Source organism: Saccharopolyspora gloriosae (genome assembly GCF_014203325.1).
GTDB lineage: Bacteria > Actinomycetota > Actinomycetes > Mycobacteriales > Pseudonocardiaceae > Saccharopolyspora_C > Saccharopolyspora_C gloriosae.
The window spans coordinates 228250-343247 of sequence record NZ_JACHIV010000001.1; the positions used below are offsets into that span (position 1 = coordinate 228250).

Here is a 114998-nt window from a genome sequence, read left to right on the forward strand (position 1 = left end):
GGTACCGCCTGCACCTGCTGAGCCGGATCGCCCCGGCCCGGGAGGCCGAGCTGCGCGCGCTGGTGCCGTCCGGATCGGACGTGGTGTTCTGGAACGGCATCGAGGAGGAGGCGTACCGGACGCTGCTGCGCCGGGCGACCGCCCTGGTCACCGCCTCGCGGGACGAGGGTTTCGGATTGCCGATCATCGAGGCGATGCATGCCGGAACTCCTGTCGTGTGCAGCGATCTGGACATCTTCCGCGAGGTGACCGGTGGCCACGCCCGGTTCTTCCCCGCCGGTGACGCCACGGCTTTCGCGGCGGCCGTCCGCGAGGTGGACGACGACCCCGAGCGGCGAGCGGAATCGGTGCGCCGCGGCCGCGAGCAGGCGGCCGGGTTCACCTGGGACCGATCGGCCCGGCAGTTGTTGCGCGTGCTGGTGCCGGGCCGACCCGTGCCGCCCGAGGAGTCGGCGTCCTGAGGAGTTCCCGTGGGTGATCCGCGCGGCGCTGCGGGTGGCGGAACCGCGGTGGTTCCGCCACCGGCAGGGCGAGGATCGAGCAGCGACGCTCCCGGCGGGACGGCCGACGGTGATCAGCGTGGCCAGACCTTGATGGCGCGCGCCACGTACTCGGACCGGGGAACGAAGGAACCCGGCGGATAGGTCGAGAATTCGGCGTGCGTGTCGCACATCGGATCCTGGTACACCGTCACGGGTTTTCCGGTCTGGTTGACGAACGATTTCGCCTCCGGCTGCGGTGGCAGCGCGACGCATTCTTCGAGCGCCGTCGTGCGCAGCTCCGCCCGGTGCGGTTCACCCCGGTACTCGATGTGCGGATAAGTGCAGAAAGACCCGTCCTGGCACGGAATCGGCTCGGCCGGGCCCGCTTGCGCGACGGCTCCGCCGAGGGCGCTGAGCGCGATCCCGAACGCGAGCGCCGGGGCCAGCGCGGATCGTCGTGAAATCCACAGTGGACGATTTCGCGAACGCGCGGACCTGATCTCAGAAGTGGCGGCGTGCATGAGCGATCACCTTTCACGGCAAGGGAAATCAACGAGGGAATCGTCTTCCGGGCCGTCTTCGCGGCCCTGACGAAATCCAGATTCCCGAAACCGGGATCAGAGCGCCAGCACTTCAACTGGATACACCCCGACCGAGTGGATTTCCGGTTCGCCGCCGGTGATCTGGCGGCGAACCGGAAATCCCTGCTCAGCCCGCGGAACTGGTGACCAGCGAGCGCGTGACCCGGACCGCGCCCTGCCGCACGGCGCGCTCCACCGCCCACCGCCGGGCGCGGAACTCCGCGATCGGCAACGAGATGGCCACCGACGCGGTCACGCAGCCCGCCGGATCGAACACCGGTGAGGCCATGCACGCCAGCCCCGGCTGGAACTCCGCGATCTCCAGCGCGATCTGCGACTGCCGCACGTGCGAGAGGTGTTCCTCCAGCGCGGCGGGGGTGCGGATCGTCGACGGAGTGCACGGGACCATCCCCGCCTGCTCCAGGTAGCGCGCCCGCTGCTGCGGCTCCATCGCCGCGAGCATGATCTTGCCGAACGCCGTCGCGTGCGAGGCCTGGTGGAAGCCCACGTCCAACGGCTGCACCCGGGGCCGCCGATCGGAATCCTCCACGTGCGCGATGACGACCTCGGTGTCCCGGTAGATCGCGTAGTACGCGGCCGCGTCGGCGTGCTGGTGCAACCGCCGGATCGCCCCGGCGATCTCCGGCTGCACCGCGAGCTGCCGCGACAGCGCCTGCCCGAGGAACCGGGCCTTGTACCCGAGCGCGAACACGTGCTGGTCGGTCAGGTGCACCACGTGCCCGGCCTCCACCAACGTCGTGAGCAGGTGGTAGGTCGTCGGCAAGGTCAGGTCGAGCTCCGCGGCGAGCCGCTTCGCGGTGACCCCGCACGGCGAGGCCGCGATGGTCTCCAGCACCCGCAGCGCGCGGCCCACCGACTGCAGGGTTCCCGACGGCGCCTTGGCGCCGTTGTGCTGCGGGTCCCGTCCGCCGGTGGGCAGCGCGCTCATGGTTCTCAATGTAGGCCAGACCGGGCGGCCGTCCCGCCCGATCCGTACCGGGTGTCGAGCAGGCCACGACACCAACCGGCATTGCCCTCGATGCTGACGCGTGTCGTGCGCGCGAACCGCAGCCGGGCCGAGAGTCCCTCGACGGGGACGGCGTCGCCGTGCTCGTCGACCAGCAGCAGCGCGTCCGGCCCGGACGGCAGTCCGAGCTGGTCCCGCCGCCTGCGCAGCCGGTCCAGCGCGGTGCTCGGCTGGAGGCCGCCGAGCCGCACCTCGACCAGGTCGGCCAGCTCGGTGCCCTCGCGGAGCAGCTGCTGGGCGACCTGTTCCTGGTAGGCCAGGTGCGCCTTGCGCAGGAACGTGCGGCGCAGCTCATCGAGCTCGCCGGCGGCCAGGCCGGGGAACGCCGCGTCGAAGCCGTCCCCGGCCGCGACCCCCGCGTTGATCTCCTCGGAGGCGAAGTGGTCCAGCAACCGCACCCGCACCCGCCGCACGCCGGGCAGCTCGGCCACCGCGTCGTGCGCGTCGGCGACCATCAAATAGGCGAAGTTCGGCGCGCAGAAGTACGTCGGCAGCCGCAGGTCGACGTGCACCTCGTCGCCGTCGACCTCCGTCCCGGCCACGAAGTCCAGCTCGGTGACGGGCTGGTCGAGCTCCGGGTCGAGCACGGTGCCCAGCGCCCGCCACACCTCCGTTTCCAGGCTCACGGCGGTGGTCATGACGACATCGCCTCCTTGTTCAGCTCCGAGGCGACCGGCTCGCGCCCGGTGGGGATCTCCGGCTCGGCGGCGCGCATCTCGGCGGGCACCTCGATGTCGTAGAGCCGCGCGGCGTTCAAGCCGAGGATCTTGCGCTTGACGTCGGTGGTGAGCACTCCGTACTCGGACTGCATGTCCTCCGGGATCTGGAAGTCGACGAACTGCTCCACCAGCCACTTCGGCGTCCAGATCGCGTAGTCGCTGGAGAAGGTGATCCGGTTCTCGTCCAGCCAGAACAGCAGCTCGCCGATGATCTGGGCGAAGTAGCGCGGCCGGTGGTTCATGAAGGCCATCGCCACCGCCAGTCCGCCGTAGACGTTGGGCTCCTGGGTCGCGATCCAGCAGAAGTCCTCCAGCCGCGGCAGGCCCACGTGCTCCACGATGAAGTTCAGCTCGGGGAACGCCGAGGCCACGTCGTCGACGTCGGCCACGTCGAAAGCGTCCCGGTTGAGCGGGTAGATCGTCGGTCCCTTGTGGATGTGGATGTTGCGGATGCCCAGTTCCTGGCACTTCTCCAGGTAGCGGTAGGACCACGGGTCGGTCAGCTTCCAGCCCTTCGACTCGCCCTTCCACTCGGCGGTGTAGAGCTTCGTCCCCTTGAGCTGCCACCGTTCGGCGAGCCGTTCCAGGGCGCCCAGCCCGGCTTCGCCGTCGCGCGGGTCCCAGCCGCCGTTGACGATGAACTTGTCCGGGTGCTTCTCCGCGAGCACGCCGTCCTGCTCGGTGGTGTTGAAGCCGTTGACGAAGAAGTCGGTGAGGTAGGTCGGCTGGAAGATGGCCTTGTCGACGTAGCCCACTTCGAACAGGTCGTGGAGGATCTTCTCCTCGCTCTGCTTCTGGAACTGCTCGTGGGTCCACAGCTCGGATTCGGGGCTGAGGTTGCGGTGGTAGTCGTAGAAGCAGTTCAGGAAGCCCTCGCCGTAGCGGTTGGCCTGGTTGGCCGGGGTCCCGTCCCACGCGTGGATGTGGCTGTCGACGATGAAGTACTTGGTGCCGTCTTTTTCGTACATGGCGAACCTCCGTGGCGGGACGGATCAGGGAACGAGAATGGCGCGGCCACCGGGAATGCGTCCGGCGTCGAGGTCGTCGAGGGCGTCCAGCGCGGCGTCGAGCGGGTAGGTGCGGGTGCGCAGCGAGACCTTCCCCTGCGCGGTCAGCGTCATCAGCTCGTCGAGGTCGTTGTAGGAGCCGACGAGGTTGCCGATCACGTTGATCTCGCGGGAGATGATGTCGATGGTGGGCACGTCGACCCGCCCGCCGTAGCCGATGACGAAGTACGACCCGGCGTCCCTGGTCATGGCGACGCCGTCGGCTTCGGTGCCGTTCTCGCCGACGAAGTCGAGGACCACGTGGGCGCCCTTGCCGCCGGTGATGTCCCGGACGGCGTCGACGTGGTTCCCGTCGGCGGCCACGGTGTGGTGCGCGCCGAGTTCCGCGGCGAGCGCGAGCGCCTCGGGCGACCGGTCCACGACGGTGATCTCGGCGGGGCTCAGCGCCACGAGCGACTGCAACCCGATGTGGCCGAGGCCGCCCGCGCCGATCATCACCACGTGCGTGCCCGGGTAGAGCAGCGGGACCGCTTTGCGCACCGCGTGGTAGGCGGTGAGCCCGGCGTCGGCCAGCGCGGCCACGTCGGCCGGTTCCAGACCGTCGTCGAGCTTGACCACCGAGCGGGCGTTGGTGCGCAGCAGCTCCGCCATCCCGCCGTCGGTGTCGATGCCGGGGAACAGCGAGTTCTCGCAGTGCACGTCGTCCCCGCTGCGGCACGCCCGGCACAGCCCGCAGGTGACCAGCGGGTGCAGGATGACCTTGTCGCCGGGGCGCACGTTGCTGACGGCGGCGCCGACCTCGCGGACGGTGCCGGCGTTCTCGTGACCGATGACGTAGGGCAGCGCGACGCCGCTCTTGCCGGCCCACTGGCCTTCGATGATGTGCAGGTCGGTGCGGCACACGCCTGCCGCGCCGACTTCGACCAGCACGTCCAGCGGTTCCCGCACGACCGGATCGGGCACCGATTCGACCGCGGGTCTCTCGCCGTATGCGTGCACTCTGACGGCTCGCACGAGGGACTCCTCTCCGTTGAGCTGTGTCCTGCTTCACAGCGTGGCCGGAGCGTCCCGACGGCGGAAAGAGCCGTTGTCAGATGCTGATAACGGCAGGTCCGCAACCTGGCGGACCAAGGGCCTTGAGCGGTTCAGCGGAGTCGGCGGCGGCCGAACGCCACGCGCCGGCGGGTGCCGGAGGAGCGCGCGCCGGGCTGTGCCGGGAGTGGGCCACGGGGACACTCCCGCCATGGGCGAGATCGGCTGGAAGGTGCGGATCGGGAACGACGAGCTGGTGGTGCGGCGCCGCTACGAGCTGCTCGGCATCGGCAACGACATGCTCATCGCGCTCTGGTTCATCGCGGGCAGCGTGCTGTTCTTCCACGACTACACCGCTACGGCGGGCACCTGGATGTTCCTGCTGGGCAGCGTCGAGCCGGCGATCCGCCCGGCGCTGCGGCTGTCCCGGCACCTGCACCTGCGCCGCTTCGGGCCCGCGACGCCCCACGAGTCGTCCCAGGAGTTCTGACGGCGGGCGGCCCGCTCACAGGTAGCAGGCGCTGACGTAGCCGGTGACCCGGGTGCGGCGGTCGAGCAGCTGCCACCAGGTGTCGTCCCGCGCCCCGCCGGGGCAGGTGACGTGCTCGCCGACGACCTGCCTGCGCAGCCGCACCTGGTCGCCGGGATTGCCGACGCCGAGCACGACCGACGAGGTGCCCGGACCGGCCCGCAGGTTGACGCCGGGCGTCCGGAAGTCCCCGTAGCGGTCCACCCCGGCCTCCCGGCTCAGTTCGGCGAGCCGATGGCCGAATTCGAACACGAAGTGCGCCACACCGGTCGCCAGGCCGTTCATCGGCAGCACGAGTGCGGCCACCCCGGCGATCACGGCATTCCGGATCGTGTGCATGAGTTCCCCCTGACTCCCGCAGCCAGGTCGAACGCCCCCGGCCGGGAGTTCGCGAATAGATCGTTCCGACGTTTCCCCGTAGCCGAATCAATCGAACGCACTTCCCATTTTATCGGCCGGAGCCGCTTCGCAGGGAGTGTCCGATCGAGTGCTTCGATGAAAGCTCCGGATCGTGCGGAACTCTGAAAAGAATTCGCGGCCGGATTACGGTGCGCGATGCGGATACCCACTTCAGTGCCCACGATGTGCCGATGTGGTGGACGGGGTCCAGCGGTGCGTGACCGGCTTCGCGGGGGAGTCCGGTGGATAGGATCCGCGGCGCGCGGAACTCCGCCCGTCGCGGGGCGAGCCACCGAACGGGAGGAATCGATGACCGATGTGGACCTGTGGGACGGACTCGCGGTGCGGCCGGGCTTGTGCCGGGAGTGCCGCCACCCGTCGTTGAACCGCACGCGACACGGCGTCACGTACATGCGGTGCACCCGCGCCGGATGGGATGAGCGGATTCCACGCTATCCGGGACTACCGGTCGCGGAGTGCGTCGGATTCGAGCGCCGCGCTCGTCCATGAGGACTACGCCACCGCGAACCGGCGATTCTGGCGGGAATTCGCGGCGATTCGACCGCATTTCGCGGTGCTGACCTGGCGGAACATTCGGACGGGGTATCGGCGGGCGGGTGCCGGGGCGCTCGCGTGCACGCCCCGGCACCCGCGTGGACGCTGGTCAGCCCTTCTCGGCGCCGATCCCGGTCAGCGAGCGGACCTCCATCTCGGCCCGCCGCTCGTGGTCGGCGGTCTCCTCGCTGAACAGCGTGCCGATCGCGGCGAACAGGAAGGAGATCGGGATCGACACGATGCCCGGATTGCGCAGCGGGAACAGCGCGAAGTCCACACCGGGGAAGATCGAGTCGGGCGAACCGGACACGACCGGTGAGAGCAGCACCAGCACCAGGCAGGACACCAGTCCGCTGTAGATCCCCCACAACGTGCCCGCGGTGTTGAACCGCCGCCAGAACAGCGAGTACAGCAGGGTGGACAGGTTCGCGGAGGCCGCGAACGCGAACGCGAGTCCCACCAGGAAGGCGATGTTCTGGCCGTTGACGGCGATGCCGCCCGCGATGGAGAGGCCGCCGATCGCCAGCGCGGTGTACCGCGCGACCCGCACCACCTGGCCGGAGTCGGCGTCGCCGTCGCGGATCATGTTGGCGTAGATGTCGTGGGCGAACGAGGCCGAAGCGGTCAGGGTGAGCCCGGCGACGACGGCCAGGATCGTCGCGAACGCGACGGCGGCCACGATGCCCAGCAGCAGCGTGCCGCCCACCTGGTAGGCCAGCAGCGGTGCCGCGGAGTTCTCCCCGCCGGGGGCGTCGAGGATGGCCGGCGTGCCGACCAGCGCCGCCGCGCCGTAGCCGATGATCAGGGTGCACAGGTAGAACAGCGACATCGTCCACACCGCCCACACGACCGAGCGACGTGCCTCCTTGGCGTTCGGGACGGTGTAGAAGCGCATCAGGACGTGCGGCAGGCCCCCCACGCCGAGCACCAGCGCCAGCGACAGCGAGACGAAGTCCAGCCTGGTCATCGAGGACAGTCCGTACTGCACGCCCGGCGCGAAGATCTCCCGGCCGTTCGGGTTGTTCTCGGCGGCGTAGGTCAGCAGCTTGGAGATGTCGTAGCTGAACTTGCCGATCAGGAAGATCGTCAGCAGGCCGACGCACGCGAACAGCAGGGCGGCCTTGACGATCTGCACCCAGGTGGTGCCCTTCATGCCGCCGACCAGCACGTACAGCACCATGATCACGCCGACGACGGCGATCACGATGGCCTGGCCGCCGGCGTCGTGCACGTTGAGCAGCAGCGCGACGAGTCCGCCCGCGCCGGCCATCTGGGCGATCATGTAGACGAAGGTGATGGCGAGCGTGGAGATAGCCGCCGCGGCGCGCACCGGGCGTCGGCGCATCCGGAAGCTGAGGACGTCGCCCATCGTGAACCGGCCGGTGTTGCGCATCCGCTCGGCGATGAGCAGCAGGTTGATCAGCCAGGCGACCAGGAATCCGATGGAGTACAGGAAGCCGTCGTAGCCGTGCACGGCGATGGCTCCGGCGATGCCGAGGAACGAGGCGGCGGAGAGGAAGTCGCCGGACAGCGCGATGCCGTTCTGCGCGCCGGTGAACGAGCCGCCCGCGGCGAAGTAGTCGGTGGTGGTGCTGCGGCTGCTGCCGCGGTAGACGACGAACAGGGTGATCAGCACGAACCCGGCGAAGATCGCGGTGTTGACCGCGGGGCCGGCGGTGGGCAGCAGCGACCCGCCGGGGGCGTCCCGCGCGAGGGCGGTGATCGAGTGGTTCACGTGCGCTCACCACCCACGTCCGGGGCGGCGTCCACTTCGGCGCGGAGTGCGTCGATCCGGGGATCGACGAAGCGTTCGGAGAACCGGACGTAAGCGGTGGTGATGAGCACTGTGGACGCGAATTGCCCGAGCCCGAGCAGCAAGCCGATGTTGATCTCGCCGAACACGGGGGTCGCCATGAACTCGGTCCGGTAGGCGGCCAGGAGCACGTATCCGAGATACCAGAGCAGGAATAACGCGGTCATCGGAAATACGAAGCTGATCACCTTGCGGCGGAGCGCGTGGAATTCGGAGCTCGCCGCGATGGCCTGGTAATCCGGCCCGCTCCGCAGTGCGGGGTCGGTGCTGCGTTCGATTCCCGCGAAGGGTTTCGGAGTTTTCCTCCTGGCGCGGTGCTGCGGATACGCGCGTATCGCTGTTTGAGTAGCGTCGCTCATGCTTCCTTCCCGGAAGTTCTACGTTCGGGTCGGTTGAACTCGGGGGACCCGGTGGATGCGATGTCGAAGCTTTGCGGCGGCGAAGTTAACCACTTCTCCACTGCCAATGAAAAGAGATGTCACCACACAGGATGACGGCTCGATCACTTAGTGTGACTTTTTGCCGTCCGTGCCCGGCCCCCGTGACACGACAGGTTGGACTTCGACCACTCGGCGGCAAGGGCTGGTGAAGGTTTTCGGCCTGCCTCGTCAGGCATCGCGGGAGCCCGATCCTGCTTCCGTGCAGTGAAAAATTCCTCGTTCCGGGACTGCCGGAGCAACCCCGGGCGCACTTGACGTGCGGTGTTCGCCGGAGTGGATTGAGCCCAAAACGCCCTCCGTAGTTTCCAGGGGGCGGGGTTTATAGTGCAGGCACCGAAAGCAGACCGTCTCTCCTTCCTTCGCCCCGGTTAGGTGTCCGTGTCCGGAATGCCGCCAGTCCCGGCACAGCTAGTAACGATCGGTTCGGTAACGCTCGGTCTCGCTGGAGCCGCCGTACCGATACGGTCCTGTGCTGGAAGTAAGCCCCGCCGACTGCGAGCCTGCCCGCCGCCGGACCGTTTTCCACCCGACAACCCAGACGACGATTGCGGGATCACACGCATGCGCCGTTCCCCGACGCCAAGATCGCTCGAGAGAGCTCGCACGCTGAGTCCGGCCGCCCGGCCGATGCCGGGGTGGTGCTCGTGACGGCGCCCACTCCTGCGCGCAGGCGAGTCGCGTTACGCCAATGGCGGAACTGGAGCCTGCCGGTCAAGTTCGCCGCGGTCGTGCTGGTGCCCGTGATCTTCGCGGTGGGTCTCGGCATCTCCCAGATCCGCTGGCAGGTCGAGCAGGCCAACGAGTACGAGCGCGTCTCCCACGTCCTCGACAGCGCGCAACGGGTCGAGCCGCTCGTGGCCGCGCTGCAGGACGAGCGCAACGCCGCCGTCCTGACCAACAACGCCGCCGAGCTCGACCGCCAGATCGCCGAGGTCGACAAGGCCTTCGCCGCCGTGGACGAGGAACTCGGCCACGGGTCCGGGCACGCCGCCGCCGAGTTCGGCCAGGTCGTCGAAGACCGCCACGACGAGGTGCACGCCGCCCTCGACAAGCTCAACGAAGCGCGCGAAGCGGTCCGGCGCGAATCGCTGTCGACTCCGGACACCATCAACGCCTACAGCACGGCGATCACCACGGTGCTGTCCCTGGACCGCGCGCTGACGAGCACCGTGTCCGAACCGACGCTGGCCAGCACCGCCTCGGCGCTGCAGGACATGCTCTCCATGATGGAGGAGGTCCGGCTCCAGCAGGCCTGGGTGCTCAGCGGACTCTCCCAGGGGCAGCTCGCGCCGCAGTCCGTCGACGCGCTGCAGGGATCCCGCGCGCGGCTGATCTCCAAGATCGCGGACGCGCGCGCCACGGTCGCCCGGCACTGGCAGGAGCGGCTGGACCAGACGACGCAGGGTCCCGAGATCGTGCAGCGCAACACGATGCTCACGCAGATCTTGATGGCCGGCATGAGCGGTGGCCCGTTCCCCGCCACTCCGGAGCAGTGGAACGGCATCTCCGACCAGGTCGTCATGCTCATCGACGACGGTCACAACGACCTCGCCGCCGAGGTCCGCACCGGAGCCTCCACGCTGCGCGAGGACGCGGGCAACGCGGCGGGCTGGGACTCGGCGATGCTGCTGGCGTCGCTGCTGGTCGCGGCCGCGGTCATCACCGCGATCACCCGGCAGCTGCTCGGTTCGCTGCGCACGCTGCGCCACGGCGCGCTCGACGCCGCCCAGCACGAACTGCCGGAAGCGGTCGCCGGCATCCGGGCCGGTGAAGAGGTCGCCGACCTCCCGCCGCTGCCGGTGCGGACCACCGAGGAGGTCGGGCAGGTCGCCCGCGCCTTCGACGAGGTGCAGCGGCAGGCGCTGCGGCTCGCCGCCGAGCAGGCCTCGCTGCGGCACGGCTACAGCGAGTCGTTCGTCGGCGTCTCCCGCCGGAGCCAGGGCCTGCTGGAGCGCCAGCTGCGCCTGTTCGAGCAGCTGGAGCAGGACGAAGAGGACCCGGACCAGCTGTCCAGGCTGTTCCAGCTGGACCACTTGGCGACCCGGATGCGCCGCAACAACGAGAACCTCATGGTGCTCTCCGGCAGCGACCTGGCGCGGCGGTTCGTGCGGCCCACCGAGCTGGGCGACATGCTCCGCGCCGCCGTCTCCGAGATCGAGCAGTACCCGCGGGTGGTCGTGCAGCCGCCGCCGCAGGTGCGGCTGCTGGGCCACGCGGCCAGCGACCTGGTGCGGCTGATGGCCGAGCTGATGGACAACGCCGCGAACTTCTCCGCGCCGGACACCTCGGTCACCGTCTCCAGCTACCAGGCGGGCGACGGGTCGATCACCGTGGACGTGCTCGACGAGGGCATCGGCATGGGCGACCAGGAGCTCGCCGCGGCGAACGAGCGGTTGTCCAGGGTCGACGAGAACGACCTGGCCACCTCGCGCCGGATGGGCCTGTTCGTCGTGGCCCGGCTCGCGTTGCGCCACGGCGTCGGCGTGCGGCTGCACGGCGGGCCCGATGTGGACGGCGTGCGGGCCACTGTGGTCGTGCCCGCCGAGCACGTCGTCGCCGGTGCCCCCGCGGCACCGCCCGCCCCGGCGATGGGCGGGCAGCGCAACGGGGTGGCGCACCACGACCTGCCCACTTCCGGTTCGTTCGGGGCCGGCCCGCACTCGGCCGGGGCGTTCGGCGACGCCGCGCCGCAGCAGTCCGACGACACCGGTTTCGTGTGGAGCACCAGTGGCGGGGACTCCGGTTCCAGCGCCGGTGAGACCGGATTCAGCACGGCTGAAAACGGTTTCAGCACCGGCGAGACCGGCTTCAGCACTGCTGAGACGGGCTTCGGCACGGCGGCCGAAACCGGTTTCAGCACCGCGGAATCCGGCGAGACCGGGCCGAACACGTTCAACACCGGATTCCTCACCGCGGCCGGTGACGGCCTGACGAGTTCCCCGCTGCCCAAGCGGGAACCCGCCGCCGGGCTGGTGGGGCCCTCGCAGCGCGAGGACGCCGCGTCGAGCGAGCCCGCGGGAAGCCTGTTCACGCCGGTGGAGATCCCGGAGCAGGACCAGGGCGAGTCCTACGACTTCTCCTCGGACTGGACCTCGTCGGACCTGGCGTGGCCGCCGGCGATCGAGGACCGGCCCGCGTCGGACGACGGACCGTCGCCGATCTTCGAAGAGGTCTCCACCCAGTGGTTCCAGCCCATCGAGGGCGAGGAGGAATCCGCGGGCGGTGCGCAGGGATGGCCCGGTGACGACGAGCAGGCGACGTCCATCATGGACAGCGGTTCCTGGTCGTTCACCGCGGATTCCGCGGAGGAGGCCGAGGCGGAGGCCGCGGCGGCCGAGGGCGGTTCCGGGTTCACCGAGTCCGGCCTGCCGCGCCGCGAGACCCGCGACCGGTCGGCCGTGCACGTGGACGAGAACGATCCTCTTGGCATCGGAGATCTGGACGAACCGGGCCCCGATCAGGTGGACTCGACCGGCGGGACGGCGACGATCGACGCCGCCGCGGCGGGTGCGCCCGCCGAGCGCAGCCCGCAGGAGTTGAGCCGCAGACTGGCCGACCTGCAAGGCGGCCTGCGATTCGGGAGGAAGGGCCCCATGACGTCGTCGCAGGACAACGCCGCGTCCGGACCCTCCACCGGCGAGCAGGAGGCGACGGGCGGCGGGAGTTCCAGCTGGATCACGGACTCCGCGAGCAACGGCGACCCGGCACCGGCGAACGGCAACGGCAACGGCAACGGCAACGGCGGCTGGAGCTTCGCGACCGACGAGTCGTGGAAGCAGGTCGAGGCGGCGACGACCTCGAACCCCACCTCGTTCACCGAGTCCGGGCTGCCCCGGCGCACGCCGAAGGCCCAGTTGGCCCCGGGCAGCGCGGGCACGGGCCCGGCCAGGCCGGAAGGCCAGCGGTTCGAGCGGGACGCGAGCGCGTTGCGCGGCAGGTTGTCCAGTTTCCAGTCGGGTGTCGAGCGCGGCAGGCATCGGCTGCCGGACGAATCGTAGGAGGACACATGCGTTGCTCGGCTGCGGATGAGCCTCGATGTCAGAAGGAGTTCTAGCCAGGCCACTGAGGGCGCGGGAAGACCGCGTCCGGTTCCACCGATTCGGCAACATGGAGTCGTCCGGACCGACATCGGCGATTCCACGACCACAAGCCAGGAGGTTGCATGACTCCCCAGGAGACGATGTCCCGGCGGTTCGGGTGGCTGGTCACGGACTTCACCCAGCGAGTCGCCGGTGTGGCGCACGCGATCGTGGTGTCCGCCGATGGACTGCTGCTGACCGCTTCGGCCAACCTGCCCCAGGACCGGGCGGATCAGCTCGCCGCGGTCTCGTCCGGTCTGCTCAGCCTCACCAACGGAGCCGCGAAGTGCTTCGAGGCCGGTGAGGTCACCGAGACCATCGTGGAGATGCAGTACGGCACGCTGATCCAGATGGGCATCAGCGACGGGTCCTGCATCACGGCGTTGGCCGCGCCGCAGTGCGACATGGGCCTGATCGCGTACGAAATGGCCATGCTGGTGGAGCGCGTCGGGCAGATCCTCACCCCGGAGTTGCGGCACCAGTTGCAGGGCGCGAGAAATCCGTTCTCCCGGCCGGCCGCGGTGAGGTGACGCGATGAGCGAATCGGGGTTCGGCGAGCAGGACCGAAGACGGGACGAGCCGGACGCGAGCAGCTTCGCCGACGTGATGAACGGTTTCACCTTCGACAGCGGCCGGGGAAGGCGCGGCCGCCGCAAGAAGGGGGATCCGGTGGACGAACCGGCCGCCGAGCAGGACGCGGGTCAGCAGGGGGACGCGGGCGCGTCGCAGCCCCCGCCGGCCCCTCCGCAGGCTCGGCGTCCGACGGCTCGCCCGCCCGCGGACGTGTTCGACGGGCGGGATCCGTTCGATGCACCGGATCTGGAGTGGGAGACGCAGGCGCCGTCGTACCGGGACCCGGACGAGGGCTGGGGGGAGCGTGCGGATTTCGATTCGCGGGCCGGAAGTTCGGCCTCGTGGAACGTCGGGGCACCGGCCCAGGGAAGGCCCGATCGGCCGGCCCCGGGAAGGCCCGATCGGGGGGGAGGGAATCCGGTGAGCGGACAGTCCAGGGGGGCGTTCGACGCTCCGGTCCCGGAACCGGAACCGTCGGCGGACGCCCCCGCGGCCATTCGCTCGTACACCTGGACCGGCGGTCGGACCAGGTCGAACTACGAGCTGCAGATGGAGACGCTCGTGTCCACGAGCGAGGCCTTCCGGCCTGGCTCGACGGGGCGGATGGAACACGAGTCGATCGCCGAACTGTGCCGGCATCCCAGGTCGGTAGCCGAAGTCGGAGCGCTGCTTTCCGTTCCGATCGGGGTGGCTAGGGTGTTGCTGGCCGACATGGCGGAACTGGGGATGGTGACCGTGCACCAGACGGTCACCGAAAGCGGTAGCGCACCACACCTGTTGTTGATGGAAAGGGTATTGAGTGGACTCCGTCGGCTTTAGAGCTCCCCAAGGAGGCGCTCGGGGGCCGGTTGCCCCCCAGCGCGGTGCCACCACCTCGGCGAAGATCGTCGTCGCGGGCGGCTTCGGTGTCGGGAAGACGACGTTCGTCGGTTCCGTTTCCGAGATCGTCCCGCTGACCACCGAGGCGGTGATGACGGAGGCCAGCGCGGGCGTGGACGACCTCGCGGCCACACCGGACAAGAGAAGTACGACGGTCGCGATGGACTTCGGCCGCATCTCGCTGGATTCGGATCTGATCCTGTACCTGTTCGGCACCCCCGGGCAGCAGCGCTTCTGGTTCATGTGGGATGACCTTGTCAAGGGCGCGATCGGCGCGGTCGTGCTGGTCGACACCCGCAGGCTGGCGGATTCGTTCTCCGCTGTGGACTTCTTCGAGGATCGCGGTTTGCCGTACCTGATCGCGGTGAACGCTTTCAACGGCGACCTGCAGCACCGCATGGAGGAGATCCGGGAGGCCATGGCGATCGGGCCGCACGTGCCGATCGGGCCGTGCGACGCCCGGGACCAGCAGTCCACGAAGCAGGCGCTGATCGCCTTGGTGCAGCACGCGATGCGGCACTGGCAGCAGCAGGGCGGCCAGCAGCCGCCGAGGTGAGCCCGCCCCCGGCCGATCGGTTTTCCCGCCGTCGGCCGGGATTCCCGGTGGACGGGTCCACCGGTGGTCGTGGCACAACTGAAGATTTTCCTGGCGAGCGCGCCGTTGGAGCGGTTTTCCCGCTCAGCGGCGCGCTCGCCGTTGCGCGGGGCGTTCCGGCAGTGCAGCGGGGCGCCGTGGGTTCTGGGGCCGCACGGGAGGGACCAGGCGGCACCACGGGTGTTTTCCGGCGCTCGTCGCAGCCGCGTCCGGTGCCTCGGCGGTCTCGTCCGCGCGGGACGGAATGCCGTGGCGGCGCGGGGATTTCCGCCCCTCGCCGAGGTGGAGACGCGAGCGTCGCCGGTGGGACTGTCCACCATGGCTAGTGGATCTTCGATCCGGACGCGTCGAGGATCGATCCGGACGGTCCCGGCGGGCGGTGCGCGCGGGACGGTGCCGCCGAACGCCGTGATCGCGTTTTCGCTGCCACAGCCGGGCTTTTCAAGCGATCCGTTCCGGATTGGGGCTGGTTAACGCACTTGTGGAATACCGTCCGTTGTGGACGAAAGAGCGGAACTCGGCGGTGGTTTCGCGCTCGGATATTCACCCAATTGAAAGAGTGCGCGGATCGTTATCGGGCGGCTAGCATTCTTTAATAGCGGCCCGTGGTCGTTACTTCCACTTCTTAAGATCATCTGAACCAGCAGGATCGGCTGTCCGCCCAAGATCTTCTTCGGGGGGTGTGCCGCGTTGTGCCAGATGGCTTTCCGCTTCATGCAAGGAGATTCGGCGAAAGGTGGCCACTGTGGACTTCGACGCGCTCTTTCATTCGCACTTGGCGGCGATTCGAGCCAGCGTCCGTGCGGGGTTTCGCTTCCGGCACCTGCCCACCGGGCAGGAAGACGAGTTCGTGCTGCAAGGATTCCGCGTGGAGAACGGGGTGATGGACACGTACCTCACCTATGCGGCCGACGACGCGGTCGCGGCTCGATATCGGGTCTCGGACCTGGAACTCCCCGATCCGCCGGCGCTGTGGCGCCGCGACGGGCCGGTGGACGAGGTGGTGCTGGCCTTGCTGGCACTGCCCGCGCACGGGGCTCGAGGATCCCCGATGGCGGCCGGTTTTCCGGTGCACTTCGGCATTCCGCCGCACGCCCACCGGGCTCGGCGGCATCCGGAATCCGAGCCTGACCCGCCGCCGGAAGCGGCGGAACCGTCCGCGTCGTCGCACGATTCGGCGCCGCCCGACGTGCTGTCCCGCATTCCGCGGCCCCGCGCCGGCGGCTGCGTCCCGAATTCGCCGACGCCGCGCGGCTCCCGCTTCCCGGGAGGTGCGCGATGAACGGCAAGAAGCACCTGCCGATGGCCTGGCACTTCGAACGGGTCTCCTCGCGGGAGGCGTACACGTTCCGCTGGGGGCGCGGTTCCGGAATGATCACCGTGCACCGCGGTGACGCGCGCGGTTCGCACAGCGACGACAACCTGGTCGACTGCCTGCCGGTCGGCATCGACTGGATCGACGACCAGGACGTTCGGGTGCAGGCCCGCAAATGGATCAGAGCGAATGCGGGACGTGGCGTGCGCTGAGTGCGCCACCCGCAGGAATCCGCATTCCGGCGTCCGCGTCGAATTCGCCGAACGCCAATTCGCCCCCGGATTCGGGGAGTCGGTTTCGAAGCTCATTCATCCGGCCCCGCCCCTGCCCGGCCGCGGTTCCGAGCGTCGAGCCGGCGGGGGCGGTGGCGGACAGCGCGATTCGTTCCAGGACTCGCCGATGCGGTGCGGCGGGGGCTGGCGGTGCGTTCCACGGGCCGGTCGGCGCGGAGCCGCCCGGCCCGAGCGCCCCGCGGCGAACGCGGTGGCGTCCGGTCGGAACCGGCCTTCCCGCTGGTGCGGCGACGCGGGAATTTCGGCGAACGTTACGCGGACGACCCCGGTCGGCAAAGCGCCGTGCGTAGACCTGACCGGGAGGCGTTCGTTCCCCACGCGCGGGTCGAGCAAGCGGGCCCGGCAGAACAGGAGGTGCGCGGTGAAAGTGCTGCTGCACGCGCCCGCCGCGGAACTGCCCGCGGAATGGTCCTGGTGCGCGGATTGCGCGGGCACCGGGATCGTCCAAGCCGACCCGGCCGCGCCACCACCCGTCGAAGAGGACTGCTGGACATGCCGAGGCCTCGGCCTCGGCGCCTCGCATGTTCTCTGATGGGACCTCCTGCGTAGTGGGTCGCTCAGCGGAACCTCAGTCGTCTTCTCGCTGCGGGATCTTTTTCCCGAGTGGCTCCGCCACGAGGGAAAAAGCTGTCCTCGCGAGAAGACGACTGAGAACCCGCCGGTGGTCGGCTTGCTCTGGTGGTCACTGCTCAGCGGCTTCGCCGCTGACAAGACGGTGGTCGGAAGGGCATGTCGTGCTGATGCCTTTGCGGGCTCCCTGCGTCCCCCGGTGGTGGGGCGGGGTCACTCGGATTTTCCGTCGAGTCCGTTCTCGTTCGGCGGGACGAACTGCGTGTAGCCGTCGGATACCCGTTCGCCTGACAGCGTTGGTCCTCTACCGTGGGATGGTGGTTCCCGGACGGGGAGGAGGCCGTGGGTGGCGACGCAGCGGGTCCCGCCGGACATGTTCCGCTTCGCGGTCGGCGCTCAGGCCGAGGCGCACTCCGCGATCCTCCACGCGTTCGGCGAGGCCAACGAAGACCTGTGCACGGCGCTCGGCATCGACGACGTCCGGAGCCGGTTGCGCGCCGCGGACTGGTTCGACGCGCTCACCGACGAAGACCTGGCGGAACGGCTGAAGAAGCTCGCCGAATGGGGACTGCTCGACGTCGTCCAGAACCACGCGGAGAACTACCGCACCGCCACCGAGTACGAGCGGCGGAACCTGCACTACTCGCTGACGAAGGCGGGTGAGGCCGCCTGCGCGGGAGTGCGCCACGCGCTCGCGGTGCTCAACGAGGCGGGGGCGTTGCAGACCGCGGTGCTCGACGCGCTCGCCGACCGGCTCACCGAGCTCGCCGGGCTGCTCGACGACCCCGCCACGGCGGACCGGCGGCTGTTCAGCGCGGTGCAGGAAGTGGAAGGGCGCCTGGAGGCCCTGCGCACCGGCGCCACCGGCTTCAACGGGGAACTGCAACGCCTGCTGCGCGCCGACGGCGCCGACCTGGACACCTTCCACGAGGTGAAGGCCGCGACCGTGGCCTACCTGCAGGAGTTCGTGACGAACCTGGACCAGCGGACCCACGCGGTCGTCGCCGCGTTGGGCAGGGTCGAGGAGCACGGCATCGACGAGCTGCACCGCCGCGCGCTGAGCGGCGCCGACCTGCCGCCCACCGCGGGCGAGCACGCGACGCAGGAGTGGCTGCGGCACCGGCGGTCGCGTTGGGACGGCCTGCGCTCGTGGTTCCGCCCCGCCGACGGCAGCACGCCGCGCATCGACCAGCTGCACGCCGTGGCCCGGCGGGCGATCGTGGCGCTGCTGCAGGTGCTGGACCGGATCACCGAGGCGCGCCGCCACTCCTCCGGTGCCGCCGCCGACTTCCGGGAGCTCGCGCGGTGGTTCGCCACCGCCGACCGGGACGAGGACCTGCACCGGTTGTGGTCGGCGGCGTTCGGGCTCGGTTCCGCGCGCCACGCCCACCTCGCGCACGAGGACCCGGAACTCGTCGCGCCGTCCACGCCGTGGGCGCAGGCGCCGCGGGTGCGGGTGTCGGCCCTGCTGCGCAGCAACGGCCGCACCGAGAAGTTCGCCCGCACCGGGAAGGTGCGGGACACCTCGGCGGTCGCCGCGCTGCGCGCGAGCCGGGCCAGGCAGGAACGCGCGGAGCTGGAAGCGGCCTGGCGGCGCCTCGCCACCGGCGGCGAGGTCCGGTTGTCCTCGTTCGGCGAGCTGGAACCGGGGGTGTTCGACCGGCTGCTGGACCTGCTGGGGCGAGCGCTGGCCACCCGCGAGGACAGCACCGGGCTGCGCCGGGCCTGCACGGGCGACGGGCAGGTGGAGATCGTGCTGCGCGACCCCGGCGACGCGCGGTCCGCGCGGCTGCGCACGTCGCGGGGGACGCTGCGCGGCGCGGACTACCTGGTGGACGTGCGGCTGCTCACCGACTCCCCGGACGCGGAGGCGGCGGGATGAGCAACCTGGCGAACCAGCTGGTCATCGCGGAACGCACCGACCTCGCGCGCGGCATCAAGCTGCTGCTGGCGCACCCGCTGATCAGGGCGGACACCGATCCGGACGGCTTCGACCTGGTGCGCCGCCGCAAGGACACGCTCACCGACTGGTTCGACTACCACTGCGGCTGGGCGCTGGCCGTGGAGCCGCGGCTCGGCTACGCGCGGCTGGCGAAGGTGCGTTCCGATCCCGATGCGTCCCGCCCCGCCCGGCGCGACCGCAGCAGCAGGGCACCGTTCGACCGGCGCCGCTACACGCTGTTCTGCGTGGCTGCGGCGGAACTGCTGGGCGGGCCCGCGACGACGATCGGGCTGCTGGCGGACCGGATCGTGCAGGCCACCGCGGCCGACCCGGTGCTGACCGCGTTCGACGCGGCGATGCGCTCGGAGCGGATGGCCTTTGTGGACGTGCTGCGCGCGTTGGAGTCCTTCGGGGTGCTCGAATCGATCGACGGCAGCACGGAGAGCTTCGTGGACTCAGCCGAGGCGAAGGTGCTCTACCGGGTCGATGCCACGCTGCTGATGCGGTTGCTGTCCGCGCCGAACGGGCCGTCGCAGCCGGCCGAGCGGGACCAGGGCGCGGACCCGGACGAGGCGATCAGCGCGCTGGTCGCCGAATCCCGCTACGGCAACGCCGAGCAGGGCGCCACCGAGGTGCAATGCAACCTGTGGCTGCGGCATTCGGTGCTGCGCAAGCTGTTCGACGATCCGGTGGTGTATTGGGCGGATCTGACCGAGGCCCAGCGCGCCTACGCGACCTCGCAGGCGGGCCGCCAGATCATGCGGAAAGCCGCGGAGCAGGGCGGATTCGTGCTGGAGGAGCGCGCCGAGGGCGTGCTGCTGGTCGACCCGGAAGCGATGGCCACGGACGCGAAGTTCCCGGACGACGCGAACAACGCGAAGGTGGCGGCGCTGCACCTGCTGGACGCGCTGGGGACCTCGCGCTCCGGGCGCACCGCCGAACAGCTGCGCGGGGACGCCGAATCGGTGCTGGACCGCTCGCCCGGCGCCGCGCGCACCTACCGCTACTCGGACGGGCCGTCGCGGCTGGTCAACGACGCCGTCGCCGTGCTCGTCGATTTCGGCCTGGCCCGGCGGGACGGGGAGCGGATCGTCGCGCTGCCCGCCGCCGCCCGCTACGCGGTCGTGTCCGGTTTTCCCGACTCCGCTGGAGGAAACCCGTCGTGACGGTCTCCGAACCCGCCGCGCCCGCGTCGTCCGACGGGGCGCGCGCGACCTCCCGGTGGCGGCCGTCGCGGGCGGGCATCCTCAACGTCTGGCGCTACTACGACGAGGTCTTCGAGTTCCACAGAGGACGGTTGCTGCTGCGCGGGCCGAACGGCACCGGCAAGTCCAAGGCCCTCGAACTGCTGCTGCCGTTCCTGTTCGACGCGAACCTGCGCGCGAACCGCCTGTCCACCTTCGGCAGCGCCGAACGCACCATGCACTGGAACCTGATGGGCGAGGGCGCGAACGGCGTGACCCGCGTCGGCTACGTGTGGCTGGAATTCCAGGCGGGGGCCGACGAGTGGTTCAGCTGCGGGGCCCGGTTGCAGGCCAGCAGGCACACCACGACGGTGCACGCCGACTACTTCACCACCCGCCGCCGGATCGGCGTCGACGGCGGCGTCGCGCTGGTCAACGACAGCGGGCAGCCGCTGACGAAGACGGCGCTCACCGAGGCGCTGGGCGCCGACGGCACGGTGCACCCGACGGCCGCGGACCACCGCGAAGCCGTGCGCGCCGCGTTGTTCCCGGACCTCAGCGAGCAGCGCTTCGAAGCGCTGATCACCGCGTTGTTGCAGCTGCGCACGCCGAAGCTCTCCGAACGGCTCGACCCGAACCTGCTGTCCACCTTGCTGTCGCGGGCGTTGCCGCCGCTGGGCCGCACCGAGATCGCCGAACTCGCCGAAGGCTTCGAACGGCTCGACCAGCAGCGCGAACACCTCACCAGGCTGGACGCGGAGGTGCGGGCCGCGGAGGCCGTCGCCGACCGGCAGCGCACCTACGCGCAGCGGGTGCTGCGCGCGACGGCGGCCGAGGTCCTGTCCGCGACCGCCGAACTGGAACGGCTCTCCGCCGCGGCGAAGGACAGCGCGGACCTGCACGAACAGGCCGTGGCCGAGCGGGAGGCGGCCGAGGCGGGGAAAGCCGGGCTCGCGCAGGACGTCGAACGCACCCAGGCCCGCATCGACGGGCTGGCCGACGGCGAGCGGTACCGGCAGGGCGGGGAAACGGATCGGCTGCACACCGACGCGACGACCGCGGGCCGGTTCGCGGCGGGACTGCGCGAGCAGGCCGAGCGGCGCGCCGAGCAGGCCGCGCGGGACGCGGAGCGCGCCGAGCAGGCCGAGCAGCGCGCCACCTCGGCGTCCGCGGCGGCGCAGCGCGCCGAGCACGACGCCCGCCGGCACGCCGAGCGGGTCGGCCTGGCCGGGGCGTTCCAGGAGGTCGCGGGCACCGAGGACCGGCAGCGCACCCGGCGGCTGCTGCGCGCCGCCGTGCGCAGCAGGCACGACCTGATCGCCGAGGTCCGCGCCGAACTCGACCGGCACGACGCGGCGCTCGCCGCCCGCACCGGCGCGGAGCACGAACTGGAGCAGGCAAGGGCCGACCTCGCCGCCGCCACCGACCGGCGCACCGCCGCCGCCGAAGCGCACGACACCGCCGTGCGGCACCAGGACGAGCTGGTCCGGGCGTGGGCGGCGCGGCTGGCGGAGCTCCCCGTCCCCGACGTCGACGAGGTCGCCGCGCACGCCGACTCCCGCGCCGCGCTGCTCGACCAACTCCGCCCCGGCCACCTCGCCGCCGCCGACGGGCTTGCGCAGCGGCACGCCGCCGAGGTCGCGCGGCGCCAGGAACGCCGGGACCGGCACGCTGAACTCACGGCGCAGCGCGAGAAGCTGCGGGAGCACTCCGACCTGCCGCGCCCCGAGCCCGCGGCGCGCACCGCCGACCGGACCGGGCGGCCCGGTGCGCCGCTGTGGCGGCTCGTGGCGTTCCGCAACGGCGTCGCGCCCGGCGTGCAGGCGAAGGTGGAGGCCGCGTTGGAGGCAGCCGGGCTGCTCGACGCTTGGGTGAGCCCGGAGGGCGTGCTCGACGTGGACGGGCACGACACGTTCCTCGACCCCGCGCGGCTGCACCCGGTGGACGGGACGTCGCTCGTGGAGGTGCTGCGGCCCGAATCCGCCGGACCGGTGGACCGCGACCGGATCTGGTCGGTGCTGCACGGGATCGGCTACGGCGCGGAGCGGTTCGATACCGGGCCCGACGCCGGCGGCAGGCATCGCGGGCCGGAAGCGGACCCGGTCGTGGCCGTCGCGCCGGACGGCCGGTGGCGGATCGCCGGTCTCGCGGGCAGCGCGGACAAGGCCGAAGCCGCCCACCTCGGCGCCGCCGCGCGGGATCGCGCCCGGCGCCGCCGCATCGCGGAGCTCGACCGGTCCATCGGCGAGCTCGACGGCGAACTCGCCGAGCTCGACACCGGCGTCGACGCCCTCACCCGGCGCCGGGACGCCCTGCACGCCGAGTGGAACGCCGTGCCCGACGACGCGGCGGTGCAGGAGACCCGGCGGGCCGCGGACGTCGCCGAAGCCGAGGTAGCCGCCCGCGACGACGCCGTGAGCAGCAGGGTCGCGCGGGTCTCCGAGACGGCGGAAACCGCGCGGCTGAGCGGGAACCGGCTCGCGGGTCTCGCCGCCGAACGCGGACTGCCCGCCGACCGGCCCGCGCTGGAGGAACTGGACACCCGCGTGGAGGGGTTCACCGACTCCGCCGCGGCGTGGCTCGACGCCCGCTTCGAAGCCGACAACGATCGCCGGGCCGCCGACACCGCAGCTGACGTGGCGAAACGGGCCGAGGACGGCGCGGCGCAACGCCGGTCCGAAGCCGCCGAGGCCGAACTCACCGCGCTGCGGCTCACCGAACGCGCCGACGCGGTGCGCGGCGCGCTCGACACCGGCCACCAGCAGGCCCTCGACGAGGTGGCCCTGCTGCGCGCGCACCTGCTGGAGCTCCACAGGCAGCACGAGCAGGTGTCCGAGCGGCTCGTCGAGATCGCCGGGCGCATCGGCTCGCTCAGCACCCGCAGCGCCGCCGTCGCCGACCGCCGGGACGCCGCGCTCGCCGCCCGCGACGCCGCCGCCGAACGACTCCGGAGCCGGGCCACCGCCGGTTTCGCCGACGACGCGGGCATCGACCTGGAACTGTCCACAACGGACGGCCGCACCGCCGCCCTGGCGGCGGCCAGCGAGATCGCCGACACCTGGGCGAAGACGCCGCACGGCACCAAGAACCTCGCCGACGCGCTCGGCAGGCTCAACGAGGCCGTCTACGACAGCCGTCAGGTCCTCGCCGAACGCGCCGACCTGGAACTGGAACCCGACGACGACGTGCAGGTCTTCGCCGCGACCCTCGACGGCGTCCGGCTCGGCGCGACCGGGCTGCGAGACGCGCTGCGCGCCGAACGGGACCGGGCCCGCGACGACATCACCGGCGCCGAACACGACCTGTTCGACCAGACCCTCACCGGCGACACCCGCAGGCACCTCGCCGCCCGCATCCGCCAAGCCGGGGAACTCGTCGACACCATGAACACCCGGCTCAAGCGGGTGCGCACCGCCTCGAAGGTCGCCGTGCAGCTGGTGTGGGAGGTCGACCCGAACCTGCCCGCGGGCACCCAGAACGCGCGGGAACTGCTGCTCACCGACCCGGCCCGGCTCACCGACGCGGACAAGGACGCGCTGCACGACTTCTTCCGGGACCGCATCGCCGAAGCCAAGCAGGACAACGCCGCAGCCAGCTGGGAAGGCCAGCTCGCGCAGGTCTTCGACTACACCGCCTGGCACCGGTTCGGCGTGAAGATCGACCGGGCGAACGGGGAGGGCTGGCAGCTGCTGACGAAGCGGCTGCACGGCGCGCTCTCCGGCGGGGAGAAGGCCATCGCGCTGCACCTGCCGCTGTTCGCCGCCGTCGCCGCGCACTACCAGGCGGTGCCTGCCGCGCCCCGGTTCATCCTGCTCGACGAGGTGTTCGTGGGGGTGGACGCGACCAACCGCGGGCAGGTGTTCGACCTGCTCACCGCGCTCGACCTGGATCTGGTGCTGACCAGCGACCACGAGTGGTGCACCTACCGGGAACTCGACGGCATCGCGATCCACCAGCTCATCACCGGCGACGGTGACGACGCGGTCACCACCGCCCGCTTCGTCTGGGACGGCCGGGCGCTCGCGGAGCAACGCGGTGCTTCCTGACGGTCTGCGCCGAGCCGAGTTCGCACCGCTGTGGGAGGCGGTGCACGACCGGCTCAGCTCCGGCCGCCCGGTGAACCGGGTGCGGGTCGGGCCGCTGGACCGCGCCCAGCGGGAAGCGCTGGCGAGCCTGCTGGGCCTGGACCGGCTGCCGCCGGACCACGTCGCGGTGTCGCTGCCGCGCCTGGACGTGGCGCTCGGGCAGATCTGCGGGATGGACGCCCGCGGCATCGTCGAAGAACTGATCGGGCCGCTGGAGAACCGGGCGCGGCAACGGCAACGACTCCAGCAGCAGCGCGCGGCGCTGTGGGAATGGCTCGCCGAGCACCCGGTCGTGGCCGCGCAGCCCGCGCTGCGGGACTGGGCCGAGCAGGTGCGCCGGGGCGGGGTGTTCGGCGGATCGCCCGCCGCCACCGGAGAACTGCTCGACGCGGCGCTGCACGTGCTGTCCCGCTTGCCCGCGGCGGGGACACCGCTGCCCGCGTTCGCCGGGGACGTGCTGGGCGACCCGCGCGCCCTGGACCCCGGCAGGCGGGTGTCCGGGCTGGTGCTGCGCGCGCTGGCCGAGGTCTACGGCGTCGCGCTGCCCGCCAGCGCCGAGCAGCGCCGCGACCTGTGGCGGCGAGCCGGGATCGGTGAGCACGCACTGTCCACTGTGGTGCTCACCGCCGGGGTGCAGCCCGTCGGCGGGCGGCTGTGCGGCGAGATCATGCGCTCCTGCACCGATTCCGGGCACGCCGCGGTCCTGACCCTGGCCCAGCTGCGGGACGCGGGGCGGATCGTGCTCGGCGTGCCCGAGGTGTGGGTGGTGGAGAACCCGAACGTGCTGTCGCTCGCGCTGCGCCGGTACGGCCGCACCTGCCCGCCGATGGTGTGCACCTCGGGATGGCCGAACAGCGCCGGAATCCTGCTGCTGCGGCTGCTGTCCGCCGCGGGCGCGACGTTGCGCTACCACGGCGATTTCGACGGCGAAGGCGTGCGCATCGCGGCTTACGTGCTGGCGAAAGCGGGGGCGGTGCCGTGGCGGATGAGCGCGCACGACTACCTGGCCGCGCTGGACCGGTACCCCTCCGGGCCCGGAGTCGGACGCGTCACCGAGGCGCCGTGGGACGCGGCGCTGGGCGCGGCGTTGCGGGAGAACCGGATCGCGGTCCCGCAAGAACGCCTGGCCGACGAACTACTAGACGAAGCAGCTTGGCGCTGTTGAGGTTGTCGGCTCGTTTTGCTTGGGTGGTCGGGTGGCGGAACCTCAGGCGGTCTGTCGCTGCGGGATCTTTTTCCCAAGTGGCTCCGCCACGAGGGAAAAAGCTGTCCTCGCGACAGACCGCCTGAGAACCCGCGGGTGAGGACTTCTCGACGTGGGCTATGTGCTTCGCACATACAGGCACGGCCTTCGGCCGCAAAGCAGGCTTGCTTCGCAGCCCCAGGCGCGTGCAGGTGTGTGTGGGTTCGGCTGCTTGGTGCGTGGCTTCGTTGTTGGGTGTGCGTGCTCGGGCTTGGTTCGCGGGGTGGTGTTGTTCCGGGGTGTGGCGGGTCCTCCCTGGTGGGGAGCCGGGGTTCTACCTTCGGGAGTGCGTCGGGTTGCCCGGTTCGGTCCGGTTGCTGCGGGTCGTGTCGGCTCCGTCGCTGTTCGCGGGTGGTCGTGCTGCTCGGATCGTTGCGGGGGCGGATCGGCAGCCGCGCCTCTTTCGTCCACATCGGACTACTCGGATCGAGGAATCGTCATGTCGGTTTGGTTCATCACCGGGATTTCCCGTGGTCTCGGCCGGGCGTTGGCCGAGGCCGCGTTGCGCCGGGGGCACATCGTCGTCGGCACCACTCGCAGCGGGGAGAGCGACCTCGCCGCCGCGGACGGTGCGCTGCGCACCGTGGCGCTCGACGTCGGCGTCCCCGAGCACGCCGCCGCTGCCGTCGCCGCGGCGCACGAGTTCGCGGGGCGCATCGACGTCGTCGTGAACAACGCGGGCTACGGCCTGCTCGGCGCCATCGAGGAGACCTCACCCGCCGAGGCGGAGCACGTGTTCGACGTGAACTTCTTCGGCGCGCTGGGCGTCGTACGGGCGGCGCTGCCGGTGCTGCGCGCACAGCGCTCCGGGCACATCGTCAACATCTCCTCCATCGCCGCGCTCGCGCCCGGCGCCGGATCGGGGTTGTACGCGGCGGCGAAAGCCGCGCTCGGCGGCATGTCCGAAGCGCTGGAGCAGGAGGTCGCACCGCTGGGCATCAAGGTCACCGCCGTCGAACCCGGCCAGTTCCGCACCGACTTCCTCTCCGGGCACTCGCGGCGCAACACCGCCACCGCCATCGACGACTACGCGGCGACCAGCGGGTCCGTCACGGCTCTGGAGGGCAAGGACGGCAAGCAGTTCGGCGACCCGGCCCGCGCCGCCGAAGTGATCCTCGACGCCGTCGCCGACCCGGAGCCGCCGATGCACCTGGTGCTCGGGGCGGACGCGCTCGACCGCACCCGCGCCAACGCGGATCGGCTGCTCGGCGACCTGCGGCGGTGGGAAGCGGCCTCCGCCGCTACGGCCTTCCCGGCCTGACGCCGGGGCGCGGAGGTCGCCGCGCACCGGCCCGGCTCAGAGCATCGCGAAGAGCATGGCGCCCATGCCGATGCTCATCGCGCCGTGGCAGGCCGAGTCGAGTGCGCGGCGGGTCGCGTCCGGGTCGGCGGGGGTGCCGGTGGTGTCCGCGGCGTTGAGGGCGTGGCGGGCCGTGTCCACCGCGGTGGAGATCCAGGCCATCGAGGACAGCACCAGGAACGCCGCGAGCACCGCGGAGATCGCGACGACCGCGCCCGGAGTGGTGTCGGCGGCGGCCGGGGCCGCGAGCACGCCGGCACCTCCGCCAGTGCCCATCGAGTGGTGGTGGTGACCGCCGCCGGAATCGGAGGCGCCGAGCATCAGCAGCGGCATCGTCGCGACCATCCACACCATCGCCGCCGACATCACCGCGTGGTGCGTGTGCGCCAACCGGGGCGAGCCGTAGCCGTGCGCGCACGGCGTGCGCAGCGCCGTCAGCGCCACGAACCACAGCGTGGTCGCCGCGAACAGCACGATCTGCGGGGCGGCGGGCACGCTCATGCCCCACGGCCACACCATCGCGATCATCAGCAGGCTCATCACCAGGTGGCTCACCGAGCTCAACCGATCGCTCGGCAGCAGCGCCGGGCGAGTGGCGCTGTACGCGCACCACGCCGCCGCCACCGCGAACAGCACCGTCAGGACCCAGCTCAGCAGCAGCGATTCGACCACGATCAGACTCCGGTGCTCCGCCGGGCACGCTGTCCCAGCACGATGTCGACGACGAGGAACAGCAGCAGCGACGCCCCCAGCAGGGGCAGGAAGTAGGCGACGAACGCGGCTCCGACGATGATCGGCGCCATGATCCGGCCGGGGACGCGCCGCCACGCGCCGCGCTCCGGTGGCCTGCCGGTCCGGGCCTCGCCGCGGGTGGGCCTGCGCAGCCACCACATCCGGTAGCCCCAGAAGATCATCGACAGCAGCCCGAGCATCAGCGCCGCCAGCAGCAGCTGGTTCACCAACCCGAACAGCAGGCCCATGTGCGCGTCGATGCCCCACCGGGACAGCTTCGCCATCAGCGGGTAGTCCGCCCACCGGACGGTCTCGGTGATGACGCCGGTGGCCGGGTCGACGGCCACCTGGTCCTGCTTCGTCGGCCAGCTCCGCTGTTGCTGCTGCACGGTGTAGGCGGAACCGGCCTCGGGCGGCTTGATCTCCACCGGACCGTCCAGGCCCGCCGCGAGCGCCGCCTGGTGCACCCGGTCGATGCCGACGTCGGACGCGGGAGCGGACGGCAGCTCGGCCGTCACTGCCGGGGTCTCCCAGGCCAGCTGCTCGCGCACCGCCGTGACGTTCTCCCCGGCGTGCACCGACCAGGTCAGGCCCGTCGCGGACAGGAACAGCAGCCCGAGCGCCGCCCACAGGCCCACCGCGCCGTGCCACGACAGCACCCGCCTGCGACCGGCCGGGCGGAACTCCGGAGCCAGCAGCAGGCGGGCTCGCCGGTTCCGGCGCCTGCGCCCGATCCACAGCACGACCCCGCCGAGCACGACCACCCACAGCCAGCTGGCGGCGAGCTCGCTGTAGAGCCGCCCGGTGTCGCCGAGGTGCAGCCCGCGGTGCAGGTTGTCGATCCAGGCGCGCAGCGGCAGCGCCTGCCCCGAGCCGTAGGTGACCAGGTCACCGCGCACCTGCGCGGTGTGCGGGTCGATGAACACGGTGCGCTGGTAGCTCTCCGGCAGGTCCGGCGCCGCGAAGATCACTTGCGTGGTGTCGGTGGGCGTCGCGCCCGGCCGCACGGCCTGCAACCGCTCGCCGGGCCGGACGTCCTGCGCGACGGCGACCTGCTCGGCCAGCGGTGCCGTGGTCGCCGCCGCCGGGACGTGCAGCTCGTGCGCGTAGACGGCCTGCTCCAGCTGCGGCGTGAAGACGTAGACGAGGCCCGTCAGCGCGGCGATCACCAGGAACGGGGCGATGAACACCCCGGCGTAGAAGTGCAGCCGCAGCACCAGCGGCCGCAGCACGGCCCAGGTGGAGGGCGTCCGTTCCGGCGTGGCCTGCTCGGACGCTTCCGGCGGAGAGGACTGCGCCGCGAGTCCTGGATCCGTCACCATCGTCACTCCTGCTGGTTCGCCGCTGCGGTCGTCTCACTGGTCGTCTGATCATCGGTGCTGGTTCCCGCTGTGACATCCCCCTCCACGATGTGGGATCGAATGGCCCAACCGCGCTCGTCCCCTCGGCCGCGGCGCGGCGTCCGGTGCGGGTGAGGTCACACGGGACGGCTGGAACTCCCGGCCGAACCGGCACGACCAGTCCGGGTGCGGGCAGCGGCCCGCCACCGGCGCGGGCCGCCGGTGCGGTGACAGTCGTGTGAGGACCAGCAGTGCCGGAACCGAGTTCGCAGCGCCCCCAGCCAGGACCGTGGGTCGCGGGCCTGAGCATCGCGGTGCTGGTCACCGCGGCCGTCGTCGCGATCGTCGGAGACGGCGCCCACACCCCGCTCGGACTGTCCGACCCCGGAACCGCGGTGCGCTTCGGCACCGGTCTGGTGCGGTTGGTGGCCGACGGCGCCGCGGCGATCTGCTTGGGAGCGCTGGTGTTCGCGGCCCTGTTCACCTCGCCGCGCGAGTCCGGTGGCATCGCCCCGGACGGTTTCGCCGCGGTCCGCGCGGGCGGTTCGGCCGCGTGGGTGTGGGCCGCGGCCGCTGCGGCGATGGTCCCGTTCGAGATGGCCGACGCCACCGGCCAGCCGCTGAGCCGGGTGCTGGCCCCGGAGGCGTTCACCGGTCTGCTCGGCGCCTTGTACGAGCCGAAGGCCTGGCTGATCACGCTGCTCGTCGCGGTGTTCGTGGCGACCAGCGCGCGGATGACGCTGCGGTGGCGCCCGACGCTCGGCTTGGCCGTGCTCGCCGCATTCGGCCTGCTGCCGCCCGCAGTGGTGGGGCATTCGGCGTCCAACGGTGGCCACGACTTCGCCACCAACGCGATCGTGCTGCACGTGGTGGCGGCAGCGCTGTGGCTCGGCGTGCTCGTCGCCGTCACCGCGCACCTGCGCAGGGGAGGCGCGCACCAGGAGCGGGTGCTGGCGCGGTATCGCGCGCTGGCCGGGGTGTGCTGGGTGGTGCTGGCCGCCTCGGGCCTGGTGGACGCGCTGGTGCTGATGCCCCTCGGCGACCTCGGGCGCACCGTGTTCGGGACGTTGGTGCTGGCGAAGGTCGTGCTGCTGCTGGTCCTCGGCGGCTCCGGGGCGTGGCTGCGGCGGCGAGCGACGGCGCCGGCGGCGCTGCTCGGCGCCGAACTGGTGATCATGCTGGTGTCCGTCGGGGTGTCGATGGGCATGGCGCACACCCCGCCGCCGAACCTGCTGGACCGCACGGCGAGCACCTCGGAAGTGGTCCTCGGCTACGACCTGCCCGGCCCGCCGAGCCTGCTCGGATTCCTGACCACGTGGCGCTTCGACCTCATCCTGGGGACCGCGGTCGTCGTGCTCGCGGCGCTGTACCTGGCGGGCGTGCGCCGGCTGCGGCGCCGTGGCGACGCGTGGCCCGCCGGGCGCACCGCCGCGTGGCTGTGCGGCTGCGCCACGGTGCTGGTCGCGACGTCGTCCGGGCTCGGCGTCTACTCGTCCGGCGTGTTCAGCGTGCACATGCTCGTGCACATGGTGCTGAACATGCTCGCTCCGGTGCTGCTGGTGCTCGGCGGGCCGATCACGTTGGCGCTGCGCGCCCTGCCGCCCGCCGGGAAGGGAAATCCTTACGGGGCCAGGGAAGTGCTGCTCACCGCGGTGCACTCCCCGCCGGCGCGGTTCCTCGCGCACCCGGCGATCGCGACGGTGCTGTTCGTGAGCTCGTTCTACGCGCTCTACTTCACCCCGCTGTTCGAGAGCGCGATGTCCGAGCACTGGGCGCACGAGCTGATGAACGTCCACTTCGTCCTCATCGGCTACCTGTACTACTGGACGGTCATCGGGGTCGATCCGGCGCCGAAACCGCTGCCGCACCTGGCCCGGCTCGGCATGGTGTTCGCGGTGATGCCGTTCCACGCGTTCTTCGGCGTGATCGTGATGAGCATGGACGCCGTGATCGCCGAGAACTTCTACCGCACCCTCGACCTGCCGTGGGCCCAGGACCTGCTCGCCGACCAGTTCCTCGGCGGCGGCATCGCCTGGGCGGCGGGGGAGGCGCCGCTGGTCGTGGTGCTGATCGCGCTGCTCACCCAGTGGTACCGCCACGACATGCGCGCCGCCCGCCGCGCCGACCGCTCCGGCGACGAGGAACTCGCCGCCTACAACACGATGCTCGCGAAGCTCGCCGACCGCCGCTGAAGCATCGCGATCCGAGTGAACGGACCGTTCGTCCAAGGGGATTGGGCGAACGGTCCGTTCACTTCAACCGGGCCCGCGCTCGCGGGTCGAGTCGCGCCGATGCGGAGTGAGTGAACGGACCGTTGGTCCAACGGGATTGGGCAGACGGTCCGTTCGCTCCGGTCAGGTGTGCGGGTGGTCGAGGTGGCCGGTGCGGAGGTGGGTGAGGAAGCCGGTCCAGGCGGTGCGGGTGAAGGTTAATGTTCCGGCGTCGCGGTCCTTCGTGTCGCGGACTGCTGCGATGCCGGGCGCTCCACCGACTTCGACGCAGGCTCCTCGGGGTGCCGATCTCGTGCTCGTACGCCATCCACTGATCTCGGGTGCCATCGCTCAACCTCCCAGCTCGGTTCGAATCGCTGCAATGAAGTTCAGCGAATCACCCTCGCTCAGTGCAATGGCTTGCAACTGTTCAACGGCGTCGGCATGGGCCGAGATGTCGCGAGGACCATTGAGGAAGACCAAGCTGTTGTAGTGATCGATCTGGACGATCGGATCTGCTTTCGGGAAGTGCAGCAGGATGAACTGCCCCGCGTGTGCGGCGTGGAAGGACTGCGAGCCGGACGGAATGACTTGAACGGCGACGTTCGGGTGCGTGGCCGCTTCCGCCTCGATGTGCTTCAACTGCGCGGCCATCGCTGCCGGGCCTCCGAGCGGCTCGCGCAATGCCGCTTCGCCGATCAGTGCGGTGAACTCGGGTGCTCCGTCCTTGGTCAGAACCGTCCGTCGTTCCATTCGGGTCAGGATGCGCGCTCGGATCTGGTCGTCGGGCAACTGCGCCATCGACGCGTGCATGTAGTCCGGTGTTTGGAGCAGCCCGGGAATCAACAGGGGAGCGACCTCGGTGATCCGGGTAGCGGTGCTCTCGAACTCGACGAGTGACGCGAGTTCCTTCTGCACTCCGGGAATGCCCGAACTGACCCAGCTTCGCGAGTCCGTGTTGCGCGCCTGCTCGAGGATTCGTTCGTACTCGTCGCCGGTGACGCCCAGCGCGGTGAGGAAGCTGGCGACGTGCTCGGAGGCCGGGACGCTGGTGCCCGTTTCCCAGCGGCTGAGCTGCGTCTTGGCCGCAGCAAGCCGCTCAGCGAGCGCGCGGAGGCTCAGCCCGGCTCGTTTTCGCGCATCACGAAGCTCCGCGCCCAACGCACGAGCTGCGGGTGTGTTCGCTGCTCCAGTTGCCATGTGCGCCGATCTTAGGGCGCCGCTTGCCTCCGCCTTGCTGATCACCCGAACGAGGAATGGAAGTGTCCCTGTGTCCAACGATATGTTCACAGGGACATCGAAGATCCAATCGTGAAGTCGCTGCTGGACTGTGTGCAGCCTTCGCGCGGCGATTTCCGCTAGGAGGTGTGCGTTGCCGTATCCGTTTCGTTGGTTTCCGGCGCGGGGTGAGCGTCATGCGAGCGTGGATTCCGCTCCGCGGCTGGGGTTTCGCGCCGGCACGGAGGTGACGGCCTTGTGCGGGGCGGAGGTCTCCGCCGCCGAAGGCGATGAGGCCTGGTTGTGGCCGACCTGTCCCGCGTGCTCCGAGGGGGTGCGGCCGATCGCGCGGCGGCACAACGCCGTCCTCCCGTTGCCGGAGGTGTGGCCGCATGGACGGTGAACGCGGCGGTTGGGTCTGCGGCGTCGCCGAGTCCGCTTGGCACCGGCTGGTCGGTTATCGAGGCTGGTGCAGGTTTCGCGCACCCGTCGCGGGGTGCGGGCACGTCGTGCTCGGGCCGGTCCACCGCAGCGTGCGGGTTCCGGTGTCGTGCGGCGGGCGGTGGATCTGTCCGGCGTGTTCGCCGCTGGGGATGGTGGCCGCGGCCGACCCGCCGTCGAGTCCGGTGACCATCACCGGTCGCCACGCGATCTTCGTCCCGGAGCGGGTGGATCGCGCTCCGCTCGCGGAGCCGCTGCCGTGCATCGCGGCGGCGTGAGTCCACGACGCTCCACGTGACCTCCTCTCGGGAAGGCCGACCGGCTACGCGGCCTTCCCTCCTCGGTCCGGCGCTGCGACCTCCCTCCCCCTCGCGGCATCGGGCCGGGCGGGCCGGGCGGTGCGCATCACGACCCCGACCAGCGCACTGCCCGGCCGCGCCCATCCGAAGCGGTCGAGCCGGGGCGGACTCGATCGCTCAAGGTCATTGACCGTTCAGGTCAGTGTCCTGAGCGGACAGTCCGGTGAAGCGGCGGAGGCGGAGGCTGTTGGAGACGACGAAGAACGAGGACAGGGCCATCGTGGCTCCGGCGATCAGCGGGTTGAGCAGGCCGAGGGCGGCGAGCGGGAGCGCGGCGAGGTTGTAGCCGAAGGCCCACAGGAGATTGCCGCGGATCGTGCGCAGCGTCGCGCGGGCGAGCCGGATCGCGTCGGGGGCGACGGTGAGGTCGTCCCGAACCAAGATCAAGTCGGCGCTGTCGATCGCGATGTCCGTGCCGGTCGCCACCGCCAGGCCGAGATCGGCCGTGGCCAGCGCGGGCGCGTCGTTCACGCCGTCGCCGATCATCGCCACCGCGCGGCCCTCCGCTCGCAGGGTGCGCACCACCTCGGCCTTCTCGTCCGGCAGCACCTCGGAGATCACCCGCTCGATGCCCACTTCGGCCGCCACGGCCCGGCCGGTGGTGGCGTTGTCGCCGGTCAGCAGCACCGTGCGGAGGCCGAGCCGGTGCAGCTCGGCGATCGCCCGCGCCGCCGACGGCTTCACCGCGTCGGCCAGCGCGAACACCGCCAGCGCCCGGCCGTCCTCGCCGGCGAGCACCGCCGTGCGGCCCTGCGCCTCCCACTGCTCGCGCAGCCGATCCAACTCGTCCGGGACCGTCCAGCCCTCGTCGTCGAACAGCGCGCGACGACCGATGAGGACCTGCCTGCCCTCCACCGAGCCGGATGCCCCGAGACCTGGTCGGGCGGCGAACGAGCGGACCTCGGGGCCGGGGGACGAGTCCTCCGGCGTCTGCGGGTCGTCTTCGGCGGCCCGCGGTTCGGAAGGCTCGGTGAGCGCGGCCCGGTCGTCGGCGGCGAGAGCGGCGATGGCTGCGGCCACCGCGTGCTCCGAAGCCTCCTCGACCGCACCCGCCCGGCGCAGCACCGCCGAGCGGTCCGCCTCGGCCGCGACGTGCAGGTCCACCACCGACATGCGGCCATCGGTGACCGTGCCCGTCTTGTCCAGCACCACCGTGTCGACCGCGCGGGTCGATTCCAGCGCCTGGTAGCCCTTGATGAAGATGCCGAGCGTGGCGCCGCGTCCGGAGGCGACCATCAGCGCGGTCGGCGTGGCCAGGCCGAGCGCGCACGGGCAGGCGATCACCAGCACGGCCAGCGCCGCGGTGAACGCGCGGTCCGGGGAGCCGGTCAGCAGCAACCAGGCCAGCAGCGTCAGCGCGGAACCCGCCAGCACGGCGGGGACGAAGTACGCGGAGATCCGGTCGGCCAGCCGCTGCACGGCCGCTTTGCCGGACTGCGCCTCGGAAACCAGCCGCAGCATCGCCCCGAGCCGGGTGTCCGCCCCGACCGCGGTCGCCCGCACGACGAGCCTGCCGTTGAGCGCGACCGTGCCGCCGATGACCGCGTCGCCTCCGGTCACTTCGACCGGGGTCGACTCGCCCGTCATCGAGCTGCGATCGAGCGCGCCGCCGCCCTCCTCGACGACGCCGTCCGTGGCGATGGTGCCGCCGGGGCGCACCAGGAACCGTTGTCCCGCCCGGAGATCCGCCGCCGGGATCTCGTGCCGGGAGCCGTCGTCGTGCAGCACCGTCACGGACTTGGCGCGCAGCGCCGCCAGCGCGTTCAGGGCGTCCCCGGCCTGCCGCTGGGCGCGCGCCTCGAAGTAGCGGCCGGCGAGCACGAAGGCGGTGACGCCCGCCGCGACCTCCAGGTACAGCGCGCCCTGCGGGTTCAGCAGCAGCGACCAGCCCGATTCACCGACCGGGTCGGGCTGGAAGAACATCGCGTACAGCGACCAGCCCACCGCCGCCGTGATGCCCAACGAGACCAGGGTGTCCATCGAGGACGCGCCACGGCGGGCGCCGCGCAGCGCGGCCCGGTGGAACGGCCACGCGGCCCAGCCCGCGACGGGCACCGTCAGCGCGATCAGCAGCCACTGCCAGCCGGGGAAGCGCGCTTGCGGCAGCACGATGAACAGCAGCGACAAGTCGCACAGCGGCACGAACAAGCCCACCGCCACCAGCATCCGGCGCCACAGGTCGCGCACCCGGTCCGTCGGAGCGCCTGCCGGCTCCTCCTCGGCGGGTGGCGATTCCGGCCGGACCGGTTCCGCGTCGTAGCCCGCGCCGCGCACCGTGCGCACCAGCAGACCCACGTCCTGCTCGGCGGAGAACTCCACGTCGGCGACGCCGGTCGCGTAGTTCACCCCGGCCCGCACGCCGTCGAGCCTGTTGAGCTTGCGTTCCACCCGCACCGCGCAGGCGGCGCAGGTCATACCGCTCACGGACAGCTCGACGCGGCGAGCTTCGGCAACCGTCGGGGACATCGGACACCCTCTCGCGAATTCGGCGACCCGCGTTCAGGTCACCCGTGCACACAGTCGGTCGAGCCCGCGGAGCGGTTCCCGCGCCTCGGTGTGAGGTGGGGAACGTGCGGGCCGAGCGCGCCGGAGCCTCGGCAGGACGGGCCGGGCGCTGCTTCCATGATTACGGGGTCGAACTGGCGTTCGCCATCACACGATCGATCGGGGGACCTGGTGTATCAGGAGGCGGCCTTGGTCACCTTGGCGACGAAGAAGCCCTCGAACACGTCGGACGGCATCACCCGCACCGCGTGCTTGAGGCGCTTGTCGAACTTCGCGCCGCGCCAGGAGTTCAGCCCCGGCAGGAACTCCTCCTCGCTGAACCCCAGCGGTTCCACCGCGAGGTCGGAGTGTCGCTGCAGGACCTTGTTCACCGGGAACTCGTCCTCCTCCGGGCTGAGCGTGCAGGTCGAGTAGACCAGCGTCCCGCCCGGCTTGAGCAGCTTGTACGCGGCGTCGCACATCTTCGCCTGGAGGAACTTGTACTTCTCGATCCGCTCCTCCGACCAGTACCGCAGCGCGTCGGACTTGCGCAGGTTCACCCGGCCCTCGCCGGAGCACTGCACGTCCAGCAGGATGCGGTCGAAGCGCTCCGCGGGCACCGACTTGTCGATGTACTGCGCGTTGTGCGTGGTCAGCTCCGCGTACCGCACGCCGTAGAGCTCGGCGAGCTCGGCGAGCTTGCGGGCGCGCGGCGGCGCCGAGTCGTTGAGCCACAACTCGCAGTCGTTGCCCACGCGCGCCGCGATGTGGAAGGCCTTGCCGCCCGGCGCGGAGGCGATGTCGAGCACCGCGTCACCGGGCTGCGCGTCCAGCGCCACCGGCGGGATCAGGCTCGCCGCGTTCTGCAGGTACACCCGGCCCTCGTGCGCCAGCGGCAGGATGTCGTCGAAACCGTCGTTGTCCGGCCAGAGGAACGCGTGCTCGCACCAGTCCACCGGGATGAGGCCGGGGGCCTTGTCCCGCACGAACTCGACGGTCTCGCGGTAGCGCTCGTCGTCGAGCAGCCGGTTGACCCGGATCGAGGTGGGCCGGGCGCCGCGGAAGACGGATTCGACCTCGTCCGGGCGGATTCCGAGCACCTCGGACATCCGCTTCTCGAACGTGCGGGTCTTGCGCTGGCTGCTCACGGCCACTGCTCCTGTCGGGTCGAACTCCTCCGGCACCCCGCAGCCTGGCACGGCGGTCTCGCGCGCGGCGCCCTCGGCCCAACCTACCGGTGCCGGAACAGCGCTGACCTGCCACTCCTCGCCCGTGACACGGTCTCGACGCGCGAGTCGTTCACCCCCGAGCGGGAGCCGGCTCCCTCCCGGGAGGGAGGTCGCGGCGCCGCGCGAACCGCGATTCTTCCCGCATGACGGTGGAAACGAGGACGCGGACGTGGGGAGCCGTCGCCGCGCGCGGTGCGGCGGCGTGGTCGGTGGCCTTCGGGCTCGTGCACGTGTACTGGCTGGTGGGCGGTGAGGTGGGGCTGCCGCCGGGCACGTCGCTGGCGTCGAACCTGCCGCTGCTGATCATCGACGTGGTGGCGATCCCGCTGTGCGCGCTGGCGGCGCTGGTGGCGCTGGCGCCGACCCGGCCGTGGGGGAGCCGGGTGCCGAGGTGGTTGCTGAACACCGCGATCTGCGGGGTCGCGGTGCTGCTGCTGGTGCACGCGATGCCGTCGGTCGTCGACTGGGTGCTGCTCGCGTCCGGGCGGCTGGCGGTGGCGGACCTGGACCCGATGGAGCGGTTCGTGACGTTGCTCTACGAACCGGTTTTCCTGGCCGGTGGGTTGCTGTTCGGACTCACCGGGCTCGGATGCCTCCGCGGCCGGTGAGGATCGGCTGATGATGCGGCGAACGCTCGGGCCGGTGCTGCGCTCGACCTACCGGAGGTGGGCGTACCTGGTGTTCGGCGGGGCGATGCTGGTGCCGCCGCTGGTGTTCGCCGCCGTGGTCGTCCCGGCGGTGGTGCCGATCGCGACCGGTCTCGGTGCGGCGATCGTCATCGGAACGGTGCTGACGGTGGTGGGGGCGGTGGGCTGCTCGTTCGTGCCCGCCGTGCGGGTGCTGGAGGCCGCGGCGGTGCGCGCGCTGCTCGACGATCCCGCACCGGACGCGGAGGTCGACGGCCCGGCGGTGCGGGGGCGGGCGAGCGCGCTGTTCGTCGCGCACGCGCTCATCGGAGGGGTGATGAGCGCGCTGAGCGTGGTGCTGCCGGTGCTGTTCGTGCTGTCGGTGCCGGCACCGTTCACCGGGTTGCTCGGGCTGGGGCCGGGCGCGGAGGTGGCGGTGCCGACGGGGTGGGCCGGTGCCTGGGTGCCTGCAGCGGCACTGCTGGGGGTAGTGCTGCTGCTCGGCGCGATCGCAGGCACCGGCGGGTTGTTCCGCCGCGCCGCCGCCGCGCTGCTCGGAGTGCCCGCGGGGCAGCGCATCGCGCAGCTGGAGCAGCGGGCCGAGCAGCACGCGGAACGCACGCGGCTGGCCCGCGAGCTGCACGATTCCGTCGGTCACGCGCTGAGCGTGGTGTCGGTGCAGGCCGGGGCCGCTCGCCGCGTGCTGGCGCGCGATCGGGAGGCCGCTGAAGCGGCGCTGCTGGCGATCGAGGAATCGGCCCGCGCCGCGCAGGACGACCTCGACCACGTCCTCGGGTTGCTGCGGGACGAGGCGCCGCGGGAGCCGGTGGGCCTGGCCCGGTTGCCCGCGTTGCTGGCCGCGACCGAGGACGCCGGGCTCCCGGTGGACGCCGAGCTGCGCGGCGACCTGCTCGCCGTGGGCCCGGAGGTGTCCGGCGCCGCGTTCCGGATCGTGCAGGAAAGCCTGACCAACGTGCTGCGCCACGCCGGTAAGGTCCCGGTCGAGCTGCGGGTGGACGTCGAAGGCGGGCAGCTGGCGGTGGTCGTGCGCAATCCGCGCGGCGGCGCCCGGCTCCGCGCCGCAGGGGGCGGTCGCGGCTTGGCGGGCATCGCCGAACGCGTGGAGCTGCTGCGCGGGGAGTTCCACGCGGGACCGCGTGGCCAGGACTGGGAGGTCGCGGTGCGGATTCCGCTGGGGCGCTCGTGAACCGCATCGGCGTGCTGCTGGTCGACGACGAACCGCTGATCCGGTCGGGGCTGCGCGCGATCCTGGACTCCGAACCGGACATCGTCGTGGTCGGTGAAGCGGCCGACGGGGCGGAGGTGCCCGGCCAGGTGCGCCGGGCGCGGCCCGACGTGGTGCTGATGGACGTGCGGATGCCCGCCGTGGACGGCATCCGCGCCACCGAGCACTTGCTGTCCGCTGTGGATGGTTCGCTGAAGGTGCTGGTGGTGACGACCTTCGAGAACGACGATCACGTCTACGACGCGCTGCGGGCGGGCGCCAGCGGTTTCCTGCTGAAGCGGGCCGGGCCGGAGCAGATCGTCGCCGCGGTGCGCACCGTCGCCGCCGGCGAATCGCTGCTGTTCCCCGCCGCGATCCGGCGCCTCGCCGCCCGCCACGCCCACACGGCGAGCGGACTCGACGACGCCGGGCTCAGCGGTCGCGAAGCGGAGGTGCTGCGCCTGATGGCGACCGGCCTGTCCAACGGCGAGATCGCCCAGCACCTGTTCCTGGGCGTGCAGACGGTCAAGACCCACGTCGGAAACGTCTTGGCCAAACTAGGCGCCCGAGACCGAACCCAAGCAGTAATCAGAGCCTTCGAATCAGGCTTCATCCCACCCCCCGAACCCTGACAACACCGACGCAGGACGGGCGAAGCCCCGTCTGCCTCGCGGCCGAAGGCCGTGCCTGTATGTGCGAAGCACATAGCCCACGTCGAAAAGCCCTCACCGGCGGGTTCTCAGTTGCTTCCTCGCGAGGACAGCTTTTTCCCTCGTGGCGGAGCCACTCGGGAAAAAGATCCCGCAGCGAGAGACCGGCTGAGGTTCCGCCACCCGACCACCCAAGCCACACGAGCCGTGCAAACACCCCAGGTAGAATCGGCCTAGCGGCGGTGGGACTCGCCGTATCGGGCTCCGGAGAACCGCGGCAACGGCGCCGCCGATGGTCCCTGCTGGCCCCGGCGAACGTCGCCGGGTGCACGTAGGAGGCTGCGCATGGCGAACGAGACCGCGGACGTCCGGACCCCCGCACATCGACGGCGATTCACGCGCTCCCAGGGTGCGGTGTTGCTGGTCATCGCCTTGGGCGGTGGTCTCGGAGCCGTCGCCCGCTACGGAATCCTGCGGTGGCTGCCGACCGCTCCCGGGCAGTTCCCGTGGGGGACGTTCGCGATCAACGTGCTCGGTTGCCTGCTCATCGGCGTGCTGATGGTGCTGATCACCGAGGTGTGGACGGCGCATCCGCTGGTGCGGCCGTTCCTCGGTGTCGGCGTGCTCGGTGGCTTCACCACTTTCTCCACCTACGCGGTGGAATTCAGCGAGCTGCTGCGGCCGGGCGACGTCGTGGTCGCCGCCGCTTACCTGGCGGGGACGCTGGTGTGCGCGCTGCTCGCGGTGCTCCTCGGAGTCGCGGTCACCCGGTGGGCGATCTCCCGGAAGGAGAGCTGAGATGGCACTGCGCATGTCGATCTTCCTCGGGGCCGACGACCGCTGGCACCACAAGCCGCTCTACCACGAGATCGTCAAGCGGGCGCGCGACGCGGGCCTGGCCGGGGCGACGGTGCTGCGCGGCGTCGAGGGCTACGGGACGTCGTCGCGGGTGCACACCACGCGGCTGCTCGACCTCGCCGAAGACCTGCCGATCCTGGTGGTCGTCGTCGACTCGGAGCAGCGGATCCGGGCGTTCCTGCCGGAACTGGACGAGCTGATCACCGATGGCGCGGTGATCCTCGACGAAGTCGAGGCCATCACCTACCGAGGGGGCAGGCGATCGTGACCGCCGCACTGGTGTTCCTCGGGGCGATGGTCGGCGCCCCGCTGCGCTACCTCGCGGACCGGGCGGTGCAGTCCCGCCACGACACGCTGTTCCCGTGGGGGACGTTGACCGTCAACGTGCTGGGTTCGCTGGTGCTGGGCGGGCTCACCGCGGCGGGAACGGTGCTGCCGCCCGCGGTGTCCGCGGTCGTCGGGGTCGGGTTCTGCGGTGCGCTGACGACCTACAGCACGTTCGGCTACGAGACGCTGCGGCTGGCGCAGGACGAGGCGTACTTCTACGCCGCGCTCAACGTGGTCGTGAGCGTGCTCGCGTCGGTGGGCGCGGCGCTGCTCGGCCGGGTCGCCGTGCTGGCCGTGCTCGGGTGAGCCGTCCGGCTCGAACCTCGTCGTGAACGGGCCGGATTCGCGATCGGGCGATTCGCGGGCGGTGGAATCGCGTGCCGGTTCTCGGCGATTCGGCGGGGTCTGGTGCGCGATGCCGAACACCGCGATGGTGGTACCGCACGAATCCGGGAACAGGAAGGACCGCCATGCCCGCTCCGCTCACCTCGCGCGCACTGCTGTTCGACATGGACGGCACGCTCGTCGACTCCACCGCAGTGATCGAGCGGACGTGGCGCTGCTTCGCCGATCGGCACGGCCTGGACGTGGCGGACATCCTCGCGGATTCGCACGGCCGCCGTGGTGAGGAGACCATCGCGCGCCACCTGCCCGACGGCGCCGACCTCGCCGCGGAGATCGCCCTCGTCGATGAGCAGGAGATGCGAGACCTCGACGGCGTGGTCGCCGTTGCGGGGGCCGCCGAACTGCTCGGCGAACTGCCCGCGGGCCGGTGGGCGCTGGTCACCTCCGCGAATGCGGCTCTGGCGCAGCGGCGGATGTCCGCGGTCGGGTTGCCGATGCCGGACGTGGTGGTCACCGCCGACGACGTGAGCCTGGGCAAACCCGACCCTGAGGGGTACCGCAAGGCCGCCGCCGCGATCGGCGTGCTGCCCGAGCAGACCGTGATCTTCGAGGACGCCGAGGCCGGGGTCGCCGCCGCGCTCGCCGCGGGCGGGCGCACGGTGGTCGTCGGGTCGCACGCGGGCCCGGCGACGTCCGGCCTGGCCCGCATCCAGGACTTCCGCGGCGTCCGCGTGCGCCACGAACAGACGGGACTAGTCGTCGAGCTGTCCACGGACCAGCCGGCACGACGTTGAGCCTGCGTTCGGTCTCAGCCTGGTTAGGGGGCGGGTGGCGGAACCTCAGTGGCTTCCTCGCTGCGGGATCATTTTTCCAAGTGGCTCCGCCACGAGGAAAAATGCTGTCCTCGCGAGGAAGCCACTGAGAACCCGCTGCGGTGCCGGTTGCTCAAGCTGGTCACTGCTCAGCGGCTTCGCCGCTGACAAGACGGGGTGAGGACTTCGCTCGCTCGGGACGCGGCGGTGATTCTCGGCCCAATGGCCGGGGTGGGCGTGCCTAACGGCCGAAGCGCGGTGGGGCGTCCGGGCGGGACGCTGCTGCGGTGGCCGACGCGTACCTGCTCCCGATCCGCACCGCCGCGGTGCTGTTCCCGCTGCTCGCCTTCCTGCTGCTGGTCCCGGTGGCGGTGGTGCTCTACCGCAGGCACGGGGTGATGCGCTGGTGGGCGCTGTCGTTCTACGCGTTCCTCTACTACCTGATCACCGCGTACTGCCTGGTGCTGATGCCGCTGCCCAGCCCTTCGCTGGACGTGTGCGCCGAATATCCGCGGATGCGCGCGTGGCAGCTGATGCCGGGCAACACGTTCCGGGATGTGTGGAAGGAAGCCGAGCACCGCGTCACCTTCGGTGATCTCGTGCTGCACAACTCGGCGGTGATCGAGACCGGGTTCAACCTGCTCCTGCTGCTGCCGCTGGGCGTGTTCCTGCGCTACCACTTCCGCCGCGGTCCGCTGGTGTCGCTCGCGATCGCGGCCGGGGTGGCGCTGTCGTTCGAGGTGACGCAGGGGACCGGCGTGTTCGGGCTCTACGAGTGCCCGTACCGGCTGTTCGACGTGGACGACCTGGTGGTGAACGTCGCCGGTGCGATGCTCGGCTGGGTGATCGGCGGCCCGGTGTCCCGCGCGCTGCCGCAACTGACCACATTGGACGGACGAGTGCTGGCGCGGCATCCCGTTCCGTTCGGCCGCCGCGTGGTGGCGCTGCTGGTCGACTTCGGGGCGACGGTCGTGCTGAGCGGGTTCGGCCTGCTGGCCGCGCTCGTCCTGGACCTGCCGCTGTGGCTGCCGCCGTTCGCGGTGCTCGGCGCGTGGTTCGTGGTGCTGCCCGCGCTGACGGGCGCGACACCGGGCAAGCGCCTGCTGCTGCTGGAACTCGTCGACGCCGAGGGACGCCGACCGGCGGTGTGGCGCCTGCTGGTGCGGGCGGTGGTGCTGGCGGTGCCGTTCCTGCCGCCGCTGGTTCCCGTGCTGCTGGTGGCCGAGCGGGGAGCGCTCGCCGACCTCGTCCGGTTCGCGCGGGCCGGGGAGATCGACACGGATGTGCTGCTCGTGGTGGCGCTGGGGGTGGCGATCGAGTTCGTTTCGCTGTTCCTCGTGCTCACCTATGCGCTCGTGGTGCGGTTCCACCCGAGGGACCGCAGCGTCCACGACCTCGTCTCGGGCGTCAGCAACCGCGCGTTGCCGCACCACAACGCGGATCGGCGGACCGCCGAGGACCGCGAATCCGTCCTGACCGGATAGCCGGTCGGCACGCCATCGAGACCGGCCTCAGGAGTCGAGCGCCACCACGAGTCCGCGGAGCTCGTAGCCGCTGATGGCGTCGTTGAACGAGACCCGAGGCGGCGACTCCATCCGCACCGGCAGGCTCAGCAGCCGGTGCAGGAACACGTCGGTCTCCAAGATCGCGAGGTGCGCGCCGGGGCACTTGTGCGGCCCGTCCCCGAACGACAATCCCGCCGCCCCGCTGGGAATCGCCCGGCCGGGCCGCAGCTCCAGTGGTTCGTCGCCGACCTCCGCCGCGTCCGCGTTGGCGTCGTCGAGCACGAGTTCCACCGTCGATCCGGCCGGGATCACGTCGTTCCCGGGGAGTTCCACGGCGGCGGTGGTGCGCCGCCGCAGCCGGCCGATCACCGGCTCCAGGCGCAGGATCTCGTGCAGCAGCCCCAGCCGATCCGCCTCCGGCGCCGCCAGGTAGCGCCCGCGCAGCTCCGCGTCGGAGAGCAGGTGCCACGCGGCGAGGTTGATGAACTCCCGCGTCGTCACCATGCCCGCGGCGGCGAACGTGATGCACTCGCCGAGGACTTCCGCGTCGGAGCAGCCCTCGTCGAGCAGGTGCGAGATCAGGTCGTCGCGCCGCTGCCGCCGCTCCCGCACCGCGGGCCGCACGTCGCGGAAGTAGATCGCGCTCCAGTTCCGCGCCTGCCGCCACACCCACGTGAGGCCGGTCCAGCTGGTGAAACCGGGTGCGTCGAACTCCTCCGGGAAGAACCGCTCCAACCGGCCGCGGATGCCGGGGCGGCTCTCGGTCAACCCGATCACGGCGGAGGTGACGCCGATCGCGAGCTCGAACCCCAGGTCCGCCAAGTGCGCCCGCCCGTCCCGGCGCAGCACCGCGAGCTGCGCTTCGGTGACGTCGCCCATGAGCTCGCGGTACTGCTCGTCGACGCGCCGCGGGGTGAAGAACCGCGCCGTCTGCCGCCGGTGCTCCCGGTGTTCGGGCCCGTCCCGGTAGAGCACCGGACGCCGGATGCCCGAGGGCATGTGCCGCATCGTCTCCACGCCCAGCCCGGCCTGCTCGGCGTCCGCGCGGCGCAGCACGGTCCGCGCCGCCGCCTGCCCGCGGATCCGCCACACGCCGTCGGAATCCAGCTGCACCGGGCAGCCCCCGGTGTCCGGTCGGTCCACTTTGCGCACCATGCGAACGCCTCCCCGCGGCTCGTGCGGTTCTTGCGTAGCAGCCGACGCGGCGCCCCGACCACACCTCACCCCCGACCGGCCTAGCGCTGCACCGGACGCGCGAAGCCCCGGCGGGGGTTGTGCCGCCGGGGCTTCGGGTGGTGCTCAGATGTCGAAGCGGCCGTTCTTGGTGGCGGCCAGGAACGCGGCCCATTGCGCGGTGTCGGCGGTGAAGTGCCCGGCGTCCCGGTCCTTGCTGTCCCGAACCGCCGCACCGCCGAGAACCCTGCCGACCTCGACGCACGCTGTCTGCTGGCCGGAGCGGGTGGATTTCCGCCAGCCCGTCACCTGGATGTCCATGAGTCCTACCCCTCTAAGCGCTCGATCTGGGAGGAGATGAAGTCGGCCGTCTGCTCCTCGTCCATCGCTTCCTGGCGGAGGGTACCGACCGCGTCGCGGTATGCCTTGATCGTCGCCGGGCGGGAGATGAACACGCCGGTCGCGAACATCTCCACGTGCACGATCGGCGCTGCCTGCGGGAATTCGAAGAACATGAAGTGGCCGCCGCGCATCGGTGTCCACCGGTGCAGGCCAGCGGCGAGCACGTGAAGTGAGACGTTCGGCTTCTGCGCTGCATTCAAGAGGTGGCGGAGCTGATCGGCCTGTTCCTCCGGGCCGCATACTTGGTCGGTGAGGGCCTGCTCGGCGATCAGGGCCTCGAACTTCGGCCCCTTGCGCTTGTCCAGCAGGTCACGCCGACCCGCGCGCATTCCGATCTTCGCTTCGCGTTCGCCTACCGGGAGATCTTTCATGACCGCGCGGGCGTAGTCCGACGTCTGCAGGAGACCTGGGATCAGCAGCGGAGCGACTTCGGTGATCTGGGTGGCGGTCCGCTCGTACTCGATCAGCGTCACCAGCTCGTCGCGCACGCCGGGGATGCCGGGCCTGATCCAGTCCGGATCGTCGGCTTCCCGCGCCATTTCGACCAGGCGCTCGCGTTCACCGCTGGAGATCTCCAGCGCGGACAGGATCGAGCTGACGTCTTCCGCGGTGATCGGACGCGAACCGGCCTCGGTACGAGTGATCCAACCGTGCGAAACGCCGATCCGGCGAGCCAGTTCGCGCACGCCGACACCGGTGTCGATGCGTAGTTTTCGCAGTTCTGCGGCGAGAGTTCGCGCTTTCGGGCTGCCAGCTGTGGATCGTGCCATGAATCAGATCCAAGCAGGTCATCGGCATATTCGCTGTCACCTGGTCGGGGAATTGCCGTGGAGCGCCCGGTCGCTCAAAGTGGATTGCGATACACCGAGCGGATCGAGATACGGTCTCGCGGAATCGAGCGACTGCTCTGGACATCTCAGGAGGCCTTCATGGGCGTCGGTGACGTCGTGCGCGTGCGGTTTCGGCCGGGAGTGGTCGGGGAGGCGGCACGCGTCGTCCACCAGGCGGTCGTCCTGCCGACCGGGGCCTGCTTCTCCTTGTGCGAGGCCGTGATCGGGGAGTCGGAGGCCGAATTCCTCGACGGGGTCGGCGGAATGCCGTGCATGGTGTGCGTCCGCGTGATGGCCCTGCGGTCGTCCGCCGGAGGACGCGAACTCGACGCACCGGGCGCGGCCTCGTGATCGGGCGGGCGTGGCTCACCTCGGAATGGTGCTCGACCTGGCACGTCGTGGATCGGGCGGCGCGCGGGACGCTGATCGTCGCCACGTGCGGGCATCCGCTCACCGGCCGCATGTCCCGAGTCCTCGACGGCCCGCCGCCGCCGGACGGGCGCGAGGTGTGCCAGTCCTGCGTCGCGGTGACCGGGAACGAGCACGTGCCGGGACGGGCCTCCGCGTTCGACGTCGCCTTGGTGGTGCTGGCGGAGCGCCGTTCCTTCCGCGCCGCGCTCCCGCCCGAACCGCGGATCGACTGGCCGGAGCGGGATCCGGACGCGCCGGGGCTCGTGCCGCGTCCGCAGTGGCTGCCACCGATTCCAGGCTTCGGCCGCCGCGCGCTCGCAGCGGTGGCCTGACCCCGACCGCGATCCACCGCTTCCCCCGGCGGTGGACCGCGCCTCGCCGGAAGCGGCTCGCGACCCCGACCGCGAACGCTCCGGCGAGGCATCCGGCGCCCGGCCTCCTCCCCGGCGGGCGCTGGAAGGCCGGACCGGTGAGCGGCCCACACCTCACCGGTCCGGCCACCCCGCGGGGGTCACCTGTCCGGTGTGGACTCCGCCGGGAACTCCTCGGTGCCGAGGACGCGGAGCAGATCCAGGCGTTCGCGGGACTCGGCGTCGGCGGCGGTGAGCACCAGGAGTTCCTGGCGCTGGTCCGGGGTGACGAGGGTTTCGCAGTCCACCAGCACCGGGCCGACCCTCGGGTGCACCACCGTCTTGCGGTCGGCGCGACGCACGCCCACCTCGTGCTCGTCCCAGCGGCGGCGGAAGTCCTCGCTGACCGCCCGCAGCCGCTCCACGAACGCCGCGACCTCCGGATCACCGGAACGCCTGCCTGCCGTCGCGCGCAGGTCGGCGACGAGCTCGCGGGAATGCCGCTCGCGCTCCTCCGGCAGCTGGGCGTGGTCGTCGGGCTCGGTGAACCAGCGGTAGGCGAGATGGCGGCGATCGCCGGTGAAACCCATCTGATCGCCCATCAGCAGGACGCCCATCCGGTTCTGCGCCAGCACCTCCCCGAGGTCGGAGAGCACCGCGGCCGGAACGTCGCCGAGCAGGTCGAGCATGCGCAGCAAACCCGCTCGGGCCAACCGGGCAGCGCTCTCCGCGACCGGCGGATGGTGCCCGGCCAGGTGGAACAGGTGGTCGCGCTCGTCATCGGTGAGCCGCAGCGCGCGAGCCAGCGCGCCGATCAGCTGCTCCGACGGCTGGCTGCTGCGGCCCTGTTCGAGCCGCACCACGTAATCCACGGACATCCCCGCCAGCATCGCCACCTCCTCGCGGCGCAGACCGGCGGTGCGGCGACGCGGGCCCTCGATGATGCCGACGTCGGCCGGACGCACCGATTCCCGGCGCCGGCGCAGGAAGTTGGCCAACTGCTCGCGCTGCATGCCCCCATGCTCCTCGGCCACCTCGGCGCGAGCCAGGGAGCGGCTCTCCCACGATGAACGCTCGCTGCCACCACGCCCCTTCGCGGCCCAAGGTGGACGGCAGGACGACGACAGAGGAGCACACCATGCAGACACGCCACCTGGGCAGCACCGGACCGACGACCTCCGCACTCGGGCTGGGGGCGATGGGCATGTCCGGCGCCTACGGCGACACCGACCGGGCGGAGAGCATCGCCACCGTGCACGCCGCGCTCGACGCGGGCGTCACCCTGATCGACACCGGCGACTTCTACGGCGTCGGCCACAACGAACTGCTGCTCGCCGAAGCCCTGCGCGACCGCGACCGCGACGACTACCAGCTGAGCGTCAAGTTCGGCGCCCTCAGCGGACCCGACGGCATCCCCCGCGGCTACGACGGGCGGCCCGAAGCGGTGCGCAACTCGCTGGCCCACAGCCTCACCCGGCTCGGCACCGACCACATCGACCTCTACCGCCCCGCCCGCCTCGACCCGGCCGTGCCCATCGAGGACACCGTCGGCGCCATCAAGGACATGGTCGAAGCCGGGTACGTGCGCCACATCGGACTCTCCGAGGTCGACGCCGACACGATCCGCCGGGCGCACGCCGTGCACCCGATCGCCGACCTGCAGATCGAGTACTCGCTGCTGTCCCGCGCGGTGGAGGCGGAGGTGCTGCCGGTGCTCCGTGAACTCGGCATCGGCCTGACCGCCTACGGCGTGCTCGGGCGAGGGCTCATCTCCGGGCACTGGAGCGCGGACCGCAACGCCCCCGGCGACCACCGCGTGCTGTCGCCCCGGTTCAGCAGCGGCAACGTCGAGCACAACCTCGCCCTGGTGGAGGCTCTGCGGCGAGTCGCGGAAGCCAAGGACTGCACCGTCGCCCAGCTCGCCATCGCCTGGGTCGCAGCGCAGGGCGAGGACATCGTGCCTCTGGTCGGCGCCCGCACCCGCGAGCGCCTGAACGAGGCGCTGCCCGCCGAGCGGGTGCTGCTCACCGCGGAGGACCTGGCGGAGATCGAGCGGGCGGTGCCGCGCGGATCGGCCCGCGGCGACCGGTACCCGACGGCGTTCATGGCCGACCTCGGCGTCGGCAACTGAGCGCCGACCCGGTCGAGCGTTGCTCTGAACGAGTGAACATCGACTTCGCGGGCTTGGGGAATGTGCGCCTGTGGCAGGGTCTTGCGCTTGCAACGACACCGTCAACAGGAGCAACCGATGGGGGTTTCCATGAGAACAGGTCACAGGCGGCTCGCCCTGGTCGCAGCCTTATGCGCGCTCGGCTTCACCGCGATGGCACCGGCGGCGCTGTCCGCCTCGCCGCGCGGTGGCGAGGGGGACTACCTGGTGGACGGCGCGGCGATCCGGCCCGAGCCGAACAGGAGCAAGGGGCCGATCGGGTCCGGTTACGTCGCGCACCAGGTCGACATGCACTGCGGGGCGTACGGCGAGGAGATCGACGGACGCTCCGATTGGTACTTCCACACCGATGTCACCACCGGCGTGACCGGATGGACGCACGGCTCGGCCGTCGACCCGTACTCCGACTACTTGCCGGAGTGCTGACCTAGGACGGTCACCGGGAACGACGCCCCGCTACTCGACCACGCTGATCATGAACTGCTCCCAGATCTTCTCCGCGGTGGATTCGCCGGGGAGCGGGCGGCCGTCGGCGTCGACGAGCGAGCGGGGCTTGTTCTCCGCGTCGGCGGCGCTGAGCACGATCGACGTCGCGTACCGCGAGGTGAACCCGTTCGCCCACGCCGTCATCGAGTAGTAGCGCCCCGATTCGAGCGCCGCCGGCCGCGGACGGACCTCCGGCCAGATCGTGCGGGTGATGCCGCTCGCCACGCGGCCGGTGTCGCCGTCGAAAGCGGGCCGGGAATCCGGGGTGGTGGAGAAGATCTCGCGGCCGTCCCGGTCGACGATCGCCGCGAGGAAGTGCGGCCGGGCCCGGTGGCCGTCGACGAGCGCGGCGTAGGCGGTCGCGAAATCGGTCGCGCTCAGCGGGTGCTCGCCCGCGAGCAGGTCGACGACGTCGGCCCGGCCCGCCTCGTCGCCGAGCAGCCCCAGCCGGATCGCGGTGTCCCGGACGGAATCCGGGTCGGTCGGGCTCGCCTGCGCCGACTCGCCGCAGTCCAGCCCGTCGCACGCCACGACCGCGGTGGGACCTTCGCGCACCTGGGCCACGCGGACCACGGGATCCACCGCCGTGCCGGGTTGCTGCGGGGCGGCTGCCCAGTCGTAGCCGCCGACGGTGTCGGTGCCGCTGTGGTACGCGCGCACCGCGCCGGTGCCCGGTTCGACGGCGACCAGCGCGGCGTGCAGCTCGGGGCCGCCGACGCCCGCGACGGCCCCCTCGGCGGCCCGCTGCGCGTCGGCGTCGATGGTGGTGACGAGCGAGGCGCCGTTGCGCTGGAGCAGGTCCTCGGTGAAACCGGCGCGTTCGGCTTCCGCCAGCGCGAGCTGCCGGACGTGGTAAGCGGTGCCGGTGGTGTTCTCCTGCTTCCACTCGGTGCGACCGCGGGTCTCGGGCAGCCGCATGTCCGCCGGGGCGTCGACGAGGCCGTGGCGCTGCATCTGCCCGGCGACGTACTCCCAGCGCGCCCGCCCCTGCTCCGGGTCGTACGCCGGATCGTTCTCGGTGGGGCGCTGCACCATTCCCGCCAGCAGCGCGGATTCGCTCGGATCGAGGTCGCGGGGCAGCTTCCCGAAGTACGCCTCGGCGGCGGCGTGGATCCCGTAGGCGCCGCGCCCGTAGTAGGCGGTGTTCATGTAGGCCTTGAGGATGTCGTCCTTGGACAGCTCGTTGGTCACCTTGAACGCGAGCACCACCTCCTTGAACTTCCGGAAGTAGCTGTGCTCGTCGGCGCCGGTGGCGAGCTTGATGTACTGCTGGGTGATCGTGGAGCCGCCCCCGGCGCTGCCCGTCGCCTGCGCCCACATCGCCCGGAGGATGCCGGCGACGTCGAAACCCGGGTTGCGGTAGAAGGAGATGTCCTCGGCGGCGAGGGTGGCGTCGCGCATCGGCCGCGACACCTCCCCGTGCAGGTCCGCCACCATCGTCCGGTCGCCGGAGGGCGGCACGATCCGCGTCATCTCGGTTCGATCGGAGTGCAGCACCGCCACGGACTGGTTCGTCTCCGCCGCGATCAGCCGAGGATCGGGGGTGGGCCAGATCCAGTAGCCGATCCCGAAGGCGACGGCGCCGACGAGCAGCACCGCACCCGCGGCGCCGAGCACGACCCTGCGCACCGTCCGCCACGGCCGTCGCACCCGCCCGGCACCCCGCTCGTCCGCCGCACCGCGCACGCGTCCCCCGATCCCTCGCTCCACCGACCAGCCCCTGGAAGGGCCGCGACACGACTGATCATGGTCGGGTTCGCGGAGCCGTGCCTCGGCCGTTCGGCCGCGGAAGGCGGTTGCGGCCTCGGCTGAGCGGCCGGATCCGCACCCCCGCCGGAGGAAGTGGACGAGCCGCCCGTGCACGGGGCCCGGTTCTGGTTTGCTGATGGCGCAAGCGAAACGCGCCGGGACGTTCCCGGGGGGAGAGGGGCGAGTCGTGGGATCGACGGAGGAACCGCGCGAGACCGGACGCGACGAGGACGCCCCGCCCGCGCCGGCCCGCGGCGACATGCCCTACGGCGGAGCACCCGGGGCGCTCGTCGACTACGTCGAGTACGTCGTCCAGGTCGCGTCCTACGTGGGGGCCGCCGGTCTAGGTGGCGTGATCGGCAACCGCGCGGACGCCTCCACCGTGGCCGCCGCCAAAGCGCTGTTCCGGTCGGCGACCTCGCGCTGGCATCGGCGGCGCGAGGACGCGGCCGACGCGGCGCTCACCGAACAGGAGGCCCGCGACATCGCCCGCGGTGCCGCCCTGACGATGCACTGGGTAGGCGAGGATTCCCTGCTGGAGGTCGTGGAATCCGAGCGCCACGGGCAATCCTGGACGGTGCGCCTGCGGCACCGGCGCAGCGGCGGCGCGGCCGAGATCCTCCACGTCACCGTCGGTTCCGGTGATCCCGGACAGGCGCGGATCATCGTCGTCGCGGGTTAGCGGAACGGCTCCCCGACGTGCCAGGACGTCGGGGAGCCGAACGGTCACTCGCCTGCCGGGTTCGCGGGGACGGCGGGGGTGCCCGGCTCCAGCTCGACCGGCAGCGACTGGATCGGCTGCGCGGGAACGGCGGGCGTGCCCGGCTCCAGCGGGACCGACGGCGCGCACTCGACCGGCGTGCCCGGCTGGTCCTGCGCCGCACCGATCTGCTTCGCGGGCTCGGTCTTCAAGCCGGGGGCGCCGCGCTCCAACGGGACGGACGGCGAGCACTCCAGCGGCGGGGTCGGTGCGGAGTCCGACCCGGCGAACGCGACGGCGCCGCCCGCGCCACCGAGCACGATGGCGAGACCGGCAGCGGCGACGACGACCTTCTTGCGCAGAGCGAGCATGGGAATGTCCTTTCCTGGTGCGGAAATCCGCCCGGCGGCCGATCCGCCGGAGGTGAACCTCGGCGGTGCGCCGCGTTCGGAACCCATGAAGCCAGACCGGGGTTATCGCGGGTGTCTGGCGATCTCCATATGTCCGCCATATGCCCGCGGGTGGACGATGTGCACGCTCCCGCCAGGTGGAGCGCGGGCGCGGAAAGGGCGGCACAGTGCGGGTGTTGGTCGTGGAGGACGAGGACTTCCTCGCCGAGGCGTTGCGGTCCGGCCTGCACAAGGAGGGCATGGCCGTGGACATCGCCGGGGACGGGATCACCGCGCTGGAGAGCGTCGCCGTCAACGAGTACGACGTGATGGTGCTGGACCGGGACATCCCCGGTGTGCACGGCGACGACGTCTGCCGGCAGGTGGTCGCCGAACACCCCGAATGCCGCATCCTGATGCTCACCGCCGCCGGGCGCCTCGCCGACAAGGTCGACGGGCTCTCCCTCGGCTCGGACGACTACCTGGTCAAACCGTTCGACTTCCCCGAACTCGTCGCCCGGCTGCACGCCCTGCGCCGCCGCGCCGCGCCCGCGGCACCACCCGTGCTGCACCACGGCGACCTGCGGCTCGACCCCGCGCGCCGCGACGCGCACCGCGGCGACCGGCCGCTGCGGCTGACCCGCAAGGAATTCGCCGTGCTGGAACTGCTGATGCGCGCCGACGGCGCGGTGCTCAGCGCCGAGCAGCTGCTGGAGAAGGCGTGGGACGAGCACGCCGACCCGTTCACCAACGCGGTGCGCATCACCGTCTCCACGCTGCGCCGCAAGCTCGGCGACCCGCCGATCCTGCGCACCGCCACCGGAGTCGGCTACTACCTGGGAGCCACCGCGTGAGCATCTCGGCGACCCTGCGGCGCAGCCGGATGTCCATCCGCGTCCGGCTCACCCTGCTGCTGGGCGGGGCCGTGCTGGCCTGCGGATTGCTGCTGCTGGCCACCGTCTACGCCCTGATGCGCTACGTCCCGCGCTACGCCCCGGCGCCGAGCACGCTGCTGCAACGACCGGGCACGCCGTCCGACGGCGCGATCGCGATCCGCCCCGCCTTCGAGGCGACCATCGCCACCAGGGACGACTTCCTGGACGTGCTGCTGCAGGTCTCCAGCGTCGCGCTCATCGGATTGGCGCTGGTCGCGTTCCTGCTCGGCTGGATCATCGCCGGGCGCATCCTCGCCCCCGTCCACCGCATCGCCTCCACCGCGCGCACCGTCGCGGGCGACAACCTGCACGAACGCATCCAGCTCGACGGCCGCCGCGACGAGTTCACCGAACTCGCCGACACCATCGACACGATGCTCGACCGCCTGCACACCAGCTTCGAAGCCCAGCAGCGCTTCGCCGCCAACGCCTCGCACGAACTGCGCACCCCGCTGGCCACCACCCGCACCATGCTGCAAGTGGCCCTCGCCCACCCCGCGGACCACGAACTCGCCGCGCTCGCCCCGAAACTGCTCGCCACCAACGACCGCAGCATCACGACAGTGGAGTCCCTGCTCGCCCTGTCCCGCGCCGACCACGGCATCGCGGACCCGCACCCCGTCGACCTCACCGCCGTCGCCGAGCACGCCCTGGACCAGGTGCGCGACGAAGCGGCCGCGAGCGGTATCGACCTCCGCGCCGACCTGCGCCCCGCCCGCGTGGACGGCGACCAGGACCTGCTGCACCACCTGGTGATCAACCTGCTGCAGAACGCCGTCCGCCACAACCACCCCGGCGGCAGCGCGCACCTGACCACCGCGACGTCGGAGGGCGCGGTGACCATCCGCGTCACCAACACCGGCGAGCCGATCCCCGCCGAAGCCGCCGACCGGCTCTTCGAGGCGTTCCACCGCCACCGCACCCGCACCCGATCCCGCGGCCACGGCCTCGGCCTCACCCTCGTCCGCGCCATCGCGGGCAGCCACCACGGCACCGCCACCGCCACCGCGCGCCCCGACGGCGGCCTCACCATCGAGGTCGACCTGCCCGGACCGATCGGCTGATGCCGGTGCGGTCGGCGCACTGGCACCGTCGATACCCATGGGAATGTTCGAGATGAAACCGAAGCTCGCCACCGTGAAGGGGCGGGCCGTCCGATGCGTGGTGTGCGGGCACGACGCGTTCTGGTCCCGCGAGGTCAAGCTGAACTCCTCGGGAGCCGAGCTGATCAGCATGGCGTGGGCGAACCAGTCCGCCGTGGGCCTGATCTGCGCCGACTGCGGCTACGTGCACGAATTCGCCGGCAAGCGCCCGAAGCTGTGGAGCCAGAAGCGCGGTTACCCGGAGGGCGCGAAGTGATCGGCCGGCGCCGCTCCGCGAGGTGAAGGCCGTTCGGCGGCGGACGCCGGGTGCCGCCCGGGCATCGTGCCGACGCTGGCCGATCCGCCCGCCCCGGGGAGCCGCACCGGGCCAGGCGAACCGGCGCGCGCTCAGCCGTTGGCGGCGCTCGTGTTGATCTCGCCGTTGACCCCGCGCGGGAAGAACCCGCCCGAGGTCGCCTCCTTGTTGGTCAGGTACACGATGTTGAGCACCTGACCGGCGCTGCGGCTGTAGGTGACGCCGAACTGATCGGTGGGCACGATGTTGGCCCGCCCGTTCTCGTCCACGACGCCCTGATCGAGATCGTCGGCGCCGTCCAAGGAGTCCCGGGCATCGGAGAGCTTGACCGAAGCTTCCTTGAGGTCGCGGCCGAGCAGCCCCGTCCCCAGCAGACCGGTGTCCTTCGAGTACAGCGCACTGCGGATGTTCGCCGCGTGATAGGCCTCGGCCGCGAGAATCCCCGCCGCCGCCTCCAGATAAGTCTTGTTCGACACCAGCGGCGCGGCACCCTTGTACGCGCTCACCCCGACGTCTTCGAACAAGTAGGCCGCCAGCAGGAAGTTGTCCTCGTTGGCGAACGGGTCGAACGCCTCCCCGGACCGGACCAGACCGGCGGCCTGCGCCGCGGCGGTGAAGCTGTTCTGCAGATCGATCTCCGGCTGCGCCACCGCGGCCGAGCCCAGCGCGCTGCGCAGGAACTCCACGTGCGCCCGCTCGTCCGCCGCGATCTCCTCGGCGTACTGGCGGACCATCTTGCTCTCGAACCGCACGGAGTGGCCGCCGGTCACCCCGCCGCGAGCCCCCGCACCACCGGTCAGCTTGTCCGGGATGCCCGCTCCGGTCACGGCGTAGGAGTAGAACTGCGCTTCCAGGTACTCCAGGTTGAGCGCGAAGTTGAGGACCGCCCCATCGCTGGGTGCCTCCGCCGCGGCGGCAGTCGGCGCGAACACCGCGGACGACATCGTGGTGGCACCGACCACCCCCAGACCGCCCAACCCGGCACTGCGCAGGAAGCGGCGCCGATCAGTCTGGTTCTCCGAGCTCCGGTTGATCATCTTGACGACTTGGTTCCGACCGAACACGTGGTTCCTTCCCCCACCCCGGCGGCTTCGACCGCGTCACCCGGCCACCGCCCGAATGGTCATCTCGACGGACACCGGAGATTCGTCACCGATCACCCCGGCGCTTGGTCGACGGCGACGGCCGTTGCGCCAGGCGGCGGGAAAGGCGCCAGGCGGCACCGACGGGTGGCACCTGATCGGGGCGGTGCCCCGGACCAGTCCCCGGTGAGCGTGCGGGATGCACGATCGACGTCATCCGCCGCGCCGGATACGCCGTCGACGCTGAGCTGTGGATCGTGGACGCCTACAAGTGCGGTAGCTGCCACGAGGAAGGCAATTGCGCTGCGTCGGGCACGGACGGCAACGAGAACACCGACACCCGCAAGTGATCGAAGGGGCCGACGTGACCACCTGGCAGGAACTTCCCGGCGAGGTGCGGGATTTCGTGCGGGGGCACGTCGGCCCCGTCTCGTCCGCGGTTGAGATCACCAACGGGCGCAGCAGCGACCTCGCCGCGGTGCTCGACACCGCCGCCGGGCGCGTGTTCGTCAAGGGCGTCGAAGGCGTCAGTCGGCGAATGCGGCACCTGCGAAACGAGATCACCACCAGCACGCTCGCCGGAGACTTGGCGCCCGCTGTGCTGTTTGCCGAGGACATCGGGGAATGGCTCGTGGTCGGGTTCGAGTACCTGACCGGTCGCCCCGCGGGTCTGAGCCCCGGATCGGTCGATCTGCCGGTCGTAGCTGACGTGGTCAATCGGATCGGGGCTCGCCCCGGTGACGACACGCGGCCCCTGCGGAAGCGGTTCGGCGCTAACGATTGGTGGGGACGCCTCGACGCCGATGCGCCTGAGCTCATCGAAGGGTGGGACCTAGCCGATGCGGCTCGATGGTCGGCTGCGTTCCCGACGCTGATCGACGGTGATCGGCTCGTGCACACCGACCTGCACGGGGATCAGATCATCATCGGCGACGGCCCCGCCCGCGTGATCGACTGGGCGTTCCCCGGCGCGGGAGCGGCCTGGGTCGATCCGGCGTTCATCGTTCTCCGGCTGATCGAAGCCGGACACGAGCCAGCCGACGCCGAGCAGTGGGCGCGCACCCACTTGAAGGGGTTGCAGGGCACCGACGACGCGCACCTGACCGCGTTCGCCGTCTACCTCGCGGGCATGTGGACGCACTGGACGATCACTCGCACCGGCCCCGGCCTGCACCACCGGGCCGGTCTCGCCCGCGACTACGCCGCATGGCGACTCGCACAGGAATCCGAGGCGTCGGAGAACTGATCTCGATTGCAGGGTTCAGCGGAGGTCGATCTTGAACCGACCGAATCCTCGCGTCCTTCACCAGCGAAAATGCGCCCCCGGCAGGATTCGAACCTGCGACACCGGCTTTAGGAGAGCCGTGCTCTATCCCCTGAGCTACGGGGGCGTGCGTCGACGTGTCGACCCTCGGAGGGTACCGGCCGGGGATCGCCGGGCGACAGCAGGGAGTGGTGAAGCGGCCGTTGGTGATCGAGTGGTCGCGTATGGTGAGGTGATCGTCACTGGAGAGCCGAGCCGGCCGTGCCGATGCGGTCTGGGGGAGTGGGCATGGGCAACGAGAACCGCGGCGACGTCGAGCAGCTCATCCAGGCAGGGTCGATCGGGCAGGTGCACGTCCACCAGCGGGTTCCGGTGGCGTTGCGCGCGGAGGAGATGCCGCCGGGGCAGGCCGGGTTCGTGGACCGCGAGTCCGAGCGCGCCGAGCTGGACGCGGCGGTGGCGCGCAGCGGGGACTACCCGACGTGCGTGCTGGTCACCGGGCCGCGGGGGTCGGGGAAGACGGCACTGGTGCGGCAGTGGATGCACGAGTCTTCGCAGGTCTTCCGGCACGTGGTCCGCATCGATCTGCAGGATCGGCCCGCGTCGAAGCAGCGGGTGATCGAGCACTGCCTGCGCGCCTTCGGGCTGGAGGTGCCCGTCGACGCGGACTCGGCCGAGGGGCGGTTCCGCAGCTTCACCCGCGAGCACGACGTGGCGCTGGTGCTCGACAACGTGGCGGCACCAGCGAGTTTGCTGCCGTTGGTGCCGACCTCGGCCAACGGCTTGCTGGTGCTCATCGGGTGGCGGCAGTGGCCGGAGCTCGTCGTCCGGGGCGTGGTTCCGTTGGGGTTGCGGCGGCTCGACGCGGACTCCGGTGTGGAGTTGCTGCGCGTCGGGGCCGGGCAGCGGGTGGACGAGGAGCCGGAACAGGCGCGGCGGCTCGTGGAGTTGTGCGGCGGGCTGCCGATCGCGCTCCGGATCACCGCGGGCCTGCTGGCGAAGCGGCCGGGGCGCGCGTTGGCGCGGGTCGTGGCCGACCTGGAAGTCGACGGGCGGCTGGAGAAGTTCGTCGAGGACGGCGTGCCGGTCGTGCTGGAGCACTTCGAGCAGGTACTCGCCGCGCTCACCGAGCGGCAGCGCGAGCTGTACCGGTCGCTGGGGCACGTGCCGGGGCCGACCTTCTCCGCCGAGGTCGTCGCCGCGCTCGCCGAGATCTCCTCCGACAATGCCGAAGACCTGCTCTACGACCTGCACGACGCGAACTTGCTGGAGTGCACCGACCGGGGCGAATACCGGTTCCACGACCTCGTCCGCCTCCACGCCGCACGGTTGCGCGGTGAGGACGGCGGCGCGCTGCGACGGCTCGTGGACTGGTACCGGGCACGGGGCGCCTACGCGGACCGTGCCGCCATGGAGCCGGACCGGCTGCGGATCGGGCAGGACGACCCGCTGGTCGCGGGGCCGCAACCGTTCACGCGGGACGCCGCGGTGGCGTGGCTGGAGCGGGAGCGGGTGAACCTCGTCCACGTCCTCGCCGCCGCCTTCGAACACGGGTGGGACCGCGCGGTGATCTCGCTCTGCGACAGTCCGCTGTGGACTCTGCACCACAAGCACAAGTACTACGCGGACGTGGTGCCCGCGCTGGAGCTCGGAGTCGCCGCGGCCGAGCGGTGCGGTGACGCCGTCGCCGAGTCGCGGCTGCGCACGCTGCAGACCCAGCTCCTGCTGGAACTGCGGGACTTCGCGGCGGCGCGGCGATCCGGTGAACGGGCGCGGACGCTCGCGGAGCAGGCCGGGCACCGGCGGGTGCTCGCCTCGGCGCTGGAATTCCTCGGCAAGGAGCGGGCCGCGGTGCAGGACTGGGACGGGGCGCTGGCGCTGTTCGCGCAGTCCCGGGAGATCAACCTCGAACTCGGCAAACCCCGTGCCGTCGCGCTGCAGGAATACCTCATCGGGCGGTCGCTGGTCGGGCGGGGAGATCCGCGCGCTGCGCTGGAGGCGTTGGACTCCGCGCGGAACCGGCTCCGGGAATTCCCGAACGATCGGCGCACGCCCGGCCGCATCCGGGTCGTCGCCGCACGCGCGCACCAGGCGTTGGGACGGCACGCGGAAGCGATCGAGGAGCTGCGCGCCGCCGAAGCCGGAATCCGGGAGCTCGGCGGAGGCCACGACCTGGCCGAACCGCTCGAACTGCTCGCGAAATCCCTGCGCCACAACGGGAACGAGGCCGCGGCCCGGGACGCGTTGGCGGAGGCGGTCGACATCCTGGAGACCGAGCACGACCCGGACGCCCCGCGCCTGCGCGCGCTGCTCGACTAGTCGAGCCAGGGCCGCGGGGTGAACGGGGTGACCGGTTCCGGGGCGGCCGGGAACGCGGGTTCCGGCAGGCCCAGCCGGTCGTAGAGGACCGCGCGGAGCCGGGACACCGCGTTCAGCGGCGGCAGGAAGGCCCGCGCCTCCAGGTCCTCGTGTCCGGGGACCGGTGTCGCGCCGTCCACCTGGCGCACGAGATCTCCCGAGCGCACCCGCCGCGCTCGCGCACCGAGCTCCGCGATCGGCGTGCCCGGCGCGACCTCGGTGTCGCCGAAACCCGCCGACAGCAGCGGTTTCCCGAGCGCCGCCGCGTACAGCGCCAGCGACCCGTGGTCGGCCACGACCACGTCCGCGGCCACCAGCGCAGCGCGCCAACCCCGCTGCGGCGGGACCACGACCAGCCCCGCCCGCCGCGCCCGGCGGGTCCACTGGCCCAGCTGCCACGTGCCGTGCCGGGACCAGACGTTCGGGTGCAGCACCAGCACGACCTGCGAATCCGGGAACATCGCGGCGAATTCTGCGGGCAGCTGCGGGTGGCGGGCGAACAACGAGTGCGGGCCCCAGGTCGAACTGATCAGCACCGTCCGCCGCCCGCCCAGTTCCGCGCGGTAGTGCTCGCGCATCGGCAGGCTCGCTCGGAGCCGGGCGTAGCAGGGATCGCCGACGACGATCGCGCGCTCGGCCGCCTCGGGGCAGGAATCGCGCAGCAGCGCCAGCTGGTTCTCGTGCGAGAGCGCCAGCACCTCCGGGACCACTCGGCCCCCGTGCAGCAGCTGCTCCGGCGACAGACCGGAAATCCCCCGCGCCACACCCGAATCCGTCGGGCGGAGCTTGTGGTAGCCCGCGCCGTGCGGGAGCGTCAGCACCGGGACGTCCAGCTCGTGCAGGGCGCCGTTGCTGCTGGGGGAGATCGCCAGGTCGACGTGGTCCTTCGTCGCGTCCCGCCACGGCAGCGAACGCATGCGTGCCGCGTCCAAGTGGTCCTGCAGATCCGCCTCGAACTCCGAACCGGCCGCGACGGTGAAGCGCGCCTCCACGCGGAAATCGTCCGCGAGCACGGCGAAGACGTCGTGCAACCGGTCCAGCGCGGTCAAGGTGCGGACCACCCCGAGCACCCGGCGGCGAACCGGGATCGTGGACCAGCGATCCGCCCGCTCAGCCACGACAGCCCCCGCTCCGGGACTCCGGGACTCCGGGACTCCGGGACTCCGGGACTCCGGGACTCCGGGACTCCGGGACTCCGGGACTCCGGGACTCCGGGACTCCGGGACTCCGGGACTCCGGGACTCCGGGACTCCGGGACTCCGGGACTCCGGGACTCCGGGACTCCGGGGCGGATTGTCCACGCGCGATCGGGGAGTCCGCGTCGGGGGCGGCGTCGGCGGCGGGCACGGCCGCCGATCCTAACCGCCCTGGATCTCCGGCCGGTCCTGCTCCGGATCTCCCCGGTCGATCTCCACCCGGTTCCGCCCGGCCCGTTTCGCCCGGTACAGCGCGATGTCCGCCGCCGCGAACAGGTGGTCCAGCTTCGCGGGGCCACCGGCGACGCCGATGCTCACCGTCGGCGGCTGCCGGGTGCGGCCCAGCACCAGGCGCCAATCGTGCCGGTCCACGGCCGCGCGGATCCGTTCCGCGACGACCGGGCCCGCATGGCGGGGATCCTCCGCGTCGTCCACCAGCAGCACCACGAACTCGTCCCCGGCCCAGCGGCAGAGCAGGTCGTCCGCGCGGCACTCCCGTCGCAACAAGTGCGCGACCTCCTGCAACGTCGCGTCGCCTGCCGCATGACCTGCAAGATCGTTGACATCCTTGAACCAGTCGACGTCGAGCAGGACCAACCACGGGATGCGCCCCTGGGACGCCGTGGTCTCCAGCAGGACCGGCGCCTGGCGCTGCAGGCCGAGGCGGTTCACCAGGCCCGTCAGCGGATCCCGCACCGCGGCCTCCTGCGCGGCCGTCGCCATCCGCTGCGCCTGCACCGCGACCCGCCGCTGCTCCAGCGCCTGCCCCAGACCCTCCTGCAAGGTCTCCACCGCGATCCCGCTCGCGCGCACCGTGCGCCGCAGCGCCGCCGCCTCGCCCACCGCGTCGCCGAGCTGCACGCAGATCGCGGCCAAGTCCAGCGAATACCGCATCATCTGCATCGTGTCGCCGATGCTCTCGGCGTTGTCCAGCGCGCGGCTCGCGAAGGTCCGGGCCTCGTGCAGATCGCCCTCGTCCCGGTGGACCACGGCCAGCACCCAATTGGCCACCGCCATGCAGAACCAATCGTCGGTCTGCTTGCTCAGCTCCAAGGAACGCCGGGCCAGCCGGTCCGCCTCCGGCAGCCGGCCCAGCCCGGCCAGCGCCCGCGCACCGCCCGCGAGCGCCACGCGCTGCAGCTGGCCCTTGTCGACGACCAGCAGCGCCTCGTCGAACAGGTCGCGGGCCGTGGTGAACAGCCGCTCCGCCGACTCCACGTCCCGCGCCACCGAGCGGAAGATCAGCGCGCTGGCCTGGCGGACCAGGCAGTGCGCCAGCGTCTCCGGATCACCGGCCTTGCGCGCCACCTGCACGGCGAGCGTCATCAGCTCCAGCGCGGAGGCGCGGTGCCCGATCGTCTCCAGCAGGTTGCCGAGGATGCTGATGGTCTGGGCCGCCGACTTGCCCGCGGGCTGGTCGGAATCCAGCTCCGTCCAGCCCTCCGCTGCCAGTTCGAGCGCCTGCGGGATCCGGTTGAGCCGCCAGGACAACCACGCCCGGTGCACCAGCACCGTCGCCCGGTTCCACTGCTCGCCCACCCGGTTCACGCCGGTGGCGATGAGCTCGTCGAAGGCCACGTCGGCCTCGTGCAGCCGACCGGAGTCCAGCAGCAGCCGCACACGACGATCCTGCGCGGGGATGTGCCCCGACATCAACGAATCATCCTGTCGCACGGCGTCTCCGAGATCGTGTCCCTCGTGCCCCGTTCCCCGCGTCCTGCTACAGGCTACCGGGGCTCGCCGCGCCGGTACTTGTCGTGATGGACCACGTCCTCCAGCGGAGCGCGCCGCCGCCAGCCGTGTCGTTCGAGGTCAGGGGTTTCCGCGAGGGCGTCGACGGGACCCACGCAGAGCCACGCGACCGGCCGCACGCCGCTCGGGATGTCGAGCAGGCGGCGCAGGAAGTCCTCCCGGTAGAAGCTCACCCAGCCCACACCGAGCCCTTCGGCGGTCGCGGCCAGCCACAGGTTCTGGATGGCCAGGCAGACCGAGTACAGGCCGGCGTCGGCGATCGCGTGCCTGCCCAGCACGGCGGGGGAGCCGCGGTCCGGGTCGTAGGTGACGGCGATGCCCAGGCCGGATTCGACGATGCCCTCGACCTTGATCTTCGAGAAGGTGTCGGCGCGCTCGCCGCTGAGCTCGGCGGCGAACACGCTGCGTTCGGCGAGCACGTGTTCGCGGAAGGCGCGCCGGGTGGACTCGTCGCGGACCAGCACGAAGTCCCACGGCTGGCTCAGGCCCACGCTGGGCGCGCTGTGGGCGGCCGTCAGCACCCGGTGCAGCACGTCGGCGGGGATCTCGCCGCCGGTGAACTCGGAACGGACGTCGCGGCGGCGCGCCAGCACGTCGTAGAGGTCGGCCGCGGGCATCGGGTCGGTGGATCGAGCGGTGGTCATTGGCTCGATCCTGCCGTGCCGTCCGCTCCGGGCGTGATGGTGGGGAGCACATCGGGACGGGTCGTGACCCGCTGTGCACGCGGCGGCACCCGCCGGTCCACGGGACGGTGACCGGCCGCCTCGACCATGGCGGAAACGGCGGTGGACGAATCCGCCACCTGTGGACGACTCGCGCGATTTCGCGAGAAATCGAACGCCCGCCACGCCGCCATGATCGACTCGCGGAGGTCGTGAGCTGGGGTGATGGCTGTTCCTGGCGCGTTCCCCTTGCAGAGCCTCCCGCAGATTTCTCGCGAAGTTTGCGGGAGGCCCGCTCGGGGGTCCGGTGGGGTCAGCGCTTGGCGGGGCTCGGGTAGGGGAGCAGGGCCATCTCGCGCGCGTTCTTGATCGCGTTCGCGACTTCCCGCTGCTCCTGCATGGTCAGCCCGGTCACCCGGCGCGATCGGATCTTGCCGCGATCGGAGAGGAACTTGCGCAGCAGCGCCGCGTCCTTCCAGTCCACCTGGACGACGCCCTCCTTGCGCAGCAGGTTCTGCTTGCGGCGGGGTGGTCTGCGGTCGTTGGTCGCCACGGTGATCACCAGCTCGACTTGGTCACGCCGGGCAGCTCGCCGTGGTGCGCGAGCTGGCGCAGGCGCACTCGGGAGAGCCCGAACTTGCGGAAGTACCCGCGCGGCCTGCCGTCCACGGCGTCGCGGTTGCGGACGCGGGTCGCGCTGGCGTCGCGCGGCTGGCGGGACAGCTCCGCCACGGCGGCGTCGCGCTGCTCGGCGGAGCTGCCCGGCGCGGAGATGATCCGCTTGAGCTCCGCGCGCCGCTGGGCGTGCCGGGCCACGATCACCTTGCGCTGCTCGTTGCGGGCGATCTTGGACTTCTTGGCCACCTGGCCTCCTTCGGGGTAGTCGGGCGCGCTCAGCGCTCCTCGCGGAACTCCACGTGCCTGCCGAGGACCGGATCGAACTTGCGCAGGCGCAGGCGGTCCGGGTTGTTCCGGCGGTTCTTCCTGGTCACGTAGGTGAATCCGGTGCCGGCGGTGGAGCGCATCTTGATCACCGGGCGGATGTCGTTGCTCGCCATCAGACGCGCTCCCCTCGTGCTCGCATCTCGCCGACGACGGACTCGATGCCGCGCTTGTCGATGGTCTTGATGCCCTTCGCCGAGACCCGCAGCCGGATCCAGCGGTTCTCCGAGGGCAGCCAGTACCGGCGTTGCTGCACGTTGGGCAGCCAGCGGCGGCTGGTGCGCACGTGGGAGTGCGACACCTGCTTGCCGTAGCCGGGCTCCTTCCCGGTCACTTGGCAGCGGATTGACACCTGAGCCTCCTGGTAACGACAGTCGTTTTCATTAAGGGTACCGTGTCGGCACAGCAGATGAAAACCGTTCCCGATTGGGGCCGCAGGTGGGCAACAGAACCGAACCGTCCCGGACCGCCCGAGTGCCGTTGATCATGGTGGCCGGGCTCCACGAAGAGCACGTCGCGGCGACCGCGGAATCCGCCCGCGCCACCGACCCGCAGGGCACCGCCGTCGTGCACCACGACCTGCGCGAGGTCACCGGCGGAGTCGTCCGCCGCCACCTCCGGCAAGGCGACTCCGAACAGCTCACCGTGCTCGAACTGGCCCACGGCTGCGTCTCCTGCACGCTGCGCGAGGACTTCCTGCCGCTGCTGCGCAGGCTCGCCGCCGCCCCCGACGTGCGGCGCATCGTCGTGCGCCTCGACCCGTCGCTGGAACCCGAGGCGATCTGCTGGGCCATCGAGCACGTCGTCGTCGACTCCGCGCCCGTGGCCGAGGACGTCGAAGTCCAGGCCGTCGTCACCGCCGTCGACCTGCCGAGCTGGCTCACCGACGCGGGCGGCGACGAACCCCTCTACGAACGCGGGCTCGCCGGCAGCCCCGACGACGAGCGCACCGTCGCGCAGGTCGGCGTCGGGCAGGTCGAATTCGCCGACGCCGTCGTGCTCGCGGGCGACGCCGACCGCTGGCAGGCCGTGCGCACCGAAGCCGTGCTGCACCGGCTCACCCCGGCCGCGCCGTTCGCCGCGCTCGACCTGCCCGCGCTGCTGCGCCGCGTCCCGGACAACGCCCGGCGCGGCGAGGTCGACGGCGCGCACGGGCCGCTGCTGCGCGGGCAGCCCCCGCTCGACGACGAGGCCGGGGTCTCCGTCGTCGTCTTCGAGCAGCGCCGCCCGTTCCACCCCGAGCGCCTGCACGACTCGCTGGACGTGCTGCTCGACGGAGTCGTGCGCACCCGCGGCCGCGCCTGGGTCGCCAGCCAGCCGGACACCGCGCTGTGGCTCGAATCCGCGGGCGGCGGTCTGCGCGTCGGGCACGCCGGGCCGTGGCTGGTGACCCAGAGCCCCGAGCAGTGGGCCGAAGTGGACCCGGAACGCCAGGTCAAGGCCTCGCTGAACTGGGACGACTACTACGGCGACCGGCTGCAGGAGCTCGTGGTCATCGCGCACGAGGCGAAGCCCGGCGACATCCGCGACGCGCTGCTGGCTGCGCTGCTCACCGACGAGGAGCTGGCGCTCGGCGAGGCCGCGTGGCGCGACTTCCCGGACCCGTTCGGGGAGTGGCACGAGGACCCGTGCGCCGAAGACGAACCGGAACAGGCGCCCGCGTCGCGCGAACGCGGCGGCGACCGGTGAGAACCCGCACGGCGGGCATGAGCAGGCGGTGCCGCGGGGTAGTCCCGGCACCCGAGCCCGCTCGGGCGAGCAAGGTCGTCCCAGCACGAGGAGGAGACACGTGAAACCGAACATCCATCCCGAGTACGGCCCGGTCGTGTTCCAGGACCGCTCCACCGGAACCCGGTTCCTGACCCGCTCGACCGCGACGTCGGAGGACACCGTCACCTGGGAGGACGGCGAGACCTACCCGCTGATCGTCGTCGACATCACCGCCGACTCGCACCCGTTCTGGACGGGGAACCAGCGAGTCCTCGACAGCGAAGGCCGCGTCGAGAAGTTCCGCCGCCGCTACGGCAACCGCACCCGCTGAGGAGAGCACCGCATGGCAGTTCCGAAACGCAAGACGTCCCGCAGCAACACCCGGCACCGGCGCTCGCAGTGGAAGGCGACCGCTCCCGAACTGGTGCCGATCGTCGTCGACGGAGAGCGCAAGCTCGTCCCGCGCAACCTGATCCGCTACTTCCAGCAGCGGTGAGAAGCCGTCGCGCCGGTGTTGCCCGGTGGCCTGCTCGCAACGTGATCGCGGGCAGGCCACCGGGACGTCTCCGTTGACGGGGCGGGCGGCGAAACCGCTGGTGCGGCTGGGAGTCGAGTCACATCCGGGCGGGTCCGGGGCGCGTTGAGGCCCGTTCTCAGGTCCTTCTCAGGGCTTCGCGCAACACTGTCCGCATGCGCATCCTCGTCGTCGACGACGACCGGGCCGTGCGCGAGTCGCTGCGTCGCTCGTTGCAGTTCAACGGCTACCAGGTGGAACTCGCCGCGGACGGTCAACAGGCCCTGAACTGGCTGGCCGACCAGCGGCCGGACGCGATGGTCCTCGACGTGATGATGCCGCGCCTGGACGGCCTGGAGGTGGCGCGCAGGTTGCGCAGCACCGGCGACGACCTGCCGATCCTGGTGCTCACCGCCCGCGACGCCGTCTCCGACCGGGTCGCCGGCCTCGACGCGGGCGCAGACGACTACCTGCCGAAACCGTTCGCGCTGGAAGAGCTGCTGGCCCGGCTGCGCGCCCTGCTGCGCCGCGCCTCCCCGGCCGAGGACGACGGCTACGACAGCCCGCCCGCGCTGCACTTCGCCGACCTCGACCTCGACCCCGGCACCCGCGAAGTGCGCCGCGGCGACCGCCCCATCAGCCTCACCCGCACCGAGTTCGCGCTGCTGGAACTGCTGATGGCGCACCCCAAGCAGGTCCTCACCCGCAGCCGGTTGCTGGAGGACGTGTGGGGCTACGACTTCCCGACCTCGGGCAACGCCTTGGAGGTCTACGTCGGATACCTGCGCCGCAAGACCGAGGCCGAAGGCGAACCCCGCTTGATCCACACCGTGCGCGGCGTCGGCTACGTGCTCCGCGAGACCCCGCCGTGATCGAATCCGCCCCGCCACCGCCCGAAGCGAGCCCCGGCCGCGACCGGTTGCAGCGCATCTCGCTGCGCAACCGGGTCACGCTGCTGGCGGCGATGTGCGTGGCCGGAGCCGTCGCGCTCGTGTCGCTCGGCGCGTTCTTCACCGTGCGCGACAGCCTCTACGAGCAGCTCGACGACAGCCTGCTGCGCCGTGCCGTCGAAGCCGAAGCAGGACCGCTGATCAGCGCTCCCGCCGGGTTGCAGGGCGTCCCCGTGGCGTTCTACACGGCGGCGAACCTGCAGATCAGCGTGCTCTACCCGAACGGAGCGGAGCTGGCGCCGGGCAAGCGGCCGCCGTCCGGGGCGCTGGAACTGGCCGTGGCGCAGGGGAAGCTGCCGAAGTCCATCCGCACCGACGACGCCACCAACAGCCGCATCGTGGCGGTGCCCGCGGACAACGGGGCGCTGGTCATGGCGCAGTCGCTCGCCCCGACGAAGGCCACGCTGGCGCAGCTGAGCCTGGTGCTGGTCGTGATCGGCGGGGCGGGGATCTTGCTCGCGGCCGCCGCGGGCACCGCCGTGGCCAGCGCCGGGCTGCGCCCGGTGCAACGGCTCACCGCGGCCACCGAACGCGTCGCGCTGACCGGGGATCTGCGGCCCATCCCCGTGTCCGGGGACGACGAGCTCGCCCGGCTCACCACCTCGTTCAACGACATGCTCGGCGCGCTCGCCGAATCGCAGGAGCGGCAGCGAAGACTCGTCGCCGACGCCGGGCACGAGTTGCGCACGCCGCTGACCTCGTTGCGCACCAACCTGGAACTGCTGATGGCCGCCGCGCAGCCGGGGGCGCCCGCGCTGTCCGAACAGGACCGCGAGGAGATGTTCGAGGACGTGCGCGGGCAGATCACCGAGCTCTCCGCGCTCGTCGGCGACCTGGTCGAACTGGCCAGGGAGGACGCTCCGCAGGCCGTGCACGAACCGGTCGAGCTCGTCGACGTGGTCGAACGCGCGCTGAACCGGGCGCGCAGGCGCGCGGGTCCCGTCGAGTTCGACGTGCGGTTGCAGCCGTGGTCGATGATGGGCGACGCCACGGCGCTGGAACGCGCGGTGCTGAACCTGCTGGACAACGCGGCGAAGTGGAGTCGCGACGGCGGCACCGTGCGGGTCGGCATGCACTCCGACGGCGCCGGCTCGGTGGTGCTGGAGGTCGCCGACAGCGGGCCGGGCATCGCCGAGGCGGATCGGCCGCACGTGTTCGAGCGGTTCTACCGGTCGTCGCTGGCGCGCACGCTGCCCGGCTCGGGGCTGGGGCTCTCGATCGTCAAGCAGGTGGCGGAGCGGCACGGCGGTAGCGTCTGGGCCGGTGCCGCGCCGGAGGGCGGCGCGCTGCTGCGGATGATCCTGCCGGGGCACCTGGCGTGATCCCGCCGCGGTCCCGGCGGGAGGTGTTCGACCCGGTCGTGGGCGCGGACTGCTCCGGCCGGAGGTGGCGAGCGGCTGATCGGCGGCGCCGGTGGTGACCTGTTTCGCGGGCGTTGGTGCCTGCGTGTGATCCTCGTGCCGTCCGGAAGGGTTCATTCGGAGCAATCTGCCCGAAAATCCAACAGCATCGAACACATTTGGTGATCACTTTCGGTGGATACCCCGATTTTCCCGGTGAGTCATTGCGGGTAGTGTTGGTTCATGTTGACTTGACGAGTCAAGTCAGCAGCATCCTCACGAACAGGACGCGCACCGACGCAGTGCCCGCCCGATGACGAGCGGTCCGGGCCGGCTGGATGGGACGGGTGGAGTGCTCGCACGCCAACGCCAGGAAGTGATCCTCGACGAGGTGCGGCGCACCGGCGCCGTCCAGGTCAGCGAGCTCGTGCTGCGCTTGGGCGTGTCCGACATGACCATCAGGCGCGACCTCGACGCGCTCGCTCGCCAAGGGCTCGTCGAGAAGGTCTACGGCGGCGCCACCACCACCCTCGGTCGCAGCACCGACGAGCCCGGCTTCGAAGCGAAGTCCGTGCGCCAGCTCGCCGAGAAGGAAGCCATCGCCCGCGCCGCGGCGAGCCTCGTGCGACCCGGCACCGCCATCGGCCTGTCCGCGGGCACCACCACCTGGACCCTCGCCCGGCACCTCGACGACATCCCCGACCTGACGGTCGTGACGAACTCCGTCCGCGTCGCCGACGTGCTCCAGCAGCGCGGTCGCACCGACCGGACCGTGGTGCTCACCGGCGGCGTCCGCACCCCGTCGGACGCCCTGGTCGGTCCGGTCGCGGTGCAATCGCTGCGCGCCCTGCACCTGGACCTGGTGTTCCTCGGCGTGCACGGCATGGCGCCGCGCGCCGGGTTCACCACGCCGAACCTCAACGAGAGCGAAACGAACCGCGCACTGGCCGAAGCGGCCAGCAGGCTCGTGGTGGTCGCCGACCACGCGAAGTGGTCCACGGTCGGCATCTCCACCATCGTCGACTTCGCCGAAGTCGACGTCCTGATCAGCGACGACGGCCTGCCCGCCGACGCCAGGCAACTGCTCGCCGAGCAGGTGCACGAGCTCGTGATCGCCGAATCGGTGCTCACCGCGGAATCCGCAGCAGACAAGCCCGGCCCCGAACAGGCCGGCAGCGATCAGGAGGCCGCGCGGTGAAGCGCACCGTCCGGGAACTGGCCGACGGCAGGCAGATCCTCTACTACGACACCGATCCGGCGAGCGCGCGCGACGCCGTCGACGGGCGCGACCTCCCGTCGCGGCCACCGGTCTCCGAGATGCGGCGGGATCCGCTGACCGGCGAGTGGGTCGCGATGGCCGCGCACCGCCAGACCCGCACCTACAAGCCCCCGGCCGACCAGTGCCCGCTGTGCCCGAGCACGCCGGGCAGGCTCACCGAGATCCCCGAGGCCGATTACGAGGTCGCGGTGTTCGAGAACCAGTTCCCGTCCTTCGCCGCCGCCGAACCCGATCCGTCCGCAGTGGACGGAATGCCGATGGTGCCGACCGGGCGGGCGCGCGGGCGCTGCGAGGTCGTGTGCTTCACCTCCGACCACAACACCTCGTTCGGCCAGCTCACCCCCGCCCAGGTGCGGACCGTCGTGGAGGCGTGGGCCGACCGCACCGCCGAACTCGGCGCGACACCCGGTGTGGAGCAGGTCTTCTGCTTCGAGAACCGGGGCGAAGAGATCGGCGTGACGCTGCACCACCCGCACGGGCAGATCTACGGGTACCCGTTCGTCACGCCCAAGACGGAGCGGATGCTGCGGACCGCCGAGGACTACCGGGCGCAGCACGGCAGGCCGGTGCTCGGCGACGTGCTCGCGGCCGAACGCGCCTCCGGCCGCCGCGTGATCGTGGACTCCGAGCACTGGACCGCGTACGTGCCCGCCGCCGCCCGCTGGCCCGTCGAAGTGCACGTCGTGCCGCACCGCCAGGTGCCCGATCTCGTCGCCCTCACCGACGCGGAACGCGACGACTTCGCCACCACCTACCTGGAAGTGCTGCGGCGCCTCGACGGCCTCTACGACCGGCCGCTGCCCTACATCGCGGCCTGGCACCAGGCCCCGGTCCGGACCGGCCGGGACCTGTCCTGGTTGCACCTGGAGCTGTTCTCGGTGCTGCGCTCCGCGGACAAGCTGAAGTACCTCGCCGGATCGGAATCCGGCATGGGCGTGTGGATCAACGACGTCACGCCGGAGCAGGTGGCCGACCGGCTCCGCGCGGTGTGAACCACCGGGCCGCCGGGAGCGCGCGCTACGCGCGGTGAACGGCGGCCGAAGCCGAGCTCCCGTCCGGGGGACGTGTCGCGGGGGAGTTGTCGATATTTCGTCGGCCACTCCACAGGCGGGTCTCAGGCGGTTCTCAGCTGAATGCCCCAAAGTGGGGAACATGAACGACGAGCCCCAGCGCGGCTCGGGCGAACCGTCCGAGGACCCGCGGCAGCAGGCAGACAGCAGCGGAACGGCGCACCTTCCGCAGGCGACCGGCGACACGCCGCCTGCCGGGGCGTTCGACGGATCCGCCACCGCCCAGCAGGCCCACCCGTACGGTGATCCGGCGTACGGGCAACCGGTCCAGCAACCCGGTGGCCACGCCGCGACGCAGCAGCAACCCGGCCCCTACGGGTACGAGCAGCAAGGAATCGGCGGCGCCCCCGGCGGGCAGTACCCGCACATGGGCGCCCCGCAGCAGCACGGCTGGTACCAGCAGCCGATGGGCGCGGTGCCGGTGCAGGAGAACCGCGCGGGCAAGCGCACCGGCCTGGTCGCCACGGCGCTGGTCGGGGCGCTGGCCGTCGGTCTCATCGGCGGTGGCGTCGGCGGCTTCGTCGGCTACCGGCTCGGTTCCTCCGGCTCCGAATCGCAGGCCACGAGCCTCGAACAGCAGCCGCCCGCGCGCAGCGCCAGCGTCGCCCCGGAAGGGTCGGTGCAGGGCGTGGCGCAGAAGGTGCTGCCGAGCGTGGTGCAGCTGCAGGTGCAGAGCGCGCAGGGATCCGGCGAGGGTTCCGGGATCGTGCTCAGCCAGGACGGCTACATCCTCACCAACGCCCACGTCGCCGAAGGCGCCGGTCAGGGCAACTTGACGGCGCTGTTCCACGACAACCGGTCCGCCTCGGTCCGGGTCGTCGGATCCGACCCCAAGTCGGACCTGGCCGTGGTCAAGGCCGACATCACCGGGCTGACGCCCGCGGAGCTGGGACGGTCGGACGATCTGCCGGTCGGCTCGCCCGTCGTGGCGATCGGTTCGCCGTTCGGGCTGTCCGGCACGGTCACCAGCGGCATCGTCAGCGCGAAGGACCGGCCGGTGCGGGCCGGCGGCCAGAGCGGTGACCAGTCGAGCGTGCTCAACGCGCTGCAGACCGACGCCGCGATCAACCCCGGCAACTCGGGCGGCCCGCTGGTCGACATGGACGGACGGGTCGTCGGCATCAACTCGGCCATCTACAGCCCCGGTACCGGGCAGGAGCAGGGCGGCTCGGTCGGCCTCGGCTTCGCGATCCCGATCGACCAGGCGCAGCGCACCGCGAAGGAGCTCAAGGACACCGGCTCCGCCACCCAGACCACGCTGGGCGTGCGCATCACGAGCGCTCGGGAGGGCGGCGCGGTCATCGCCGACGTCGTGCCGAACGGTCCGGCGCAGGCGGCGGGGATGCAGAACGGCGAGCGGATCACCAAGTTCGACGGCCGGTTCATCGAAGACGCCGACGCGCTCGTGGCGACCGTGCGTTCGCACCAGCCGGGGCAGAAGGTCCAGGTGACCTTGACCGGCGCGAACGGTGGCCCGGAGCGGACGGTCGACGTCGTGCTCGCCGGCCAGAAGGGCTGATCGACCACCCGGCCGCACCGGCGGCCATCCGCACGGCCCGTCGGGCCGCGGTGACAAGGAGAACGCGACAGATGTCCGAACGGAACGGTCATGTCATTCCGCACCGGCCCCACCAGGACCGAGCTCGGCTGGTCGAGCCCGGCGGGTCACTGGATCTCCCCCCGGAGCTGCTTGCCACTACGGTGAACGGCATGGAACGCAGCGCGCAGCGGCTGGGACGCGCCCTGGTGGTCGTGGTGGACGACCGGGCCGCGCAGGGCGAGCAGGAGGACAGCATCGGTCCGCTGGTGACCGAACTGCTGGAGGAAGCCGGATTCATCGTGGACGGAACCGTCGCGGTGGCCGGGGAGACGGTGGACATCCGCAACGCGCTGAACACCGCGGTGATCGGCGGCGTGGACGTGGTCATCACGGTCGGCGGCACGGGCGTTTCGCCTCGGGACGTCACACCGGACGCCACGTCCGGCGTGCTGGACATGCCGGTGCCCGGCATCGCCGAGGCGTTGCGGGCGTCCGGGCTGGCCGCGGGAGCGGTCGACGCCGGGGTCTCGCGCGGGCTCGCGGGGGTGTCCGGCAGCACGCTGGTGGTCAACCTGGCCGGTTCGCGGGCCGCGGTCCGCGATGGGATGGCGACGTTGTCGCCGCTGGTCACGCACGTGATCGAGCAGCTTTCGGGGCTCGAACAGGCCTGATCTCGGCATCGGGAGAACGGTGGCGGCGCCCGGCACGGGTGCCGCCACCGTCGTGTCCGGTGTCAGGCCGAGGGCGTCCCGGTGCCGCCGGGGCCGTCGGTGTCCGGCTTGCGCGGCGTCTCACCGGGCTGAGCAGTCCCGGACTGGCCCGTGCCACCGGAGCCAGGGCCGGGGCCCTGCTGCGCGGTGCCGCCGGAGCCGTCCGCGGTACCGCCGGAGGTCCCCTCGTCGCGCTTGAGCACGCCTTCGACCTTGCTGCTCACGTTCTCGATCTGGTCGTGGTACTTGCCGCCGGTGGCCTTGTCCAGCTTCGACTTGGCGGCGTCCAGCCCCTTCGTGGCGTTCGGACCCGCTTTGTCGGCGAGTTCGCCCGCCTTGTCCTTGGCCTGGTTGGCCAGGTCCTTCGCCTTGTCCATGAAGCTCATCCGCTGCCTCCAGGTGGCTTTGCCGCTGTCGGCGGCCGGAACGCCGCGGTGCCGCACGCGGCCCGAAGCCGCGGGCGTCCGCGCGCCCCGGCCGCCACCGGGAAATCCCCGGGTGCGGCATCCATGGTGGCACCACGATCTTGACGGAGGAAGCGAGCCGTGGCGTCCGTCGTCCGCTCTTCCCCGAGATGGGGGACGATGGCGGGGTGACGGAAACCGAACGGCAGCGCAGGCGCCGCCTGGCCGAGATCTTCGGCGAGGTGCTCCCGCAGACCACCTCCGACGAACGATCCGAGGGGCCGGACCGGCGAGAGGGTGATCAGCGGGAGACCGACCGCTGGTACCGGGAGAACCGGCCGCCGCACCACGGCGGCTGACCCGCCCGGACGGTGGCTCAGTTCTTGCTGGCGTCGCCGTTCGCGGACTTCGCGGTCACCGAGGTGCTGGCGGTGGCCGTGCTGTCGTCGACCTCGGACAGGCCCTTCACCATGGGCAGGCCCTGCTCGCGGCGCAGCAGGTCGCGGATCTCCAGCAGCAGCTCCACGTCGGTCGGCTCCGACTGGCCTTCTTCCTTGCCCTTCTTGCGGCGCTCCTGGATCTTCTGCATCGGCATGACGAACAGGAAGTACACCACCGCGGCGGTGATCAGGAACGTGATGATCGAGTTGATCACCACGGCGAAGTCGATGATCGAGGCGTCGTTGCCCGCGCGGATCTGGAACGACAGCCCGGTCACGTTCGACCCGCCGGTCGCGGCGATCACGGGCTTGATGACGCTGGTCGTGACCGCGGTGACCAGGGCGGTGAACGCGCTGCCGACGACGACCGCGACCGCGAGGTCGATCACGTTGCCTCGCATCAAGAAGTCCTTGAAGCCCTTGAGCACGGCATACTCCTTCATTCGTCTGGAAGTGCCCGAGACCGTCCCGAGCGGGTGGAACCGCGGAAGCCGATCCGGAGGCATCCCTGCGGCTGCTCAGCGGAGGGTAACGGTCACCGAATGGATCAATGACGCTCCGGCCACTGCTGGCGCCCGCTGCTCCGGTATCCCGAGCAGCACGAGTCGTCCCTGGTCCGGGCGGCTGCCAGTGGTGCGCACGGCGAGCACCGGCGCTCGCTCGGCCAACACCGAGCCGCCGGCGGAGCCCTCCGGATTTGTGACCAGGTCCACTCGAACGCCGGGATGCAGCAGGTCCGCCACGCCGGGATCGGCGAGCCGGACGGGCACCGCGACCTGTCCGGGCTCCGGTGGTGCGCCCGCGGGCCCGGTGTCCGCGGGCTCGGTCGTGACCGGTTCGGCGCCGGTGAGCCGGACGTCGGCCCCCGGCTCGCCGGACCGGCCGGTGGGCAGCACGGCGAGCACTCCGGCCAGCACGAACAGCGCGGCCGCGGCGATGCGGCGCGCGAGCAGCGCGCGGGTCCCCCGCGGTGGCGGTGGGCCGGGCACCAGCGCGCCGATCCGCTCCCGCAGGTTCGGCGCGAGCGAGCTGTCCTTGCCGCGCCCGGCTCGGGCGCGGGCTCGCGGGGACTGAATCCGCTGCGCGGAATTCGGAGGATCCGGTGGTCTCTCGCGCCATGCGAATTCAGCGCGTTCCGCGCGCGGCGAATCGGTGGAATCGAATGAATCGGTCGTCCGCGCGGATTCCTCCGGCAGTGCGTTCTCGGATCCGCCGCGCCTGGTTTCGTGCCGCCCGCCCATGGCTCCTCCTCGTCGTCGACCAGCTGTGATCGACGTTAGGGGAGGTCGCGAGCGGCGGACAGGGTCAAGTTCGGAATCTGTGGATGGATCGGCCGCCTGTGGACAACTTCGAATCCGAAGCCTGAAATTTGCCACTAATGCAGAAAAATCGCCGACCGCGAGTGCGGTCGGCGATCTCGTGGATCCAGGTGGAACGGCTCAGGAGGCCGCCGCGGTGGTCGAGGACGAACTCGACGACGAGCTCGACGACGAGCCGGAAGAGGAGCTCGACGAGGACGAGGAGTCCCCGGACGAGCTCGACGAACCGGAGCTCGTCGACTCGCCGGACGACGAGGACGTCGACGACGAGCCCGAACCCGAATTCGAGTTCGACCGGTTGTCGGTGCGGTAGAAGCCGCTGCCCTTGAACACGATGCCCACCGCGTTGAACAGCTTCCGGAGCCGACCGGTGCACTGCGGGCACTCGGTCAACGAGTCCTCACTGAAGGACTGCACCGTCTCGAAACGGTGATCGCATTCAGTGCAGGCGTACTGGTAGGTGGGCACGGCCGTCAACCTCCGGGCGTCATCGTGTTGGCACTCGAATGAACAGAGTGCCAGCACGATGATGCGTCAAACGAGGTGCCCAGCGCAAACACTCTTAGGTCACACCGCGTGCCCGGCGTCCCCGGCGCCGATCGCGACGACGCCATGACCAGGCGTCATCACCGCGTGCATCCGCACGTCGTGCTCCTCGCCGGGCAAGGCCGCCACGAACTCCGCATCGCGCACCACCCCGATCAGCCGAGCCGCCGGGTCCGCCAGCGGCAACGACCGGTCGTAGTGCCCGGCGCCCCGGCCCAGCCGGACACCGCGGTGGTCCACCGCCAGCGCCGGCACCAGGATCGCCTCGGCGGCCCCGATCTCGGACGGCCCCAGCCGCGGCCCGTTCGGCTCCAGCAGGCCGTACCGGGCAGGGTCCAACGAGTCCGCGCCGGTGTACTCGGCCCAGTCCAGCGGTGCGGCACCGACGACGACCGGCAGCAGCACCCGGCACCCGCTGCCGCGCAGCGCGTCGAGCATCGCCGCGGAGCCCGGCTCGCCCCGCACCGGCACGTACGCGGCCACCACCCGGGGCGTGCGCTGCTCGGCCCAGCGCAGCACCACCGAACGAAGCGCATCCGCTTCCGCTGATCGTGTGGTTTCGCCGATGCTCCGTCTGCGTTCCTCCAGGGTGCGCCGCCATTCGGACTTGGATTCCCGTAGTTCTCCCAGCGAGGTCACAGCTCCACCATAGGTGCGCCCGATAGGCTCCCGAGCCATGAACACCGCTGCCAGCAACCCCGCGTTCCGCACCGCCATCGTGCCCGCAGCGGGCCTGGGCACCCGGTTCCTGCCGACCACCAAGGCCGTGCCCAAGGAATTGCTGCCCGTCGTCGACACTCCGGGGATCCAACTGGTGGCGACCGAAGCCGCCGAAGCGGGCGCCGAGCGCCTCGTGATCGTGACCTCCCCGGATAAGAAGGCCGTCACCGACTTCTTCCAGCCCGCCCCCGAACTGGAGCGGACGCTGCGCGACCGCGGCAAGGACGCCCTGCTCGACAAGGTCCGCCGCGCCCCCGAGCTGATCAAGGCGGAGACGGCCCTGCAGCACGAGGCCCTCGGCCTCGGCCACGCCGTCAGCTGCGCGGAGGACAACCTGGACGCCGCCGACGACGCCGTCGCGGTGCTGCTGCCCGACGACCTCGTGCTGCCCAACGGAGTGCTGTCCAAGATGGCCGAGACCCGCGCCCGCCACGGCGGCAGCGTGCTCTGCGCCTTCGACGTGCCCCGCGAGCAGGTCTCCTCGTACGGCGTCTTCGACGTCGCCGACACCGACGAGGACGACGTCAAGCAGGTCCGCGGCATGGTGGAGAAACCGGCTCCCGAGGACGCGCCCTCCAGCTTCGCCGCCGCCGGGCGCTACCTGCTCGATCGGGCGGTGTTCGACGCGCTCAAGCGCATCGAACCCGGTGCCGGAGGTGAGCTACAACTCACCGATGCCGTAGCGTTGCTGATCTCGGAGGGGCATCCGGTGCACGTCGTGGTGCACCGAGGGGCGCGACACGACTTGGGAAATCCTGGCGGTTTCCTCAAAGCTGCGGTGGACTTCGCGCTGGACGATCCCGAGTACGGGCCGGATCTGCGGAACTGGCTCGGTGCAAGGCTGAACAGGAGCTGACGCCCAGGCGGCCTCGGCTCCACCCGGAAGAGGTCGAGTGCCATGAGGTCAGTGGACGAGCAACTCGCGCGTGTTCTCACCGCCGCGGTGCGGCCCGCGCCGGTGCGGGTGGCGATCTCCGAAGCGCAGGGACTGCTGTGCGCCGAGGAGATCGTGGCGGGGCAGGCACTTCCCGGTTTCGACCAGGCGGCGGTGGACGGCTACGCGGTGCGCAGCGTCGACGTGCGCGCCGAATCGGACGAGACGTCGGTGCTGCCGGTGGTCGGCGAGATCACCTCCGGCTCCCGGCAGCCCCGGCGGCTGCAACCCGGCCAGGCGGTGCGGGTCACGGCCGGTGCGCCGCTGCCGACGCTGGCCGACGCGGTCGTGCCGCTGGACTACACCGACGAGCACCCGTCGAAGGTCACCGTCCGCCAAGGCGTGCCCTCCGCGGCGTTCGTGCGCCGGGCGGGGGAGGACGTGCAGACCGGTGACCTCGCGGTCCGCCGCGGCTCCGCGATCGGCTCCGCGCAGGTCGGGCTGCTCGCGGCCGTCGGCAGGGACAAGGTGCTGGTGCATCCGCGACCGCGCGTGTCGGTGCTCTCGCTGGGCGACGAGCTGGTCGACGTGGACCGGACGCCCGGCCAGGGGCAGGTCTACGACGTCAACTCCTACGCGCTGGCCGCCGCGGCTCGCGATGCCGGCGCCGAGGTCACCCGCGTCGGCATCGTCAGCACCGACCCGAAGCGGCTGCGCGAAGTCGTCGAGGGACGGTTGCTGCTCTCGGAGATCGTGGTGATCGCCGGTGGCGTCGGCGGCGCGCTCGGCAGCGAGGTCGGCGCGGCGCTGGGCGACCTCGGGGAGCTCGACGACACGCGGGTCGCGATGCAGCCCGGTTCCATGCAGGCCTTCGGCAGGCTCGGCCCGGACGAGGTGCCGACGTTCCTGCTGCCCGGCAACGCCGTGAGCTCGCTGGTCGTCTTCGAAGTCCTGGTGCGGCCGTTGATCCGCTCCGCGCTGGGGCGCGGCAACCCGCACCGCCGCACCGTCTCGGCGAACCTGCTGTCCCCGGTGACCTCGGCTCCCGGGCGCCGCGGGTTCCTCCGCGGGCAGCTGCTGCGCGACCCGGAGACCGACGCCTACCTGGTGCAGCCGCTGGGCACTTCCGGATCGCACCTGCTCGCGTCGCTGGCGGAGGCGAATTGCCTGATCCTGATCGACGAGGACGTCACCGAAGTCGGGACCGGAGAGGACGTCCGGGTCCGGTTCCTGTCCCAGCGCGCGTGACCCGAGCCATGTCCGAGGACGCCGAAGCGCTCTTCCCCTCCCGCCACCCGGGCTGGCCCGCCCGCCCGGGACCGCTGCTGGTGCCCGCGGGCGCCGTCGAACTGCGTCCGCCCCGGTTGCTGGACGCGTCGGCGTGGAGCGGGTTGCGGCTGCACGACCGGACGTACCTGCAGCGCTGGGAACCGACGACGATCGGGGACTGGCGGGACCGCAACGCGCTGCTGGCCTGGCCCGCGCAGTGGAGCGCGCTGCGGGGCCAGGCGCGCCGGGGCCAGGCGCTGCCGTTCGCGATCACGGTCGACGGCCGGTTCGCGGGGCAGCTGACCGTCGGCAACATCGTGCGCGGTGCGCTGCGCTCGGCCTGGGTCGGCTACTGGGTCGCCGAAGGGCGGTCCCGCGGCGGGGTCGCCACGGCCGCCGTCGCCCTGGCCGTGGACCACTGCTTCGGCCCGGCAGGCCTGCACCGGCTGGAAGCCACGGTGCGCCCGGAGAACGCGCCGAGCCTGCGCGTGCTGGAGAAGGCCGGGTTCCGCCGCGAGGGCCTCTTCGAGCGCTACCTCGACGTCGAAGGGGCGTGGCGCGACCACTACGTCTTCGGCCTCACCGCCGAGGACCACCCGTCGGGCGCGACGGCGGCGCTGGTGCGCAGCGGACGGGCCCGATACGCCTGATCTCGGGCCTCCGGGGCACCGAGACCTTCATCACCGAGCCGCGGCGGCCCGTCGCTCGACCGAGTGCATTTCCCCTGCTCCCAGGCGTGCGGATGCCGACACGCCGGGACGTCGCTTCCCGTCCCGCGTTTCGGACGTGCGGTTTTCTGCCTCCGGGACGGAACGAAATCCGGTCGGCGTGGCTCAGAGACAGATGTGACAGAAGTGGCTAGCGTGGCGGTCGCAGCAGTGTGCGGCAGGCAGCCAGGGGGAGGTGGCGAGGCGTGCCCAGTTCTTTGATCTTCGCGGCGCTTGCGGCGGCATGGTTGGTCGTGCTTGTTCCGATGTTCGCCCGTCGCCGGCAGGAAGTGTCCAAGACGACGGATTCGGCGCTGGCGGCGCGAGTGGTGCGCAGGGGCAGTGACCGGTCCGCGACCGGCGTGGGAACGGATAGGGCGCAGGAGGCGTACGGCATGGCCGACACCGACCGGCACGAGGACATCGACCCCGACGAGCTCGAGGACTTCGACGACGCGGACGACGGTCAGGCTCGCCGGGTCCACAGCGACGACGTCCGCGCCGGGCGCCGGTACCGGCCCGGTCGCGGCGGGTTCGACCCCGAGGCCGCCGCCCTCGCCGCTCGGACCAAGTACGCGCGCAGGCAGCGGATCACCATCGCGATGGTGGTCACCGCGATCACCACCGCGCTGATCGCGGCGCTCGCCTGGACTCCGATGTGGACGCTGCACGTCCTCGTCGACCTCGCCATCGTCGGCTACCTGACCTACCTGCGCCGCCAGGTGCGCATCGAGCAGGAGATCCGGGAGCGCCGGCTCGCGCGGATGTCCGCGGCCCGTGAGGACGAGGACGACGACGACTTGGAATACGGCGAACCCGCGCTCGACGAGTACGACGAGCAGGACGAGTGGGACGAGCCGCGCGGTCCGGCGCCGCGCAACACCGGCGCCGTCGTCGTCGAGATCGACGACGAGGATCCGATGTTCGACGAACTCGACGAGCGGACCTGGCAGCCCTACCGCCGTGCGGTGGGCGAATAGGTCCCGCACCCCCCAACGGAGGGGGGTGTGCGAGGTGCTGTTGGGGCCCTGCTAAGCTACAACAGCACTAAGGCAAGGGGCTGTAGCGCAGTTGGTAGCGCGTCTCGTTCGCATCGAGAAGGTCAGGGGTTCGATTCCCCTCAGCTCCACTCGGAGGAGTCTGGTCGACGCTGTTGCGTCTTCCGGGCTCCTTTTTGCTTGTACGGGGGCCGAGCCCCCGTAGACCCCCACGGTGCGGTGGCCGGGTGGCATCGGCTTCTTGCGTGGGGAGCGTTCCCGGTCTGGTCGTCGACCAGCGGTTCCGGGTTCGAGTCAGGTCCCGCAGTCTCCACTCCGAGAGTGGGAACGCGCTGCTTGCGCGGGGCGTTTTGCTTTACCTCGCCGTCTTGATTTCGGGGGGAGCGACTCCCCCGAGCCCCCTACGGTGCGGTGGTCGGCTTCGGTGGCTTCTGCCGGTGGGGAGGGTTCCCGGCCTGGTTGTTGACCAGCGGTTCCGGGTTCGAGTCAGGTCCCGCAGTCTCCACTCGGAGGAGTCCGGTCGACGCTGTTGCGTCTTCCGGGCTCCTTTTTGCTTGTACGGGGGCCGAGCCCCCGTAGGCCCCCACGGTGCGGTGGCCGGGTGGCATCGGCTTCTTGCGTGGGGAGCGTTCCTGGTCTGGTCACGGACCAGCGGTGCGGGGGGTTGGTGAGCGCTCTCCCGCTCTCCGCTTTTGTGGATGGGTCGGCGTTCTTCGGAGCGTCGGTCCTTTTTGTTGGTGGGGCGCTTCGGGGGCGTTGTTCATGGTCGGGCGCCCAGGTGGGGCGTGGTTCTTGTGGGCCGTCGTTCGGGGTGTGGGCTGGTCTGGGGCTCTTGGGTGTCCGGACCGGATGTCAAGAAGTCGCCAACGTTCGGTGGCCGCGCGGACGGCTACCTGCGGATATATCTCCGCCGGGGGGGTGGTGCGGGGCATGAGGTATTTCCAGGAATTCGGGCGGCTCCGGCAGTATCCGGATCGGCTATCTGTACTGTGAACTGTTGTCTGCACGGGGTTCCCGGCCGCTTGAAATCTGGGGAGTGCCGAGGGATTCGCGTGCATGCGCTGGGGGATAGGTGCATGGAGATCCGTTTGCTCGGTTCGGTGGCATTGAGTTCGGGAAGTGACGACTCGCTCTTCGGCGTTCCGTCGGGGAAAGTTCGCACGGTGTTGGCCGTGCTCGCGTTGTCACCGGCGAAGTCAATTGCTTCCGAACAATTCGTGGATGAACTCTGGTTGGACAAACCCATCGGCAATGCGCGCAACGCGCTGCAGGCCAACATCGTGCGGCTGCGCAAGTTCCTGGAGCGGCGCACCGGGCGGGCCGGCGACGAGTTGGTGCGCACCGTCCAGGGCGGCTACCGCCTGGACGTGGACCCGCAGACCGTCGACGCCGAGCGGTTCGTGGCGCTGGCCGAGCGGGGCGGCGAGCTCGTCGACTCGCACCCGGAGCAGGCCGTCGTGCTGCTGGAGCGCGCGCTGCGGTTGTGGCGCGGGCCCGCGCTGCTCGACACCGACACGCTGCGCTGCCGGCTGGAGGCGGTGCGGCTCGACGAACGCAGGCTCACCGCCCAGGAAGACCTGATCACCGCCAAGCTGGCCATCGGCCAGGAGCGCGCCGTGGTCTCCGAGCTGCGCAGGCTCACCGCCGAGTACCCGGAGCGGGAGCGGTTCAGCGGGCAGCTGATGGTCGCGCTCTACCGCAACGGCAGGCAGACCGAGGCGGTCAACGTCTTTCACCGGACCCGGCAGCGACTGGTGCGCGACTTGGGGCTGGAACCCGGCCGCGAACTGCGCAAGCTCTATGAATCGATCTTGATTCAAGATCAGGTGCTCGGCTGAGCGCCAGGTCCCGGGAGGACCAGGCGCGCACGCAGGCATCGGACGATTCGTGAATGGGGTGACACGTGGAGTACCGGATTCTGGGCCCCGTGGAGGTGCTGCGGGACGACGGCGAGCGGGTCGTGCTGGACGGGACGAAGCAGCGGACGGTGCTGGCCGCGCTGCTGCTGTCCGGGCCGAACCTGCTCTCGGACGCGCGGCTCAGCGAGTTCCTGTGGGGTACCCGCCCGCCCGCGACCAGCACCGCGCAGATCTACACCTACGTGTCCCGGCTGCGGAAGCTGCTGGGGCGCGAGGTGACCATCGGGCGCCGCTCGCCCGGATACGTGCTGGACATCGGGGACGGCAGGCTCGACCTCGCGGAGTTCGAGCAGCACGTGCGGCTGGGGCAGGACGCGCTGGGGGCGGCCCGCTGCGAGGAGGCGGTGCGGCACCTGCGGCGCGCGCTGAACCTGTGGCGCGGCCCGGCGCTGGTCGACGTCGCGGAGTCGCTGGCCGCGGAGGAGGACGGCCGGTTGCAGGAGCTGCGGCTGGTCGCGCTCGAAGGCCTCGTGGAGGGCGAACTGGTGCTGGGCGGGCACGCGCGGCTCACCGCGGAGCTGTTCGGGCTGGTGCGCCTGCACCCGCTGCGCGAGCGGTTCCGCGCGCAGCTGATGATCGCGCTGCACCGCTGCGACCGGCAGGCCGAGGCGCTGGCCCTCTACGACGAGGGGCGGCGGCTGCTGGCCGCGGAGTTGGGCGTGGACCCGGGGGTGCGGTTGCGCCGGGCGCACCACGCGGTGCTGACGGCCGACGCGGCCGACCCGGTCTCGCTGGAACCGCCGCGGGAATCGGCCCGGGTCGGTGCCGCCACGCTGCGAATATAGAAATCCCATATCCCCGAGTCGCAGTGTGGGACTCGGTAGAACGGTCCGGGTGCGCTGGGGGCGCCCCACGTCGCTGGCGCGATTTCGCGTCCCCCGAGTTCTCCGGTTTGCATTTCGCTATTCCACGAGAATGGGAGTTGGCATGACCACCACGAATGCGCGGGTCGACGAGGCCGGTCGCGGGAAAATCAAGGAAATCGTCTGCGACATTCTTGAGATCGAGCCCGCGGACATGACCGACACCAGCCTGTTCAAGGACGATCACGGGGCCGATTCGATGGGCGCCATCGAGATCCTCTCGGCGCTGGAGAGCACCTTCGACGTCACGATCGAGCAGTCCGAGCTCACCCGCATGGTCAACCTGGACAACGTGGTGGCGGTCGTCAACGAAGCGCCGGCCAACTGAGCCGTCCACCGGGGAACGGGGCGAGCAGTGAGCGAGCAGCAGCAGACCCACCGCCGGGTCGTGATCACCGGTCTGGGCGTGGTGACCTGCCTGGGGGTGGGCGTCGAGGAGTTCCGCGACGGACTGCGGTCCGGGCGCAGCGGGGTGACCCCGCTCGTCAGCTTCGACACCACCGGGTTCGCGCACGCGAACAGTTGTGAGATCACCGAGTTCGCTCCGGAGCAGTACATGCACCGGGTCGATCCGGAGGAGCTGGGACGGGCCAGCCAGTTCTCGGTGGCCGCCGCGCGGATGGCCGCCGAGGACGCGGGGATGCCGCTGGACGTGCTGCGGCGGCAGCGGGCGCTGGTCTCGGTCGGCACCACCGACGCCGAGTCCCGAGACCTCGACGGCCTGGTCGCCGACCAGCTCGCGGACGGGCCGCAGCAGTGGGACCCGGTGCGGGCGCGGCGGGCCACCGCCGGGCGGTTGTCCACCAGCATCGTCCGCGAGCTGGAGCTGACCGATGTCGAAGCCGTCACCATCCCCACCGCCTGCGCGGCGGGCAACTACGCGATCGGCTACGGCTTCGACGCGATCCGCGAGGGCGACGTGGAAGTGGCGTTGTGCGGCGGGGCGGACGCGGTGTGCCGCAAGACCTTCACGGGCTTCTACCGGCTCGGCACCATCGCGCCCGAGGTGTGCCAGCCGTTCGACCTGGACCGCAAGGGGATCCTCACGGGTGAGGGCGCGGGGATCTTGCTGATGGAGAGCCTGGAGTCGGCGCAGGCGCGCGGCGCGCGGATCTACGCCGAGGTGCTGGGCTACGGCCTCAACTGCGACGCGCACCATCCGGTCGCCCCGGACCAGGGCAGCATCGCGCGGTGCGTGGAGCTGGCGCACCGCAACGCCGGTGTGACGCCGGACGAGGTGGACTTCATCTCCGCGCACGGCACCGGGACGAAGGCCAACGACGTCACCGAGGCGGGCGCGATCCGCCAGGTGTTCGGCACGCCGCCGCCGACGGTGTCGATCAAGTCGATGATCGGGCACACCATGGGCGCGGCGAGCGCGCTGGCGTCGGCGGCGTGCGCGCTGGCGCTCACCGAGGGCTTCATCCCGCCGACGATCAACCACCGGGAGACCGACCCGGACTGCGGCGTGGACTGCGTGCCGAACGAGGCGCGGCCCGCGCGGCTGTCGGTGGTGCAGAACAACGCGCTGGCCTTCGCGGGCAACAACGCGGTGCTGCTGCTGGGCAGGCACGACCGGAAGGTCACCGCCGATGCGTGACGGGGGTGCGCCGCGGCTGCGCCGTCCCGCGGCGGAGCCGGGCGCGCCGCGGGCGATCCTGCTGCACGGGCTGGCGGGCCGGGCGGACGTGTGGCGGCCGTTCCTGGACCGCGCGCCCGGGGGCTGGGAGTGGTGGGACGTCGAGCTGCCCTGGGCGGGCATGTCCGACCCCACCTGGGCGCACCGGGGCGATCCGGTGGAGCTGCTCGCGGCGGTGCTGGACGGGCGGCACTTCGACCTGGTCGTCGCGCACTCCTTCGCGGCGAACCTGGTCACCGAGGCCGGTTCCCGCGGGTGGTTCCGGGAACTGCCCGCGGTGCTGGTGAGCCCGTTCTACCGGTCCCGCGCCGACGAGTTCGACTGGTCCTCGATCAGCTACTACCTCAACGAGTTCCACCGCACGTTCCTGGAAGCGATGACCCTCGGCGAGGCCGCGCGGTTCCCGGCGAACTACCGGACCTGGATGGCGCACCGGTTGCGCGACTGGGTCGGGCCTTACGGCTGGATGCGCTTCTTCGACGTCTACCTGCGGAGTCCGCTGGTGGACCTGTCCACGACCACCGCCGCGCGGCTGGTGGTGGTGGGCGAGCAGGACGTCGCGGCGCGCCCGGAGGACGGGCGGGCGCTCGCCGCGGCGCTGCCGGACGGGCGGCTCGCGCGGCTCGCCGACTGCGGCCACTTCCCGATGGCGCAGGACGCCGACGGGTTCTCCCGCGCCGTCGCGGACTTCCTGACCACGCTGCCGAGCGAACGCCGGCGGCGCGAACCCGAACCGAGCATGGAGTTGATGTGAACGCCAACAGCAATGCCGTCGTGACCATCGAGCGCGGCACCGCACCGGAAGCCACCCGGACCGAGCTGCGCCCCCGCTACGAGGGCTCGAACATCTGCACCTGGATCGGTTTCAAGCACGTCAACTTCATGGTCGAGGAGGCCGTGCTGGACCACCTGCGCCAGCGCGGGTTCCCGGCGGGCGCGCTCTACGAGCGGTACGGGCTGTGCACCGACATCTCCACGATCGACACCAAGATCCTCACCGCGTTCCACATCGACGACCTGGCCGTCGCCGAGGTCCGCCCGGTCGCCGGGCCCGGTTCGGGGATGTCCTTCGAGGTGGAGCTGACGGTGCGGCGGGCGGAGCAGGTCAAGGCGGTGACCGCGAAGGTGACCGTCTCGTTCCGCGCCGACGACCGCGGCCTGCCGGTGGAGCCGGTTCCCGCGGAGCTCGCCGAGCACGTCGTCGCCGAGCTGGGGCGTCCCGCCGAGGCCGTCGAGGTCGGCGACCGGGACCCGATCGAGCTGCTCACCGAGGGCGCGAACGCCTTCGGCTGGGCGTGGCGGATGCCGTACTTCTACTGCCACTTCACCGAGCGGGTGCAGATGTCCGGCTACCTGCGGCAGATGGAGGAGGTCGTCGACCTGTTCCTCGCGGACCGCGGGGTGTCCATCAAGAAGTTGCTGGACGAGCAGGACTGGATTCCGGTCGTGCCGCACTCCCGGATCGAACTGCTCGGGGAGGCGCGGATGGAGGAGGAGCTCTACACGATCTTCACCGTGGAGCGGGTGTTCAAGCGCCTCACCTACACCGCGCGGATGGACTGCTACGTGCTGCGGGACGGCGTGCTGGTGCCGACCGCGACCGGGCGGATCACGCACGGCTACGCGGTGATCGACAACCGCCGGGACTGGTCGCTGGTGGACTTCGACGACCAGATGCTCGCGGCCCTGGGCGGCGGCAGCGGCTCGGCGGCGGGGCGCGGGCGATGATCGCGATCGCCGCGGACGACCACCGCGCCGGGGGCGGTGAGCTGGTGCTCTCGGCCTGGTCGGCGGTGTCCCCGTTCGGCGTCGGGCGCGCGGCGTTCGCGGCGGGCATCGCCGGTGGTCGCGGCTGCGTCGCGGAGCTGGACGAGTCGGCGGGGCCGTTCCGCCGGGGCGGGGTGATCCCGGACTTCGTCGCCGCGGAACAGCTGGGGCGCAAGGGAACCCGTTCGATGGACCGGGTCACCGCGATCTCGGTGAAGACGGTCGGGGCGCTGCTGGAGGAGTGCGGCCCGGAGCTCACCGCGGAGTCCGACCGGCTGGCGCTGACCTGGGGGACCGGGTCGGGCAGCGCGCAGAGCATCATGGACTTCACCAGGGATTCGCTGACCGGCGCGAAACCGTTCCACGTGGACCCGGCGAAGTTCCCGAACACCGTGATGAACCGGGCCGCCGGGCAGAGCGCGATCTGGCACTCCATCAAGGGCCCGAACACGACGATCGCCGGTGGCGCGCTGACCGGGTCGCTGGCGCTGCGCAACGGCGTGCGGCTGGTGCGCGGCGGGCACTGCGACCGGGTGGTGTTCGGCGCCTCCGAGGAGCACACGCCGCAGCGCTCCTGGCTGGAGTGGCGGGCAGTGGACGGCCGGGCCGAGGACGGCTGGGCGCTGGGGGAGGGCGGTGCGGCCTTCCTGCTGGAGCCCGCCGCGGACGCCGCCGCAGCGGGCCGGGCGCCGTTGGCGCGAGTGCTCGGCAGCCGGTTCCGGGCGTTCGGCGAGCCGGGCCGGGCGGACCGGGCGCTGGCCGAGTGCGTGTCGGCGAACTTCGCCGAGACCGGTGCGTCGGCCGGTGCGGTGCGGGTGGTGGCTCCGCTGGACGACTCGGGCGAGTGGGGCGAGCGGGAGCGCGCGGTGCTCGACGAGCTGGTGCCGGACGCCGAGCGGATGCGGCCGCGAGCGCTCATCGGGGACACCTCGGCCGCGGCCGGGGCGATGCAGCTGGCCGCCGTGCTGGCCTGGGCGCAGGCGCGCGGAACCGAGCCGGGCGACCTGGCGTTGATCACCGGGATCGAGCGGGACGGCACCGCGGGGTCCGTGCTGCTGGCGCTCGGCGGGGACGGCTCGTGATCCGCGTCGAGGTGCGGGCGGTGACCTGGTCCGAGCACGCCGTGTCCGGGACGGTGCGGGTGGATCCGGCGGAGCCGGTGTTCACCGGGCACTACCCGGGTTTCCCGCTGCTGCCCGGTTTGGCGTTGCTGGACGTGGTGCAGGCCGTCGTGCGCAGGTGCCCCGGCCGGGAGTGCGCGCGGCTGGAGGGCGTGGAGCGGGTGCGCTTCTTCCACGAGGTCCGGCCGGGCGACGAGCTCGCGGTCGACGTGGAGTTCGGCGCGGACGGCGGCTGCAGCGTCGCGATCGGTTCCGGGCAGGGGAGGGTCGCGCAGCTGCGCTGCGGGCTGCGGGTGCCGGCGGTGGCCGCGTGACCGGGCAGGCGCGGATCCGCGCGACGATCCCGCACCGGCATCCGATCCTCCTGGTGGATCGGGTCGTGTCGGTCGAGCCGGGGGCGCGGATCCGCACCCGGAAGGCGATCAGCGGGACCGAGCACTGCTACGCGGGCCTGCCGGACGACGCGCCGGAGGAGGAGTACGCCTACCCGCTGAGCCGGTTGCTGGAGTCCTGGGCCCAGTCCGCGGTGCTGCTGGCGAGTTGGGAACGGCCGAACGCGGACGTGCTCACCGGGCAGGTGGAGCTGCTGACCGGCTTGCGCGGCGTCGAACTGGTGGAACCGGTGTACCCGGGTGACGTGGTGGAGCACGTGGTGATCGCGGTGCGGGAACTTCCCGACGCGGCGATCTTCCGCGGCGAGTGCGCGGTCGACGGCCGAATCGCCGTCCGCGTCGGCCAGCTCACCGTGGCACGACGCGATGCGGACTTCCTGCGTCCGGGCGGAACAGGCGCTCGATGAACGATTCCGGGGAAGCAGCGTTCCCTCGCTGCGCCCTGTCAGCGGCGGAGCCGTCGTGCACTGGCCGGGCGGAGCCACGGCTGCCTGGCGGCCGAAGGCCGTGCCTGCATGTGCGAAGCACATAGCCCACGTCACCAAGGTGACCACCGGCGGGTTCTCAGGTGTCTTCTCGCGAGGACGGCTTTTTTCCCAAGTGGCGGAGCCACTCGGGAGAAAGATCCCGCAGCGAGAAGACGCCTGAGGTTCCGCTACCTGCCCCACTACGCAGATCAAGTCCAGGGAGGAAAAGGAATCCGATGTCCGAAAGTACAAGGCCCGTGGCGTTGGTGACCGGTGGCTCGCGGGGGATCGGGCGGCACGTGGTGACCCGGCTCGCCGCCGCCGGTCACGACGTGGCGCTGTGCTACCAATCCGATGCGGACGCCGCGGCGGAAGTGGCGGAGTTGGCCGCGGAGTCCGGTGCCGCGGTGCTGGTCCGGCAGGTCGACGTGGCGGAGCGCGCCGAAGTGGACCGGTTCGTCAAGGACACCGAGAAGGAGCTCGGCCCCGTGGAGTCCGCGGTTGCCTGCGCCGGGATCGTCAAGGACAACCCGATGGCGCTGCTCAAGGACGAGGACTGGTCCCGGGTGCTGCGGGTGAACCTGGACGGCACCTACAACCTGTGCAAGTCGGTGCTCTTCCCGATGATCAAGCGCAAGCGCGGTTCCGTGGTGACGTTGTCCTCGGTCGCCGGGGTGCACGGCAATGCGACGCAGGCGAACTACTCGGCGTCCAAGGCCGGGATCATCGGGCTCACCAAGGCGCTGGCGAAGGAGGTCGGCCGGTACGGGATCCGGGTGAACGCGGTGGCGCCCGGGTTCATCGAGACCGACATGCTCTCCGGGCTCTCCGAGCAGGCGCTCGCGGCGTCGACCGCGGCGGTTCCGCTGGGGAGGCTGGGGCGCCCCGAGGAGGTCGCGGACCTGGTGGAGTTCCTGGTCTCGGACCGCGCGTCGTACCTGACCTGCCAGGTGCTGCAGCTCGACGGCGGGCTGGTCCTGTGAGCACCGCGCGCGGGCCCCGGTTCTACTTCTCGCTGCGCAGCCCGTACTCCTGGCTGGCCTACCGGGAGATCCGGGAGCGGCACCCGGGCCTGGTGGACCGGCTGGACTGGATCCCGTTCTGGGAGCCCGACGAGCGCTCCACCGAGCTGCTGGCCCAACGCGGCGGCCGCTTCCCGTACGCGGCGATGTCCCGGGCCAAGCACCTCTACGTGCTGCAGGACGTGGCGCGGCTGGCGAAGGCGCGGGGGCTGCGGGTGTCCTGGCCGGTGGACCGGGACCCGGTGTGGGAGGTGGCGCACCTGCCGTACTTCCTGGCGCTGCGCGCCGGGCGCGGGCACGACTACATCTCCCTGGTGTACCGGGCGCGCTGGGAAGAGGGGCGCGACGTCAGTGATCCGGCTGTGATCGCCGAGATCGGTGCCGAGCTCGGCCTGGACCCCGCGCGGGTCGCCGGGGCCGTCGACGACGAGGAGCTGCGCGCGGAAGGCGTCGGCAGCTTGCTGCGGGTCTGCCGCGAAGGCGTGTTCGGGGTGCCGTTCTTCATCGCCGGGCGCGAGAAGTTCTGGGGCTTGGACCGGCTGGAGCCGTTCCTCGCGGCACTGCCCGACGGTGCCGGGACCGCCGCGATTCCCGGCGTCGGGCCGGAATCCGGCTGGGGCTCGGTCGACGGCGGACATGCGGGGGGCTGCGGCTGACGAGACCTTTCTAGAGGTTTTCCGGATCTCATGGGAATACTTCGGCGCTGGATCGGCCGTTCCGCGAGGTATGATCTTCCCCGAGCAACATGTTCTGGGGGTTCATGGTGTTCCTGCGGAGCGTGCCGCCCTTCCGGCGGGCGTTCCGAACGTCCCTGCGCTCGTGACGGACAGGTCACGGGCGTCGTCGGCGGGCACACCACCGGAACTCGCAGACCTCCGCCGTTGAGGCTCGGAAAATGCGAGGTCGTCCGAAGATGCAGATCGAGGTACGCCATGCACGCGTGGTCGCGGCACTAGCGAACGAGGGCAGCATCTCGCGGGCCGCGCAGCGGCTCACGCTCCCGCAGCCGAGCCTGACCATGCAGCTGCGACGCATCGAATCGGCGCTGGGCGGGCCGCTGTTCGTGCGCTCCAACTCCGGCATCAGCCCCACGGTGCTGGGGGAGCGGATCATCCCGCTCATGGTGGAGCTGGCCGCGCGGGCCGACCAGATCGCCTCCGAGTCCAGTTCGGTGTCCGCCGGCGTGATCCGGGTGGCCACCGCGGAATGGACACCCGTCGGACTGCGCTCCGAACTGGCCGAGCGGCTGCCGGACGTCGAACTGCAGACCGTCACCCTGGAAGCGGCGCTGTGCGTCCAAGCCGTCAGCGACGACGCGCACACCGCGTGCGTGGTGCCCTGCGAGGAAGCCGAGGACCCGGTGCGCGGCGCCACCGCCGACCTGGTCTCCGAAGTGATCTTCCGGGAACCGATGTGGCTGGCGGTGCCCGCCGGGCACCCGCTGGCCGAGGCCGAACTGGCGGACCGGGCGCGGCTCCACTCGCTGACCTGGGTGCGCCACCGGCACGGGCACTGGTTCCACGTCATGGAGCAGAAGTTCTTCGGCAAGCTGGAACTGGTGGCGCCCGAAGTGGTGCACCACGCCGCCGGCCAAGCGGAAGTGATGTCGTGGGTGACCGGCGCCGGTGCGGCCGCGCTGGTGAGCCCCACCGGCCCGCTGACGTCCGGGGTCGCGCTGGTGCCGCCGGAGGACGCCGTCTGGCGCAAGGTGCTGCTGGTCTCCCGGCGCGGAGCGGTGTCCCCGGACCGGTTGCGCGGCATCGCCGACGCGGTGCGGGAGAACTACTGCGTGCTCGCCCGCCGCGTGCCCGCCTACTGGACCTGGCTCCGCTGCCACCGCGGCGAAGTCCGCGAGCTCGAAGACCACTTGGACGCCGTCGCCTCCACCGGCTGAGCACCCCTCCCGCGTCGAACGAACGGCGCCGGTCTGCGCGCGCACCTCCGTCAGCGCCACGTCAGCTTCCCGTCAGCGACGGCTTGGACGCTGGACGTCGATCCGCCCGCTCGTGTTCGCGCGGCGCTCGACGAGGAGGAACCCATGAACTCCAGCAAGTGCGCTCCGGCGGCGGTGCGGCGATGACGTCGCTGGTCGAAGTTGCCCGGCACCTGCCGTCGACCGAACCGGTCGCCGCGCTGCAGGAACCCCTGGGGCTCAACGATCTCCAGCTGCGCCGGTTCACCCGGCTCTACGGCCTGGACCAGATCTGCAAGGCACCCGAGGAGTCCGAGACCGAACTGCTGCTCGCCGCCGCCCGCGGGCTGGACTCGTTGCGCGGCAACGAGCACCGCGTCCGCTACGTGGTGCGCGGCAAAGGACTGCGCACCACCGCGCCCTACCCGCACAGCCCGCTGCAACGGGTGCGCGACGAACTGGGGCTGGGTCACGCCCGCGGATTCGGAGTGGCCGACCACGGCTGCGCCACCGGGCTGCTCGCCATCGACGTCTGCGACACGCTGCTGTCCGCCGACGGCGACCCGGAAGCGATGGCGCTCATCCTCACCGGCGAGAAGACCTTCACCCCGTTCACCCAGTGGGTCACCGACGTGTCGATCATGGGCGAGGGCACGGCGGCGGTGCTGGTCCGCGCGGGCGGCGAACGGGACCGGATGCTCGGCTACGCCAGCCGGATCTACGGCCGCGCCGACGGCGTCATCGACATGAACGCCGAAGTCGCCGCGGACGCCCGCAAGATCTACCAGGACGTGCTCGCCGAAGTCGTGCTCGCGGCCGTCACCGAAGCAGGCCTCGAACTCGACGACATCGACCTGCTGCTGCCGCACAACGTGAACCGGGTGTCGTGGACGGTGGCGGCCGACAACCTCGGCATCCCGAAGCGGAAGTTGTTCATGGACAACCTGCCGCGCACCGGGCACTGCTTCTGCGCCGACCCCTTCATCAACTACCGGTCCGTGGTGGACGGCGGCGTGCTGCGACCCGGCGACCGCTACCTGATGACCTCAGTAGGCCTAGGGCAGACGTTCGCAGCAATGGTTTTTCAGCATTGAGTGGTCCATTTGCTTTGTGGGCCTGTGGCGGAACCTCAGTCGTCTTCTCGCTGCGGGATCTTTTTCCCTAGTGGCTCCGCCACGAGGGAAAAAGCTGTCCTCGCGAGAAGACGACTGAGAACCCGCGGGTGGTCCGGCTGCGTGCTGGGTCGCTGCTCAGCGGCTTCGCCGCTGACAGGACGAGGGTTGCGGGTGTTGGTCGGTCGGGGCGGTGGGTTCACGGGGCGGGTCCGGGTGGGTTCGCGTTGATGAGGGACGGATACGAGGGACGCCATGCGAGATCTAGTGAGCGGGGGCGCGATGGGGCTGGACTTCAACCGGCGGCTCAAGACTGCTCTGACCGGGGATTCGGGGACGCCGCTGGTGTTCCTGGGGAACTTCGAGGTCGAGCAGCGGTGGGCTCTCGGTGAGCTCGGGCTGCCCCGGTTATCGGCGCCCGGCGGGACCGCGGTGGTCAACCGCATGGACGAGTTCGCGCTGCTGCCGGCGAGCGCCGCGGACCACGTGCTGGTCAAAGCGCCGCCGGACCCGGACCACCTGGACCACCTGCGCGAGCTGGGATTGCCGGTGCCGACGGTGCACGCGGTCGCGCGGCAGGACGCGCAGCGGATCGTCACCGAGGACGTGCTCGACGACCCGGCGCTGCTGGACGTGCTGCGCGAGCTCGCGGCTGCAGGCGCGCGGCTCGCCCCGCACGGCGTCTCCGAACTGGAAGAACGGCTCTGCGACGTGACCGGGCTGCCGCTGGCGGCCCCGGGAGCGGCGTTGTGCAAAGCGGTGAACAGCAAGGTCTACAGCCGGATCGCCGCCGACGAGCTCGGCCTGCGCCAGCCGCGCGGCTGGACCTGCGAGACCGTCGCCGAACTGGACGCTGCCGTCGCCGCGGCCCGTGAACTGGTCGAAGCGGGCACCAAGGTCGTGGTGAAGGAAGCCTTCGGCGTCTCCGGCAAGGGGATCGCGGTGGTGGACTCGGTCCGCCGCCTGGACCGGCTGCACCGGATGCTCGCTGAGAAGGCCGGGAACTCCGGGGGCCGGATGGCCTTCGTGATCGAGCAGTGGGTCGCCAAGCGCGCCGACCTGAACTACCAGTTCACCGTGCACCGCGACGCAACGGTGCGGTTCGACTTCGTCAAGGAAGCGCTCACCGACGGTGGAGTCCACAAAGGACACCGATTCCCGGCCGCGCTGGACGCCGACCAGCTCGCGGTCGTGGAGAAGTCCGCCGCGCTGATCGGCTCCCGGCTCGCCGCCGACGGCTACTACGGGGTGGTCGGAGTGGACGCGCTGGTCGAGCCGAACGGCGAGCTGTTCCCGCTGCTGGAGATCAACGCCCGGAACAACATGTCCACCTACCAGCTGCCGCTGCAGGAGCGGTTCACCGGCGCCGGCCAGGTCGCGCTCGCCCGGCACCACGCGCTGCGGCTCACCCGGCCGCTGCCGTTCGCCGAGGCCCGGGCCGCGCTCGACGACCTGCTCTGGAAGGACGGCACCGGGCTGGTGGTGGACAACTTCGCCACCGCCAACGCCGCCGCCGGATCCGGTGAGCCCTTCGACGGCAGGCTCTACGGCTTCCTGGTGGCGGACTCGACCGACCGGCTCGGCGCGCTCGACGCCGAGATCAGCGCCCGCCTGGCGGGGATGGAGGCGACCGCATGAGCGAGTTCACCGTGCAGGGCAACGGGATCACCGAACTGGCGGCCGAATTCGGCACGCCGATGTACCTCTACGACGGCGACGAGCTGGCGGGCGGCCTGACCGCGCTGCGCGAGCGGCTGCACCCGGCGCTGGAAGTGTTCTTCTCGCTCAAGGCGAACCCGAACGTCGCGATCTGCCGGTTGCTGCACGAGAACGGGGCGCGCGCCGAGGTCTCCTCGATGGCGGAGCTGCTCACCGCCCGCCGAGCCGGGGTCGGCCCCCGCGACATCCTGTTCCTCGGGCCGGGCAAGAGCCGCGCGGAGATCGAAGCCTGCCTGGACGAGGACATCTGCGCGATCATCTGCGAGTCCTTCCCGGAACTCGCGGTCATCGACGAGCTCGCCGCGCGGCGCGGCCGGGCCGCGCGGGTCGTGCTGCGGGTGAACCCGAACTTCTCGGTGAAGGGCTCCGGCCTGACGATGGGCGGCAAACCCCGCCAGTTCGGCTTCGACGAGGACCAGCTGCTCGCCGACCCGGAACTGGCCGCCCGCCACCCGCACGTGCGGCTGATGGGGGTCCAGGTCTACATGGGCACCCGGATCCTGTCCGAGGACAGCGTCGCGGAGAACACCCGGCAGATCCTGGAGCTCGCCGACCGGCTCACCGCGCACCTGGGGTTCGCACCCGAACTGGTGGACGTCGGCGGCGGACTCGGCGTTGCCTACTTCGACAACGAGTCCGACCTGGACGTGGACGTGCTCACCGGGCTGGTGAACCCGCTCATCGACGACTTCGCCGCGCGGCACCCCGGGACCAGGCTGGTGATGGAGCTGGGCCGGTTCCTCACCGCGAACGCCGGTACCTACGTCACCCGCGTGCAGTACGTGAAGACCTCGCACGGGGAGCGATTCGCCGTCGCCGACGGCGGCACCAACCACCACATGGCCGCGGTGGGCATCGGGTCCTTCGTGAAGCGGAACTTCCCGATCCGGGTGCTGGACCGCTGGGACGAGCCCGCGAGCGAGACCTGGAACATCACCGGACCGCTGTGCACCCCGAACGACGTGATCGGCAAGAAGGTCGAGCTGCCGCCGCTGCGGGCGGGCGACCTGATCGGGGTGCTGCGCTCCGGCGCCTACGGGCCCAGCGCCTCCCCGGTGCTGTTCCTCAGCCACGGCCACCCGGCCGAAGTGCTCGTCCACGACGGTCGTGCGCGGCTGGTGCGCCGCCGCGACGAGCCCGCGGACCTGCTGCGGGCGCAGGAACCGGAGGACGCGCCCGCCGAGCCGGTGCGCTCCTGACCGACGACAACCCACCTGGAGAGGGCGATCCCATGCCGCAGAACACCACCACCCCCGACCGCGCGACGACGGTGACGAGCGTGATCACCGAGCTCAAGGCGGTGCTGGACTACGAGCTGCCCGAGCTCACCGAGCAGTCGAAGATCTTCGAGGAACTGGGCCTGGACTCCACCGGCGTCTTCGAACTGATGATGCGGCTGGAGGAGGCGCTGGACATCGAGTTCGACACCGACAGCCTGGAGATGGGCCACTTCGAGACGGTGGGCACGCTGACCGATTTCGTCCTGGGCGAGTCGGGGAGCTGACCGTGTACCGGACTTCGGCGGCGCCCGCGCCGCACGGGACCAGCTCCCCGGTGCTGGGGCTGCGCAGCATCGTGCACCGCCGCTTCCCGGCCGGGGAGCACCGGATCGATGACGAGTTCTCGCTGCGCCACTTCCAGGACCTCACCGCCGCCTACGGGGTGGCGCACCGGCCGGACCTGGCCGACCGCGGCAACCCGTTCGCGGCGATGGCCGCCGCGCTGATCACCGAGCACGACCTGGTGGCCGAGCCGGTGCAGCTGGGCGTCGTCGCGCACGCGACGCCGGACCTGGACTGCCGGCTCGCGGCGCCGACCTACCTGTCCGAGGTGCTGGTGCCGGACGGGCTGACGTTCACGCTCACCGACAACGGGGTGTGCGCCCCGTTCGCCGCGCTGCGGCTGGCGTCCTGCTACGCGCAGCGGCACGGCTACGAGCGCGCGCTGGTGGTGCTGGCCGACCAGGCCGCGCTGCCCTACGAACCGGAGTGCACCCCGGCGGCGGCCGCCCGCGGCGACGCCGCGGTGGTGCTGCTGCTGGAACGCGACCGGGGACGGCCGCCGCTCGCGGTGCGGGAGCAGCCCGGCGTGGCGCGCGCCGACGTGCCCGCCGTCGCCGAATCCCTGCTCACCGAGCTGTGCGGCCCGCAGCGGCCGGTGGTCGTGGCCGGTCCCGCGCTGGACCCGGAGCGCGACCTGCCCGGCCGCGAGGTGCGCCCGGTGGCACCGGGCCTGCCGTGCACCGGCGTGTGGGCGGAGCTGGCCGACGGAACCGGCCCGCTGGCGCTGGTGGACTACGACGAGACCACCCGCGACCTGGGGGTCTGCGTGCTCGCGGGGCCGCGATGACGGGCCGGATCCGGGAGCTCGGCCCGCTGCTGCGCGGGCGCGCGCGGCAGGAGGGCCTGGTCCCGGCTCTGGCCGGGCTGCACGCGGCGCTGAGCCCGCGAGCGCCGCACCACGGGCCCACCGGGTTCGCGGTGGCGCCCGCGGAACTCGCCGACGGCGGCGCGGAGCGCACCGAGCGGTTGCCCGGCGGCGAGGTCGTGGTGCTGCGCGGGGAACCCGGCGCCGAACCGGAGGACTGGGGCGAGGCCGTGGTGTGGCTGCGGCTCGGGTGCTCCGAAGCGCTGCGCGAGACCGCCGTCGGCCACCTCGGCGAGCGCGTCTCCGGGGGTTCCGCGCTGCTGCACCGGCAACTGGTGCGGGCGCAGCTCGCCGACGCGCTCACCGGGCAGCTGGAGGTGCGGGCCGTGCTGGACCGGCCCGAACCGCGCACCGCCGCCGACCTCGCCCACGCGCACGACCGGCTCAGCGCCGCCGACCGCGGCTTGGCGCGGCTGCTCGGCGCGAGCGGCTACCTGCTCGGCGGGCCGGGGCACGTCGCGGACGTCTCCGCGCTGCTCGCCGCCGCTTACGCGCACCCGGAGGAGTCATGACCGACCGCTGGTACCGGGAGCTGCGGCAGCGCTTCCGGGAGCTGGGCGCGGACCTGCGCCCGCACGCGCTGGAGCTGGACCGCGATCCGGAGGCGATCCGGGCGCACTTCGACCTGCCCGCCGTGCGCTACCTGGCCGCGATGGGCGTTCCGGCGGAGTACGGCCACGATCCGGAGCCGATCGCGGGCAGGCCCTGCCACGGCGCGCGGGCCCGCGAACGCGTCGTGATCATGGAGGAGCTGGCCGCCGCCGACGCCGGCATGCTGGTGGCCGCGCCGGGTCCGCTGCTGGCCGGGGTGCTGGTCGGCCTGGTCGCCGACGAGCGGCAGCGCGAGCTGTTCTACGGCCGGATGCTGCAACGTCCGCTGTGGACGTTCTTCGCGCTCACCGAACCGGACCGCGGCTCCGACGCCGCCGGGCTCACCACCTCGCTGCGGCCCGCCGACGACGGCGGATACCTGCTCACCGGGGCGAAGCGCTACGTCGGCAACGCGTGCCGCGCGCAGCTCGGCGTGGTCTTCGCCCGCACCGGGCCCGGCCCGCTGGGCATCGTGCCGGTGCTGCTGGAGACCCCGGCCGAGGGCTTCACCGCCGAACCGCTGCCCAGCATCGGGTTGCGCGGGGCGCGGATCAGCGCCATCGAGCTCGACGAGGTGCGGGTGCCTGCGGAGAACGTGCTCGGGCGGCACCTGTCGCCGACCCGGCGCGGCATGTGGGCGTTCGTGCAGACCTTCAACCTGCTGCGCCCCGGCGTCGCGGCGATCGGCGTGGGCATGGCGCGCGCCGCCCACGAGTACGTGCTGGCGCACCGCCGCGCGCCGTCCAAGGACGAGCGGCGCCGGATCGACGCGCTGGGCAGGCGCATCGACGGCGCCCGCGCGCTGACCGAGCGGGCGGCCGAGGCGGTGGACGCGCGCACCTCCGACGGGCACCTCGCCTCGGCCGCGAAGCTGCGCGCCGGGAACCTCGCCGAGGAGGCCGCGCTGCTGGCCTGCGAGTTCTTCGGCCCCGCGGCCCGGCTGGAGCACCCGCTGCTGGACAAGCTGGTGCGGGACGCGAAGTCCCTGGAGTTCATCGAGGGCACCACCCAGGTGCAGCAGCTCAACCTCGCCCAAGGACTCGTCTCGGGGAAGGTCGACGGCACCCGGCGTTCCGCGTAGCGGGCGCGGCCGTGCTTTCCCGTGCGGCGGCCCTGGAACCGCGGGGGCTCGTCAGCTCGAAGTCAGCCTGGTGTCAGCGGGCAGGAGCAGCATCGGGAGAGCCGGTGCGGGACGGCGGTCGCGAGACCGGAATTCCGCGTCGCAGCGGGAGATCCCCGGCACCGGCGGAGCGCGCCGCGAGGCCGCCCGCAGCCACGCCGGCCCAGCCGGGCCGCCCGAGCAGCAACGGAGACCCCATGCCCGAGAGACCGACGTTCGCGGTGGTGCCCGGCGCGCAGGTGCACGAGGTGCTCAGCGGCCGGGAGCGCGAGCTGGTGGACCTGGTCGCCGACACCTACCGGCTGCACGGCGCCGGGGACACGGTGAACCCGCCGTCCTACTTCCTGCGCTTCCCGGACCGGCCGGAGTCGCGGATCATCGCGCTGCCGGCCTCGGTCGGCGGAGCCGTCGCGGTGGACGGCATCAAGTGGATCTCCAGCTTCCCGCGCAACATCGACTCCGGGCTGCCGCGCGCCTCGGCGGTGCTGGTGCTCAACGATCCGGCCACCGGATATCCGCTGGCGTGCCTGGAGAGCTCCATCATCAGCGCCGTGCGCACCGCGGCCTCGGCGGCGCTGGCCGCCGACCGGCTCAGCGCGGAGGGCCGCAGGCCGCGCCGGGTCGGGTTCGTGGGCACCGGCCTGATCGCCCGCTACATCCACACCTACCTGCTCGGCTCGGGATGGGACTTCGACGAGGTCGGGGTGCACGACCTCGACGCCGAGCACGCCGAGGGGTTCCGGTCCTACCTGGAGACCACCGGTTCCGCGGGCCGGGTCAAGGTGCACGGCGGCTGCGAGGACCTGGTGCGCGCCAGCGACCTCGTCGTGTTCGCCACCGTCGCCGGGACCCCGCACGTGTCCGAGCCCGCCTGGTTCGAGCACGCGCCGCTGGTGCTGCACGTGTCGCTGCGCGACCTGTCGCCGGAAGTGGTGCTGGCCGCGCAGAACGTGGTGGACGACGTGGAGCACTGCCTCAAGGCGAACACCTCGGTGCACCTGGCCGAGCAGCGCACCGGCGGGCGCGACTTCCTCGACGGCACCCTCGCCGAGGTGATGGACGGCCGCGTCCGGCTGGACGCCGAGCGGCCGGTGGTGTTCTCGCCGTTCGGACTGGGCGTGCTGGACCTCGCGGTGGGCAAGTACGTCCACGACGAGCTGGCCCGCGGCGGCGAGTTGCGGGTGGTCGAGGACTTCTTCTACGAGCTGGATCGCTACGGGAAGCGCTGAGCCTCGGCTCGGCGTGGGCGGGAGACGTCGCGTGCCTGTCATCACGAGACCGCACGAGTTCAACGTGGACGACCTCTACGTGGACCTGCTGCGGGCGACCGGCCACCGGTTGTTCCTCAAGTGCGAGGGGTTCAACTTCGCCGGTTCCATCAAGCTGAAGGCGGCCGCCGAGATGATCGCCGCGGCCGAACGAGCGGGGCAGCTGACCCCCGGGACGATGCTGGTCGAGAGCTCGTCCGGGAACCTCGGCGTCGCGCTGAGCGTGGTCGCCGCCAGCCGCGGCTACCGGTTCGTCTGCGTCACCGACGCGCGCTGCAACCTGGGCGCCCGGCAGCTGATGCAGTCGCTGGGCGCCGAGGTGCAGGTGATCGGCGAACCGGACGCGGAGGGCGGTCTGCTCGGCGCGCGGCTGCGCCGGGTGAAGCGGATCTGCGCGGAGAACGAGGGCAGCGTCTGGCTCAACCAGTACGCGAACCCGGCGAACTGGCTCGCGCACTACCGCGCGACCGGTCCCGAGGTGCTGCGCGACTTCCCCGACCTGGACGTGCTGTTCGTCGGCGCCGGCACCACCGGGACGTTGATGGGCTGCGCGCGCTACCTGCGCGAGGTGCGGCCCGCGGTGCGGGTGGTGGCGATCGACTCGGAAGGTTCGGTCACCTTCGGCACCCCGCCCGCGCCGCGCATGATCCCCGGGCTGGGCACCGGGGTCCGCCCGCAGCTGCTCGACGAGTCCTTCGTGGACGACGTGGTGCACGTGGCGGAGGTGGACACGGTGCGCACGGCGCGGCGGCTGGTGGCCGACGGATTCGTGTTCGGCGGCTCCACCGGAACCGTGGTGTGCGGCGCGGCCCGCTGGCTGGAGCGCAACGGCGCCGGGCCGGAGACGACCGCCGTGGCGCTCGCCCCGGACCTGGGGGAGCGGTACCTGGACACGGTGCACAACGAGCAGTGGGTCAGCGACATCTACGGCGCGGACGCGATCGCCTCGGCCGATCTCGGCGGAGGGGTGACCGGGGCGTGAGGTCTTCGAGGAGAGTGCGATGACGGCGGTCGAGACACCGAGCCTGCCGCTTTCGGCGGGACAGCGCGACATCTGGTTCGACGAGGTGGCGGCGGCGAGCGCCGCGGGGGACTCCGGCGGGAGCGACTCCGGCGGGAGCGCCGCGTGCAACTCCGGCGGGAGCGCCGCTTACAACACCGCCGGGTACCTGGACATCTCCGGGCCGTTGGACGTGGAGCTGTTCACCCGCGCGGTCGCCGGGCTGGTGGCCGAAGCCGAGTGCATGCGCTGCCGCTTCACCGAGGTCGACGGCGAACCCCGGCAGTGCGTGGAACCGCTGCCCGAGCCGCCGCTGCAGCTGCGCGACTTCAGCGGCGAGACCGACCCGGCCGCCGCCGCGCGGGACTGGATCACCGCGGAGCTGGGCCGTCCCTTCGCGCTCACCGAGTTCCCGCTGTTCCGGCTGGCCCTGGTGCGGGTCGGGCCGGACCGGGTGTTCTTCTCGATGTGCATCCACCACCTGCTGTGCGACGGGTTCAGCCAGGTGGTGTTCTGGCGCAGGCTGGGCGAGCTCTACGACGCGCTGCGCACCGGTGAGTCCGCTGTGGACGGTGCGCTGCCGCCGCTGCGCGAGCTGATCGACGCCGAGGCCTCCTACGCGGTGTCCGGGCAGGCCGGCCGGGACCGCGAGTTCTGGGCGAAGCGCTTCCCGCGGACTCTCGACCTGGTCACGCTCTCCCGCACGGACGCCGCGCCCGCGCAGCGCTTCCACCGCGCCACCGAGGTGGTGGGCCACCGCGTGCTGGAACGGGTGCGGGCCGCCGCGCGCGAGGCGAAGGTGACCGTGCCGACCGTGCTGCTGGCCGCTTTCGGCCTCTACACCCAGCGGATGACCGGCGGCCCGGACGTGCTGCTGTCGATGCCGGTGACCGCGCGGGTGAACCGCCGGATGCGCGCGATCCCCGGCATGGTGAACAACTACGTGCCGCTGCGGCTGCGGGTGCACCCCGAGATGTCCCGCGCGGAACTGCTCAAGCAGCTCTCCGGTGAGCTCGCCGGGGCGATCAAGCACCAGCGGCACCGGGTCAGCCGGATCCGGCAGGGCATGGGACTGGCCAGCGACGACAACCGGCCGTTCGGCCCGTTCGTGAACGTGCTGCCGCAGGAGACCCGGCCGAGCCTCGGCGACTGCGAGGTCGTCGTGCACAACCTGTCCACCGGGCTCGTCGACGACGTGGAGGTCACCGTCGTCGACGCCCCCGACGGCGGGGTGGAGGTGCACCTGAGCGCGAACCGCGCCCGGTACTCCGAGCAGGAGACCCGGGAGCACTCGGCCCGGTTCTGCGCGTTCCTGCGCCGGTTCGCCGAGCTGGACCCGGGTGGCAGGCTCGCGCAGCTGGAGCTGGTCGGCGAGCACGAGCGGCAGCGGCTGCTGCGCGCCGGCACCGGGCCGGACGGACCGGTGGACCCGGTGGACGTCGTCGTCCGGGTGCGCGAGCGCGCCGCGCGCACCCCGGACGCGGTCGCGGTCGCCGACGACGCGGGCGAGGTGAGCTACGCGGAGCTGGTGGCTCGGGCGAGCGCAGTCTCCCGCCGGGTGCCGTCGGGCGTGGTCGGGGTGCTGGCCGCGCCGGGCACCGGGTTCGTCACGGCGGTGCTGGGCGTGCTCGGTTCGGGCGCGGCGTTCCTGCCGCTGGACGTGCACGCGCCCGCGGGGCGCACCGCGGGGCTGATCGCGGACGCGGGCTGCGCCTGCCTGATCACCGATGCCGCGCACCGCGAGCTCGCCGCCGAGGTGGCCGGCTCGGCGGACGTGCTGGTGCTGGACGGCGCCGCCGACGCGGAGCTGCTGCCCGTGGCGGGCGCGGACGACGACCTCGGGTACGTGATCTTCACGTCGGGCTCCACCGGTCGCCCGAAGGGCGCGATGGTGCACCGCCGCGGCATGACCAACCACCTGCTGGCGAAGGTGGAGGACCTGTCCTTGGTCGAGGGCGATGTGCTGGTGCACAACGCGCCGGTGACCTTCGACATCGCGGTGTGGCAGATGCTCGCGGGCCTGCTCACCGGCGCTCGGGTCCGGGTGGTGCGGCGGGACGTGGCCGCCGACCCGGACTCGCTGTTCCCGCTGACCGCAGCGGAATCCGTGACGGTGCTGGAGGTGGTGCCCTCGCTGCTGCGGGCCGCGCTGGACGGCTGGGACGCCGGGCTCGCGGTGCCCGCGCTGAGCGCGCTGCGCCTGCTGGTCGTCACCGGCGAACCGCTGCCGCCGGACCTGTGCACCCGCTGGTTCGCCCGGTTCCCGGGCATCCCGCTGGTGAACGCCTACGGGCCCACCGAGTGCTCCGACGACGTCACCCACGGCAGGTTCGCCGCCGGGGAGCAGGAGTTCGGCGTGCGGGTGCCGATCGGGCGTCCGGTGCGCCGCACCAGCCTCTACGTGCTCGGCGACCAGCTGCGCCCGGTGCCGGAGGGCGTGCCGGGGGAGCTCTACGTCGGTGGCACCGGCGTCGGCCGCGGTTACCTCGGTGATCCGGCGAAGACGGCGCTCGCGTTCCTGCCGGACCCGTTCGCCGCCGACGGCTCCCGGATGTACCGCACCGGGGACCGCGTGGTGCTGCGCCCCGACGGGCAGCTGGAGTTCCTGGAGCGCCGCGACTTCCAGGTGAAGATCCGCGGCCACCGCATCGAGCTCGGCGAGATCGAAGTCGCCCTGCGCCAGGTCGAAGGCGTGGCCGACGCCGCCGTCGCGGTGGTGCCGGACCAGGCCGGGCACAAGCGGCTCGTCGCCCACCTGGTGCCGACCGAGCCGGGAACGCCGCTGGACACCGCGCGGGTGCGCGCGGATCTCGGCGCCGCGCTGCCGTCGTACATGGTCCCGGCGGTGGCGATGACCTTGGACCGGTTGCCGTTGACGGGGAATGGAAAAGTGGATCGCACAGCGCTGCCCAAGCCGGAACTCACCGCCGCCTCGGCCACCCGCTCGCGGACGCCGCAGGAGGAGGTGCTGTGCACCGTGCTCGCCGAGGTGCTGGGCCTGCCCTCGGTGGACGTGGACGACAACTTCTTCGCCATCGGCGGCGACAGCATCAGCTCCATCCAGGTGGTCAGCCGCGCCCGCGGCGCCGGGCTGGCGCTCACCCCGCGCGAGATCTTCCGCTGCAAGACGGTCGCCGAGCTGGCGAAGGTCGTGCAGCCGATCGGCGCCCGCGCGCTGCCGAGCGCGGCCGACGGCGTCGGCGCGGTCGAGCTGACCCCGATCGCCGAGCAGCTGCGCGAGGACGCGGGCACCCGCACCGAGCAGGTCCGCGAGTTCAGCCAGCACGTGGTGCTCGCGCTGCCGGACGGGGTGACCGCCGACTCGCTGGTCCCCGCGCTGCAGGCCGTGCTCGACCACCACGACGCGCTGCGCCTGGTGCTGCACGTGCCCGCCGAGGGCTTCTGGGCGCTGGAGACCGCGCCCGCCGGCTCGGTCGACGCGGCCGAGCTGCTGCGCACCGCCGACGCCGCCGGGGACGCGGACGCGGAGTGCGCCCGGCTGGTCCGCGAGGCCCGCGCCGAGCTCGCCCCGCAGGACGGGAAGGTGCTGCGCGGGGTCCTGGTGCGCACCGGTGCGGGCCGCCGCGACCGGCTGGTGCTGGTGGTGCACCACCTCGCCGTGGACGGGGTGTCCTGGCGAGTGCTGGTGCCGGACCTGGCCGCCGCCTGGCGGGCGGTGGACTCCGGCGTTCCCGTGGAGCTGGGCGCGGTGGGCACCTCGCTGCGCCGCTGGGCGCAGGTCCTCGGGGAGCAGGCCCGTTCCACGGCGCGGATGCGGGAGCTGCCGGTGTGGACCGAGCAGCTGCGCGACTGCGGTCCGCTGGGGGAACGCCCGCTGGACCCGGCCCGCGACGTGCGCGGCACCGCCCGCTCGCTGCGGGTGGAGCTGTCGGCGGAGACCACCGGCGCGCTGCTCACCGAGGTGCCCGCCGCGTTCCACGCCGAGATCAACCCGGTGCTGCTGACCGGGCTCGCGATCGCGCTGGCCGACCGGCGCCACCGGCGCGGGCTCGCGGGCACCGCCTCCCGGATCGAGCTGGAGGGCCACGGCCGCACCGGTCTGTCCGAGGACCTGGACCCGAGCCGGACGGTGGGCTGGTTCGCCTCCGCGTTCCCGGTGCGGCTGGACCCCGGCGAGCTCGACGCGGCGGAGGTCTTCGCCGGTGGACCGGCGATCGCCGAGGCGTTCAAGCCGGTGAAGGAGCAACTGCGCGCGCTGCCGGACGACGGGCTGGGCTACGGCCTGCTGCGCTACGTCAACCCGCAGACCCGCGCCGCGCTCGCCGCCGCCGGGCGGCCCGAGATCGGCTTCAACTACCTCGGCCGCTTCGGCGTGGACGAGGAGGCGGAGTGGTCGTTCACCGGCGGCGGGGAGGCCGTCGGCGTGGGCGAGCACCCGGACATGCCGCTGCGCTACGCGGTGGAGTTCGCCTCGCTCACGGAGGACCGCGCCGACGGGCCGCACCTGGTGGTGGACTGCACCTGGGCGGGCGAGCTGCTGTCCGAACAGGACGCTCGCGAGCTCATCGAGGGCTGGTTGCGGGCGCTGGAGGCGCTGGCCCGCCACGCCGCCACCCCCGGTGCCGGCGGTCGCACGCCCTCGGACTTCCCGCTGCTCTCGTTGCCGCAGCAGGAGATCACCGGTTTGGAGCGCGAGCTCGGCCCGATCGAGGACCTGCTGCCGCCGACCCCGCTGCAGAAGGGGCTGCTGCTGCAGGCCGAGCGGGACCAGGACGGCCTGGACGTCTACACGCTCCAGGTGACCGTGGACCTGGAAGGTCCGCTGGACACCGACGCCGTCCGCGCCGCCGGGCAGGCCCTGCTGCGCAGGCATCCCGCGCTGCGCTCCGGTTTCCGCCACCTCCGCTCCGGCGAGCCGGTGCAGGTGGTGCTGCCGGAGGTCGAGCTGCCCTGGCAGGAGACCGACCTGTCGCACCTGCCCGCGGACGAGCGCGCCGCTGAACTGGAACGGCTCACCGAGCAGGAGTGGGCCCGCCGCTTCGACCTCGCCCGGCCGCCGCTGGTGCGCCTAGGTGTGGTGCGCACCGAGCCCGACCGCTTCCGTCTCATGTGGACGGTGCACCACGTGGTGCTGGACGGCTGGTCCAACCCGATCTTCGGCCGGGAGCTGTTCGAGCTCACCGCCAACGGCGGGGACGCGGGCGCGCTGCCCGAGGTGGCGCGCTACTCCGGCTACCTGGAATGGCTGGCCCGCCAGGACGTCGAGGCCGCCCGGGAGGCGTGGCGCGCGGCGCTGGGCACCGCGGACGAGCCGACGCTGCTGGCCCCCGGCGCGGCCGGGCACGCCCCGGAACTGCCCGAGGCGCTGGTGGTGGACCTGCCGGACGGGCTCACCGGGCGGCTCGACGAGTTCGCCCGCGCCCACCGGCTCACGCCGAACACCGTGGTCCAGGGCGTGTGGGCGATCCTGCTGGGTCAGCTCACCGGCCGCCGCGACGTCGTGTTCGGCGCGGTGCACTCCGGCCGCCCGGCGGAGCTGCCCGGCGTGGAGGCGGTGCTGGGCTCGTTCCTGACCACGCTGCCCGTCCGGGTCGACGCCACGCCGGGCCGCCCGGTCGCCGCGCTGCTCGCCGAGCTCCAGGAGCAGCAGTTCGCGCTGGACCCGCACCGGCACCTGGGCCTGCCCGAGGTGCAGCGGACCGCGGGCACGAGCGCCGCCCTGTTCGACACGGTGCTGAGCTTCCACAACTACCCGATGTCCGACGCCCGCGAGCTCAGCGGCATCGTCCCCGGCGTGCGGGCCCTCGGCGGCGTCGCCAGGGTCGTCGCCGAATACCCGCTCGCGCTGGGCGTCTACCCCGGCGAACCGATGCGGCTGGAGGCGCAGTTCCAGCCCGCGCTGCTGGACGCCGCCACCGCCGCCGGGATCGTGGACCGCTTCGTGCGGCTGCTGCGCGCCGTGCTCGCCGAGCCCGACGTGCGGGTGGGAGCGCTGGAGTCGCTCACCCCGCAGCAGCGGCTGGAGGTCGAGCGCTTCGGTGGCACCATCACCGAGGCTCCGCGCGCGGTCGCCCCGGACCTGCTGGCCGAGCAGGCCCGCGCGCGCCCGGAGCACGAGGCCGTGGTGTTCGGCGCGGACTCCCGCAGCTACGGCGAGCTGGCCGGGCGCGCGAACCGGCTGGCCCGCTGGCTCATCGCGCGCGGCGCCGAGCCGGAAGGCCTGGTCGCGCTGGTGCTGCCGCGCTCGCACCTGATGGTGGAGGCGGTGGCCGGCGTGCTGGCCAGCGGCGCGGCCTACCTGCCGGTGGACCCGAAGCTGCCCGCCGAGCGCATCGAGCACATGCTCGCCGACGCCCGCCCCGCGCTCGTGCTGGGCACCGGCGGCACCCTCGCCGGGCTGTCCGATGTGGACGTTCCGGTGGTGGCGCTGGACGGCGTGCGGGACGAGCTCGCCGCGTTCGACGACGCCCCGGTGACCGACGCGGAGCGGGCGCGCCCGCTGCTGCCCGAGCACCCGGCCTACGTCATCTACACCTCCGGCTCCACCGGCCGCCCCAAGGGCGTCGTGGTCCCGCACGGGTCGCTGTGCGCGATGATCGCCAGCCACGGCGAGCGGTTCGGCCTGGACCGCGACAGCCGGATGCTGCTGTTCGCCTCGTTCAGCTTCGACGCCTCCGTGTGGGAGATCGGCCTCGCGCTGCTGCGCGGCGGCACCCTGGTGCTCACCGACGACGAGACCCGGATGCCGGGCGAGCCGCTGGTGGACCTGATCTCCGCCGCGGGCATCACGCACCTCGGCATCCCGCCGGTGGTCGCCGCCTCGCTGCCCGCGGGCAGCGCACTGCCCGCCGGGCTCACCGTGGTGGTCGCGGGCGAGGCCTGCTCCGCCGAAGTGGTGGCCCGCTGGGCCGACCGGGTCCGGCTGTTCAACGGCTACGGGCCCACCGAGGCCGTGGTCGGCGCCACGATCAGCGGACCGCTCTCAGGCGACCAGCGCCCGCCGATCGGCGAACCCACCACCGCGCACCAGGTGCACGTGCTCGACGCGGCGCTGCGGCCCGTTCCGGTCGGCGCCGTCGGCGAGATCTACCTCAGCGGCGGGCTCGCCCGCGGCTACCTGGACCGGCCGGGCCTCACCGCCGAGCGGTTCGTGGCCGACCCGTTCCGGGACGGTGGCGAACGGATGTACCGCACCGGCGACCTCGGGCGATGGCGCCCGGACGGGCAGCTGGACTACGCGGGCCGCTCCGACGACCAGGTGCAGCTGCGCGGATTCCGCATCGAACTCGGCGAAGTCGAATCGGTGCTCGGGGCGCACCCCGAGGTGGAGCAGGCCGTGGTCGTGGTCCGCGAGGACGACTCGGGCGACAAGCGGCTCATCGGCTACGCCGTCACCGCCGGCGGCGACGGCGTGCTCCCGCGCGGCCTGCGCGAGCACCTCGCCGACTCGCTGCCGGACTACATGGTCCCGGCCGCGCTGGTGGCGCTCGGCTCCTTCCCGCTGACCTCGCAGGGCAAGGTCGACCGGGCCGCGCTGCCGGAACCCGAGTCCGCGCCGCAGGCGGGCCGCGCACCGCGCACCCCGGTGGAGGAGATCCTCTGCCACGTCTTCGCCGACGTGCTCGGCGTCCCGCAGGTGAGCATCGACGACGACTTCTTCGCCGCAGGCGGGCATTCGCTGCTGGCGACCCGCGTGGTGGGCCGGGCGCGCTCGGCGCTGAACGTGGAGCTGCCGATCAAGGACCTGTTCGAGGCGCGCACCGTCGCCGCGCTCGCCGAGCGGGTCGGCGGGGCCGAGCGCGCGCGGCGGTCGCTGGAACCGGCCGACCGCTCGGGCCGGCTCCCGCTGTCCTACGCGCAGCGCAGGCTCTGGTTCCTCAACCGGCTGGAAGCGGCGAGCACCGGCACCTACACCGTGCCGCTCGCGCTGCGGCTGACCGGGGAGCTCGACGTGGCGGCGATGCGCGCGGCGCTCGGCGACCTCGTCGACCGGCACGAGAGCCTGCGCACCGTCATCCCGGACGACGACGGCCTGCCGCACCAGCGGGTGCTGCCCGCGGCCGTCGCACGACCGGACCTGCCGGTGCGCGACCTCGACGAGGCCGAGCTGGGTGCGCGGCTGACCGCGGAGGCCGACCGCGGCTTCGACCTGAGCGCCGAAGCGCCGCTGCGCGCCCAGGTGTTCCGGCTCGACGCCCGCGAGCACGTGCTGCTGCTGGTGCTGCACCACACCGCGTTCGACGGCTGGTCCATCGCGCCGCTGACCCGCGACCTCACGTCGGCCTACCGGGCGCGCTGCGCGGGGAAGGCGCCGCGCTGGACACCGCTCCCGGTGCAGTACACCGACTACGCGGTCTGGCAGCGCGACGTGCTGGGCGCCCCGGACGACCCGGACAGCGCGCTCGCACGGCAGCTGGAGCACTGGACCCGTGCGCTCGCCGGGCTGCCCGAGGAACTGGCGCTGCCCACCGACTTCCCGCGTCCCGCCGTCGGCGGCAACCACGGCGACGAGGTCGAGTTCGTCGTGGAACCCGAGCTGTACGGGGGGCTGCTGGCGGTCGCGCGGGAAACCGGGGTCACCGCGTTCATGGTGTTCCAGGCCGCGCTGGCGGTGCTGCTGACCAAGCTCGGCGCCGGGACGGACATCCCGGTGGGCAGCCCGATCGCGGGCCGCACCGACGAGGCCACCGACGACCTGGTGGGCTTCTTCGTCAACACCATCGTGCTGCGCACCGACACCTCCGGGGACCCGGAGTTCGGCGAGCTGCTGCACCGGGTGCGGGAGGCCGACCTCGGTGCCTACGCCCACCAGGAGGTGCCGTTCGAGCAGGTCGTGGAGGCGTTGAACCCGCGCCGCTCGTTGTCCCGGCACCCGCTGTTCCAGGTGATGCTGGTGCTGCAGAACGACCAGGACGAGCCGGCCGCGCTGCCGGGCCTGGACGCGCGGGTGCAGCCGGTGGTCTCGCCGCGCGCCAAGTTCGACCTCACGGTGCAGCTCGACGAGCTGCACGCGGGCGGCGCGCCGGACCGGGTGCGGGGCGCGCTGGAGTACAGCACCGACCTGTTCCGCCGGGAGACGGTGGCCGCGCTGGCGCAGCGGTTCCTGCGGGTGCTCGCCGCGATCGCCGAAGACCCGTACCGGCGGCTCAGCGAGCTGGACGTGCTGCTGCCCGGCGAGGAAGCGGAGCTGCGCGGCACCGGCACCGGAGCGGTCGTCGCCGACGCCGCGGACGGCGTGGTGGAGCGGGTGCGCGAGCGCGCCGCCCGCACCCCGGACGCGATCGCCGTCGCCGACGACACCGGCGAGGTGAGCTACGCGGCGCTGGTCGCGCGGGCGAGCGCGCTGTCCCGGCGATTGCCGGGCGCGGGCCCGGTCGGCGTGCTGGCCGCGCCCGGAGCCGGTTTCGTCACCAGCGTGCTGGGCGTGCTCGGCGCCGGTGGCGCGTTCGTCCCGCTCGACGTGCACGCCCCGCGTCCGCGCCTCGCCGCGCTGCTCACCGACAGCGGCGCCCGGCACGTGGTGGCGGACGCGGCGCACGCGGAGCTAGCCGGGGAGGTCGTCGCGGACTCCGGCACTGCGGTCGAGGTGGTGGTGCTCGACGGCGTGGAGGACGCGGAGCTCGCCCCACCGCTGGGCTCCGATCCGGACCTCGGCTACGTGATCTTCACATCGGGTTCGACGGGTCGTCCGAAGGGTGCGATGGTGCACCGGCGCGGCATGGTCAACCACCTGCTGGCGAAGGTGGAGGACCTGGCGCTGGTGGAGGGCGACGTGCTGGTGCACAACGCGCCGGTGACCTTCGACATCGCGGTGTGGCAGATGCTCGCGGGCCTGCTCACCGGCGCCCGGATCAGGGTCGTCCCCCGCGAGGTCGCCGCGAACCCGGACGCGCTGTTCGCGCTGATCGGCTCCGACGGCGTGAGCGTGCTGGAGGTGGTGCCCACGCTGCTGCGGGCCGCCCTCGACTCCTGGGACACCGGGACGGCACCGGACCTGGCGGGGCTGCGCTGGCTCGTCGTCACCGGCGAAGCGCTGCCACCGGACCTGTGCGCCCGCTGGTTCGCCCGCTTCCCGGAGATCCCGCTGCTCAACGCCTACGGGCCCACCGAGTGCTCCGACGACGTCACGCACGCGGTGCTCACCGCCTCCGACGTGATCGGCGGCAGCCGCGCCCCGATCGGCCGGCCGGTGCGCAACACCCGGCTGCACGTGCTCGACGACCACCTGCGGCCGGTGCCCGCCGGGATCGTCGGGGAGCTCTACGTCGGCGGCACCGGAGTCGGCCGCGGCTACCTGGACGACCCGGCCAAGACCGCGCAGACCTTCCTGCCCGACCCGTTCGCGGCCGACGGATCGCGGATGTACCGCACCGGCGACCGGGTGCTGCAGCGGCCCGACGGGCAGCTGGAGTTCCTGGAACGGCGGGACTTCCAGGTGAAGATCCGCGGCCACCGCATCGAGCTCGGCGAGATCGAGGTCGCCCTGCGCGACCTGGACCGGGTCGGCGACGCCGTGGTGGACGTGGTCGTCGACCCCGGCGGGCACAAGCGGCTCGTCGGCTACCTGGTCGCCGCCGACGCGGACGGCGTCGAGGTCGAGCAGGTCCGCGACCGGCTCGCCCGCGTGCTCCCCGAGTACATGGTGCCGTCGGCGTGGGCGGTGCTCGCGGCGATGCCGACCACCGCGCACGGCAAGGTCGACCGCGCCGCGCTGCCCGCCCCCGAGATCACCGGCGAGGCCCGCGGCAGAGAACCGAGCGGCCCGGTGGAGGAAGCGCTGTGCGGCATCCTCGCCGACGTGCTCGGGCTGCCCGGAGTCGGCGCGGAGGAGAACTTCTTCGCCGTCGGCGGCGACAGCATCACCTCGATCCAGGTGGTCAGCCGCGCCCGCGCGGCCGGAATCCCGCTGGTGGTGGCCGACCTGTTCGTGCACCAGAACGTCGCCGCGCTCGCCCTCATCGCGCGGCAGCGCGAGCAGGAAGCGGGCGAGGACGCGGTCGAGGCGATGGGCCGGGTCTTCGACGAGGTCCGCGACACCGAAGGCACCGACCCGTTCGGCACCGTGCTCGCGATGCGCCCGGACCGCCCGCTCACGCCGGTGTTCTGCCTGCACAGCGGGGTCGGATTCAGCCTCCCGTACGTGGGCCTGACCGCGCACCTGGGCGACCGCCCGATCTACGGCCTGCAAGCGCCGGGGATCACCGAGCTCGCCGAGATCCCGGAGACGCTGCCCGAACTGGCCGCCGACTACGCCCGCCGGATCCGGGACATCCACCCGGACGGCCCGTACCACCTGCTCGGCTGGTCCTTCGGCGGCGTGCTCGCGCACGAGATCGCGGTGCGGCTGCAGGCCGACGGCGCCGAAGTCGGCGTGGTCGCCGACCTCGACGCCTACCCGCCGGAACCCGACGAGGGCGACGACGACGAGCAGGCGATGCTCGGCTGGGTCTGGGAGCTGATCGGGCACGAGCGGGCCGAGCTCACCGGCGACCGGCTCACCGACGACCGCATCGCCGACACCCTGGAGCAGGACGGCAACCCGCTCGCCGAGATGGGCCGCGACCGGGTGCTGGCGATGCTGCGGGTGATGCGCGCCCACTCGCGGATGTCGGTGCGCCACCGGCCCGGAGTGCTGCGCGGCTCGATGCTGCTGTTCACCGCCACCGGCGGGCTCTCCGAGCAGGAGATCGAGGCGAAGGCCCTGCGATGGGCGCCGCACGTGGACGGTGCCGTGCGCGCGCACCGGATCGACTGCGGGCACGACGACATGATGGACGCGGAACCGCTGGCCCGGATCGGTGTCGTGGTGGCCGCCGAGCTCGACCGGGTGGACCGGTCGCAGTCGGGAGGGGAACGATCGTGAGCGCAACAGCCGGCATCGCGGTGCCGGGCGGACCCGGTGCCGTGCTCACCGAAGTGGCCGCGGTGGCCGGCCGGAGGCTGCGCCACCTGCGCCGAGCCCCCGGCCGGTTCATCGGGATCACGCTGAACCCGCTGGTGTCGATCCTGGTGCTGGGCTACCTGTTCCAGAGCTCGATCACCATCCCGGGCGGCGGCGACTACCAGGAATACCTGTTCGCGGGAGCCGCGCTGCAGGTCGGTCTGGCGGGGGTGGGGCCGACCGCGATCGCGGTCGCCTCGGACCGGCAGGGCGGGCTGATCGACCGGTTCCGCTCGCTGCCGATCTCCCGCGCGTCCGTCCTGTTCGGACACACCTGCGCGGACTTCCTGGTGGGGCTGGTCGGTCTGGTGGTCGTCACCGCGGTGGGCCTGCTGCTGGGCTGGCGCCCGCACGCCGGACCGCTGCAGGTGCTCGCCGGATTCGGGCTGCTGGCGGCGTTCCTCTACGTGATGCTCTGGGTCGGCGTGCTGCTGGGCATGGTGCTGCACAGCCTGGAGTCCATCGACTCGCTCGCACCGCTGATCGCCGTGGTGTTCCCGTTCCTGTCCAACGCCTTCCTGTCCGAGCAGAACCTGCCGGGCTGGCTGGTGCCGGTGGCCGCGTGGAACCCGATCAGCGCCGTCGCCACCGCGTGCAGGCAGCTGTGGGGCAATCCGGTCACCACCGGCACCGGATTTCCCTCCGAACACCCGGGAATCGTGGTGCTGGTGACCCTGGCAGCCCTGTTCGCAGCGACCACCTGGATCAGCCTGCGCCGCTATCGCGGCCGTTCTTGATGAGCTGTGGTCCGGTTGCACGGGTGGTCGGGTGGCGGAACCTCAGCCGCCTTCTCGCTGCGGGATCTTTTTCCCTAGTGGCTCCGCCACGAGGGAAAAAGCTGTCCTCGCGAGAAGGCGGCTGAGAACCCGCGGGTGGTCTTCTTGCTCTGGTGGTCGCTGCTCAGCGGCTTCGCCGCTGACAGGACGAGGGCGAGATCGCGGGCGCCGAGAACCCGCTGTCGACCGGAATGGGAAGAGTGGACATGACTCGACGAGTTGAAGGACGGGCAGTGCGCCGATGAATCCGATTCCCGCGGATCTGACCGAGATCGACCTGACCGATCCGCAGACGTTCCTGGACCTGGATCCGATCGACATGTGGCGGCGGTTCCGCGCCGAGCGGCCGGTGCACCGGCACCGCGCGATCGGCGGGGCGCCCGGGTTCTGGGCGGTCACCCGGCACGCCGACCTGATGTCGGTCTACCGGGACAACAAGCGGTTCACCTCCGAGCGCGGCAACGTGCTGGCCACGCTGCTGCAGGGCCACGATTCCGCCGCGGGCAAGATGATGGCGGTCACCGACGGCCCGCGGCACAAGGCGATCCGCAAGCTGGTGCTGGAGTCCTTCTCGCCCCGGGTGCTCAAGCACGTTGTCGGCGGCATCCACGAACGCACCCGCGCGCTGCTGGACCAGGCGCTGGAGCTGGGCAGCTTCGACTTCGCCACCGACGTCGCCGACCACGTGCCGATCGGCACCATCGGCGACCTGATGGACATCCCGCAAGCCGACCGGCCGCCGCTGGTGCGGTGGAACACCCTCACCTTGAGCAGGCACAGCTCGGACGAGGCCGCCGAGGACGAGCTGATGGCCCGCAACGAGATCCTGATGTACTTCTCCGACCTGGCGCGCCGCAGGCGCCGCAAGCCCGGCGAGGACGTGATCAGCGCGCTGGCCACCGGTCTCGTCGACGGAGAACCGCTGAGCGAGGACGAGATCGTCTTCAACTGCTACAGCCTCATCCTCGGCGGCGACGAGTCCAGCCGGATGTCCTCGATCGGCGCGGTGAAGGCGTTCTCGGAGTTCCCCGAGCAGTGGCGCGCGCTCAAGGCGGGGGAGGCCGACGTGGAGAGCGCGACCGAGGAGGTGCTGCGCTGGACCACCCCGGCGATGCACTTCGGCCGCCGCGCGCTGCAGGACGTGCCCGTCGGCGACCAGATCGTCGAGGCGGGCGACGTCGTGACGCTGTGGAACTCCTCGGCGAACTTCGACGAGGCCGTCTACACCGAGCCGGAGCGCTTCGACCTGGCGCGGGAGTCCAACAAGCACCTCGCGTTCGGCTTCGGCCCGCACTTCTGCATCGGAGCGTTCCTGGGGCGCGCGCACGTCGGCGCGATGCTGGAAGGCCTTCGCGACCGCGTCGCCGACGTTCAGGTGGCCGGGGAACCGAAGCGCCTCTACTCCAACTTCGTCCACGGCTTCAGCAGCCTCCCGGTCGAGTTCACGGCCTGACGGCCACCCGCGGCGGACCCCGTCAGGGATTCGTCAGCGGGGCGTCAGCCCGGGTGGTGAGCATGGCAGGGCGGCCCGCGCGCGGAGCCGTCGCCGGGAGCGAGCAGAGGAGCGTTCGAGATGACGAACCCTTTCGACGACCAGGACGGCACGTTCGCGGTGCTGGTCAACGACGAGGAGCAGCACAGCCTGTGGCCGTCCTTCGCCGCGGTGCCCGCCGGCTGGCGGGTCGCGCTGGACGGGGCGAGCAGGCAGGCCGCGCTGGACTACGTCGCGGAGCACTGGACCGACCTGCGGCCCCGGAGCCTCCGCGAGCAGGCGGGTACCTCCGCCCGGTGACCCCGGGCGGTCCTTCGAACAGCGGGACCGCGGTGGCGCGGCGACCGCGTGGGAGTGCGCGTGGACATGGGGATCGAGGCCGAAGGCCTCCGCAAGCGCTACCGGGGGCACGAGGCGCTGCGCGGCGTGGACCTCGCGGTGCCGCCCGGATCGGTGCTGGGGTTGCTCGGGCCGAACGGCGCGGGCAAGACCACGGCGGTGCGGACGCTGGCGACGCTGCTGGAACCCGATGGCGGCCGGGCGCGCGTCGCGGGCCACGACATCGCCAGGGAACCGAACGAGGTGCGCAGGCGGATCGGGCTCGCCGGCCAGCACGCGGCGGTGGACGAGCTGCTGACCGGCAGGGAGAACCTGGTCCTGATCGGCAGGCTGCTGCACCTGGGGCGCCGTCGCGCCCGCGCGCGGGCCGCCGAGCTGCTGGAGCGGTTCGAGCTGACCGAGGCCGCCGACCGCCCGCTGGGCACTTACTCCGGCGGGATGCGCCGCCGCCTGGACCTGGCGAGCTGCCTGGTCGGTGATCCGGCGGTGCTGTTCCTGGACGAACCGA

108 protein-coding genes and 2 tRNA genes (2 of these 110 only partly in view) are annotated in these 114998 nt (G+C 71.9%); 76 read left to right on the top strand and 34 right to left on the bottom strand.

Going from position 1 to position 114998, the window contains the following annotated elements; genetic code table 11:
* Nucleotides 1-461, top strand: partial view of a glycosyltransferase family 4 protein gene (locus tag BJ969_RS01125; protein ID WP_184476459.1) — the 3' end only. It extends 715 nt beyond the left edge of the window; 461 of the gene's 1176 nt are visible here — the last part of the coding sequence; its start codon lies off the left edge, out of view; it ends in the stop codon at nt 459-461.
* 113 nt (nt 462-574) lie between these two features.
* Here BJ969_RS01125 and BJ969_RS01130 read toward each other — a convergent pair whose 3' ends face one another.
* The 5 genes from BJ969_RS01130 to BJ969_RS01150 all read right to left on the bottom strand — a co-directional run bounded on the left by BJ969_RS01130 (nt 575) and on the right by BJ969_RS01150 (nt 4830).
* Nucleotides 575-1003 carry a peptidase inhibitor family I36 protein gene (locus BJ969_RS01130; RefSeq protein ID WP_184476461.1) on the bottom strand — a complete coding sequence of 143 codons (429 nt, stop codon included), beginning with the start codon at nt 1001-1003 and terminating at the stop codon, nt 575-577.
* A gap of 187 nt (nt 1004-1190) precedes the next feature.
* On the bottom strand, nt 1191-2012 hold the full coding sequence (locus BJ969_RS01135; protein WP_184476463.1) for an IclR family transcriptional regulator: 822 nt from the start codon (nt 2010-2012) through the stop codon (nt 1191-1193).
* Nucleotides 2013-2017: 5 nt separating this feature from the next.
* Nucleotides 2018-2728, bottom strand: coding sequence for an iron-sulfur cluster assembly protein (locus tag BJ969_RS01140; RefSeq protein WP_184476465.1), 711 nt, complete (start codon nt 2726-2728; stop codon nt 2018-2020).
* Nucleotides 2725-3777 (bottom strand): amidohydrolase family protein, encoded by a 1053-nt coding sequence (locus tag BJ969_RS01145; RefSeq protein WP_184476467.1) that lies wholly within the window; start codon nt 3775-3777, stop codon nt 2725-2727. Before BJ969_RS01145 ends, BJ969_RS01140 begins: the two co-directional genes overlap by 4 nt.
* A 24-nt stretch (nt 3778-3801) precedes the next feature.
* Nucleotides 3802-4830, bottom strand: a complete 1029-nt coding sequence (locus BJ969_RS01150) for an alcohol dehydrogenase catalytic domain-containing protein (RefSeq protein ID WP_184476469.1) — start codon at nt 4828-4830, stop codon at nt 3802-3804.
* 229 nt (nt 4831-5059) lie between these two features.
* Between BJ969_RS01150 and BJ969_RS01155 the strand changes: the two genes are divergently transcribed.
* The gene (locus BJ969_RS01155) at nt 5060-5338 is read left to right on the top strand and encodes a YrhK family protein (protein WP_184476471.1); all 279 of its coding nucleotides are present in this window, start codon (nt 5060-5062) and stop codon (nt 5336-5338) included.
* A gap of 15 nt (nt 5339-5353) precedes the next feature.
* Here the strand turns inward: BJ969_RS01155 and BJ969_RS01160 are convergent, their stop codons facing one another.
* From BJ969_RS01160 to BJ969_RS30445, 3 genes are all read right to left on the bottom strand, one after another.
* On the bottom strand, nt 5354-5716 hold the full coding sequence (locus BJ969_RS01160) for an SH3 domain-containing protein (RefSeq protein WP_184476473.1): 363 nt from the start codon (nt 5714-5716) through the stop codon (nt 5354-5356).
* A 724-nt stretch (nt 5717-6440) separates the two neighbouring features.
* Nucleotides 6441-8054, bottom strand: a complete 1614-nt coding sequence (locus tag BJ969_RS01165) for a solute symporter family protein (RefSeq protein ID WP_425503598.1) — start codon at nt 8052-8054, stop codon at nt 6441-6443.
* Nucleotides 8055-8062: 8 nt separating this feature from the next.
* Nucleotides 8063-8503, bottom strand: a complete 441-nt coding sequence (locus BJ969_RS30445) for a DUF485 domain-containing protein (protein WP_184476475.1) — start codon at nt 8501-8503, stop codon at nt 8063-8065.
* Nucleotides 8504-9228: 725 nt separating this feature from the next.
* Here BJ969_RS30445 and BJ969_RS01175 point away from each other — a divergent pair.
* The 12 genes from BJ969_RS01175 to BJ969_RS01230 all read left to right on the top strand — a co-directional run bounded on the left by BJ969_RS01175 (nt 9229) and on the right by BJ969_RS01230 (nt 26603).
* Nucleotides 9229-12582 carry a nitrate- and nitrite sensing domain-containing protein gene (locus BJ969_RS01175; protein ID WP_184476477.1) on the top strand — a complete coding sequence of 1118 codons (3354 nt, stop codon included), beginning with the start codon at nt 9229-9231 and terminating at the stop codon, nt 12580-12582.
* Between the two features lie 164 nt (nt 12583-12746).
* Entirely contained in the window at nt 12747-13193 is a 447-nt protein-coding gene (locus BJ969_RS01180; protein WP_184476479.1) for a roadblock/LC7 domain-containing protein, read from the top strand.
* 4 nt (nt 13194-13197) lie between these two features.
* Entirely contained in the window at nt 13198-14055 is an 858-nt protein-coding gene (locus BJ969_RS01185) for a DUF742 domain-containing protein (protein ID WP_246456651.1), read from the top strand.
* Nucleotides 14036-14671 carry an ATP/GTP-binding protein gene (locus BJ969_RS01190; protein ID WP_184476481.1) on the top strand — a complete coding sequence of 212 codons (636 nt, stop codon included), beginning with the start codon at nt 14036-14038 and terminating at the stop codon, nt 14669-14671. Before BJ969_RS01185 ends, BJ969_RS01190 begins: the two co-directional genes overlap by 20 nt.
* A gap of 775 nt (nt 14672-15446) precedes the next feature.
* Nucleotides 15447-15992, top strand: a complete 546-nt coding sequence (locus tag BJ969_RS01195) for a hypothetical protein (RefSeq protein WP_184476483.1) — start codon at nt 15447-15449, stop codon at nt 15990-15992.
* Complete coding sequence (locus tag BJ969_RS01200; RefSeq protein ID WP_184476485.1) at nt 15989-16237, top strand: hypothetical protein; 249 nt, start codon at nt 15989-15991, stop codon at nt 16235-16237. The genes BJ969_RS01195 and BJ969_RS01200 overlap by 4 nt, the downstream gene beginning before the upstream one ends.
* Before the next feature lie 442 nt (nt 16238-16679).
* Complete coding sequence (locus BJ969_RS01205; RefSeq protein WP_184476487.1) at nt 16680-16850, top strand: hypothetical protein; 171 nt, start codon at nt 16680-16682, stop codon at nt 16848-16850.
* Nucleotides 16851-17261: 411 nt separating this feature from the next.
* A complete protein-coding gene (locus BJ969_RS01210) occupies nt 17262-18770 on the top strand; it encodes a TIGR02677 family protein (RefSeq protein ID WP_184484607.1) in 1509 nt (502 codons plus the stop codon).
* Nucleotides 18767-19996, top strand: a complete 1230-nt coding sequence (locus tag BJ969_RS01215) for a TIGR02678 family protein (RefSeq protein ID WP_184476489.1) — start codon at nt 18767-18769, stop codon at nt 19994-19996. Before BJ969_RS01210 ends, BJ969_RS01215 begins: the two co-directional genes overlap by 4 nt.
* Nucleotides 19993-24060 (top strand): TIGR02680 family protein, encoded by a 4068-nt coding sequence (locus tag BJ969_RS01220; RefSeq protein WP_184476491.1) that lies wholly within the window; start codon nt 19993-19995, stop codon nt 24058-24060. The genes BJ969_RS01215 and BJ969_RS01220 overlap by 4 nt, the downstream gene beginning before the upstream one ends.
* Nucleotides 24050-25264, top strand: a complete 1215-nt coding sequence (locus BJ969_RS01225) for a TIGR02679 family protein (RefSeq protein ID WP_184476493.1) — start codon at nt 24050-24052, stop codon at nt 25262-25264. Before BJ969_RS01220 ends, BJ969_RS01225 begins: the two co-directional genes overlap by 11 nt.
* Before the next feature lie 517 nt (nt 25265-25781).
* Entirely contained in the window at nt 25782-26603 is an 822-nt protein-coding gene (locus BJ969_RS01230; RefSeq protein WP_184476495.1) for an oxidoreductase, read from the top strand.
* Nucleotides 26604-26639: 36 nt separating this feature from the next.
* On the opposite strand, the gene BJ969_RS01235 is transcribed toward BJ969_RS01230, so the two are convergent.
* Both BJ969_RS01235 and BJ969_RS01240 read right to left on the bottom strand, forming a co-directional pair.
* Entirely contained in the window at nt 26640-27314 is a 675-nt protein-coding gene (locus BJ969_RS01235; protein WP_184476497.1) for a DUF5134 domain-containing protein, read from the bottom strand.
* Nucleotides 27315-27316: 2 nt separating this feature from the next.
* Nucleotides 27317-28696, bottom strand: a complete 1380-nt coding sequence (locus BJ969_RS01240) for a PepSY-associated TM helix domain-containing protein (protein WP_184476499.1) — start codon at nt 28694-28696, stop codon at nt 27317-27319.
* A gap of 269 nt (nt 28697-28965) precedes the next feature.
* On the opposite strand from BJ969_RS01240, the gene BJ969_RS01245 reads away from it, so the two are divergent.
* Nucleotides 28966-30906 (top strand): cytochrome c oxidase assembly protein, encoded by a 1941-nt coding sequence (locus BJ969_RS01245; RefSeq protein WP_184476501.1) that lies wholly within the window; start codon nt 28966-28968, stop codon nt 30904-30906.
* A 162-nt stretch (nt 30907-31068) separates the two neighbouring features.
* Here the strand turns inward: BJ969_RS01245 and BJ969_RS01250 are convergent, their stop codons facing one another.
* Entirely contained in the window at nt 31069-31272 is a 204-nt protein-coding gene (locus BJ969_RS01250) for a DUF397 domain-containing protein (protein WP_184476503.1), read from the bottom strand.
* Between the two features lie 3 nt (nt 31273-31275).
* Complete coding sequence (locus BJ969_RS01255; protein ID WP_184476505.1) at nt 31276-32124, bottom strand: helix-turn-helix domain-containing protein; 849 nt, start codon at nt 32122-32124, stop codon at nt 31276-31278.
* A 130-nt stretch (nt 32125-32254) separates the two neighbouring features.
* Between BJ969_RS01255 and BJ969_RS01260 the strand changes: the two genes are divergently transcribed.
* Together BJ969_RS01260 and BJ969_RS01265 are read left to right on the top strand one after the other, a co-directional pair.
* Nucleotides 32255-32545: an HC3 family zinc finger protein gene (locus BJ969_RS01260; protein WP_343071168.1), complete on the top strand. Its 291-nt coding sequence runs from the start codon at nt 32255-32257 to the stop codon at nt 32543-32545.
* A complete protein-coding gene (locus BJ969_RS01265) occupies nt 32535-32861 on the top strand; it encodes a hypothetical protein (RefSeq protein WP_184476510.1) in 327 nt (108 codons plus the stop codon). Before BJ969_RS01260 ends, BJ969_RS01265 begins: the two co-directional genes overlap by 11 nt.
* A gap of 204 nt (nt 32862-33065) precedes the next feature.
* Here the strand turns inward: BJ969_RS01265 and BJ969_RS01270 are convergent, their stop codons facing one another.
* Together BJ969_RS01270 and BJ969_RS01275 are read right to left on the bottom strand one after the other, a co-directional pair.
* Nucleotides 33066-35408, bottom strand: coding sequence for a heavy metal translocating P-type ATPase (locus BJ969_RS01270; protein ID WP_184476512.1), 2343 nt, complete (start codon nt 35406-35408; stop codon nt 33066-33068).
* A gap of 215 nt (nt 35409-35623) precedes the next feature.
* Nucleotides 35624-36574 (bottom strand): RsmB/NOP family class I SAM-dependent RNA methyltransferase, encoded by a 951-nt coding sequence (locus tag BJ969_RS01275; protein ID WP_184476514.1) that lies wholly within the window; start codon nt 36572-36574, stop codon nt 35624-35626.
* A gap of 224 nt (nt 36575-36798) precedes the next feature.
* Here BJ969_RS01275 and BJ969_RS01280 point away from each other — a divergent pair, with 224 nt between their 5' ends.
* The 8 genes from BJ969_RS01280 to BJ969_RS01315 all read left to right on the top strand — a co-directional run bounded on the left by BJ969_RS01280 (nt 36799) and on the right by BJ969_RS01315 (nt 42982).
* On the top strand, nt 36799-37263 hold the full coding sequence (locus BJ969_RS01280; RefSeq protein ID WP_184476516.1) for a DUF3995 domain-containing protein: 465 nt from the start codon (nt 36799-36801) through the stop codon (nt 37261-37263).
* Between the two features lie 10 nt (nt 37264-37273).
* On the top strand, nt 37274-38488 hold the full coding sequence (locus tag BJ969_RS01285) for a sensor histidine kinase (RefSeq protein ID WP_184476518.1): 1215 nt from the start codon (nt 37274-37276) through the stop codon (nt 38486-38488).
* Nucleotides 38485-39138, top strand: coding sequence for a response regulator (locus BJ969_RS01290; protein WP_184476520.1), 654 nt, complete (start codon nt 38485-38487; stop codon nt 39136-39138). Before BJ969_RS01285 ends, BJ969_RS01290 begins: the two co-directional genes overlap by 4 nt.
* A 363-nt stretch (nt 39139-39501) precedes the next feature.
* Nucleotides 39502-39954: a fluoride efflux transporter CrcB gene (crcB, locus tag BJ969_RS01295; RefSeq protein WP_184476522.1), complete on the top strand. Its 453-nt coding sequence runs from the start codon at nt 39502-39504 to the stop codon at nt 39952-39954.
* Between the two features lies 1 nt (nt 39955).
* Entirely contained in the window at nt 39956-40282 is a 327-nt protein-coding gene (locus tag BJ969_RS01300) for a DUF190 domain-containing protein (protein ID WP_184476524.1), read from the top strand.
* The gene (gene crcB / locus BJ969_RS01305) at nt 40279-40647 is read left to right on the top strand and encodes a fluoride efflux transporter CrcB (protein ID WP_184476526.1); all 369 of its coding nucleotides are present in this window, start codon (nt 40279-40281) and stop codon (nt 40645-40647) included. Before BJ969_RS01300 ends, crcB (BJ969_RS01305) begins: the two co-directional genes overlap by 4 nt.
* A 164-nt stretch (nt 40648-40811) precedes the next feature.
* Nucleotides 40812-41480: an HAD-IA family hydrolase gene (locus BJ969_RS01310; RefSeq protein ID WP_184476528.1), complete on the top strand. Its 669-nt coding sequence runs from the start codon at nt 40812-40814 to the stop codon at nt 41478-41480.
* 305 nt (nt 41481-41785) lie between these two features.
* Nucleotides 41786-42982 carry a VanZ family protein gene (locus tag BJ969_RS01315; protein WP_184476530.1) on the top strand — a complete coding sequence of 399 codons (1197 nt, stop codon included), beginning with the start codon at nt 41786-41788 and terminating at the stop codon, nt 42980-42982.
* A 27-nt stretch (nt 42983-43009) separates the two neighbouring features.
* Here BJ969_RS01315 and BJ969_RS01320 read toward each other — a convergent pair whose 3' ends face one another.
* The 3 genes from BJ969_RS01320 to BJ969_RS01330 all read right to left on the bottom strand — a co-directional run bounded on the left by BJ969_RS01320 (nt 43010) and on the right by BJ969_RS01330 (nt 45348).
* Nucleotides 43010-44158, bottom strand: a complete 1149-nt coding sequence (locus BJ969_RS01320; protein WP_184476532.1) for a cytochrome P450 — start codon at nt 44156-44158, stop codon at nt 43010-43012.
* Between the two features lie 144 nt (nt 44159-44302).
* Nucleotides 44303-44497 (bottom strand): DUF397 domain-containing protein, encoded by a 195-nt coding sequence (locus BJ969_RS01325; protein ID WP_184476534.1) that lies wholly within the window; start codon nt 44495-44497, stop codon nt 44303-44305.
* 5 nt (nt 44498-44502) lie between these two features.
* Nucleotides 44503-45348 (bottom strand): helix-turn-helix domain-containing protein, encoded by an 846-nt coding sequence (locus tag BJ969_RS01330; protein ID WP_184476536.1) that lies wholly within the window; start codon nt 45346-45348, stop codon nt 44503-44505.
* A gap of 159 nt (nt 45349-45507) precedes the next feature.
* Here BJ969_RS01330 and BJ969_RS01335 point away from each other — a divergent pair, with 159 nt between their 5' ends.
* Both BJ969_RS01335 and BJ969_RS01340 read left to right on the top strand, forming a co-directional pair.
* Nucleotides 45508-45759: a hypothetical protein gene (locus tag BJ969_RS01335; RefSeq protein ID WP_184476538.1), complete on the top strand. Its 252-nt coding sequence runs from the start codon at nt 45508-45510 to the stop codon at nt 45757-45759.
* Nucleotides 45756-46151, top strand: coding sequence for a hypothetical protein (locus BJ969_RS01340; protein ID WP_184476540.1), 396 nt, complete (start codon nt 45756-45758; stop codon nt 46149-46151). The genes BJ969_RS01335 and BJ969_RS01340 overlap by 4 nt, the downstream gene beginning before the upstream one ends.
* 179 nt (nt 46152-46330) lie before the next feature.
* On the opposite strand, the gene BJ969_RS01345 is transcribed toward BJ969_RS01340, so the two are convergent.
* Complete coding sequence (locus BJ969_RS01345; RefSeq protein ID WP_184476542.1) at nt 46331-47182, bottom strand: helix-turn-helix transcriptional regulator; 852 nt, start codon at nt 47180-47182, stop codon at nt 46331-46333.
* A gap of 125 nt (nt 47183-47307) precedes the next feature.
* On the opposite strand from BJ969_RS01345, the gene BJ969_RS01350 reads away from it, so the two are divergent.
* Nucleotides 47308-48300, top strand: a complete 993-nt coding sequence (locus BJ969_RS01350) for an aldo/keto reductase (RefSeq protein WP_184476544.1) — start codon at nt 47308-47310, stop codon at nt 48298-48300.
* A gap of 129 nt (nt 48301-48429) precedes the next feature.
* Nucleotides 48430-48765 (top strand): hypothetical protein, encoded by a 336-nt coding sequence (locus tag BJ969_RS01355; RefSeq protein WP_184476546.1) that lies wholly within the window; start codon nt 48430-48432, stop codon nt 48763-48765.
* Between the two features lie 30 nt (nt 48766-48795).
* Here BJ969_RS01355 and BJ969_RS01360 read toward each other — a convergent pair whose 3' ends face one another.
* Complete coding sequence (locus tag BJ969_RS01360) at nt 48796-50535, bottom strand: transglycosylase domain-containing protein (protein ID WP_221315670.1); 1740 nt, start codon at nt 50533-50535, stop codon at nt 48796-48798.
* A 226-nt stretch (nt 50536-50761) separates the two neighbouring features.
* Between BJ969_RS01360 and BJ969_RS01365 the strand changes: the two genes are divergently transcribed.
* The gene (locus BJ969_RS01365) at nt 50762-51256 is read left to right on the top strand and encodes a hypothetical protein (protein WP_184476550.1); all 495 of its coding nucleotides are present in this window, start codon (nt 50762-50764) and stop codon (nt 51254-51256) included.
* A 44-nt stretch (nt 51257-51300) separates the two neighbouring features.
* On the opposite strand, the gene BJ969_RS01370 is transcribed toward BJ969_RS01365, so the two are convergent.
* Nucleotides 51301-51645 (bottom strand): hypothetical protein, encoded by a 345-nt coding sequence (locus BJ969_RS01370; RefSeq protein WP_184476552.1) that lies wholly within the window; start codon nt 51643-51645, stop codon nt 51301-51303.
* Between the two features lie 206 nt (nt 51646-51851).
* Between BJ969_RS01370 and BJ969_RS01375 the strand changes: the two genes are divergently transcribed.
* From BJ969_RS01375 to BJ969_RS01385, 3 genes are read left to right on the top strand one after another with little or no spacing between them, the layout of a single operon-like run.
* On the top strand, nt 51852-52517 hold the full coding sequence (locus BJ969_RS01375) for a response regulator (protein WP_184476554.1): 666 nt from the start codon (nt 51852-51854) through the stop codon (nt 52515-52517).
* Nucleotides 52514-53662 (top strand): ATP-binding protein, encoded by a 1149-nt coding sequence (locus BJ969_RS01380; protein WP_221315672.1) that lies wholly within the window; start codon nt 52514-52516, stop codon nt 53660-53662. Before BJ969_RS01375 ends, BJ969_RS01380 begins: the two co-directional genes overlap by 4 nt.
* 37 nt (nt 53663-53699) lie before the next feature.
* Nucleotides 53700-53957 (top strand): hypothetical protein, encoded by a 258-nt coding sequence (locus BJ969_RS01385; protein WP_221315673.1) that lies wholly within the window; start codon nt 53700-53702, stop codon nt 53955-53957.
* Nucleotides 53958-54088: 131 nt separating this feature from the next.
* On the opposite strand, the gene BJ969_RS01390 is transcribed toward BJ969_RS01385, so the two are convergent.
* Nucleotides 54089-55060 carry a ferritin-like domain-containing protein gene (locus tag BJ969_RS01390; RefSeq protein ID WP_343071169.1) on the bottom strand — a complete coding sequence of 324 codons (972 nt, stop codon included), beginning with the start codon at nt 55058-55060 and terminating at the stop codon, nt 54089-54091.
* Between the two features lie 382 nt (nt 55061-55442).
* On the opposite strand from BJ969_RS01390, the gene BJ969_RS01395 reads away from it, so the two are divergent.
* Nucleotides 55443-56324, top strand: coding sequence for a hypothetical protein (locus BJ969_RS01395; RefSeq protein ID WP_184476556.1), 882 nt, complete (start codon nt 55443-55445; stop codon nt 56322-56324).
* Between the two features lie 72 nt (nt 56325-56396).
* Here BJ969_RS01395 and BJ969_RS01400 read toward each other — a convergent pair.
* Nucleotides 56397-56469: transfer RNA gene (locus BJ969_RS01400), tRNA-Arg, on the bottom strand.
* A gap of 161 nt (nt 56470-56630) precedes the next feature.
* Here BJ969_RS01400 and BJ969_RS01405 point away from each other — a divergent pair.
* Nucleotides 56631-58661, top strand: a complete 2031-nt coding sequence (locus tag BJ969_RS01405) for an AAA family ATPase (RefSeq protein ID WP_184476558.1) — start codon at nt 56631-56633, stop codon at nt 58659-58661.
* Here BJ969_RS01405 and BJ969_RS01410 read toward each other — a convergent pair.
* The 7 genes from BJ969_RS01410 to rpmB form a co-directional block, all read right to left on the bottom strand.
* Nucleotides 58658-59818, bottom strand: coding sequence for a hypothetical protein (locus BJ969_RS01410; protein WP_184476560.1), 1161 nt, complete (start codon nt 59816-59818; stop codon nt 58658-58660). The two genes, BJ969_RS01405 and BJ969_RS01410, sit on opposite strands and share 4 nt — an antisense overlap.
* Nucleotides 59819-60058: 240 nt before the next feature.
* Nucleotides 60059-61549 carry a GGDEF domain-containing protein gene (locus tag BJ969_RS29930; RefSeq protein ID WP_184476562.1) on the bottom strand — a complete coding sequence of 497 codons (1491 nt, stop codon included), beginning with the start codon at nt 61547-61549 and terminating at the stop codon, nt 60059-60061.
* 74 nt (nt 61550-61623) lie between these two features.
* Nucleotides 61624-62292 (bottom strand): 5,6-dimethylbenzimidazole synthase, encoded by a 669-nt coding sequence (bluB, locus tag BJ969_RS01420; RefSeq protein ID WP_184476564.1) that lies wholly within the window; start codon nt 62290-62292, stop codon nt 61624-61626.
* A 331-nt stretch (nt 62293-62623) separates the two neighbouring features.
* Nucleotides 62624-62863, bottom strand: coding sequence for a 30S ribosomal protein S18 (gene rpsR / locus BJ969_RS01425; protein WP_184476567.1), 240 nt, complete (start codon nt 62861-62863; stop codon nt 62624-62626).
* A 5-nt stretch (nt 62864-62868) separates the two neighbouring features.
* Nucleotides 62869-63174 (bottom strand): 30S ribosomal protein S14, encoded by a 306-nt coding sequence (rpsN, locus tag BJ969_RS01430; protein WP_184476569.1) that lies wholly within the window; start codon nt 63172-63174, stop codon nt 62869-62871.
* A 29-nt stretch (nt 63175-63203) separates the two neighbouring features.
* Nucleotides 63204-63368: a 50S ribosomal protein L33 gene (rpmG, locus tag BJ969_RS01435; RefSeq protein WP_184476571.1), complete on the bottom strand. Its 165-nt coding sequence runs from the start codon at nt 63366-63368 to the stop codon at nt 63204-63206.
* Nucleotides 63368-63604 (bottom strand): 50S ribosomal protein L28, encoded by a 237-nt coding sequence (gene rpmB, locus BJ969_RS01440; RefSeq protein WP_184476573.1) that lies wholly within the window; start codon nt 63602-63604, stop codon nt 63368-63370. Before rpmB ends, rpmG begins: the two co-directional genes overlap by 1 nt.
* An 86-nt stretch (nt 63605-63690) precedes the next feature.
* On the opposite strand from rpmB, the gene mrf reads away from it, so the two are divergent.
* The 9 genes from mrf to BJ969_RS01485 all read left to right on the top strand — a co-directional run bounded on the left by mrf (nt 63691) and on the right by BJ969_RS01485 (nt 72326).
* Nucleotides 63691-64941 carry a ribosome hibernation factor-recruiting GTPase MRF gene (gene mrf, locus BJ969_RS01445; protein WP_425503510.1) on the top strand — a complete coding sequence of 417 codons (1251 nt, stop codon included), beginning with the start codon at nt 63691-63693 and terminating at the stop codon, nt 64939-64941.
* A gap of 100 nt (nt 64942-65041) precedes the next feature.
* On the top strand, nt 65042-65293 hold the full coding sequence (locus tag BJ969_RS01450; protein WP_184476575.1) for a type B 50S ribosomal protein L31: 252 nt from the start codon (nt 65042-65044) through the stop codon (nt 65291-65293).
* 12 nt (nt 65294-65305) lie between these two features.
* The gene (gene rpmF / locus BJ969_RS01455) at nt 65306-65458 is read left to right on the top strand and encodes a 50S ribosomal protein L32 (RefSeq protein WP_184476577.1); all 153 of its coding nucleotides are present in this window, start codon (nt 65306-65308) and stop codon (nt 65456-65458) included.
* A 194-nt stretch (nt 65459-65652) separates the two neighbouring features.
* Nucleotides 65653-66348, top strand: coding sequence for a response regulator transcription factor (locus tag BJ969_RS01460; protein WP_184476579.1), 696 nt, complete (start codon nt 65653-65655; stop codon nt 66346-66348).
* The gene (locus BJ969_RS01465; RefSeq protein ID WP_343071170.1) at nt 66345-67748 is read left to right on the top strand and encodes a sensor histidine kinase; all 1404 of its coding nucleotides are present in this window, start codon (nt 66345-66347) and stop codon (nt 67746-67748) included. Before BJ969_RS01460 ends, BJ969_RS01465 begins: the two co-directional genes overlap by 4 nt.
* 370 nt (nt 67749-68118) lie before the next feature.
* Nucleotides 68119-68964, top strand: a complete 846-nt coding sequence (locus tag BJ969_RS01470) for a DeoR family transcriptional regulator (RefSeq protein ID WP_184476581.1) — start codon at nt 68119-68121, stop codon at nt 68962-68964.
* Nucleotides 68961-70037 (top strand): galactose-1-phosphate uridylyltransferase, encoded by a 1077-nt coding sequence (galT, locus tag BJ969_RS01475; RefSeq protein ID WP_184476583.1) that lies wholly within the window; start codon nt 68961-68963, stop codon nt 70035-70037. Before BJ969_RS01470 ends, galT begins: the two co-directional genes overlap by 4 nt.
* A gap of 160 nt (nt 70038-70197) precedes the next feature.
* Nucleotides 70198-71634: a S1C family serine protease gene (locus BJ969_RS01480; protein WP_246456652.1), complete on the top strand. Its 1437-nt coding sequence runs from the start codon at nt 70198-70200 to the stop codon at nt 71632-71634.
* Nucleotides 71635-71825: 191 nt separating this feature from the next.
* Nucleotides 71826-72326 (top strand): MogA/MoaB family molybdenum cofactor biosynthesis protein, encoded by a 501-nt coding sequence (locus BJ969_RS01485; protein ID WP_184476585.1) that lies wholly within the window; start codon nt 71826-71828, stop codon nt 72324-72326.
* Between the two features lie 62 nt (nt 72327-72388).
* On the opposite strand, the gene BJ969_RS01490 is transcribed toward BJ969_RS01485, so the two are convergent.
* Nucleotides 72389-72751, bottom strand: a complete 363-nt coding sequence (locus BJ969_RS01490; protein WP_184476587.1) for an antitoxin — start codon at nt 72749-72751, stop codon at nt 72389-72391.
* A 188-nt stretch (nt 72752-72939) separates the two neighbouring features.
* On the opposite strand from BJ969_RS01490, the gene BJ969_RS01495 reads away from it, so the two are divergent.
* Entirely contained in the window at nt 72940-73128 is a 189-nt protein-coding gene (locus BJ969_RS01495; protein WP_184476589.1) for a hypothetical protein, read from the top strand.
* Between the two features lie 17 nt (nt 73129-73145).
* Here the strand turns inward: BJ969_RS01495 and mscL are convergent, their stop codons facing one another.
* From mscL to BJ969_RS01515, 4 genes are all read right to left on the bottom strand, one after another.
* Nucleotides 73146-73637, bottom strand: a complete 492-nt coding sequence (gene mscL / locus BJ969_RS01500) for a large conductance mechanosensitive channel protein MscL (RefSeq protein ID WP_184484620.1) — start codon at nt 73635-73637, stop codon at nt 73146-73148.
* A gap of 90 nt (nt 73638-73727) precedes the next feature.
* Entirely contained in the window at nt 73728-74450 is a 723-nt protein-coding gene (locus tag BJ969_RS01505; RefSeq protein WP_184476591.1) for a CpaB family protein, read from the bottom strand.
* A gap of 198 nt (nt 74451-74648) precedes the next feature.
* Nucleotides 74649-74996 carry an FmdB family zinc ribbon protein gene (locus tag BJ969_RS01510; protein WP_184476593.1) on the bottom strand — a complete coding sequence of 116 codons (348 nt, stop codon included), beginning with the start codon at nt 74994-74996 and terminating at the stop codon, nt 74649-74651.
* A gap of 99 nt (nt 74997-75095) precedes the next feature.
* Entirely contained in the window at nt 75096-75713 is a 618-nt protein-coding gene (locus tag BJ969_RS01515) for a 5-formyltetrahydrofolate cyclo-ligase (RefSeq protein WP_425503511.1), read from the bottom strand.
* A 37-nt stretch (nt 75714-75750) separates the two neighbouring features.
* On the opposite strand from BJ969_RS01515, the gene BJ969_RS01520 reads away from it, so the two are divergent.
* From BJ969_RS01520 to BJ969_RS01670, 31 genes are all read left to right on the top strand, one after another.
* On the top strand, nt 75751-76650 hold the full coding sequence (locus BJ969_RS01520) for a UTP--glucose-1-phosphate uridylyltransferase (protein ID WP_184476597.1): 900 nt from the start codon (nt 75751-75753) through the stop codon (nt 76648-76650).
* Between the two features lie 42 nt (nt 76651-76692).
* The gene (gene glp, locus BJ969_RS01525; protein ID WP_184476598.1) at nt 76693-77916 is read left to right on the top strand and encodes a molybdotransferase-like divisome protein Glp; all 1224 of its coding nucleotides are present in this window, start codon (nt 76693-76695) and stop codon (nt 77914-77916) included.
* A gap of 8 nt (nt 77917-77924) precedes the next feature.
* Entirely contained in the window at nt 77925-78587 is a 663-nt protein-coding gene (locus tag BJ969_RS01530; protein ID WP_184484622.1) for a GNAT family N-acetyltransferase, read from the top strand.
* Between the two features lie 263 nt (nt 78588-78850).
* Nucleotides 78851-79624 (top strand): divisome protein SepX/GlpR, encoded by a 774-nt coding sequence (gene sepX, locus BJ969_RS01535; protein ID WP_184476600.1) that lies wholly within the window; start codon nt 78851-78853, stop codon nt 79622-79624.
* Between the two features lie 76 nt (nt 79625-79700).
* Nucleotides 79701-79773: transfer RNA gene (locus BJ969_RS01540), tRNA-Ala, on the top strand.
* A 945-nt stretch (nt 79774-80718) separates the two neighbouring features.
* Complete coding sequence (locus BJ969_RS01545; protein ID WP_184476602.1) at nt 80719-81480, top strand: AfsR/SARP family transcriptional regulator; 762 nt, start codon at nt 80719-80721, stop codon at nt 81478-81480.
* Nucleotides 81481-81545: 65 nt separating this feature from the next.
* The gene (locus tag BJ969_RS01550; RefSeq protein WP_184476604.1) at nt 81546-82346 is read left to right on the top strand and encodes a BTAD domain-containing putative transcriptional regulator; all 801 of its coding nucleotides are present in this window, start codon (nt 81546-81548) and stop codon (nt 82344-82346) included.
* Between the two features lie 142 nt (nt 82347-82488).
* Nucleotides 82489-82752, top strand: a complete 264-nt coding sequence (locus BJ969_RS01555) for an acyl carrier protein (RefSeq protein WP_184476606.1) — start codon at nt 82489-82491, stop codon at nt 82750-82752.
* A gap of 27 nt (nt 82753-82779) precedes the next feature.
* Nucleotides 82780-84024, top strand: coding sequence for a beta-ketoacyl synthase N-terminal-like domain-containing protein (locus BJ969_RS01560; protein WP_184476608.1), 1245 nt, complete (start codon nt 82780-82782; stop codon nt 84022-84024).
* Nucleotides 84017-84817: an alpha/beta fold hydrolase gene (locus BJ969_RS01565; protein WP_184476610.1), complete on the top strand. Its 801-nt coding sequence runs from the start codon at nt 84017-84019 to the stop codon at nt 84815-84817. The genes BJ969_RS01560 and BJ969_RS01565 overlap by 8 nt, the downstream gene beginning before the upstream one ends.
* Nucleotides 84814-85791, top strand: coding sequence for an acyl-CoA thioesterase family protein (locus tag BJ969_RS01570; RefSeq protein ID WP_343071171.1), 978 nt, complete (start codon nt 84814-84816; stop codon nt 85789-85791). The genes BJ969_RS01565 and BJ969_RS01570 overlap by 4 nt, the downstream gene beginning before the upstream one ends.
* Nucleotides 85788-86912: a beta-ketoacyl synthase N-terminal-like domain-containing protein gene (locus BJ969_RS01575; RefSeq protein ID WP_184476612.1), complete on the top strand. Its 1125-nt coding sequence runs from the start codon at nt 85788-85790 to the stop codon at nt 86910-86912. Before BJ969_RS01570 ends, BJ969_RS01575 begins: the two co-directional genes overlap by 4 nt.
* Complete coding sequence (locus tag BJ969_RS01580) at nt 86909-87265, top strand: ApeI family dehydratase (protein ID WP_184476615.1); 357 nt, start codon at nt 86909-86911, stop codon at nt 87263-87265. Before BJ969_RS01575 ends, BJ969_RS01580 begins: the two co-directional genes overlap by 4 nt.
* Complete coding sequence (locus BJ969_RS01585; protein WP_184476617.1) at nt 87262-87750, top strand: 3-hydroxyacyl-ACP dehydratase; 489 nt, start codon at nt 87262-87264, stop codon at nt 87748-87750. Before BJ969_RS01580 ends, BJ969_RS01585 begins: the two co-directional genes overlap by 4 nt.
* Before the next feature lie 296 nt (nt 87751-88046).
* Nucleotides 88047-88793, top strand: a complete 747-nt coding sequence (gene fabG, locus BJ969_RS01590; RefSeq protein ID WP_184476619.1) for a 3-oxoacyl-ACP reductase FabG — start codon at nt 88047-88049, stop codon at nt 88791-88793.
* Nucleotides 88790-89488: a DsbA family protein gene (locus BJ969_RS01595; RefSeq protein ID WP_184476621.1), complete on the top strand. Its 699-nt coding sequence runs from the start codon at nt 88790-88792 to the stop codon at nt 89486-89488. Before fabG ends, BJ969_RS01595 begins: the two co-directional genes overlap by 4 nt.
* Nucleotides 89489-89772: 284 nt before the next feature.
* Entirely contained in the window at nt 89773-90726 is a 954-nt protein-coding gene (locus BJ969_RS01600) for a LysR family transcriptional regulator (RefSeq protein WP_184476623.1), read from the top strand.
* A gap of 182 nt (nt 90727-90908) precedes the next feature.
* Nucleotides 90909-91838 carry a 3-oxoacyl-[acyl-carrier-protein] synthase III C-terminal domain-containing protein gene (locus tag BJ969_RS01605; RefSeq protein ID WP_184476625.1) on the top strand — a complete coding sequence of 310 codons (930 nt, stop codon included), beginning with the start codon at nt 90909-90911 and terminating at the stop codon, nt 91836-91838.
* Nucleotides 91839-92111: 273 nt separating this feature from the next.
* Complete coding sequence (locus BJ969_RS01610) at nt 92112-93494, top strand: preATP grasp domain-containing protein (RefSeq protein WP_246456654.1); 1383 nt, start codon at nt 92112-92114, stop codon at nt 93492-93494.
* Nucleotides 93491-94774 carry a type III PLP-dependent enzyme gene (locus BJ969_RS01615; RefSeq protein WP_184476626.1) on the top strand — a complete coding sequence of 428 codons (1284 nt, stop codon included), beginning with the start codon at nt 93491-93493 and terminating at the stop codon, nt 94772-94774. The genes BJ969_RS01610 and BJ969_RS01615 overlap by 4 nt, the downstream gene beginning before the upstream one ends.
* A 32-nt stretch (nt 94775-94806) precedes the next feature.
* Nucleotides 94807-95079 (top strand): acyl carrier protein, encoded by a 273-nt coding sequence (locus BJ969_RS01620; protein WP_184476628.1) that lies wholly within the window; start codon nt 94807-94809, stop codon nt 95077-95079.
* 2 nt (nt 95080-95081) lie between these two features.
* Nucleotides 95082-95924 carry a hypothetical protein gene (locus BJ969_RS01625; RefSeq protein ID WP_184476630.1) on the top strand — a complete coding sequence of 281 codons (843 nt, stop codon included), beginning with the start codon at nt 95082-95084 and terminating at the stop codon, nt 95922-95924.
* Nucleotides 95921-96514: a DUF2786 domain-containing protein gene (locus tag BJ969_RS01630; RefSeq protein ID WP_184476632.1), complete on the top strand. Its 594-nt coding sequence runs from the start codon at nt 95921-95923 to the stop codon at nt 96512-96514. The genes BJ969_RS01625 and BJ969_RS01630 overlap by 4 nt, the downstream gene beginning before the upstream one ends.
* Nucleotides 96511-97674, top strand: coding sequence for an acyl-CoA dehydrogenase family protein (locus BJ969_RS01635; protein ID WP_184476634.1), 1164 nt, complete (start codon nt 96511-96513; stop codon nt 97672-97674). The genes BJ969_RS01630 and BJ969_RS01635 overlap by 4 nt, the downstream gene beginning before the upstream one ends.
* A gap of 236 nt (nt 97675-97910) precedes the next feature.
* Nucleotides 97911-98942 (top strand): 2,3-diaminopropionate biosynthesis protein SbnB, encoded by a 1032-nt coding sequence (sbnB, locus tag BJ969_RS01640; protein ID WP_184476636.1) that lies wholly within the window; start codon nt 97911-97913, stop codon nt 98940-98942.
* Between the two features lie 31 nt (nt 98943-98973).
* Nucleotides 98974-99963, top strand: a complete 990-nt coding sequence (sbnA, locus tag BJ969_RS01645; RefSeq protein ID WP_184476638.1) for a 2,3-diaminopropionate biosynthesis protein SbnA — start codon at nt 98974-98976, stop codon at nt 99961-99963.
* Nucleotides 99964-99982: 19 nt separating this feature from the next.
* Complete coding sequence (locus BJ969_RS01650; protein ID WP_184476640.1) at nt 99983-111805, top strand: amino acid adenylation domain-containing protein; 11823 nt, start codon at nt 99983-99985, stop codon at nt 111803-111805.
* Nucleotides 111802-112620: an ABC transporter permease gene (locus tag BJ969_RS01655; protein ID WP_184486128.1), complete on the top strand. Its 819-nt coding sequence runs from the start codon at nt 111802-111804 to the stop codon at nt 112618-112620. Before BJ969_RS01650 ends, BJ969_RS01655 begins: the two co-directional genes overlap by 4 nt.
* Nucleotides 112621-112900: 280 nt before the next feature.
* On the top strand, nt 112901-114112 hold the full coding sequence (locus BJ969_RS01660) for a cytochrome P450 (RefSeq protein WP_184476642.1): 1212 nt from the start codon (nt 112901-112903) through the stop codon (nt 114110-114112).
* A gap of 120 nt (nt 114113-114232) precedes the next feature.
* Nucleotides 114233-114451 carry an MbtH family protein gene (locus BJ969_RS01665; protein ID WP_184476644.1) on the top strand — a complete coding sequence of 73 codons (219 nt, stop codon included), beginning with the start codon at nt 114233-114235 and terminating at the stop codon, nt 114449-114451.
* A 66-nt stretch (nt 114452-114517) separates the two neighbouring features.
* On the top strand, nt 114518-114998 hold the 5' portion of the coding sequence (locus BJ969_RS01670; RefSeq protein WP_184484628.1) for an ATP-binding cassette domain-containing protein. The gene runs 455 nt beyond the window's last position; only the first 481 of its 936 coding nucleotides appear in the window; the start codon lies at nt 114518-114520; its stop codon lies beyond the right edge, outside the window.

Excerpts from the sequence above, each read along its gene's own strand:
- BJ969_RS01130 (WP_184476461.1), bottom strand. The coding sequence starts at position 1,003 with ATGCACGCCGCCACTTCTGAGATCAGGTCCGCGCGTTCGCGAAATCGT.
- BJ969_RS01135 (WP_184476463.1), bottom strand. The coding sequence starts at position 2,012 with ATGAGCGCGCTGCCCACCGGCGGACGGGACCCGCAGCACAACGGCGCC.
- BJ969_RS01140 (WP_184476465.1), bottom strand. The coding sequence starts at position 2,728 with ATGACCACCGCCGTGAGCCTGGAAACGGAGGTGTGGCGGGCGCTGGGC.
- BJ969_RS01145 (WP_184476467.1), bottom strand. The coding sequence starts at position 3,777 with ATGTACGAAAAAGACGGCACCAAGTACTTCATCGTCGACAGCCACATC.
- BJ969_RS01155 (WP_184476471.1), top strand. The coding sequence starts at position 5,060 with ATGGGCGAGATCGGCTGGAAGGTGCGGATCGGGAACGACGAGCTGGTG.
- BJ969_RS01160 (WP_184476473.1), bottom strand. The coding sequence starts at position 5,716 with ATGCACACGATCCGGAATGCCGTGATCGCCGGGGTGGCCGCACTCGTG.
- BJ969_RS30445 (WP_184476475.1), bottom strand. The coding sequence starts at position 8,503 with ATGAGCGACGCTACTCAAACAGCGATACGCGCGTATCCGCAGCACCGC.
- BJ969_RS01180 (WP_184476479.1), top strand. The coding sequence starts at position 12,747 with ATGACTCCCCAGGAGACGATGTCCCGGCGGTTCGGGTGGCTGGTCACG.
- BJ969_RS01185 (WP_246456651.1), top strand. The coding sequence starts at position 13,198 with ATGAGCGAATCGGGGTTCGGCGAGCAGGACCGAAGACGGGACGAGCCG.
- BJ969_RS01200 (WP_184476485.1), top strand. The coding sequence starts at position 15,989 with ATGAACGGCAAGAAGCACCTGCCGATGGCCTGGCACTTCGAACGGGTC.
- BJ969_RS01210 (WP_184484607.1), top strand. The coding sequence starts at position 17,262 with ATGTTCCGCTTCGCGGTCGGCGCTCAGGCCGAGGCGCACTCCGCGATC.
- BJ969_RS01215 (WP_184476489.1), top strand. The coding sequence starts at position 18,767 with ATGAGCAACCTGGCGAACCAGCTGGTCATCGCGGAACGCACCGACCTC.
- BJ969_RS01230 (WP_184476495.1), top strand. The coding sequence starts at position 25,782 with ATGTCGGTTTGGTTCATCACCGGGATTTCCCGTGGTCTCGGCCGGGCG.
- BJ969_RS01240 (WP_184476499.1), bottom strand. The coding sequence starts at position 28,696 with ATGGTGACGGATCCAGGACTCGCGGCGCAGTCCTCTCCGCCGGAAGCG.
- BJ969_RS01250 (WP_184476503.1), bottom strand. The coding sequence starts at position 31,272 with ATGGCACCCGAGATCAGTGGATGGCGTACGAGCACGAGATCGGCACCC.
- BJ969_RS01255 (WP_184476505.1), bottom strand. The coding sequence starts at position 32,124 with ATGGCAACTGGAGCAGCGAACACACCCGCAGCTCGTGCGTTGGGCGCG.
- BJ969_RS01265 (WP_184476510.1), top strand. The coding sequence starts at position 32,535 with ATGGACGGTGAACGCGGCGGTTGGGTCTGCGGCGTCGCCGAGTCCGCT.
- BJ969_RS01270 (WP_184476512.1), bottom strand. The coding sequence starts at position 35,408 with ATGTCCCCGACGGTTGCCGAAGCTCGCCGCGTCGAGCTGTCCGTGAGC.
- BJ969_RS01280 (WP_184476516.1), top strand. The coding sequence starts at position 36,799 with ATGACGGTGGAAACGAGGACGCGGACGTGGGGAGCCGTCGCCGCGCGC.
- BJ969_RS01285 (WP_184476518.1), top strand. The coding sequence starts at position 37,274 with ATGATGCGGCGAACGCTCGGGCCGGTGCTGCGCTCGACCTACCGGAGG.
- crcB (WP_184476522.1), top strand. The coding sequence starts at position 39,502 with ATGGCGAACGAGACCGCGGACGTCCGGACCCCCGCACATCGACGGCGA.
- BJ969_RS01300 (WP_184476524.1), top strand. The coding sequence starts at position 39,956 with ATGGCACTGCGCATGTCGATCTTCCTCGGGGCCGACGACCGCTGGCAC.
- BJ969_RS01310 (WP_184476528.1), top strand. The coding sequence starts at position 40,812 with ATGCCCGCTCCGCTCACCTCGCGCGCACTGCTGTTCGACATGGACGGC.
- BJ969_RS01320 (WP_184476532.1), bottom strand. The coding sequence starts at position 44,158 with ATGGTGCGCAAAGTGGACCGACCGGACACCGGGGGCTGCCCGGTGCAG.
- BJ969_RS01325 (WP_184476534.1), bottom strand. The coding sequence starts at position 44,497 with ATGGACATCCAGGTGACGGGCTGGCGGAAATCCACCCGCTCCGGCCAG.
- BJ969_RS01330 (WP_184476536.1), bottom strand. The coding sequence starts at position 45,348 with ATGGCACGATCCACAGCTGGCAGCCCGAAAGCGCGAACTCTCGCCGCA.
- BJ969_RS01335 (WP_184476538.1), top strand. The coding sequence starts at position 45,508 with ATGGGCGTCGGTGACGTCGTGCGCGTGCGGTTTCGGCCGGGAGTGGTC.
- BJ969_RS01345 (WP_184476542.1), bottom strand. The coding sequence starts at position 47,182 with ATGCAGCGCGAGCAGTTGGCCAACTTCCTGCGCCGGCGCCGGGAATCG.
- BJ969_RS01350 (WP_184476544.1), top strand. The coding sequence starts at position 47,308 with ATGCAGACACGCCACCTGGGCAGCACCGGACCGACGACCTCCGCACTC.
- BJ969_RS01355 (WP_184476546.1), top strand. The coding sequence starts at position 48,430 with ATGAGAACAGGTCACAGGCGGCTCGCCCTGGTCGCAGCCTTATGCGCG.
- BJ969_RS01370 (WP_184476552.1), bottom strand. The coding sequence starts at position 51,645 with ATGCTCGCTCTGCGCAAGAAGGTCGTCGTCGCCGCTGCCGGTCTCGCC.
- BJ969_RS01385 (WP_221315673.1), top strand. The coding sequence starts at position 53,700 with ATGGGAATGTTCGAGATGAAACCGAAGCTCGCCACCGTGAAGGGGCGG.
- BJ969_RS01405 (WP_184476558.1), top strand. The coding sequence starts at position 56,631 with ATGGGCAACGAGAACCGCGGCGACGTCGAGCAGCTCATCCAGGCAGGG.
- BJ969_RS29930 (WP_184476562.1), bottom strand. The coding sequence starts at position 61,549 with ATGTCGGGGCACATCCCCGCGCAGGATCGTCGTGTGCGGCTGCTGCTG.
- bluB (WP_184476564.1), bottom strand. The coding sequence starts at position 62,292 with ATGACCACCGCTCGATCCACCGACCCGATGCCCGCGGCCGACCTCTAC.
- rpmG (WP_184476571.1), bottom strand. The coding sequence starts at position 63,368 with ATGGCGAGCAACGACATCCGCCCGGTGATCAAGATGCGCTCCACCGCC.
- rpmF (WP_184476577.1), top strand. The coding sequence starts at position 65,306 with ATGGCAGTTCCGAAACGCAAGACGTCCCGCAGCAACACCCGGCACCGG.
- BJ969_RS01460 (WP_184476579.1), top strand. The coding sequence starts at position 65,653 with ATGCGCATCCTCGTCGTCGACGACGACCGGGCCGTGCGCGAGTCGCTG.
- BJ969_RS01480 (WP_246456652.1), top strand. The coding sequence starts at position 70,198 with ATGAACGACGAGCCCCAGCGCGGCTCGGGCGAACCGTCCGAGGACCCG.
- BJ969_RS01485 (WP_184476585.1), top strand. The coding sequence starts at position 71,826 with ATGGAACGCAGCGCGCAGCGGCTGGGACGCGCCCTGGTGGTCGTGGTG.
- BJ969_RS01490 (WP_184476587.1), bottom strand. The coding sequence starts at position 72,751 with ATGAGCTTCATGGACAAGGCGAAGGACCTGGCCAACCAGGCCAAGGAC.
- BJ969_RS01495 (WP_184476589.1), top strand. The coding sequence starts at position 72,940 with ATGGGGGACGATGGCGGGGTGACGGAAACCGAACGGCAGCGCAGGCGC.
- BJ969_RS01505 (WP_184476591.1), bottom strand. The coding sequence starts at position 74,450 with ATGGGCGGGCGGCACGAAACCAGGCGCGGCGGATCCGAGAACGCACTG.
- BJ969_RS01520 (WP_184476597.1), top strand. The coding sequence starts at position 75,751 with ATGAACACCGCTGCCAGCAACCCCGCGTTCCGCACCGCCATCGTGCCC.
- glp (WP_184476598.1), top strand. The coding sequence starts at position 76,693 with ATGAGGTCAGTGGACGAGCAACTCGCGCGTGTTCTCACCGCCGCGGTG.
- BJ969_RS01530 (WP_184484622.1), top strand. The coding sequence starts at position 77,925 with ATGTCCGAGGACGCCGAAGCGCTCTTCCCCTCCCGCCACCCGGGCTGG.
- BJ969_RS01545 (WP_184476602.1), top strand. The coding sequence starts at position 80,719 with ATGGAGATCCGTTTGCTCGGTTCGGTGGCATTGAGTTCGGGAAGTGAC.
- BJ969_RS01555 (WP_184476606.1), top strand. The coding sequence starts at position 82,489 with ATGACCACCACGAATGCGCGGGTCGACGAGGCCGGTCGCGGGAAAATC.
- BJ969_RS01565 (WP_184476610.1), top strand. The coding sequence starts at position 84,017 with ATGCGTGACGGGGGTGCGCCGCGGCTGCGCCGTCCCGCGGCGGAGCCG.
- BJ969_RS01575 (WP_184476612.1), top strand. The coding sequence starts at position 85,788 with ATGATCGCGATCGCCGCGGACGACCACCGCGCCGGGGGCGGTGAGCTG.
- fabG (WP_184476619.1), top strand. The coding sequence starts at position 88,047 with ATGTCCGAAAGTACAAGGCCCGTGGCGTTGGTGACCGGTGGCTCGCGG.
- BJ969_RS01605 (WP_184476625.1), top strand. The coding sequence starts at position 90,909 with ATGACGTCGCTGGTCGAAGTTGCCCGGCACCTGCCGTCGACCGAACCG.
- BJ969_RS01610 (WP_246456654.1), top strand. The coding sequence starts at position 92,112 with ATGCGAGATCTAGTGAGCGGGGGCGCGATGGGGCTGGACTTCAACCGG.
- BJ969_RS01615 (WP_184476626.1), top strand. The coding sequence starts at position 93,491 with ATGAGCGAGTTCACCGTGCAGGGCAACGGGATCACCGAACTGGCGGCC.
- BJ969_RS01620 (WP_184476628.1), top strand. The coding sequence starts at position 94,807 with ATGCCGCAGAACACCACCACCCCCGACCGCGCGACGACGGTGACGAGC.
- BJ969_RS01630 (WP_184476632.1), top strand. The coding sequence starts at position 95,921 with ATGACGGGCCGGATCCGGGAGCTCGGCCCGCTGCTGCGCGGGCGCGCG.
- BJ969_RS01635 (WP_184476634.1), top strand. The coding sequence starts at position 96,511 with ATGACCGACCGCTGGTACCGGGAGCTGCGGCAGCGCTTCCGGGAGCTG.
- sbnB (WP_184476636.1), top strand. The coding sequence starts at position 97,911 with ATGCCCGAGAGACCGACGTTCGCGGTGGTGCCCGGCGCGCAGGTGCAC.
- BJ969_RS01650 (WP_184476640.1), top strand. The coding sequence starts at position 99,983 with ATGACGGCGGTCGAGACACCGAGCCTGCCGCTTTCGGCGGGACAGCGC.
- BJ969_RS01660 (WP_184476642.1), top strand. The coding sequence starts at position 112,901 with ATGAATCCGATTCCCGCGGATCTGACCGAGATCGACCTGACCGATCCG.
- BJ969_RS01665 (WP_184476644.1), top strand. The coding sequence starts at position 114,233 with ATGACGAACCCTTTCGACGACCAGGACGGCACGTTCGCGGTGCTGGTC.